Annotated in this window: 92 protein-coding genes, 1 tRNA gene and 2 pseudogenes (1 of these 95 running past the window's edge); 53 read left to right on the forward strand and 42 right to left on the reverse strand. The window is 59.8% G+C overall.

Annotated features, from left to right (window positions below; translation table 11 throughout):
- The 3 genes in view from AAEZ10_RS08535 to AAEZ10_RS08545 are tightly spaced (at most 28 nt apart) and all read left to right on the forward strand, a layout consistent with a single transcriptional unit that may run on beyond the window.
- Window positions 1–836, forward strand: partial view of a GGDEF domain-containing protein gene (locus AAEZ10_RS08535; protein ID WP_073471934.1) — the 3' portion only. 271 nt of this gene lie to the left of the window's left edge; 836 of the gene's 1,107 nt are visible here — the last part of the coding sequence; the start codon falls outside the window, past its left edge; the stop codon is at window positions 834–836.
- The gene (locus AAEZ10_RS08540; RefSeq protein ID WP_350568776.1) at window positions 829–1,764 is read left to right on the forward strand and encodes an iron-sulfur-binding ferredoxin reductase; all 936 of its coding nucleotides are present in this window, start codon (window positions 829–831) and stop codon (window positions 1,762–1,764) included. Before AAEZ10_RS08535 ends, AAEZ10_RS08540 begins: the two co-directional genes overlap by 8 nt.
- A 28-nt stretch (window positions 1,765–1,792) precedes the next feature.
- Window positions 1,793–2,536, forward strand: coding sequence for an enoyl-CoA hydratase-related protein (locus AAEZ10_RS08545; RefSeq protein ID WP_350568778.1), 744 nt, complete (start codon window positions 1,793–1,795; stop codon window positions 2,534–2,536).
- Between the two features lie 137 nt (window positions 2,537–2,673).
- On the opposite strand, the gene AAEZ10_RS08550 is transcribed toward AAEZ10_RS08545, so the two are convergent.
- Window positions 2,674–3,969, reverse strand: coding sequence for a hypothetical protein (locus tag AAEZ10_RS08550; protein WP_071173391.1), 1,296 nt, complete (start codon window positions 3,967–3,969; stop codon window positions 2,674–2,676).
- 201 nt (window positions 3,970–4,170) lie between these two features.
- Complete coding sequence (gene pyk / locus AAEZ10_RS08555; protein WP_024014116.1) at window positions 4,171–5,622, reverse strand: pyruvate kinase; 1,452 nt, start codon at window positions 5,620–5,622, stop codon at window positions 4,171–4,173.
- A gap of 172 nt (window positions 5,623–5,794) precedes the next feature.
- Between pyk and AAEZ10_RS08560 the strand changes: the two genes are divergently transcribed.
- Together AAEZ10_RS08560 and AAEZ10_RS08565 are read left to right on the forward strand one after the other, a co-directional pair.
- Window positions 5,795–6,181 (forward strand): tetratricopeptide repeat protein, encoded by a 387-nt coding sequence (locus tag AAEZ10_RS08560; protein WP_125917090.1) that lies wholly within the window; start codon window positions 5,795–5,797, stop codon window positions 6,179–6,181.
- A gap of 231 nt (window positions 6,182–6,412) precedes the next feature.
- Window positions 6,413–6,772, forward strand: coding sequence for a PilZ domain-containing protein (locus tag AAEZ10_RS08565; RefSeq protein ID WP_073471945.1), 360 nt, complete (start codon window positions 6,413–6,415; stop codon window positions 6,770–6,772).
- Window positions 6,773–6,864: 92 nt separating this feature from the next.
- On the opposite strand, the gene AAEZ10_RS08570 is transcribed toward AAEZ10_RS08565, so the two are convergent.
- Window positions 6,865–7,242: a DUF6124 family protein gene (locus tag AAEZ10_RS08570; protein ID WP_350568782.1), complete on the reverse strand. Its 378-nt coding sequence runs from the start codon at window positions 7,240–7,242 to the stop codon at window positions 6,865–6,867.
- Between the two features lie 457 nt (window positions 7,243–7,699).
- On the opposite strand from AAEZ10_RS08570, the gene AAEZ10_RS08575 reads away from it, so the two are divergent.
- The 5 genes from AAEZ10_RS08575 (at window position 7,700) to AAEZ10_RS08595 (ending at window position 26,348) form a co-directional block, all read left to right on the forward strand.
- Entirely contained in the window at window positions 7,700–10,891 is a 3,192-nt protein-coding gene (locus tag AAEZ10_RS08575; RefSeq protein WP_350568784.1) for an Ig-like domain-containing protein, read from the forward strand.
- Window positions 10,892–11,091: 200 nt separating this feature from the next.
- Complete coding sequence (locus AAEZ10_RS08580) at window positions 11,092–14,310, forward strand: hypothetical protein (protein ID WP_350568785.1); 3,219 nt, start codon at window positions 11,092–11,094, stop codon at window positions 14,308–14,310.
- 143 nt (window positions 14,311–14,453) lie between these two features.
- Window positions 14,454–18,101 carry a Tc toxin subunit A gene (locus tag AAEZ10_RS08585; RefSeq protein ID WP_350568786.1) on the forward strand — a complete coding sequence of 1,216 codons (3,648 nt, stop codon included), beginning with the start codon at window positions 14,454–14,456 and terminating at the stop codon, window positions 18,099–18,101.
- 65 nt (window positions 18,102–18,166) lie between these two features.
- Complete coding sequence (locus AAEZ10_RS08590; protein WP_350568788.1) at window positions 18,167–22,294, forward strand: Tc toxin subunit A-related protein; 4,128 nt, start codon at window positions 18,167–18,169, stop codon at window positions 22,292–22,294.
- Window positions 22,287–26,348, forward strand: a complete 4,062-nt coding sequence (locus AAEZ10_RS08595) for a hypothetical protein (RefSeq protein WP_350568790.1) — start codon at window positions 22,287–22,289, stop codon at window positions 26,346–26,348. The genes AAEZ10_RS08590 and AAEZ10_RS08595 overlap by 8 nt, the downstream gene beginning before the upstream one ends.
- A gap of 9 nt (window positions 26,349–26,357) precedes the next feature.
- Here the strand turns inward: AAEZ10_RS08595 and AAEZ10_RS08600 are convergent, their stop codons facing one another.
- From AAEZ10_RS08600 to AAEZ10_RS08625, 6 genes are read right to left on the reverse strand one after another with little or no spacing between them, the layout of a single operon-like run.
- On the reverse strand, window positions 26,358–27,686 hold the full coding sequence (locus tag AAEZ10_RS08600; protein WP_243242317.1) for a DUF58 domain-containing protein: 1,329 nt from the start codon (window positions 27,684–27,686) through the stop codon (window positions 26,358–26,360).
- Window positions 27,683–28,684 carry an AAA family ATPase gene (locus AAEZ10_RS08605; protein ID WP_110646271.1) on the reverse strand — a complete coding sequence of 334 codons (1,002 nt, stop codon included), beginning with the start codon at window positions 28,682–28,684 and terminating at the stop codon, window positions 27,683–27,685. Before AAEZ10_RS08605 ends, AAEZ10_RS08600 begins: the two co-directional genes overlap by 4 nt.
- Entirely contained in the window at window positions 28,681–29,787 is a 1,107-nt protein-coding gene (locus AAEZ10_RS08610; protein WP_502947682.1) for a DUF4350 domain-containing protein, read from the reverse strand. The genes AAEZ10_RS08605 and AAEZ10_RS08610 overlap by 4 nt, the downstream gene beginning before the upstream one ends.
- Before the next feature lie 53 nt (window positions 29,788–29,840).
- Window positions 29,841–31,379, reverse strand: coding sequence for a DUF4129 domain-containing protein (locus tag AAEZ10_RS08615; protein WP_350568794.1), 1,539 nt, complete (start codon window positions 31,377–31,379; stop codon window positions 29,841–29,843).
- Window positions 31,366–32,343: a stage II sporulation protein M gene (locus AAEZ10_RS08620; protein WP_350568796.1), complete on the reverse strand. Its 978-nt coding sequence runs from the start codon at window positions 32,341–32,343 to the stop codon at window positions 31,366–31,368. Before AAEZ10_RS08620 ends, AAEZ10_RS08615 begins: the two co-directional genes overlap by 14 nt.
- Window positions 32,340–33,056 carry an RDD family protein gene (locus AAEZ10_RS08625; protein ID WP_350568798.1) on the reverse strand — a complete coding sequence of 239 codons (717 nt, stop codon included), beginning with the start codon at window positions 33,054–33,056 and terminating at the stop codon, window positions 32,340–32,342. The genes AAEZ10_RS08620 and AAEZ10_RS08625 overlap by 4 nt, the downstream gene beginning before the upstream one ends.
- 267 nt (window positions 33,057–33,323) lie before the next feature.
- On the opposite strand from AAEZ10_RS08625, the gene sbcB reads away from it, so the two are divergent.
- Window positions 33,324–34,754 carry an exodeoxyribonuclease I gene (gene sbcB / locus AAEZ10_RS08630; protein ID WP_350568800.1) on the forward strand — a complete coding sequence of 477 codons (1,431 nt, stop codon included), beginning with the start codon at window positions 33,324–33,326 and terminating at the stop codon, window positions 34,752–34,754.
- Window positions 34,755–34,852: 98 nt separating this feature from the next.
- Here sbcB and mvaT read toward each other — a convergent pair whose 3' ends face one another.
- Window positions 34,853–35,230 (reverse strand): histone-like nucleoid-structuring protein MvaT, encoded by a 378-nt coding sequence (mvaT, locus tag AAEZ10_RS08635; RefSeq protein WP_016773476.1) that lies wholly within the window; start codon window positions 35,228–35,230, stop codon window positions 34,853–34,855.
- 337 nt (window positions 35,231–35,567) lie between these two features.
- Here mvaT and purU point away from each other — a divergent pair, with 337 nt between their 5' ends.
- Entirely contained in the window at window positions 35,568–36,416 is an 849-nt protein-coding gene (gene purU, locus AAEZ10_RS08640; protein WP_016773477.1) for a formyltetrahydrofolate deformylase, read from the forward strand.
- Between the two features lie 81 nt (window positions 36,417–36,497).
- The gene (locus AAEZ10_RS08645) at window positions 36,498–36,674 is read left to right on the forward strand and encodes a hypothetical protein (RefSeq protein WP_167351306.1); all 177 of its coding nucleotides are present in this window, start codon (window positions 36,498–36,500) and stop codon (window positions 36,672–36,674) included.
- Here the strand turns inward: AAEZ10_RS08645 and gpgF are convergent.
- The 5 genes and pseudogenes from gpgF to AAEZ10_RS27880 all read right to left on the reverse strand — a co-directional run.
- Complete coding sequence (gene gpgF, locus AAEZ10_RS08650; RefSeq protein ID WP_076563957.1) at window positions 36,658–37,656, reverse strand: glucosaminyl phosphatidylglycerol flippase; 999 nt, start codon at window positions 37,654–37,656, stop codon at window positions 36,658–36,660. The genes AAEZ10_RS08645 and gpgF overlap by 17 nt on opposite strands.
- A complete protein-coding gene (gene gpgD, locus AAEZ10_RS08655; protein WP_350568803.1) occupies window positions 37,653–38,423 on the reverse strand; it encodes an N-acetylglucosaminyl phosphatidylglycerol deacetylase in 771 nt (256 codons plus the stop codon). Before gpgD ends, gpgF begins: the two co-directional genes overlap by 4 nt.
- On the reverse strand, window positions 38,416–39,528 hold the full coding sequence (gene gpgS / locus AAEZ10_RS08660) for an N-acetylglucosaminyl phosphatidylglycerol synthase (protein WP_122746844.1): 1,113 nt from the start codon (window positions 39,526–39,528) through the stop codon (window positions 38,416–38,418). Before gpgS ends, gpgD begins: the two co-directional genes overlap by 8 nt.
- Before the next feature lie 250 nt (window positions 39,529–39,778).
- Window positions 39,779–40,543 carry a methyl-accepting chemotaxis protein gene (locus AAEZ10_RS27875; protein ID WP_425375757.1) on the reverse strand — a complete coding sequence of 255 codons (765 nt, stop codon included), beginning with the start codon at window positions 40,541–40,543 and terminating at the stop codon, window positions 39,779–39,781.
- Window positions 40,544–40,636: 93 nt separating this feature from the next.
- Window positions 40,637–41,668, reverse strand: a pseudogene (locus AAEZ10_RS27880) (HAMP domain-containing protein); the annotation flags it as partial.
- Window positions 41,669–41,854: 186 nt separating this feature from the next.
- Between AAEZ10_RS27880 and AAEZ10_RS08670 the strand changes: the two are divergent.
- Entirely contained in the window at window positions 41,855–43,342 is a 1,488-nt protein-coding gene (locus AAEZ10_RS08670; protein ID WP_350568805.1) for a helicase HerA-like domain-containing protein, read from the forward strand.
- 91 nt (window positions 43,343–43,433) lie between these two features.
- On the opposite strand, the gene AAEZ10_RS08675 is transcribed toward AAEZ10_RS08670, so the two are convergent.
- Window positions 43,434–43,889 carry a DUF721 domain-containing protein gene (locus AAEZ10_RS08675; protein ID WP_350568807.1) on the reverse strand — a complete coding sequence of 152 codons (456 nt, stop codon included), beginning with the start codon at window positions 43,887–43,889 and terminating at the stop codon, window positions 43,434–43,436.
- 308 nt (window positions 43,890–44,197) lie between these two features.
- Here AAEZ10_RS08675 and secA point away from each other — a divergent pair, with 308 nt between their 5' ends.
- The 4 genes from secA to AAEZ10_RS08695 all read left to right on the forward strand — a co-directional run bounded on the left by secA (window position 44,198) and on the right by AAEZ10_RS08695 (window position 50,036).
- Window positions 44,198–46,939: a preprotein translocase subunit SecA gene (gene secA, locus AAEZ10_RS08680; protein ID WP_038861039.1), complete on the forward strand. Its 2,742-nt coding sequence runs from the start codon at window positions 44,198–44,200 to the stop codon at window positions 46,937–46,939.
- 122 nt (window positions 46,940–47,061) lie between these two features.
- A complete protein-coding gene (gene argJ, locus AAEZ10_RS08685; RefSeq protein WP_243242332.1) occupies window positions 47,062–48,279 on the forward strand; it encodes a bifunctional glutamate N-acetyltransferase/amino-acid acetyltransferase ArgJ in 1,218 nt (405 codons plus the stop codon).
- Between the two features lie 180 nt (window positions 48,280–48,459).
- Complete coding sequence (locus AAEZ10_RS08690; protein WP_122704307.1) at window positions 48,460–49,092, forward strand: glutathione S-transferase family protein; 633 nt, start codon at window positions 48,460–48,462, stop codon at window positions 49,090–49,092.
- Window positions 49,089–50,036 (forward strand): Nudix family hydrolase, encoded by a 948-nt coding sequence (locus AAEZ10_RS08695; RefSeq protein WP_110646617.1) that lies wholly within the window; start codon window positions 49,089–49,091, stop codon window positions 50,034–50,036. Before AAEZ10_RS08690 ends, AAEZ10_RS08695 begins: the two co-directional genes overlap by 4 nt.
- Window positions 50,037–50,147: 111 nt before the next feature.
- On the opposite strand, the gene AAEZ10_RS08700 is transcribed toward AAEZ10_RS08695, so the two are convergent.
- From AAEZ10_RS08700 to AAEZ10_RS08710, 3 genes are read right to left on the reverse strand one after another with little or no spacing between them, the layout of a single operon-like run.
- Window positions 50,148–50,732 carry a cob(I)yrinic acid a,c-diamide adenosyltransferase gene (locus AAEZ10_RS08700; protein WP_110646616.1) on the reverse strand — a complete coding sequence of 195 codons (585 nt, stop codon included), beginning with the start codon at window positions 50,730–50,732 and terminating at the stop codon, window positions 50,148–50,150.
- Between the two features lie 3 nt (window positions 50,733–50,735).
- The gene (locus tag AAEZ10_RS08705) at window positions 50,736–52,772 is read right to left on the reverse strand and encodes a sensor histidine kinase (RefSeq protein ID WP_076563949.1); all 2,037 of its coding nucleotides are present in this window, start codon (window positions 52,770–52,772) and stop codon (window positions 50,736–50,738) included.
- Window positions 52,773–52,817: 45 nt separating this feature from the next.
- Window positions 52,818–53,735, reverse strand: a complete 918-nt coding sequence (locus AAEZ10_RS08710; RefSeq protein WP_350568811.1) for a putative 2-dehydropantoate 2-reductase — start codon at window positions 53,733–53,735, stop codon at window positions 52,818–52,820.
- Window positions 53,736–53,875: 140 nt separating this feature from the next.
- Between AAEZ10_RS08710 and AAEZ10_RS08715 the strand changes: the two genes are divergently transcribed.
- Complete coding sequence (locus tag AAEZ10_RS08715) at window positions 53,876–54,361, forward strand: YajQ family cyclic di-GMP-binding protein (protein ID WP_016773491.1); 486 nt, start codon at window positions 53,876–53,878, stop codon at window positions 54,359–54,361.
- A 152-nt stretch (window positions 54,362–54,513) separates the two neighbouring features.
- The gene (locus tag AAEZ10_RS08720) at window positions 54,514–55,356 is read left to right on the forward strand and encodes a mechanosensitive ion channel family protein (RefSeq protein ID WP_016773492.1); all 843 of its coding nucleotides are present in this window, start codon (window positions 54,514–54,516) and stop codon (window positions 55,354–55,356) included.
- Window positions 55,357–55,579: 223 nt separating this feature from the next.
- Here AAEZ10_RS08720 and AAEZ10_RS08725 read toward each other — a convergent pair whose 3' ends face one another.
- Window positions 55,580–56,851 carry an OprD family porin gene (locus AAEZ10_RS08725; protein ID WP_071173364.1) on the reverse strand — a complete coding sequence of 424 codons (1,272 nt, stop codon included), beginning with the start codon at window positions 56,849–56,851 and terminating at the stop codon, window positions 55,580–55,582.
- A gap of 76 nt (window positions 56,852–56,927) precedes the next feature.
- On the opposite strand from AAEZ10_RS08725, the gene AAEZ10_RS08730 reads away from it, so the two are divergent.
- The 3 genes from AAEZ10_RS08730 to AAEZ10_RS08740 all read left to right on the forward strand — a co-directional run bounded on the left by AAEZ10_RS08730 (window position 56,928) and on the right by AAEZ10_RS08740 (window position 58,377).
- The gene (locus tag AAEZ10_RS08730) at window positions 56,928–57,290 is read left to right on the forward strand and encodes a hypothetical protein (RefSeq protein WP_243242336.1); all 363 of its coding nucleotides are present in this window, start codon (window positions 56,928–56,930) and stop codon (window positions 57,288–57,290) included.
- 451 nt (window positions 57,291–57,741) lie between these two features.
- The gene (locus AAEZ10_RS08735) at window positions 57,742–58,167 is read left to right on the forward strand and encodes an HIT family protein (protein ID WP_016773494.1); all 426 of its coding nucleotides are present in this window, start codon (window positions 57,742–57,744) and stop codon (window positions 58,165–58,167) included.
- Window positions 58,168–58,170: 3 nt separating this feature from the next.
- The gene (locus tag AAEZ10_RS08740) at window positions 58,171–58,377 is read left to right on the forward strand and encodes a SlyX family protein (RefSeq protein WP_016773495.1); all 207 of its coding nucleotides are present in this window, start codon (window positions 58,171–58,173) and stop codon (window positions 58,375–58,377) included.
- Window positions 58,378–58,440: 63 nt separating this feature from the next.
- Here the strand turns inward: AAEZ10_RS08740 and AAEZ10_RS08745 are convergent, their stop codons facing one another.
- The gene (locus AAEZ10_RS08745) at window positions 58,441–59,043 is read right to left on the reverse strand and encodes a cold-shock protein (protein WP_016773496.1); all 603 of its coding nucleotides are present in this window, start codon (window positions 59,041–59,043) and stop codon (window positions 58,441–58,443) included.
- A gap of 311 nt (window positions 59,044–59,354) precedes the next feature.
- Here AAEZ10_RS08745 and AAEZ10_RS08750 point away from each other — a divergent pair, with 311 nt between their 5' ends.
- The 19 genes from AAEZ10_RS08750 to nadA all read left to right on the forward strand — a co-directional run bounded on the left by AAEZ10_RS08750 (window position 59,355) and on the right by nadA (window position 74,411).
- Window positions 59,355–59,825, forward strand: coding sequence for a Dps family protein (locus tag AAEZ10_RS08750; RefSeq protein WP_016773497.1), 471 nt, complete (start codon window positions 59,355–59,357; stop codon window positions 59,823–59,825).
- 181 nt (window positions 59,826–60,006) lie between these two features.
- Window positions 60,007–60,345 carry a ribbon-helix-helix domain-containing protein gene (locus tag AAEZ10_RS08755; protein ID WP_038861040.1) on the forward strand — a complete coding sequence of 113 codons (339 nt, stop codon included), beginning with the start codon at window positions 60,007–60,009 and terminating at the stop codon, window positions 60,343–60,345.
- A gap of 130 nt (window positions 60,346–60,475) precedes the next feature.
- Window positions 60,476–60,697 (forward strand): FmdB family zinc ribbon protein, encoded by a 222-nt coding sequence (locus AAEZ10_RS08760; protein ID WP_016773499.1) that lies wholly within the window; start codon window positions 60,476–60,478, stop codon window positions 60,695–60,697.
- 98 nt (window positions 60,698–60,795) lie between these two features.
- Complete coding sequence (gene aspS, locus AAEZ10_RS08765; RefSeq protein WP_039758189.1) at window positions 60,796–62,571, forward strand: aspartate--tRNA ligase; 1,776 nt, start codon at window positions 60,796–60,798, stop codon at window positions 62,569–62,571.
- Between the two features lie 119 nt (window positions 62,572–62,690).
- Window positions 62,691–63,437 carry a YebC/PmpR family DNA-binding transcriptional regulator gene (locus tag AAEZ10_RS08770; protein WP_024014089.1) on the forward strand — a complete coding sequence of 249 codons (747 nt, stop codon included), beginning with the start codon at window positions 62,691–62,693 and terminating at the stop codon, window positions 63,435–63,437.
- A gap of 157 nt (window positions 63,438–63,594) precedes the next feature.
- On the forward strand, window positions 63,595–64,122 hold the full coding sequence (gene ruvC / locus AAEZ10_RS08775; RefSeq protein ID WP_016773501.1) for a crossover junction endodeoxyribonuclease RuvC: 528 nt from the start codon (window positions 63,595–63,597) through the stop codon (window positions 64,120–64,122).
- A gap of 114 nt (window positions 64,123–64,236) precedes the next feature.
- Window positions 64,237–64,845 carry a Holliday junction branch migration protein RuvA gene (gene ruvA / locus AAEZ10_RS08780; RefSeq protein WP_024014088.1) on the forward strand — a complete coding sequence of 203 codons (609 nt, stop codon included), beginning with the start codon at window positions 64,237–64,239 and terminating at the stop codon, window positions 64,843–64,845.
- Window positions 64,846–65,907 (forward strand): Holliday junction branch migration DNA helicase RuvB, encoded by a 1,062-nt coding sequence (ruvB, locus tag AAEZ10_RS08785; protein ID WP_024014087.1) that lies wholly within the window; start codon window positions 64,846–64,848, stop codon window positions 65,905–65,907.
- 127 nt (window positions 65,908–66,034) lie between these two features.
- The gene (gene ybgC, locus AAEZ10_RS08790) at window positions 66,035–66,502 is read left to right on the forward strand and encodes a tol-pal system-associated acyl-CoA thioesterase (RefSeq protein ID WP_041479792.1); all 468 of its coding nucleotides are present in this window, start codon (window positions 66,035–66,037) and stop codon (window positions 66,500–66,502) included.
- Entirely contained in the window at window positions 66,492–67,187 is a 696-nt protein-coding gene (gene tolQ / locus AAEZ10_RS08795; RefSeq protein WP_008080223.1) for a protein TolQ, read from the forward strand. The genes ybgC and tolQ overlap by 11 nt, the downstream gene beginning before the upstream one ends.
- A gap of 23 nt (window positions 67,188–67,210) precedes the next feature.
- Window positions 67,211–67,663, forward strand: coding sequence for a protein TolR (gene tolR / locus AAEZ10_RS08800; RefSeq protein ID WP_160767866.1), 453 nt, complete (start codon window positions 67,211–67,213; stop codon window positions 67,661–67,663).
- A complete protein-coding gene (gene tolA, locus AAEZ10_RS08805; RefSeq protein WP_016773505.1) occupies window positions 67,663–68,739 on the forward strand; it encodes a cell envelope integrity protein TolA in 1,077 nt (358 codons plus the stop codon). Before tolR ends, tolA begins: the two co-directional genes overlap by 1 nt.
- A 17-nt stretch (window positions 68,740–68,756) precedes the next feature.
- Window positions 68,757–70,037, forward strand: coding sequence for a Tol-Pal system beta propeller repeat protein TolB (tolB, locus tag AAEZ10_RS08810; RefSeq protein WP_016773506.1), 1,281 nt, complete (start codon window positions 68,757–68,759; stop codon window positions 70,035–70,037).
- A gap of 52 nt (window positions 70,038–70,089) precedes the next feature.
- A complete protein-coding gene (gene pal / locus AAEZ10_RS08815; protein WP_003178634.1) occupies window positions 70,090–70,587 on the forward strand; it encodes a peptidoglycan-associated lipoprotein Pal in 498 nt (165 codons plus the stop codon).
- A gap of 6 nt (window positions 70,588–70,593) precedes the next feature.
- Window positions 70,594–71,433, forward strand: a complete 840-nt coding sequence (ybgF, locus tag AAEZ10_RS08820; protein ID WP_024014085.1) for a tol-pal system protein YbgF — start codon at window positions 70,594–70,596, stop codon at window positions 71,431–71,433.
- A 167-nt stretch (window positions 71,434–71,600) separates the two neighbouring features.
- Window positions 71,601–72,248 carry a 7-carboxy-7-deazaguanine synthase QueE gene (queE, locus tag AAEZ10_RS08825; RefSeq protein ID WP_041479789.1) on the forward strand — a complete coding sequence of 216 codons (648 nt, stop codon included), beginning with the start codon at window positions 71,601–71,603 and terminating at the stop codon, window positions 72,246–72,248.
- 1 nt (window position 72,249) lies between these two features.
- Window positions 72,250–72,942 (forward strand): 7-cyano-7-deazaguanine synthase QueC, encoded by a 693-nt coding sequence (queC, locus tag AAEZ10_RS08830; protein ID WP_071173362.1) that lies wholly within the window; start codon window positions 72,250–72,252, stop codon window positions 72,940–72,942.
- 62 nt (window positions 72,943–73,004) lie between these two features.
- A tRNA-Lys gene (locus AAEZ10_RS08835) sits at window positions 73,005–73,080 on the forward strand.
- Window positions 73,081–73,352: 272 nt separating this feature from the next.
- Window positions 73,353–74,411: a quinolinate synthase NadA gene (gene nadA, locus AAEZ10_RS08840; protein ID WP_016773509.1), complete on the forward strand. Its 1,059-nt coding sequence runs from the start codon at window positions 73,353–73,355 to the stop codon at window positions 74,409–74,411.
- Between the two features lie 178 nt (window positions 74,412–74,589).
- Here nadA and AAEZ10_RS08845 read toward each other — a convergent pair whose 3' ends face one another.
- From AAEZ10_RS08845 to arcD (AAEZ10_RS08900), 12 genes are all read right to left on the reverse strand, one after another.
- A complete protein-coding gene (locus AAEZ10_RS08845) occupies window positions 74,590–75,078 on the reverse strand; it encodes an RDD family protein (protein WP_016773510.1) in 489 nt (162 codons plus the stop codon).
- A gap of 97 nt (window positions 75,079–75,175) precedes the next feature.
- Window positions 75,176–75,388 (reverse strand): cold-shock protein, encoded by a 213-nt coding sequence (locus AAEZ10_RS08850; RefSeq protein WP_003227496.1) that lies wholly within the window; start codon window positions 75,386–75,388, stop codon window positions 75,176–75,178.
- 403 nt (window positions 75,389–75,791) lie between these two features.
- Window positions 75,792–76,916, reverse strand: coding sequence for a glycine cleavage system aminomethyltransferase GcvT (gene gcvT / locus AAEZ10_RS08855; RefSeq protein ID WP_110646608.1), 1,125 nt, complete (start codon window positions 76,914–76,916; stop codon window positions 75,792–75,794).
- A 110-nt stretch (window positions 76,917–77,026) separates the two neighbouring features.
- On the reverse strand, window positions 77,027–78,403 hold the full coding sequence (locus tag AAEZ10_RS08860; protein ID WP_073471995.1) for an L-serine ammonia-lyase: 1,377 nt from the start codon (window positions 78,401–78,403) through the stop codon (window positions 77,027–77,029).
- A gap of 202 nt (window positions 78,404–78,605) precedes the next feature.
- On the reverse strand, window positions 78,606–81,458 hold the full coding sequence (gene gcvP, locus AAEZ10_RS08865) for an aminomethyl-transferring glycine dehydrogenase (RefSeq protein WP_350568823.1): 2,853 nt from the start codon (window positions 81,456–81,458) through the stop codon (window positions 78,606–78,608).
- An 11-nt stretch (window positions 81,459–81,469) separates the two neighbouring features.
- The gene (gene gcvH / locus AAEZ10_RS08870; protein WP_039758162.1) at window positions 81,470–81,853 is read right to left on the reverse strand and encodes a glycine cleavage system protein GcvH; all 384 of its coding nucleotides are present in this window, start codon (window positions 81,851–81,853) and stop codon (window positions 81,470–81,472) included.
- Window positions 81,854–82,303: 450 nt separating this feature from the next.
- Complete coding sequence (gcsR, locus tag AAEZ10_RS08875) at window positions 82,304–83,812, reverse strand: transcriptional regulator GcsR (RefSeq protein WP_073472002.1); 1,509 nt, start codon at window positions 83,810–83,812, stop codon at window positions 82,304–82,306.
- A gap of 246 nt (window positions 83,813–84,058) precedes the next feature.
- Window positions 84,059–84,421: a DUF5064 family protein gene (locus AAEZ10_RS08880; RefSeq protein WP_041479784.1), complete on the reverse strand. Its 363-nt coding sequence runs from the start codon at window positions 84,419–84,421 to the stop codon at window positions 84,059–84,061.
- Between the two features lie 62 nt (window positions 84,422–84,483).
- Complete coding sequence (gene arcC / locus AAEZ10_RS08885; protein WP_071173357.1) at window positions 84,484–85,413, reverse strand: carbamate kinase; 930 nt, start codon at window positions 85,411–85,413, stop codon at window positions 84,484–84,486.
- Between the two features lie 138 nt (window positions 85,414–85,551).
- Window positions 85,552–86,562 carry an ornithine carbamoyltransferase gene (locus AAEZ10_RS08890; RefSeq protein ID WP_024014074.1) on the reverse strand — a complete coding sequence of 337 codons (1,011 nt, stop codon included), beginning with the start codon at window positions 86,560–86,562 and terminating at the stop codon, window positions 85,552–85,554.
- 68 nt (window positions 86,563–86,630) lie between these two features.
- The gene (gene arcA, locus AAEZ10_RS08895) at window positions 86,631–87,887 is read right to left on the reverse strand and encodes an arginine deiminase (protein WP_016773516.1); all 1,257 of its coding nucleotides are present in this window, start codon (window positions 87,885–87,887) and stop codon (window positions 86,631–86,633) included.
- A gap of 35 nt (window positions 87,888–87,922) precedes the next feature.
- Window positions 87,923–89,350, reverse strand: coding sequence for an arginine-ornithine antiporter (arcD, locus tag AAEZ10_RS08900; protein WP_041479781.1), 1,428 nt, complete (start codon window positions 89,348–89,350; stop codon window positions 87,923–87,925).
- A gap of 439 nt (window positions 89,351–89,789) precedes the next feature.
- Between arcD (AAEZ10_RS08900) and arcD (AAEZ10_RS08905) the strand changes: the two genes are divergently transcribed.
- Window positions 89,790–91,217, forward strand: coding sequence for an arginine-ornithine antiporter (gene arcD / locus AAEZ10_RS08905; protein ID WP_122507699.1), 1,428 nt, complete (start codon window positions 89,790–89,792; stop codon window positions 91,215–91,217).
- A gap of 194 nt (window positions 91,218–91,411) precedes the next feature.
- On the opposite strand, the gene AAEZ10_RS08910 is transcribed toward arcD (AAEZ10_RS08905), so the two are convergent.
- The 9 genes and pseudogenes from AAEZ10_RS08910 to gap all read right to left on the reverse strand — a co-directional run bounded on the left by AAEZ10_RS08910 (window position 91,412) and on the right by gap (window position 102,038).
- Complete coding sequence (locus tag AAEZ10_RS08910; protein ID WP_350568828.1) at window positions 91,412–92,761, reverse strand: CoA transferase; 1,350 nt, start codon at window positions 92,759–92,761, stop codon at window positions 91,412–91,414.
- 190 nt (window positions 92,762–92,951) lie between these two features.
- Window positions 92,952–93,707 carry a methyl-accepting chemotaxis protein gene (locus AAEZ10_RS27885; protein ID WP_371699605.1) on the reverse strand — a complete coding sequence of 252 codons (756 nt, stop codon included), beginning with the start codon at window positions 93,705–93,707 and terminating at the stop codon, window positions 92,952–92,954.
- 102 nt (window positions 93,708–93,809) lie between these two features.
- Window positions 93,810–95,153 (reverse strand): annotated as a pseudogene (locus AAEZ10_RS27890) (methyl-accepting chemotaxis protein); the annotation flags it as partial.
- Between the two features lie 105 nt (window positions 95,154–95,258).
- Window positions 95,259–95,669 carry a YbaN family protein gene (locus AAEZ10_RS08920; RefSeq protein ID WP_071173352.1) on the reverse strand — a complete coding sequence of 137 codons (411 nt, stop codon included), beginning with the start codon at window positions 95,667–95,669 and terminating at the stop codon, window positions 95,259–95,261.
- A 162-nt stretch (window positions 95,670–95,831) separates the two neighbouring features.
- Complete coding sequence (locus AAEZ10_RS08925) at window positions 95,832–96,428, reverse strand: biliverdin-producing heme oxygenase (protein ID WP_350568832.1); 597 nt, start codon at window positions 96,426–96,428, stop codon at window positions 95,832–95,834.
- 109 nt (window positions 96,429–96,537) lie between these two features.
- Complete coding sequence (locus tag AAEZ10_RS08930; RefSeq protein ID WP_350568834.1) at window positions 96,538–99,123, reverse strand: TonB-dependent receptor; 2,586 nt, start codon at window positions 99,121–99,123, stop codon at window positions 96,538–96,540.
- A gap of 122 nt (window positions 99,124–99,245) precedes the next feature.
- The gene (locus tag AAEZ10_RS08935) at window positions 99,246–100,211 is read right to left on the reverse strand and encodes a FecR family protein (protein WP_122611770.1); all 966 of its coding nucleotides are present in this window, start codon (window positions 100,209–100,211) and stop codon (window positions 99,246–99,248) included.
- Between the two features lie 101 nt (window positions 100,212–100,312).
- The gene (locus AAEZ10_RS08940) at window positions 100,313–100,840 is read right to left on the reverse strand and encodes an RNA polymerase sigma factor (protein WP_016773525.1); all 528 of its coding nucleotides are present in this window, start codon (window positions 100,838–100,840) and stop codon (window positions 100,313–100,315) included.
- Window positions 100,841–101,036: 196 nt separating this feature from the next.
- Window positions 101,037–102,038: a type I glyceraldehyde-3-phosphate dehydrogenase gene (gene gap / locus AAEZ10_RS08945; RefSeq protein ID WP_024014065.1), complete on the reverse strand. Its 1,002-nt coding sequence runs from the start codon at window positions 102,036–102,038 to the stop codon at window positions 101,037–101,039.
- 220 nt (window positions 102,039–102,258) lie between these two features.
- On the opposite strand from gap, the gene edd reads away from it, so the two are divergent.
- The 10 genes from edd (at window position 102,259) to AAEZ10_RS08995 (ending at window position 115,123) form a co-directional block, all read left to right on the forward strand.
- Window positions 102,259–104,085 carry a phosphogluconate dehydratase gene (edd, locus tag AAEZ10_RS08950; RefSeq protein WP_071173347.1) on the forward strand — a complete coding sequence of 609 codons (1,827 nt, stop codon included), beginning with the start codon at window positions 102,259–102,261 and terminating at the stop codon, window positions 104,083–104,085.
- Window positions 104,082–105,041, forward strand: coding sequence for a glucokinase (locus AAEZ10_RS08955; protein WP_073472029.1), 960 nt, complete (start codon window positions 104,082–104,084; stop codon window positions 105,039–105,041). The genes edd and AAEZ10_RS08955 overlap by 4 nt, the downstream gene beginning before the upstream one ends.
- Window positions 105,042–105,215: 174 nt before the next feature.
- Window positions 105,216–105,947: a response regulator gene (locus tag AAEZ10_RS08960; RefSeq protein ID WP_016773529.1), complete on the forward strand. Its 732-nt coding sequence runs from the start codon at window positions 105,216–105,218 to the stop codon at window positions 105,945–105,947.
- Window positions 105,937–107,406: an ATP-binding protein gene (locus AAEZ10_RS08965; RefSeq protein ID WP_071173345.1), complete on the forward strand. Its 1,470-nt coding sequence runs from the start codon at window positions 105,937–105,939 to the stop codon at window positions 107,404–107,406. Before AAEZ10_RS08960 ends, AAEZ10_RS08965 begins: the two co-directional genes overlap by 11 nt.
- 335 nt (window positions 107,407–107,741) lie before the next feature.
- Window positions 107,742–109,001, forward strand: a complete 1,260-nt coding sequence (locus AAEZ10_RS08970; RefSeq protein ID WP_350568838.1) for a D-mannose isomerase — start codon at window positions 107,742–107,744, stop codon at window positions 108,999–109,001.
- 118 nt (window positions 109,002–109,119) lie between these two features.
- Window positions 109,120–110,421 (forward strand): ABC transporter substrate-binding protein, encoded by a 1,302-nt coding sequence (locus tag AAEZ10_RS08975; protein WP_273528988.1) that lies wholly within the window; start codon window positions 109,120–109,122, stop codon window positions 110,419–110,421.
- 214 nt (window positions 110,422–110,635) lie between these two features.
- Complete coding sequence (locus AAEZ10_RS08980) at window positions 110,636–111,544, forward strand: carbohydrate ABC transporter permease (RefSeq protein WP_016773533.1); 909 nt, start codon at window positions 110,636–110,638, stop codon at window positions 111,542–111,544.
- On the forward strand, window positions 111,537–112,382 hold the full coding sequence (locus AAEZ10_RS08985) for a carbohydrate ABC transporter permease (RefSeq protein ID WP_039758116.1): 846 nt from the start codon (window positions 111,537–111,539) through the stop codon (window positions 112,380–112,382). The genes AAEZ10_RS08980 and AAEZ10_RS08985 overlap by 8 nt, the downstream gene beginning before the upstream one ends.
- A 2-nt stretch (window positions 112,383–112,384) precedes the next feature.
- On the forward strand, window positions 112,385–113,545 hold the full coding sequence (locus AAEZ10_RS08990) for an ABC transporter ATP-binding protein (protein WP_064364972.1): 1,161 nt from the start codon (window positions 112,385–112,387) through the stop codon (window positions 113,543–113,545).
- A 228-nt stretch (window positions 113,546–113,773) separates the two neighbouring features.
- Window positions 113,774–115,123, forward strand: coding sequence for a carbohydrate porin (locus AAEZ10_RS08995; RefSeq protein ID WP_016773536.1), 1,350 nt, complete (start codon window positions 113,774–113,776; stop codon window positions 115,121–115,123).
- Window positions 115,124–115,343 lie beyond the last annotated feature (220 nt).

Genomic DNA, 115,343 nt, shown 5'->3' on the forward strand with positions numbered 1-115,343 from the left:
TCGCCCATGTCGACGAGGCACGCGGCGCGTTTCTGGTGTTCTATGTGCTGATCCTGCTGTTCGGCCTGTTCCATCTCACCCGACGGGTGTTCATCCGCTGCGCGCTGCTGGTGTTCTTCAGTTTCTCCGCGATTACCCTGTGGGACGCTTACCACTTCCGCTTGGCCGAGCCTGCGCTCGCGGCGTTGCAAGTGTGCATTCTGGCGATGGTTTTGGCGTGGCTGGTGCTTTACGCACGCTTTGTCCAGGTCTCGCGGCAACGTCAGCGTCAGCGCCGGTTTGCCTTGCAGGCGCATCAGGACACCCTGCGCGGGATGATGCGCCAGCTTGAAGATCTGGTGGCCACCGACGAACTGACCGGGCTGTTCAATCGCCGGCATTTCCTGCGCATCGCCTCGCGCGAGCTGAACGCGCTGGATAGCGACGTGATGCACGGGCTGGCGCTGATCGATCTGGACCACTTCAAACGCATCAACGATCTGCACGGCCACGCCGCCGGCGATCAGGTATTGCAGGCGTTTGCCGGTGTGGCGCAAGCCTGCCTGCGCGACGGTGACGTACTGGCGCGCTATGGTGGCGAAGAATTCGTGGTGCTGGTGCCCGACTGCGATGCCGAACGCCTGACCGCGTGTTGCGAGCGTTTACGCATCGCCTTCAGCGAGGTGGAATTGATGGGCCTGCAAGTGCGCAACCTGAGCCTGTCGGCGGGCATGACCCTGCTGTCCGTTGGCGATGATCTGGATGAGGCGTTGCAGCGTGCCGATCAGGCGCTGTATCGGGCCAAGCGTGACGGGCGCAATCGTTGTGCCGCCGCGTGGGAGAACGTCGATGCCTGAATTGCGTGTCGGTGATCGGCAGTGGACGGTTGAAGCGGGCAGCAACCTGCTCGACAGTCTCAATCAGAACGGCGTCGCCGTGCCCTACAGCTGTCGCGCCGGCAGTTGCCACGCCTGTCTGGTGCAATGCATCCGAGGTGTGCCCAGCGACAACCGCCCGGATGCCTTGAGTGCCGAGCAACGTCAGGACGGTTGGCGCCTGGCCTGCCAATGCCAAGTGGTCGAAGACTTGCAGGTGCATACCTTCGACCCGATTACTGACGGTCTGCCGGCCTTGGTCGAAGCGCTGGACTGGCTCAGTGACAGCGTTCTGCGCCTGCGCCTGACCCCGCAGCGGCCATTGCGCTACAGCGCCGGTCAGCATCTGGTGCTGTGGATCGGCCACATCGCCCGCCCTTACTCGCTGGCGAGCCTGCCGCAAGAAGACCGCTTTCTGGAGTTTCACCTCGATTGCCGCCAGCCCGGCGAATTCATCGATGCCGCCCGCAAGCTGCAGATCGGCGACTCGATCCGCCTCGGCGAGCTGCGCGGTGGTGCTTTGCACTATGACCCGGACTGGCACACGCGCCCGCTGTGGCTGCTGGCCGCCGGTACCGGTTTAGGCCCGTTGTTCGGTGTGCTGCGCGAAGCCTTGCGTCAGGATCACCAAGGCGCCATCCGCGTCATTCACCTGGCCCATGACGAACGCGAGCACTATCTGGCCAAACCCCTTGCCGCACTGGCCGCGCAGCGGGAGAACCTCAGCGTCGAGCTGTGGACTGCGGCCGAGTCGGCCGCCGCTTTGGCGCAACTGCGCCTTGTTTCCCGGCAGACCCTGGCCTTAGTCTGCGGCTCGACGGCCAGTGTCGACGCCTTCGCCAAGCGTCTGTACCTGGCCGGATTGCCGCGCAATCAACTGCTGGCCGACGTGTTTGTGAGCCGTGGTTGAGCGCTGATTTTCAGACGCGAGACACGCCATGACCGAAGCCATCCTGCTGGAACGCGAACGCGGTTTGCTGACCCTGCGCCTCAACCGCCCGGGCAAGAAAAACGCCCTGACCCGCGCCATGTACAGCCGCCTCGCCGAAGCACTGAAACAGGCCGACGGTGACCCGGCAATCAACGCCGTGCTGATCACTGGCAGCGCCGAGTGCTTCACCGCCGGCAACGACATCGCCGACTTTATCGAGCAACCGCCGAGCGACCTCGACAGCCCGGTGTTCCACTTCATGCTTAACCTGCTCGAATGCCGCAAACCAGTGATCGCCGCCGTCGCCGGTGCAGCGGTAGGCATCGGCACGACGATGTTGCTGCACTGCGATCTGGTCTATGTCAGCCACGACGCCAGGCTGCGCATGCCGTTCGTCAACCTCGGATTGTGTCCCGAATTCGGTTCCAGCCTGATCCTGCCGCGTTTGCTTGGGCAGGCGAAAGCGGCTGAGTTATTGCTGCTTGGGGAAGGCTTTAACGGCGAACAGGCTGCGCAGTGGGGGATCGCCACCGAAGCGCTGGACAGCGGTGAAGCGGCGTTGAGCAAGGCGCGAGAAGTGGCGCTGCGGTTTGATGAATTGCCGGCCGAAGCGGTGCGCATCAGCAAGCAATTGATGCGAGCGCCGGATCGGGATCTGCTGCGCAAGGTGATCGAGGAGGAGGGTGCGTTGTTCACCCAGCGCCTGCGTTCGCCGGAGGCTGTGGCGGCGTTGAGCAGGTTTTTTCGGTGACGGTCAAGACGCCTTCGCGAGCAGGCTCGCTCCCACGGGGGAACGCATTTCAAAGTTGGTAGCGAGCCTGCTCGCGAAAGGGGTTGACCAGACCATAAAACTCTCAATCAGGGGCAGCCGGTAAACTCGTCGCCAGGTCACTCGATCAATCCACGGCCGACGCATTGAACCCGTTGCCCGTCGACTTGCCTTTGGCCGAGGAACGTCATTTTACCTTCACCGATTGCAACCCCAGTCCAGATCCCCCTCTCCAGGTCGAACACTCGCCAGCCTTTGCCATCCGCAAAATCCGTGTCCAATTTGCCGTCATCGGTGAATCTGGCAATAACATGGTTAAAACCAGAGGACACTTGACTCAGCCCGGCAACAAGTATGTGTCCGCTGCTCTGGATGGACGCGTCAAGCCATAAGGTGTCAATGCCTTGCAGTCTGCTCAGAAGTGGTTTGCCTGCGTTGAACTGGATGTTGGGTTTGCCGTCGGATTCCCGGCTGATCAATACGCCATGGTGTGCAGGCTCGGTATACCCAACGGATAACAGCCGCTTATTCGTCTGCCCGATAACTTTCAAGACATTGACGCTCAGCGAGTTTTCTACTGGATCCATCACTTCAAAGCCATCAACGGCGAACGAGTCATCAATTTTCCCGGTAGCAGTCAAGCGGTTGAGTACTGCCCGGTAAGGATTATTGCCACGTACACAGCCCGCGAGCACGTAGGTCCCATCCTGTTTTGCCAATAGATCGTATAGCTCCGTGTGAGTGAAATTCGGGTGGAGAACATAGGCGATTTCTCCTTCGTTAAATTCAATATCCCGTGTGCCGTCAGGCAAGAGTCGAATGACGGCTGTCGCTACTTTGTTTCCATCCCGATCTACGGTGGTATGCAATACGATCTTGCCGTCAGGCAGAACGGTCGACCGCTGGCTACCGGTTTTTGAGTTCGCTGCGTTGGGTAGTTGCTGGTGCTTCTGATCTGCCGTGTCGTCATCCGAGAGGTAAACAGCGACTTTGCCGGTTTTGTTGAATGCCGGATCAAGGTTGCCAGCGACGTCGAGACGCACGACTCCTATGGCACGCTTAAGGTTAGCCTGAAAGAAACTGCCGATGAGCAGCAGTTTGCCGTCGGCCTGTTCCACTATTTCGTTAGCGAAGGAATGCGATCCTTCTCCGTCCTCAAATTGACCGGTTACGTAGCCACTCTGGCCAAATTGAGTGTCGTGTACGCCATTGCTATCCAGTCTGATCAAGTAGTAGGCATCACCGTTCGATTGGCCTACGCTTCCCGCGATATAGGTGCGCCCTGATTTGTCGACCATCACCCCCCGCAGGACAAGGTCTCCTGAAAAATCGGGAGGTTTTTTCGGAGTGGCAACGCCCTGATTGCCAAACGTTGGGTCGAATTTACCTGGCGAGATGTTTGCCGCAACGTCCATCTTCAATCCTCCTTGATCACGAGTCGTGCCCAGTCTTGAGTGGTTGGGTGGTGAAGTAGCACGCTAGTCAAGAATGGCTCTCGCAACAACTGACAGAACTGACAGTTGACGTTCTGTGAAAACTGGTTTTCAGCGACATGCAGACAACAAAAAGCCCCGCCATTCACATGGCGGGGCTTTTGCGTTTCAGCGGCCGGTCACTCAGACCTGCGGATCACCGACATGCAGGATCTTCATGCCGTTGGTGCCGCCAGTGGTGTGGTAGCTGTCGCCCTTGGTCAGGATGACCCAGTCGCCTTTTTCCACAACGCCGCGCTTGGTCAGCTCGTCGATGGCTTTCTGGCTGACTTCGTGCGGTTCCAGCGAGGCCGGGTCGAACGGGATGGTGTAGACGCCACGGAACATTGCTGCGCGGGCCTGGGCTTCGCGGTGCGGGGTGAACGCGTAGATCGGCACCGAGGAGCGGATACGCGACATGATCAGCGGGGTGAAGCCGCTTTCAGTCAACGCGATGATCGCTTTGACGCCCGGGAAGTGGTTGGCGGTGTACATGGTCGCCAGCGCGATGCTTTCGTCGCAGCGGCTGAATTCCTTGCCGATGCGGTGGCTGGAGGTCTTGCCGGTCGGGTGTTTCTCGGCGCCGACGCAGATGCGCGCCATCGCCTGCACGGCTTCCAGCGGGTAGAGACCAGCGGCGGATTCTGCCGAGAGCATCACAGCGTCGGTATAGTCGAGCACGGCGTTGGCCACGTCGGACACTTCGGCGCGGGTCGGCATCGGGTTCTGGATCATCGACTCCATCATCTGCGTCGCGACGATCACCGCTTTGTTGTGGCGACGTGCGTGCAGGATGATTTTCTTCTGAATGCCCACCAGCTCGGCGTCGCCGATTTCCACGCCGAGGTCGCCACGGGCAACCATCACTGCGTCGGAAGCCTTGATCAGGCCATCGAGGGTTTCGTCGTCGGCCACGGCTTCGGCGCGTTCGATCTTCGCCACTAGCCAGGCTGTGCCGCCGGCCTCGTCACGCAGTTGACGGGCGTATTCCATGTCGGCGGCGTCACGCGGGAAGGACACTGCGAGGTAGTCGACTTCCATTTCGGCGGCGAGCTTGATGTCGGCCTTGTCTTTTTCAGTCAGGGCCGGGGCAGTCAGACCACCACCGCGACGGTTGATGCCTTTGTGGTCGGACAGCGGGCCGCCGATGGTCACCACGCAATGCAGCTCGGTGGCAGTGGCGGTTTCAACGCGCATCACCACGCGGCCGTCGTCGAGCAGCAGCTCGTCGCCCACGCCGCAGTCCTTGACCAGATCCGGGTAGTCGATGCCGACCACTTGCTGGTTGCCTTCGGTCAACGGATGGCTGGTGGAGAAGGTGAACTTGTCACCGATCTTCAGCTCGATCTTCTTGTTGGCGAATTTGGCGATACGGATTTTCGGGCCTTGCAGGTCGCCGAGCAGGGCGACGAAGCGGCCGTGCTTGGCAGCGAGGTCACGCACCAGCTTCGCGCGAGCCTTGTGCTCGTCGGGGGTGCCGTGGGAGAAGTTCAGACGGGCAACGTCCAGACCAGCCAGAATCAGCTGTTCGAGAACTTCCGGCGAGTTACTGGCCGGGCCAAGGGTAGCGACGATTTTGGTACGACGGACGGACATGCAAAGACTCCTGAGTTCAAGCGCAGGCAGAGGCTACTATGCTCGAAGGGTGTAGTCATTGTTCGAATGCACTACTTATCGTTTTCTTTATTGAACGTGGCAACTTCGGGACAAACGCGCCTGAAGATTTTCGACCAGGGGTCGATACAGAGCACAAGACAGGAGAACCCCCATGCGATTGTTGCCCATTGCCGTCCTTGCCCTCAGCGTCCTCGCCGCGACGGGCTGCACCCGTTGGTCGATGAACCATCATTTGAACAACGCCTACAGCGCCTATGAACGTGGCAATTGCGAGCAGGTCATGCTTGAACTGTCCAAAGTAGAACGTGCGAGCCGCGCCCGCCCGTACGTGTGGCCGGAAGTGTCGATGATGCGCGGCCAGTGCCTGGAACGGCAGAAGCTCTACATCGACGCGGTGCAGACCTACCAGTTCATCATCGCTTCGTACCCCAACAGCGAATACGCCTATCGCGCCCGCGCGCGTCTGGAAACCTTGCAGAGCCTGGGCCATTACCCGACACGCAGCGCCGCTGCGGTGGTGCGGCCGACACGCTTCTGACGGTACTGTCGTACAAAATCTGGCCGTCTGTACAAGCTCCGCTATAGTCAAGGAAACCGCTTGCGAGGCTTGTCTCGATGGCGGCGCAACACCTGCGACTGGCAGTGGTAAAAGTGACGGCGATTGTCGCGACCGTCACACCGGAAGCGGGGAGAGCGGGCCTGCCTACAGGCTCGTTCCGAAGCACAGGTGCGGCTCCCTGGCGGAGCCCTGCATGGCGTACAGCACATCATGTTTACCGACCGCCGGATCGAACGGCACCAGTTGCCGTATTACCTCAGAGTGTTCAATAGCATCACCGACAAACCCGTCGGCTTTCTCGGCAACGTGTCTGCGGACGGGCTGATGCTGATCAGCCAGTTGCCGATGATGATCGGCGCAGATTTCCAGTTACGCCTCAAAATCCCCGCCCGTGATGGCAGCCAGCAAGTCATCGATTTCAGCGCCTGCTGCGTGTGGTGCCATGAAGACGCCACGCCGATGCATTACGACGCCGGTTTCATCCTGCGGCGTGCACCGGCGGAGTTCGGCGAGCTGGTGCTGGCGCTGAAGCAGTACTTCAGTTTTCAGCCGTTGCCGGCTTCTGCCTGAACAGCAAAAGATCGCAGCCTTCGGCAGCTCCTACAGGGGAACGCATTCCAGATGTAGGAGCTGCCGCAGGCTGCGATCTTTTGATCTTGACGTCACGCCACCGCGATCGCCCGCTCCTGATCCAGCGCCTTCTCCGCCAGCAATAACCCCATCTCGCTCAACTGATAGATCGCCATCGCCAGATGTCGCGGCTTGTCCTCGAGGCTGTCCGCCAGGTCGAGCAGCAGAATGCTGACCGAAGAAAAGGTTTCGTAGGTTTGAATGGCCATCGCTTCGGGGTTGATGTCGGGCGCGACCATGAACATCTGCATGCCGCGATCGACGGAATTGCACGACGGCGCAGCGCCGGGTTTTTTCAGGTGGTGATCGAGGGCTTTTTCAGCGGCCTCGTGGAGTCTGGTGGAATCGGGGGAAGCGTAGGGGGAGGTTGAGTCTTCGGTTTCAGGGGGATTGGGTGTTGGTTTGATCATGGTGATAACCCTTGGTTGGGGCCTTCACCCCTCGCGACTAAACGAAAGGGTGGCGGCTGGACGCAGGTTAGTCGACCGGGGGTATCACCAAAAACCGGCGCGCCGAAGCGCCCTGCGTACAGCCACCATCGAGTGCGGGGATAGGGATTACCCGACTGGATGACGCTTATACACCTTGATGACAAACCCCCGGGCGACTAAACCCGACCACTGATTGGCAGCGGCACGGATCACGTTACGGGGCAGCTTCAAAGCGCACAAGCCGGCGGATTCTGAGTGATGTGTAGGCAACGGCGCAACTTGATGTAGCCGCGTGTTAACGGCTGAAGGACGTCAGCATGTTGCGGCGTGGGAATAGTTACCGCTGATCGGGACTGTCAGATTTTACAGGTGTCATTTCATGCTTACGGTTCTTCAATGAAGCACCCAGGTACCGACGGTATAAGGAAGCTCAATCATGTCCGACCATGAGAACCCAGGCTCCAGTTCTCCAGAAGATGGCCCGTTTCCTGAGGACCATCGCTCTTCCCAAAAATCCGATGATCCGATTTCCGAAGAGCCGGGAATCTTGGTCGCGGATTTGGAGTATGAGGCCGGCTCCGGGTCACTGTTAGTAGATACCACGATGGACTTCAAGTTTCGTATACCGGTAAACGATGGCCGCTATCACAAAGTTCATCTGGATTTTCACGGAGCCGATAATTACTACCGGCGTATCACTGAAAGTGCATGGTTGGGGGGCGTCTGGCACAGTATTCGAGTCGAAGACCTTCCCGAGAGTGACCTGCAGGTCAGAGTTGATGGAAGATGGCATTACGTTGATCAATGGTCAAGGTGGACACCGCGGACTTTGCTGGTCAGAAAGGCTGCTCGCATTGCTAGCAATCGTACTGTGACTACAACGGTTCCAGGCCTCGCCGGTAAAAGCAGCAAAATCACGCTTGAGCGTCCCAATTCAGGCACTGTACTGAGCACAACGACCATTACCAATGGCTACGGAAATTGGACTGTCACCCTCCTTGATAATGTCCCCCAGGGTTTACAGGATTTCATCATCCGTGAGGAGTATGGAAATACGCAGGGGCGCTACGCGGGGAAAGCGTCACTGACCGTACTCAAGCCTGTAACGCTCACGCCGTTGCCGCAGGTTATAAATACACAAACGCCGCAATTTGCGGGTACAGGCGGTCTGCACCAAGCGATGACGAGAGTGGATGTTTACATCAAAGGCACATCGATCAAAGTATTGGCCGACGCAAAGATCGAAATTGATGGGTCATGGGGTGGTACCAGCACTTATACGTTTGCGTTCGGCGAAAATTATTCTCTAGTCGCCAGTCAAAGATACGATGGCGCAACATCTGTGCCGTCAGTCCAACGAAATTTTTATGTCATTGACCCCCCCCGAATAACGTCTCCTGGATTGACGCAGACGGTGGACATGACATCGACGTTCACAGGCACTGTCGTCGCCGGGATCTCCAGTGCTGTTGCCGTGCGTTCGGAAAACACCCAAGCTCAAATCAGCATCCCAACCGATGCCGCTACAGGCGCATGGTCTGCATCTTTCACGCTGACACCTGGTCCGCATTCAATTGTCGGCACGCATACCTATTTGGGAGTGACATCGCTGACCAGCCAACCCTTCGGCATACGGGTACGCACGGGCAAGCCGACGGTCACATACACGCAAGCCAATGAAACGATCACATTTTCCGGCACCGGACATTTCGACGAGAAGCTCAGAACCGAAATCGAGTTCACTATCCTCGAAAGTCCAGCCGGCCCAATGCCGGTCGCGCCTCCCAACGCACAAGTACAGCGCAACGGCACTTGGAGCACCGCCGTAACGGGCTGGAAACTTGGCACCTATGAAATCAACGCCGTCCAGAAGATCAGAGACAACGCCGGCGGCTGGATCGACTCGCTGCCGCTGACCTTTGAGGTCAAAAACATTCTCCCCGATGTCAGTGACGTGCAATTCACCAACGACTACCAACCGACCTTCAGCGGCAAAGGCTTCAACGGTGCCACGGTGTATCTGCACAGGCCCAATAGTGGAGATCACGAAGCGCCTCCAGTTGCGGTCAACGGCGGGCAATGGTCAAGCAAGGCTTATACGGTCTGGGGACCGTCGTTCGAGCGTGAGGTACACATAAAGCAATTTCTCAACGGTCATCAGTCGCCCAACTGGTTTGTCCTCAAAGTCACCATCCCGCCGCAGGTCCCTGGCCTGAACGAGCCTGAAGATGACGGACTTTCGCCCAGGTTCAGCGGCACGTGCTGGCCGGGTGCAACCGTGAACATCCGGTACAGCGACGAAACCGACATTGTGCATCAGGGTGTCGTCATTGGTGACACGTGGCAGTTCAGGCGCGACAAGGATTTTGCCCTGGATATTTCCCATACCGTCACGGTAACCCAGCTCGCCGCGCAGCAAACTTCGGAGCCGGCTTCCAGAACCTTTATTGTCCGGAGGCCGATGGTCACGCCAGTGATTACTCAGCCGCCGGACGGCTCGGAAGTCGGCCGTGTCGTAACGGTCGTGGGCACGATGGGAATGGTGGGTGCTACCTTGCAACTGCGTGACAAACGGTTTGGCCGTCCGTTGGGAGAGCCGAAAGTATTGAGCCAGGACGGCGACTGGTCGATTGACCTGAGCCTTCTGGAATTCAGGCTCTACACCTTCGACGCACAGCAGACACTGGACGGTCGACCGTCGCTGTACAGTGACGAGCATGAATTGACGGTGGTCCTGCTGCCGCCAGAATTTCTCCAGCCGACACAAAACGGCAAGTTGCCACGAACCGCGTTACTCAAGGGCACGGGCATGAGAGGCGGGGCTGTCGAAGTCTGTCTCCAAGGGCTCACCGAACCTCTGCTCAGTAATGTCGTTGTCGACTGGCAGGGCATTTGGCAAACCGAAGTGACGTTGCCGGTGGGCAGCCAAACAATCTGGGCTCGGCAAAGGTTCATGGATGAAAGCGGCACACTGCAGGAGTCGAAAGACAGCGAGCCGCTGCACTTTGACGTCGTGCCGGCCGCCCCCTTCATTGAAACCCCGGTCGAGGGCAACGCCATCGGGCAGCAAGTGGTGGTGTGCGGTTTTGGCGTGCCGGGCGATACGGTTACGGTGACGCTGGTCGGTGCCACGCGCTCAGAGCCGGCAAGTGGAATCGTGCAGGAAAATCGCACCTGGTCAGTGATGCTCGCTGCGAGTCCGCCCGAAGGGGGGCTTTATCGGCTGGAGGCAGTCGCATCTCTGGACGGGTTCGAATCATTTGAAACCCTGCGCTCGGTCATTTTGGGTACTTTTGTGCCAGCCCTCGACGAGCCGGCGCCGGGACGCTGGGTCAGCCATCCAGTGCAGTTCAGCGGCAAGGGCCGCCCGGGCGTGGGCGCCGTCGTGAGTTGGTACAACCCGGATGTGCAATGGGTGCCGCAGCTGCCCGTGGACGGTGAGCAATGGCGCGGAGACGCGGCGCGGGCACTGCCTCTGGGGGGGAACTGGTACCGATTCCGGCAGACTCTGACTGACGCAGCGGATGACGCAACGATGTCCGATTGGGCGGACAGTGCGCGTTTTGAAGTCGAAGCCGCGCGCCTGATCAGCCATGCCGGGCGGCGTTTCATATGTACAAGTTGGTGAACTCTGAGTGATGTGTGGCAACAACGCAAGCTGATGCAGTCGCGTTTAATGGCTGAAGGACGCAAGCATATTAAGGCGTGGAATAGTTACCGCTGGTCGGGACTGTCAGGTTTTACAGGTGTAGCGAGGCGACGCATCGGTATTCAATGAATGTGACCTGTTTTATCTATCAGCCAGCTTGCCCTTTCTGAGATCCGGCCATGGAACAAGATGATGGTATTAAAGATCCTTCCGACAGCTTGCCCCCGAAACAAGAGGTAGTCTGCGCTGAGGAGATCGGAACGGATGTGGCATTTGTAACCCATGAGCTGCACGCGGAAGAAGACGGTAGGTGGGCGCAGCTTCGAGTGAGCTATGCCTACTCCTACGATGGTTCGACATTTACTTGCATCGTGTCAGCGTACAGAGCAAAAGAGAATCGACGTTATGAAGGGAATGTAAAATTCTATCTTTCGTTGGTTAGCGGTGAAGGTAATGTAAGAGAACTGACGGGCAGTGCTCGCCAGACCGGTGAGTGGATCGATCTTGATGAACCCTATCGAGAAATGATTATCGCCAATCAGAGAAACGTAACAGTGGGGTTCGATTATATTTATGATGTAGATAACGCAAGTGATCCGGTTCTGAAAACCTACAAGATCGCCAATTATCGGATGCCCATTCCAACCATCAGTGCAATCCGAAACTTCACATCTTCAACTTTCGCTGTCAAGGGTACGGGGGCAATATACCGTTATACTGTTGTCCTGGACGATGGGCGCGGTACGATTGGGGCAGAAGAGGCTTTCTACGATCCTTGGTCAGTGCCAGTCACCGTGGCGGAAAACAAAAATTCTCTAACGTTTCAAGCATATCAAATGTACGCTGGTAAGGTTTCCGAGCGGACTGCTTATAAAACAGTCTACCGGGCTCGAATAACTTACCCGACAGCTAATGCGTTTGTTCTGGCAAAGGATCTGCTTTGTTTCAGAGGTATGGCTGCGCCGGGTACTGTTATCAGAGTGGTTGGGCACTCAAATCACTATGATAATTGGAGCGACGTTATTACTGTCGGAGATGCCGGTACGAGTTGGGAGGCTAAGACAACAAAGGTCCCAGTAAGTGGTACGTTCTCGGTTACCGCTCAACTCAAATCACCGAATATCAGTCATTTTTATACTGAGGCCGCGACTTTCAGAGTCATGGGTGTGCCGTCAATATCCAAACCACCTGAGTTGGCAATCCATGATCCAGACTTCCTCCTGAAAGGAACCAACGGCCTGGCTGGCGCGCGATTGAGAGCATTTTTCGATCTGACGAATGATTCCGTTCCTGGCTGGGAAGTCGTTAGCGATGTAGACGGGCCGTGGGAGGGGATGATCAAAGTGCCGCCAGGGGCGATCAGCCTTGTTGTCGAGCAGGATCTGGATGGCGTGTCATCCGGACGCAGTGCACCACAAGCCTTCAGGATTCGCCCGCCCACCCTGCAACAGCCCACCGTCACCTTCGCTGGAACTACAGTAACTTTCTCCGGCAAGGGTTATTACGATTCCAAACGCAAATCTGAAATCCAGTTCACCGTCAACGGGGGGGCGGTGCACGTTCCCACGCCCGCAAATGCCGAAGTGATGCCGAGTGGCACATGGAGCACCGCAGCGCAGGAATGGACTGTCGGTACCTACAACGTTACCGTCATTCAAAAAATCGCTGACAACGCCAGCGGCTGGATCGAGTCGCTCCCGCTGACCTTCGAAGTCAAAAACATCCTCCCCGATGTCAGTGAAGTGCAATTCACCAACGACTACCAACCGACCTTCAGCGGCAAAGGCTTCAACGGCGCCACGGTGTATCTGCACAGGCCCAATAGCGGAGATCACGAAGCGCCTCCAGTTGCGGTCAACGGCGGGCAATGGTCAAGCAAGGCTTATACGGTCTGGGGACCGTCGTTCGAGCGTGAGGTACACATAAAGCAATTTCTCGACGGTCACCAGTCGCCAAACTGGTTTGTGCTGAAAGTCACCATCGCGCCGCAAGCCCCAGGCCTGAACGACCCTGAAGATGAAGGGCTTTCGCCAAGGTTCAGCGGTACGTGCTGGCCGGGTGCAACCGTGAACATTGAGTACAGCGACGAACCCGGCATTGTGCACCAGGGTGTCGTCATTGGTGACATGTGGCAGTTCAGGCGCGACAAGGATTTTGCCCCGGATATTTCCCATACCGTCACGGTAACCCAGCTCGCCGCGCAGCAAACTTCGGAGCCGGCGTCCAGAACCTTTATTGTCAGGAGGCCGATGGTCACGCCAGTGATTACTCAGCCGCCGGACGGCTCGGAAGTCGGCCGTGTCGTAACGGTCGAGGGCACGATGGGAATGGTGGGTGCTACCTTGCAACTGCGTGACAAACGGTTTGGCCGTCCGTTGGGAGAGCCGAAAGTATTGAGCCAGGACGGCGACTGGTCGATTGACCTGACCCTTCTGGAATTCAGGCTCTACACCTTCGACGCACAGCAGACACTGGACGGTCGACCGTCGCTGTACAGTGACGAGCATGAATTGACGGTGGTGCTGCTGCCGCCAGAATTTCTCCAGCCGATACAAAACGGCAAGTTGCCACGAACCGCGTTACTCAAGGGCACGGGCATGAGAGGCGGGGCTGTCGAAGTCTGTCTCCAAGGGCTCACCGAACCTCTGCTCAGTAATGTCGTTGTCGACTGGCAGGGCATTTGGCAAGCCGAAGTGACGTTGCCGGTGGGCAGCCAAACAATCTGGGCTCGGCAAAGGTTCATGGATGAAAGCGGCACACTGCAGGAGTCGAAAGACAGCGAGCCGCTGCACTTTGACGTCGTGCCGGCCGCCCCCTTCATTGAAACCCCGGTCGAGGGCAACGCCATCGGGCAGCAAGTGGTGGTGTGCGGTTTTGGCGTGCCGGGCGATACGGTTACGGTGACGCTGGTCGGTGCCACGCGCTCAGAGCCGGCAAGTGGAATCGTGCAGGAAAATCGCACCTGGTCAGTGATGCTCGCTGCGAGTCCGCCCGAAGGGGGGCTTTATCGGCTGGAGGCAGTCGCATCTCTGGACGGGTTCGAATCATTTGAAACCCTGCGCTCGGTCATTTTGGGTACTTTTGTGCCAGCCCTCGACGAGCCGGCGCCGGGACGCTGGGTCAGCCATCCAGTGCAGTTCAGTGGCAAGGGCCGCCCGGGCGTGGGCGCCGTCGTGAGTTGGTACAACCCGGATGTGCAATGGGTGCCGCAGCTGCCCGTGGACGGTGAGCAATGGCGCGGAGACGCGGCGCGGGCACTGCCTCTGGGGGGGAACTGGTACCGATTCCGGCAGACTCTGACTGACGCAGCGGATGACGCAACGATGTCCGATTGGGCGGACAGTGCGCGTTTTGAAGTCGAAGGCGCGCGCCTTTTCACAACAATTCCTGAAGCCTGACTTCCGACGAACGGTTATAAAACCTGTCATAAATGACAGTCGACTAAACGGCTTTCGCAGCGCTAAATCGTGCTTACTGAATGTGCAGCCCGACGAAGGATGTCCGGCTGTGCGGGCCAGTTGTCGCCTAAAGGAATCTGATCATGGTTGATTCGCGCCGTCCCGCCCTGCAACTGTTCGACCAGTTGTTCAGCGAGAAACAACGAGCACAGGACGTCGGACTGCAGAACCTCGAGACTTACCTGGAAAACGGTGGATCAATTTATCCACTGGTTGAAAAGGGTGTTCAAGGCATGCTCCAGGAGCACCCGCAACTCAGCTTTGAGCAAGCGCAACAATTCTGGCGCGGCGCCAACAGCATAGCCACGTCTCAGCGGCGCCAGTTTATCGAGAGGACGCTGAGGGGGAACAGGGACGCGCCAAAGCGCAGCTCCAGCGGTTTGCTATCGATCGTGGACGGTCCCAATTATCACGCTCTGATCGGTACCGATTTTGCTGCACTGTGCCCGCCAGATGCGCTGGAGTCCATCTGGTCGCCAGTAGCCTATCTGATCGACTTGTTGCGCTGGGTTCGTGACCGTCTGGAGGGCATCAACAAGGAAGAAAAATATGCGCTGCATAACCGGCGCACGGATTTGCTGGCACTGAGCGTCGACTTCAATGCGGTTTATCAGTCGATCTCGTCTGTGGACATCATCGTCGAGGTGCTGGAGAAATTCATTGCGGCGAACACGGATGTCGAGTCGATCGAAGACGCGCTGATCGCAGCTCGCTACCCCAACGGCCTGCCTTATTACCAGCATTGGGTCACGATTGATGGTATCGCGCAGGTTCATGATCTGTCGGTGGGCGATTTTGAGCACCGGGTCGACCTTGCTTATCCGTATTTTCTGCAAACCAATGGTCGGGGTGCCAATACTGCAAAGGGTTTCGCCCACGCTTCGCGGCTTGGCCCTTATCAGCGCCTGTTGCTGACAGAAACCCGGGCGGATTTCGAAGATCGCGAAAGTTTCTTTGCGCATAACTTTGGTACCACCAAGCTCGACGAATACCGGTTACTCAATCAGGTGGTGTTCCTGGGTGAGCGCACCAAGCTCGACAGTCGGCAGATCGAAGCCCTGCTGTCGATTGGCGACTTTGCTCCGGTGCGCTCGACCAATGTTACCTATATGGATGACAAGCCCGAGCATCCGGAAAGCGAGCGCTCGGGGTCAATCTATATCAATGACAACACTGCGCCGGCGGTGCGTATCGATAATGCAAGCGAGCTTCGGCATCGATTGACGGCAAATCCCGACGAGTCCATCGGGTTCAATCGTTATGACCGACTGAATAGGATGGTGCGCCTGGCGAGCTGGACCGGATTGCCGTTCGATCAGGTAGACGTAGTGTTGGCAGCTGCCATCAGGGCGACTGCGCTCGGCAATCGGCCTGAAGACTCTTCAGACAAAATGGAAATAACCAATGGCGTCGTGCATGCACTTGGCTTGTTTCAAAAGTTGCGCGAGCGCTACCAATGCACTGCCGCGGACTTCGCGGTCTTTATCGGTGAGATGTCGGTTTATGGCCGCGGCGAAGCGCTTTCGCAGTTCGATCAGTCGTTCAATTTCGAATCAGGCTATCGCGAACCTTTCAAGCTCGACAACGGTGCGTTTGCGGTAACACCTGTGCCTGGCATGGTGGATCTGACCATCAGCCAGCTCTGCAGTGGCCTGGCGATTGATCCGCAGACTTATTACGTTCTGGCGAAAACAGTGGCCAAGGCTTACGGCTTGACCGAAACACTGAATCGCAACGCAGCGATCATCTCAAGTTTTTATCGTTTGGTGTCGCTGCCCCGGCTGTTGAACATCACACCGGTTGAAGGTGTACTGATGCTGTCGATGCTGGGCGGCGATGAGTGGATCAACCGCTTCGCCGGTGTCCCTGTCATTCACGATGTTCCGGACGGTTTACCGGATGCGCTGGAACTGATCGAGGCTATGCAAAGTTGCGTGCAGTGGTGCGTGCAAAACAGTCTGCCGGTGTCGTGGATGTTGCAGCATGCGGTCAACGCGCCACCGGTACAGGAACTGTCCGAACAGGATGAGCAGTTTTTCGAGCAGATTCGCAATTTGCTGCCGACGGCACAGCTGTCCAATAGCACTTTCCTCATGGCTGGCGTACCGACCGCCGGTGCTACTGACTGGATCGAATTCCTCGCGACGTCCGCCGACAGCCTGGGGCCGATAACCGATTTGTATGGGCTGATCCTGCCCTATGAGCAAGACGCTGAAACGTATCCGGCCTTCGTCCTTCAAAAGATCTCATGGGCGGTCAATAGCGCCTTGGGTGAGATCGAGCCAGCATTGCGGCAGAACATCATCACCAGCATGGTCAGTGCTTTTCTACAGATGCGCGATGCTCAGACTTCGCTGGTAAGGGAGACGCTGGCTTCATACGCCGGCGTGGGTGTGGATCAAGCGTTGCTGGTCCTGGATTGGGCAGGCGTCACGGTGCATCAATTACTCCTGCATGTATTGGAGCGAACCGATACGCAAGCCGAGGCGTCCGGCCGTACACGCGACCGAGCCGCAAGCGCATCATTTGATCTGCTGGCTGAAATTCGCCGGCGCAGTGAGGTGGTGTCGACACTTGGGTTAAGCGCCGCGCTGTTGCAGGAATATCTGGATAGCGGCTACAAGGACTGGCTTGTTCAGGCCGACAAACATACGTTGACGGTGCGCACTCTTTATTACCTGACGACGCTCACTCGCGCTTTTGCCCTCGCTTCAGCCGCGAGCGGCCAATCGCCACAGAAGCTTTTGGATTACCTGCGTCAGGTCAACGCATTGCCGGCAGTCAGTGGTGATGCGAAAAGGCTTGCGCAACAGGCGTCTGCCATCAAGCTGGCGAATTTTTTTGGCTGGAGCGTGCAGGACGTGCGCGAATGTGTCAGCCGCATCGATGTCGACGGGATTCTGAAGAACCTCAGCCAGCTCGATTTGTTGATGCGCGTGCTGACGCTGTCCACCGCGACCGGTATGGATGCCTTAACGATTTTTCTGATCGGTAATCTGCCCGAGACGGTCGATAAAAGTTCCTACGCCAAGGCCGCTGAACATGCCCTGCTCGGCGAGTCCGGTGCGCAGGCGCCAATTGTGCATGCACCGGGCGACGTCACAGGGCTGGTCACGATGACGTGCGAAGTGGTGGATAACAGCACCGTTGTGGCCAATAAGCCAGGCGAAAAGGTCACTTACAAGGTGACCCTCAAAGACGCCAACGGGGAGCCGCTGAGTGGCGTCACCGTCCATTGGCGCGCCACATTGGGCACCATTAAAGACGACACCACCCTGATCGACGGGACGCTTGTGGCTGAGTTTATTCCCGGCAAGGTCATGGGTCACGACACGCCAGTGCTCTGGCTGGATTTGTTCGAGCCGCAATATGCCCCTTCCATCGAGATCACAGCCGATTTCGCTACGCTGTTTTTCCCGCTTGAGGAACTTTCACCTACGCCTCTGGATACAGTGGAATACGGCCATGAAGTAGAACTTTATGCGGTGCTGGAAGACGCCTACGGAAACCGCGGACAGAACTCGCTGGTGGAGTGGTTCTGGACAATCGAAGCGCCCGCGAAGAGGGATGCCGTCACTATTCGGCCGGCGCAGGGTTTCACTGATCGGCAGGGGCTTACACGGGTTTTTGTTTCAAGCAGGACGGGTGGCACATTCGAGTTCAGTGTTCGTACTCAGTCTGGGGAAAGCGAAAGAATATTCACCAATGCCATCACGTTCGCCCGGAGCTAGTGGCAGGACGTTGCGTACTGCCTGGCGAACGTTTGTCCCCGGGCCATATTCCAAGGAGCGAGATCATGGCACTGAGTAACATTGGCGGGCTGCTGGAAAAACGTCGCTCGGCCCTGCTCGAATACTGCATTGGTCAAGTGGCCAATACCCGATACCCGTTTCTGAAAACGCCTGAAGATCTGTTTGAATTGCTGCGCATCGACCCGCTTGACACCTATCAGGTGAAGAGTTCCAGAGTTGCCGAAGCGACAAGCTGTGTGCAGCAGTACATTCATGCGGTGTATCGAAAGCTGGAGCCAGGCTTTGGAGATCATGAGTTCGACAAGCGTCATCTGCACGAATGGATTTTTTACAGCAATTATTCCGATTGGTCGGCGATGCAAAAAATTCCATGCTATCCGGAAAATTTCATCATTCCATCAGTGCGACTGCGCAAAACCAGTCTGTTCAGAAATCTGGAAAACAACCTTAACCAGGCCCGTTTGAACAACGATACCGTGCAGGCTGCGCTGCAGGAGTATCTACAGGCATTCGAAAAAATCTGCGATCTCGATGTGATCAGCTGTTTCATGGATGGCATGACACCGGCCAAAGCCGATTACTACTTCTTGGGGCGGCAGCGAGTGCAGCCGTTTCAGTATTTTTGGCGCAAGGCCGAGATCGAACTGAGCCCGGCCAGCGCGGCGGTCAACCCGGCGGCCTGGAGTGAATGGCAAGCGGTGGAAATCCCCACCACCAATCAGGTGCTGGATATCCGCCCGGTGTTCTGGAATGGCCGGTTATGTGTGGTCTGGGCCGAATGGCGTGACGCGGTCGTCGGCAGCGCAGCGGAGGCTTTCAGCCCGAGCAAATTGGTGATCAATCTGGCATTCATGACACAGAACGGGCAGTGGTCGGCGCCGTTGTGTGTGCACAGTTCAGAGTGCAAGGACAACCTTTTGGCGAGCCCCCCCCGACTGATTGCGACTGTGCATGCTGATTACCTTAATCCGAAGGGCAAGTTGGGGATTCTGTTAAGTGGCAAGTTCTCTAAGAAGTCACCCGCAGATTCTCCACCGGAAGATTCTGCTGAAACGGATCTGAAAGTGCATGCGATTTACGACGTGCTGATGCGCCCCCTCCTGGACGGTGGCGCGTGGCTGGATCTGGCACTCGAGGAGCGATTCGTCAGCAGCGATACGGTTCAGCACCCGCTCGACATTCAGGTTACTGCTGTCCCTCGCATAACGAACCATGGTTCCCTGACTCCCTATCTTGGTCTGAACGTTATGGCAACGCGCGTCGATGACAACGATGTGCTGACGGTGCAGGGTTTCTGCAGTCCCACGGGACTTGAAAGCGCTACGTTGAATATGGTGCTGCAAGTGACGGGATCGTCTGATATCGATCCGCCGCCGATTAGTGAACTCCAGGATGCAAGCGGTGGCTGGACAACTCAAGCGTGGACTTCCCGGCGGGCGAAAGGCACATGGGCTACGCCAGTCACGGTCTTATTCGCCTCTCCCAGTTCCCCTACAGGACAGAAAGAGTTCGACCTGACGATTGTCGATCTCATGGACTTCGTCCCGCCAACTCTGCACAGGAGCAGTGCAGGCACGGCACAGTTCCTGTCATTCAATCAAGCTGGACTGGCGTTGAAATACGTTCGGCTCAATTCATTATTCGGTTCGGAACTGGTGAGGTGTTCGAATATTTCCGTGGACGCCGTGCTGGACTGGTCCAACCAGTTCATTCTCGAACCGTCGCCGACCGGCGCAGAATTTGTTGAACTCAATGGTCCCTTCAACGGTGCCAACGGTCTGAATTTCTGGGAATTGTTTTTTCACCTCCCGCATTTGATTGCCACCCGGTTGCGTGATGAAGAGCGCTTCCAGGAAGCGCAGGACTGGCTGCATTACGTGTTCGATCCACAGGCAACCCAAGATCGGAAAGATCCGCCGGTCCCGGTCATGAACCCGAAACCGGCGTACTGGCGTTGCCGGCCTCTGGATATAGAGGGGGCGGGAAGTAATCCGGGGTGGGAGATCCAGAATCCCTCTGATCCGGATGCCATTGGCTATGCCGCACCCGCGCATTTTCAGATCCTGATGTTCACTGACTATGTGGAAAACCTGATGGCGTGGGGCGATTGGTATTACCGCCAATTGACCCGTGACAGTCTGGTGGCCGCCAAGCTCTGCTACGTCCAGGCCGGGTTTCTGATGGGCAAGGCGCCCACCGCCGACACAGCGACTCGTTGGCAGACCGCCACCGTTGAAAACCTTCTGGCCCAGAGTGATTCACGACCGCCTCTTGAAGCGCTTGAAAATACGCAGGATTTCAACCTGACGGATTACCCGATCGCTTCCGATACCCCGCCGATGCTGGGATTGTTGGCAAGCAAACCTTTTGAAATTCCGATCAATCAATCGCTGCTCGACCTGTTTGCAAGGCCGCAGCAACGGCTTGGTTACCTGCGCGACAATCTCACCATCGATGGCAAACCGCTGGACATATTGCTGTTCAGCCCGATGACGGATCCCAGGCAATTGCTCCGCGATCTGGCCGCTGGCAGCGCGGCCGGACCCAGACCGATGGGGGGGCGGCTGGTGGTCAATGCCTACCGTTGGCGTGTCACGTTCGAAGTCGCACTGCGTGGGGTACAGAGTCTGCGGGATTTCGGCAGTCTGGTGCTGCGACTGCTTGAACAACGCGACCGTGCCGAACAAGAGGAACTGCAGCAGAACCATCTGCTGGAGTTGGGCCGTTACGCCGAAACGGTGCAGGAACAATCCATCGCCCAACTGGAGGCGAATGTAACAGCGCTGCAGCAAAGCCGGGCAATGGCGCAGGAGCGGGCCGATGCCTATGCAACGCGTTACAACGAAAACGTTTCGCCGATCGAGTACCAGGTCATGGCCAGCCTGCAGCAGTCGAAAACATCAGCCCTGCAGGCCAAAGCCGTCAGAGTGGCAGGGGGCGTCATCGCGGCGTTGCCGAAAATCTATGGTACTTCCAACGGTGGCTTCAAGCCCGAACACGCATTCGATGCAATGGCTTTCGGTTTTGACGTCTCTTCGTCACTGCTGCAAATCGACGCCGACCGACAAGCCACGACCGAAGGCTATCGTCGCCGCCGCACTGAATGGGCGCTGCAACGCGATCAGGCGCTGGCGGAGGTGGGCGCAATCAATGCGCAGATCGAAGCGCAAAGCCATGCGGTCAACGCAGCAAGATCCAGCCTTGAACAGACGCTTCGGGCCAACAGTCAAGCGTTGACCATGTTCAACTTCCTAAAAAAACGCGCGAGCAATGCCGAGTTGTTCGGCTGGATGCTTGGCCAGCTAAAAGCCCTGCACTACCAGGCGTACGACGCGGTCGTCAGTCTGTGCCTCAGTGCGCAGGCTTCGCTGGCTGCTGAAACCGGCGATTATGATGCACCGGTCCCTTTACCTCAGGCCTGGCTCGATCACCGTTATGGTCTGGGCTCTGGCGAACAGTTGCACATGTATCTGCTGGACCAGGAACGCAGGCGCTTGCAAAGCTACGAGCGGCGGCTGGAGCTGGTCAAAACAGTTTCCTTGCGGCAGTTGTGCGACGACGGCATCGAGCCTCAAGAGGGCGTGAGCAGTTGGGCAGATGCACACCAGCAATTGATGGCAACAGGTGTATTGGAGTTCAGACTGACCCAGTTGCTGTTCGACCGGGATTACCCCGGCCATTTCTGCAGGCAGATCAGTTCAGTGGAGGTGGATCTGCCTGTCCTGACCGGTCCTTACGAGGATGTCCGGGCAACCTTGCTGCAGATCAGTAGCGTGACGGCGACCCGGCCCACCACACAGTCTGTGCAGTACCTGCATACGCCGACCTCAGGTGTACCTGGCGATCTGGTGTTCAACCTGCGCAGCGCTCAGCAGATCGTTTTATCGGTAGGGCTTTCCGACAGTGGCCTGACCCACCAGAAACCTGATGAAGGTTTACTCAACCCGTTTGAATGCACGGGTGCGGTTTCCCACTGGCGACTGAGTTTTCCTCGACCGCTAAAACAGCCACAAGCTGCAATGCTCAAATCCTTGACCGATATCATTATCCGCGTGCGCTACACCGCCAAAGCCGGCGAGCCGACGTTCGCCCAAAAAGTCACAGACCTGGTTACCAAGGCTGAAAACGCCAGTTTGAAGATGCCAGTCGAAGGAGCAGGCGACCATGAGTGAGCCCGTCGTGCAAAACAATCAGAATCTGGTGCTCAATGGTGACTTCAACGATCGGCTCAAAGAGTGGCGCCCCAGCGGGATGGTTGGCCTGGCGAGAGAATTCTATGCTGACGAGTTAGTCAATTTCATGGAGGTCGGTGTCGGGGCTTCGGCTACACAGGTAATCAAGGCACCCAAGACCCCCGGCGCCCGCGCGGGTTACGAACTGACGTTTCTATGCGAACTGCGGCCCGGAGTTTCATGGTCGGGCGAATCGGGCTGGTTGCACATCCGCAAGAGCGGCGATGTGTTAATGAGCATCGAACTCACGGCAGAAGAAGGCCGGAAACAGGTGCACGAAGACGCCGGACTGGGGGCGGAGCAGCCGCTGGAGTTCAAGCCGCGGGTGTATCAAAGATCACTGGATCAATTGGCGTTCGTCGAAGATGACGAATTGAGCTTCGAGGTCAGCGGTGTCCCGCGCAACGCGGGCGACCGTAGTTCGACAATCTGCATCACTCGAATCGACCTGCAACTGAAGCTTGAACCGTTGCAACTGCAGACGGTGCGACTGGATGACGAAGTTCTGCCACCAGGCCAGACGTTACACCTTTGCCTGGGCGCTTCCCTTGGCGATGACCCGGACGGCTCTTTGTACATTGCGCATCGTCTGTCTTTTACCCCTGTAGACGGCAGCGTCTGGCTGGGTACGGATATCGCACTGATCATTCAGGGCAACCCATTGGAAGCAGTCAAGGCAACCCCTGACTGGGGAGTCGATCAACCGCTGCTGTCGCAGTGGTCGCTCGACTGCCCGGATATGGGAGAAGAGAAAAGTCATGACTTCACAATAAACCTGGTGAACCAGTACAACACCGAGCCTTATGCGATTGACGTGTCGCTGGGGCATCATCGATTGGCGCTTCGCGAAGTGCAGACCGCGGCGTATTACCCCGTCCTCGAGTATGCACAAAGCGTCCGGTTGGGCGTGCAGGTCCTTTCGTTCTACACCGGCCGTTCGCTTGATGGTCGAGAGGTCAGGTGGACGAGTATCGGGCAGGGCGTGCAGGGCACCGCAGTCACTGATGAACAGGGCCTGGCTTACTTCGATTTCGTCCCTGAGCAAGCCGGCGATTTTGTCATCACAGCGTCGGTCGACAGCGCTTATTACGGCAATGGCGAGGTGACTCACGAATTTCCAGTCACGGTGCTGGCGACCGACCCCTGGCGCGACTTGCATTGCGTTGTCGAAGAGCAGGTAACCCTGTGGGGCGCGACCGGTTATCCCAATCGCGGCACTGATTACCCCTTCATCGTGCGCTTGCCCGCCGACAGCCCTTTGCTGGCGACTGATCTATCGCTGCACTGGAGCGGCGTCGGGCATGAAGAGTTGAAGGTCACGGTCAACCCGCCACTCCAGCAACCGGTCGCTTTCAATGGCGACGATAGTCTCTGGACGCTGGCCTGCGAGGACTGGCTGGATGGTCGCTTCGAACTGTCATTGGTCTGCTCGAAGTTGTTACTGCCATCGCCGCGTAAACCCATGTCGCTGGCGCGCAACAAGGTCAGGATCGCTGACACGCGCGGCCCGAATATTTCGCCGGTTGTCGAGAACTACGAAAAGACCTTGATGCGAGTGCAGGTGGTGCATGTCACTGCCAAAGGTGCCGGTGAGCCGGTAATTGATGCGTTCGTCGACTGGCAAACCCCCGAGGGTATTGTCGAGTCTCGTACTGGCAGCGGTGGCTGGGCCAGCCTGTATTACCGGCCGTTGAAGGCTTTGAGCAACGAGACGATTACCGCCAGTGTGAGAGCCTACGAAGGCGGGCCGGCAGATGGACACACGTTTTCGGTCACGGCGTTTGCACGAGACGAGTGGAAGGACAAGGTCAGGATCACGTTTGATAGCTTTCAAATTTCCAGTGACGGAATCGCTTGCAAGCGAGGCAAGACGCACATCCTGACGATCCGTGCATTTGAGAACAGCCCGCTGATTGGCAAGGCAATTACGCTCGGTTGGCGCAACGCAAAGCCAGAGATCGGGCTTGCGGTGAGCGACCTTGATATACCGAGAATATTGCGCGAAGGGGAAGATCTGAGTTGGTTGTTCAGCTCTGATCGTATCGAAAGTACCAGCAGTATTTTCGAGGTGAGTTTGTTCACCGACACTCTCACGAACAAGGATTTTTCTTGCCGACTGATATCACCTGACCTCCATGAAGAAATGACCGTGGTCCTGGATCAGATGACCGATCTCAGGGGGCAGCCGCTCTTTCCGTGTATTGGCGCTATACATCGCTATATCTTCCGCACCAATGCGCTGAGTCCTTTAGTGGGTATCACCATGGATCTGATATGGACTGGAAGCCCGGCGGCGGAGCTCGGAATCGAGTTGAGCCCACCCCCCAAAAGCGAAAATGTTGTGGACGACAGCGGGTTTACCTGGACGCTGGATTGTTCAAAAAGTACCAAACCCGGGGTTTTCAAACTTCAGTTCATTATCAGTACCCATGGCTTGAGCGACATCAATACGATGACCCTGGGCCACAATAAAATCACGATCGAAGACGCCCGTGCATCTGCGGTGGATCCGGTCATTGGGCAGGATCCTGCGTGGATGTGGCTGAAGGTACGTTCACCTTATCGTCCCGACCTCGCGCTGGATCAAGTGCCTGTTCAATGGACAGGCGACGACAGCAGCGAAGAGCACGGGACGGGGGCCGACGGCTGGAGTGGTTTTCCCTTTGCGCCAACCACGGCAGGTGAGCATGTGGTGACAGCGGCGGTTATCAGCCCTTATGACCGTTTTGAAGAGCTCCGCTCCATGCAGGTTCTAGCGCTGGAAGGGGATCCCTGGGCCGGATTCGAATACAGTTTCGACTCCCGACCGTTTCAGCCACTGGGCCATAGCGCTGAATTCCCTCGGCGCAACGGGCAGCATCAATTGAGCGTGAGTGCTCCGCCGGGCAGTGCGCTGCATGACCAGTATCTGACACTGGGCATGACCGGCACCGGGCCGGCGGAATTGGGCATGCGCTTCGAGGAGCCACGTCTGGGTGACCCCAGGCTTTTCTCGAGCGCTGGAATGACCTATCGGTTCAACGCGGGCGACCTCAAGGACGGGAGCTTCGGCCTGCGCTTTGCCTCGGCGCGGTTGGCCAAGTTGTCTCCGGTCATTGCGATGTCGCTGGGGCAAGGCGAACAGGTGGTAAAGATCGCCGAGCGTTCGCGAAGCAGTCAGTCACTGCTCTGGGGCGAGGCGGTGTCGGAGCAGGTCGTCATTGTTTCGGCCATCAGCGACAGGCCAATGGTGGGGATGAAGGTTGTCTGGCGCAGCCCGGACCTGGGTGAGGTGACCACCATGACCAACTTCTACGGTGAAGCGCGGATACGGTTCGTGCCGACAACACCGGGTGCGGCGCAACTGACCGCCACGGTGGGCGATGCGCTGTATTCGGAGTCGATTTCCTTACCGTTTTTGCTGCACGAGCCCCGGGAGATCAAGGAACTGGTCAGCGATGATCCGAGCGGGTATCCGGGGCAACAGATGACCGCGCAAGTCCTGGTAGTGTCAGCCAGTACCGCGCAACCCTTGGCCAATGTCGAAGTGATGTGGGAGTACGACCGCACCTCGCTGCCGACAACCCTGACGGATGCCGAAGGCAAGGCAACGGCGCGCATTGTCCTGGAAGGAGCAGGCGAGGCTGCGTTGCGGGCGTCGGTAAAGGGTGGTTTGGCTGGCTGGGTGGTAAAAACGCTCTGGTTGACCGTAACTGAGCGTCCAGCAGCGGTGGAATCCGTTGTTGCGTCGCCTAATCCGGTTCCCTTGCAGACCTACGTCTCCATGACCGCGCTGATTGTGGCCAAGGAGGGGCGAGAGCCCATGCCCAGACGGAAAATCCTTGTTTCCACTAATGGAGCACCGTTCACTGAGTCGTTTACCGATCACAACGGGCGATACCAGGCTCACTGGCGGCCGATGAACCTCACGGATCAGATTTCGCTGGTCGTCAAAGTAGAAAACAGCGACGGCACTTCGGACAGCGACGCTGTGTATGTTGCAGTCACCAACTGATCGAATCTGTCAGATCGCAGCGGTCTTTTTCCAGCTCATGTAGCTTGTCACCAGTCCGGCCCCCAGCTCGGCGGGCCGAACATCCATCACTGCAACGCCATGGGCAGTCAGCCGCTCATGGAGTTGCGAGCGGTCATTGAGAAAATCGATGGTGCCGCAGTAGGCGAGTGCCTCGGGCAACGTTTGTACCGTGCTCTGGCGCAATGTATCCAACGCCTGTTCACGCAGGCTCGCCACCAGCACCCGATGTTGCGCGCTCAACCGTTTGACCGCGCCCAGCACTTGATCATCGTCATCGCGCAAGTTGGTCACTAGCACTACCAGCGCCCGGCGCTTTTGGCGGGCCAACAACTGGTTGGCGGCAGCCTGGTAATCAGCAGGGCGCTGGGTGCTCCGAAGGTCATAAACAGCGTTGAGCAAAACGTTCAGTTGGCCGCTGCCTTTGACTGGTGCGACATGGCGCGGCTCATCAACGGCAAAGGTACTCATGCCCACCGCATCCCCTTGGCGCAACGCCACATAACTGAGCAGCAGGCAGGCATTGAGCGCGTGATCGAAGTGCGACAGCTCACCATCGTGACTGCGCATCTGCCGGCCGCAATCGAGCAGGAAGATGACCTGTTGATCGCGTTCATCTTCGTACTCGCGGGCAATCGGCGTGCGCTGGCGGGCGGTGGCTTTCCAGTCGATCTGGCGCAGGCTGTCGCCCTCGCGAAATTCGCGCAGCTGATGAAATTCCTGACCCTGCCCGCGACGTTGCCGCTGACGTATGCCGAGCTGGCTGAGCCAGTTGTCGACGGCGCGCAACTCACCGCCGTAAAGCCGGGCGAAGTCCGGGTAGACACGGGTCTCGTCGCCGACGCTGAGCAGGCGTTTGCCGGACCATAATCCCAAGGGGCTGGGCAGGTTGACTTCGCACTGTTCGAAGCTGAAATGCCCGCGTTCGAAAGGGCGCAGACGGTAGCTGATCTGGCTGACATGGCCGGGTTGAAGCTCGACAAGCATCGGCAGATGTTCAAACGCGAGGCCGTCGGGAACGTGGTCGAAGAGTCCAATGGCCAGTGGCTCGGCAAACTCATGGGCGATTTGCAGCTTCACCTCTCCCCAGCGCCCGAGCGCCAGGCTGCCGGGCATCTGCCGATTGATGCGCGGCGAGGGCAGGCGTCTGAGGCGTACGGCGTCGATAACCGCCAAGGCCAACAGGGCCAGGAGCAAACCCCAGTTGATCGAAATCAGGCTCGACGGGAGCTCTCTGCCAAGTGCCTGAAAGGCGCCGAGCACGATACTGACGCCCAGCAGCAGCGCCAGCCAGATCAGCAGCAGACGCGAGGGTTTCACAGGCGCGGCGCCGGCACTTGATCGAGCAATTGCGTGAGCACCTGATCGACCTGCAGGCCTTCGATATCCAGCTCCGGCGCGATGCGCACGCGATGGCGCAGCACCGCCAGCGCGCAGCCTTTGATGTCATCCGGGATTACAAACTCGCCGCCGCGCAACAACGCCCGGGCACGGGCACAACGAACCAGTGCAATCGAGGCGCGTGGCCCGGCGCCGAGGGTCAGCCCCGGCCAGGTGCGCGTGCTGCGCGCCAGGCGCACGGCGTAATCAAGGACCTGATCGTCCAGCGGCAGATCGCTGGCAATACGCTGCAACGCCTGCACGTCTTTGGCTTGCAACACTGTGCGCAGCGGTTGCACATCGAGCATGTCGGCGCGGGTCGAACGACAGACCTGACGGACCATGTTCAGCTCCTGATCGGCGTCGGGATAATCCATGCGCACCTTGAGCATGAAACGGTCGAGCTCGGCTTCCGGTAGCGGATAGGTGCCTTCCTGTTCGATCGGGTTCTGCGTTGCCAACACCATGAACGGTTGCGCGATGGGCAAGGCGCGACCCTCGAGCGTCACCTGGCGCTCCTGCATGGCTTCGAGCAATGCCGCCTGGGTTTTTGCCGGGGCGCGGTTGATCTCGTCGGCCAGCAGCAGGTTGGTGAACAGCGGGCCTTTGCGCAGCTTGAACTGCTCGGTCTGCAGGTCATACACGGCGTGGCCGGTAACGTCGCTGGGCATCAGATCCGGGGTGAACTGGATGCGTGCAAACTCGCCGCCGAAGCATCGCGCCAATGCCCGCACCAGCAAGGTCTTGCCCAGCCCGGGCACGCCTTCGAGCAGCACGTGGCCGCCGGCGATCAGCGCGGTCAGGACATCGTCGACCACCGCATCCTGGCCGATCAGCGCCTTGTTCAATTCATTGCGCACTGCCTGCGCCAGCTGGCTGGCGCGCTGGCGTTGCTGGGCGGCGTGCGTCACGCTGCCGGGCTCGATCTGTTCAGTCATAACGCGTTCCTCAAGGTTTGCAGATGAGCGACCTGACGGCTGAATTCGGCGCTGGACAAACGCTGCTTCGGACGTGGGCTCAGGGCCTGGCTGATGGCCCGGGTGGGTTGCCGGGTCAGGCGCGATAACGCCAGCCATTGCTCGGCCACATTCAATTGATCGAAACCGGGATGGCGGCGGCGGGCGCGGCGCAGGATGTCTTGTTGCAAGGCTTGCAGCAGCGCCTGCTGGCCGTTGTGGCGCAGGAGGAAATCGGCGCTCGCGCGCAGGTGCTCCAGCAGTTGGCGTCGACCTGCTGGCGCTGGCATTTGCACCGGGCCGTGATGCACGCCGGCCTGCCACAACCACAGGCCGATCAAGGCGAGCAGGGCGACGATGGCCTGCGGGAAGTAGCGCCAGAGCAAGGTCCACAAACCATCGTGCGTCGTGTCGTAAATCAGCGTGACGTCGGTGTCGGCGCTCAGATACCAGAGCAGCCAGGCGTTGTCGTATTTGCCGATAGCGCCGGTTTTCCACAGCTCGGCATCGGTGACCACGGTGATCGTGCCGAGGCCGTACACCCGTTGCATCATGTGCGTGGCTTTGGCGCTGTTGGCCCAGGCTTGCGCGACATTGTTCGGGTCGTCGAGGTGGAAGTCGGTGTCGAAACCGGCGTAGGCCGGCGCGTCTTCGTCTTCCAGGTACAGTTTGGTCAGTTTCGGGAAGCGGTCCTTTTCCACTTCCTCGGGAGGATCTTTCAAGTCCTTGCTCAGCGATTGGTGCAGTTGCACCTTGTCGAGCAGCAGATCATTGCTTTGCCCGGTTTGCGCATCCCACAACGATTCGGCGACGAACACCAGACGTCCGCCGGCGCGAGTCCAGTTCAACACCTGATCGACTTCACGCGGCGTCATCCGCGCGCGCTCGCCAAACAAAAGCAAAGTGTGGCTATGCGGATCGATCTGCGGCAGCACCGCCAGGGTCTCGGCGTGATTGACCGCGAGGCCGCGCTCGCGCAGGAACATTTCTGCCGCCAGATAAGGATTGGCTTGCGCAGCAGGCGAGGGGCCGTGATCGATGACTTCCTGATAAGGACGGGCTTTGAGGTAGAGGAACAGACTCATGCCGCCCAGCAGCAGAAGCGCCAGCGCAGCCAACGACCAGCCGATGCGCCGGTTCAATGCCCGGCACCTTTGCCGAACAATTCACGCCAGCCGTTGCACAGCTCTGCTTGCAGGTGCGCAGCTGGAAGTCGGTGCCCGTAGGCCATGTTTTGCCAATGAACGGTGAGGTTGCGGCTGTAGGCGATCAGATCCGGGCGTTGCAGTTGTTCAATGCGTTTGAGGATCTGGCTCTCGGTGTCGGCGGCTTTCAGCGTCAGGTTGAAATCATGCAGCAGACGGCTGAGCAGGCCGCGATAGAGCAGACCCAGCGCGGCGCGAGGTTCGCTCAGCCACAATTGTTCGGCGCTGCTGGCAATGTCATCCGGCAGGGTTTCACGGCTCAGATCGAGGCCGAAGACTTGTGGCGACGCCGGCGGTTTGCTGCGCGCTGGCAGGTTCGGGCGGCGGCTGACGAAAGCCCGGAGGAATTCGCGATAACGCCAGACCAGCCAGCCCAGCGCAGCAATCAGCGCGCCCCACAACAGCACCTCAATCACGCCGGCGAGGGTATCGAGGTGTCGACCGTCGAGCCAACCGAGAAGGGTTTTCAGCCACTGCGGTGCCTCACCCGCTTGCGCGTCTTTGGCCGGACTTGCCGGGTCGTCGCCAAAGCGATAACGGGTGACGCTCTCCTTGTTCTTGAACGGCGGTTGTTCGAGCAGCGACTCAATGCTGTCGCGCGAGGCCTGACTGGTCAGCGGCTGATTGAGCAACCGTGGAGCATCCGGCGCATCGCTGGCCCACACCGGTTGCAGGTTCGGCAGCAGCAGACACGCCGCCAGCAACACGCCGAGCACGCCGTTGTTCAAGCGCTGGCGCAGACGGCGGAAGACCAGTTCAATGTCCCAGGCTTCCAGTTGCGTGCGGCGGTTCAGGTACAGGCTGAAACCGCAGGCGACATACACCGGTCCCCAGGCCACCAGGATCAGCGCATAAAAAACGTTGGTCAGGTGCTCCAGCCAGCGCCAGTCCTGATCGGCGGCGAGCAGCAGTGACTGCCAGTCCCAGTCGGTTTCGATCTGCTGCGGCAAGAGCATGTAGAACAGCAGCATCAAGCCGATCCACAGCGCGGTTTCCAGATGCACGCCGATAATCGTCAGCCATTGCGCGGCGCCGCCGTTGCGTTGCAGCAGCACCTGCAGACGTTGTTGTCTGGCCTCGCCGTCGAGACCTTCGAGTTGCGTCACCGGCAGCACAAAGCTGCGACTCAGGCTCAGCCGGCGCCAGGTCAGACTGGCCAGCAGTTGCGGCCTGAGCAGGCGCGGCCATTCACGCAAGGCTTGCTTGAGCGTCGGGGTTTCGCCGAACAGCGCTTTGGAGAGGATGTACAGCGGCAGGCGTTCGTAGGCCGGTTTCAGCCACCAGAAAATGAACACCGCCAGTGATGGCGAATCCCACAGCAACAGGCTAAGCAGGGCGAACAGCGGCAGGGTGATGATCGCCCAACTGGTCATCAACAACCGCCGATGCTGTTGGCTCATCAACACGCCCAGGTCCATGGCTTCCCAGGTCGTGCGCGGGCGGATCACTACGCTGGCGTCACTCAGGCGCATGGCGGGTCCTTCCGGCAAACAGCAGATACACCGCAACGGCCAGCCACAGCGCGGTGCCGACGGCGTATTTGGTCAGCGGCGTGACACTGGTTTTCGACGACCAGTAAGCCTCGATAAAGGCTGCGATCAACAGGAACAGCATGGCCCCGCACACCAGCAACACACTTTTGCGCGCCGCCAAGCGCAGCGCCTCGCCACATGTCAGGCGTCCGGGGGCGATCAGCGCCCAGCCCAGCTTCAGGCCCGCCGCTCCGGCGAGGGCGATGGCGCTCAGTTCGAACGCGCCGTGACCAATCACGAACGACCAGAAGGTCTGGCCGAAACCGATCTCGCTGAGATGCCCGGCCACCGCGCCGATGATCATGCCGTTGTATAGCAGAAAGAATCCGCTGCCCACGCCCATCAGCAAACCGCTGGCGAATGTCTGAAAGGCGATGCCCGTGTTGTGCATGACGTAATAGCCGAACATCACCCAGTCTTCGCTGGCCGCCCGTTCGGCCGAGCGTCCGAGGTGGCCGGCAACGGGGTCGTACATGCCCTGCATCTCGCGCACCTGTTCGGCCGGGATCAGGTTGTAGATCAGTTCCGGGTTCAGATAAACCAGCACGCCGAAAGCGATCAGGCTGCCGAAGAACAACAGGCAGGCGGCCGCAACAAAACGCCACTGTTCGCGCACCAGTCGCGGGAAGTCGGCGAGAATAAAGCTGATGATGAGCGCCCCGAGGCGACTGCGATGCCGATAGAGCTGTTGATGGCCGCGCAGCACTTGCTGCTGTAATGAATCGATCAGAAAACTGCTGTAGCCACGCGCCTGGGCCAGAGCCAGATGTTGGCAGAGACGTCGATAGGCCTTGGGAAAATCGCTGACTTGCGCCGTATCCTTGCCGTGTTCGAGGCGTTCAAGCGCCACGGCGAAACGCTCCCATTCGGCCTTGTGGCGACTTTCGAACAGGCTCTGCTTCATGCGCTCGGCCCCAACAGGCCGCGCGCGATGCCGTTGAGTTCAGACACGGCTTTGGGCGCAGAGATGTGCAACGGCTGCGCCAGCAATGCCGCCAGCTCGTTGACCCGTGCGGGAGAGAGTTCGGCCTGACGCTCGGCGAAACCGAGCATGGCCCGTTGTTCGCTCAGGGTGAGTGGGACAGGGCAGCGACGAGGTTCAGCGTCAGGCAGTTGCGGTCGGCTCAGCGGCCGTTCGCTGTAAACCACCAACGTGCCGGCGGCAATGTCGCCGAGGCGTTTGAAGGTCGGGTGTTGCAGGCAACTGAGCGCACCGAGGAAATAGCCGAAGGGCAGTAGATCGACAAAGCGCAGCAGGTTGCGCAGTAGCGAGGCCGACCAGCCGATCGGCGTGCCGTCATCGTGTACCACGCGCAAACCAAGCCATTGCTTACCCGGCGAGCGGCCCTGACGCAGCACCTCGAACAACACCATGTACCACCAGCTGATGGCAAACAGCAGCAAGGAACCGAGGCCCATGCCGAGCTTGCCGAGAAATGCCAGCGCGATGAACAGCACGCCGAGGATCAAGCCGCGAATGCCCAGATCGATGGCAAACGCCACGGCGCGCACCATCAGCCCAGCGGGACGCAACGGCAGATCGATGCCTTCCGGCGTTTCGACCTGATGGCGCGTATCCAGCGGTGCTTTCCTTCGCGGTGCTGTGGGCTCGAGCATGGGCTACCTGATCTTCGCCTGTTCGGGGTGCAAGTGCGCCTGATGCTAGCAGCCTCTCGGGTGTGGGAGCGAGCCTGCTCGCGAATGTAGTGGGTCAGTCAGCCTGTGGGCAACTGACAGAACGCCTTCGCGGGCAGGCTCGCATCCACAAGGGCAATGCATTCCAGTTGTAGGAATCTGGAGAAGTTGCTGGTCCAGGGCTGCGAGGCTGGCCGTGGCAACCCTGAAACGCCTAGACTTCGCCGATCTTCTGTTCAGGATTCGCCCGTGACTTCAATCTTCTGGTACGACTACGAAACCACTGGCATCAATCCGCGCAACGACCGACCGCTGCAGGTGGCCGGGATTCGCACCGACCATGCGCTCAACGAGATCGACGAGCCAGTCAACCTCTATTGCCAGCCCAGCGAAGATATCCTGCCGCACCCGGCGGCATGCGCGATCACTGGCATCACCCCCGGCCAGCTCGCTGAAAAAGGCCTGAGCGAAGCCGATTTCATGACTCGCGTGCATGCGCAACTGGCCGCACCGGGCACCTGTGGCGCCGGTTACAACACCTTGCGTTTCGACGATGAGATGACTCGCTACAGCCTGTATCGCAATTTCTTCGACCCCTATGCCCGTGAATGGCAGGGTGGCAACAGTCGCTGGGATCTGATCGACGTAGTGCGCGCCGCTTACGCATTGCGCCCGGACGGTCTGGTCTGGCCGACCGATGTTGAAGGCCGCGTGACCCTCAAGCTCGAACGCCTCACGGCGGCCAACAATATCGATCACGGGCACGCCCACGAAGCCCTGTCGGATGTGCGCGCTACCATCGCGTTGGCGCGGCTGATTCGCGAGAAACAACCCAAGCTCTACGAGTGGCTGTTCCAGTTGCGCAGCAAACAGAAGGTGATGGATCAGATCCGCCTGTTGCAGCCACTGGTGCATGTGTCCGGGCGTTTCTCGGCGGCGCGCAGTTATGTCGGCGTGGTGCTGCCGCTGGCCTGGCACCCGAAGAATCGCAACGCCTTGATCGTCTGTGATCTGCATCTTGATCCGCAGGGGTTGCTGGACCTCGATGCGCAAGTCTTGCGTCAGCGTCTTTATACCCGTCGCGATGAGTTGGCCGAAGGTGAGTTACCGGTACCGCTCAAGCTGATTCATATCAATCGTTGCCCGGTTGTAGCGCCGCTGGCGGTATTGCGCGCACAAGACCAGCAGCGCCTTGGGCTGGACATGGCGCTTTATCAGGAGCGGAAAGTGCGACTAACTGACGCACAACAAGTCTGGAAAGATAAAGTCGCGGCGATTTATGCCAGCGAAGATTTCACTCCCAGCGAAGATCCCGAGCAGCAGTTGTACGATGGATTTATCGGTGATCGTGATCGTCGTTTATGCGAACAAGTTCGAACGGCCGACCCTGCGCAATTGGCGCAAGAGCAGTGGCCTTTCGATGATGAACGTTTGCCTGAATTACTTTTTCGATATCGAGCACGCAACTTTCCGGACACCCTGGATGTGGCCGAGCAAGAGCGCTGGAAATTATTCTGTCAGCAGCGCCTGACGCAACCCGAGGCAGGTGCGCCGAATACCGTGCAGTCATTTATCGAGGCGGCAGAGCAATGGTCGCTTAGTGCGTCACCGATGCAGCGAGAGGTGCTCAATGACTGGCAGAATTATGTCCAGGCATTACGCAAACGTTTGAATCTGTGAAATCGAACATGCCCGGACAATAAATTACGGGCATAAAAAAACGCCAGCGCTAGCTGGCGTTCTTTTGTTCGCGGATCGCTCTGCGAAGGCGTTGCGGCTTAGCCCAGCAGGGTAGCCCAGCCTTCAACCACGTCGCCGCCCCACTTGGCTTTCCACTCTTTCAGAGTCTTGTGGTTGCCACCTTTGGTTTCGATGACTTCACCGTTGTGCGGGTTTTTGTATTGCTTAACTTTGCGTGCACGCTTGGTGCCGGTAGTTTTCACTGCGCCGCCGCGTGGAGCCTTGGATTTGGCTTCTGGATCCAGCAGCGCGATGATGTCACGCAGCGACTTGGAGTATTCACCCATCAGCGTGCGCAGTTTGCCTTCGAATTCCAGTTCGGCTTGCAGTTTGTCGTCTTCGGACAGGTTCTTCAGACGGGCTTGCAGCTCTTTGATGGCTTCTTCGGTGGCGCGATATTCGTTGATCAAGGACATGAGTACTACCTTTTGTAGAATGCTGAATGACAGGGGACAGTGCCGCAATAATAGTCAGGCTGTTTCATCAAGTAAACATTTAGATCGGCTTTTTATTTAAATGAGTTACAGGAATTAGCCGCGCTTTGAATGTTCAGTTAAATAATGTGATGCAGTCAGCACAGATATTTACAGTTGTCTGACAAAAGCCCTTCTAAAGCGTCACGGTCTTGACGGAAGACCTGCGTCAGAAAGCCGTTTCACCATGCTTTGTCCCACCCGGCGCGTATGCGTACTGCAGTTTTCCTGCGCAGTCGCTAGAATGGCGGCCTTTGTGAAGTTCTGGAGTTTCCCCCTCATGCGCACTTTTCGGCTGGTGATCTCTTGCCCGGACCGCGTTGGCATCGTTGCCAAAGTCAGTAATTTTCTGGCCTCTCATAATGGCTGGATCACCGAAGCGAGCCACCACTCTGACAATCAAGTGGGCTGGTTCTTCATGCGTCACGAAATCCGTGCCGATTCGCTGCCGTTCGGTATTGAAGAGTTGCGCGAGAAGTTCGCGCCGATCGCCGAAGAGTTCTCGATGGACTGGCGCATCACCGACACCGAGCAGAAAAAACGCGTAGTGCTGATGGCCAGCCGCGAATCCCACTGCCTGGCCGACCTGCTGCACCGCTGGCACAGCGACGAACTGGATTGCGAAATTTCCTGCGTGATCTCCAACCACGACGACCTGCGCAGCATGGTCGAGTGGCACGGCATCCCTTACTACCACGTGCCGGTCAATCCACAGGACAAGCAGCCGGCGTTCGACGAAGTGTCGCGCCTGGTCAAGCAACACGATGCCGAAGTGGTGGTGCTGGCGCGCTACATGCAGATCCTGCCGCCGGACATGTGTCGCGAATACGCGCACAAGGTCATCAACATCCACCACAGCTTCCTGCCATCGTTCGTCGGCGCCAAGCCGTATCACCAGGCATCCCTGCGTGGTGTGAAACTGATCGGCGCGACCTGCCACTACGTGACTGAAGAACTGGATGCCGGTCCGATCATCGAGCAGGACGTGGTGCGTGTCAGCCACAGCGACAGCATCGAAGACATGGTGCGTTTCGGCCGTGACGTCGAGAAGATGGTGCTGGCCCGCGGCCTGCGTTATCACCTGGAAGACCGCGTGCTGGTGCACGGCAACAAGACGGTTGTGTTCTGATCGAGCACGCCACGCTTGAAAAACCAGGGGCCTGGGCGTTGAATCGCTCAGGCCCTTGTCATTTGAGCCCGAGGAAAAGCCATGAACGATCCACTGGACAAAGCCACTTCAAAAGCGCCCGCCACCCTCGGCGAGGGTTGCCTGAGTCGTTACGACCCGGATGACATGAGCCCGGACGACGGCACCGAATTCCCCGGGGCCGCCGAGCTTTGGGAGCAACTCCAGCAAGAGCAGGACGAACCTAAGAAGCCTGCCTGACGTTCATCAACTTCTTCAGCAACGGCTTGCCCAGCATCAACACGAACACCGGCCCGCCCACCAACAGATAGAAGTAATACGTCACCACGCGCCAGATCAGGATCGCCGCCGCTGCGGTGGACTTGCCCACCATCGGTGCGAGCAGCGCGGCCGAGGTCAATTCTGCGGCTCCCGCGCCGCCGGGTAACAGGCTGAACTGGCCGGCGCCGAGCGAGAGCATCTGCACCAGAAAACTCCATGCCCACTGCAAATCCGCGCCGAGCCCGCGCAGGGCCAGATACAGCACGCTGTAGCGCAGCAGCCAGTGCACGCAGGTCAGGGCGAACACCTGAACCAGCGTTTGCCAGGGCAGTTTCAAGGTATCGGTAAATGCCGCGAGAAAGTGCAGTAACTTGCGCGCCCAGCGACGGCGAGTACTTGTCGTGATGTTCATCCCCGCCAACAGCCGCCCGCTCAGGCGAATCAACGCTCGGTGATAACGGGCGATCAACACGCAACTGAACAACCCCCCAAACAGCGAAACGGCGCTGACGGTCAGCAGCCACTCGAGGCGATCGCTGAGGTGCTGGAATAGCGCGTAAATCAGAATCCCGCTGAGGGCGCAGAGAAAGAACAGCAGATCGCTGAGCTGATCCATGGCAAACACTGCGCTGCCTCGCGCCGGACGCACGCCGCAACGGGCGAGCAGAGCCATGATCGTCAGCGGCCCGCCGCTGCCGCCGGGCGTGGCGCAGTACGCGAACTCGGCCGCCATCACCACGCCGAGGCTTTTCAATGGCGCGACCTTTTCACGCTGGTCGCCGAGCAACAAACGCAGGCGCAACGTATTGATGCCCCAGCAGAGCAGAATCATGCCGAACATGATCAACAGCCAGTTCAGCGGGAAGCTGCGCAGGCGCGACCAGGTTTCGCCGCCGCCGAGCAGTACCGGAATCAGCACCGCCGCCAGCAGGCCGATCAGCAACAACAGGCTGCGCTTCATGCTGCGCGTTCCAGCTGACCGCGCTGTCGGGCGAGCCAGTCGATTTTGGTCAGCGGCACGCGTCCCTCCGCCAGCAGGCGTTGCAGCGTGTGCAACCAGTAATCGCGAGAAAAGCGGTGACGCATGTCCACCGGATGCAGCCCCAGGCGAATCACCGATGCCTCGCGCCAGCGCTGTTCACGCTGGTCGCTGAGGATTTTCGACAAGCCGCGCCGCCAGGCGCTGCGCGCACTCCACACCAGCCCGGGTGCATCGATGGCGCTGAAGTCGGGCAAGCGATAAAGGTGCTGCGGCTCGCTGGTGTAGCTGAGCGGCAATTCGCGCAAGGCCTGGCGGGTGCCGTCGCTCATCAGCCAGGCCGGGGCGACGAAACCCTGCACCGGCCAGTCGTAGCGCTGAAACATCTCCAGACCCGCATGCAGGCGGGCCAAGGCTGCTTCGCGGGACAAGCGATAGAACTCGCCTTCATGGGTGTAGACCCGGCGCATGAACCAGTCGCGCGGGGTGTTTGGCATGGGTTCCTGATCGTCGTGGTAGTAGCCGTGCAGCGCCAGTTCATCGCCTCGGGCGACCCTGGCATCGAGCACTCGGCGAAACGCCGGGTTGGCATCAAGGGCATCGTGGCGATGGAAATCCGGTACCACCAGCCACGTCATCGGCACTTCACCCAAGGCATCGACAGCCTCGACGAAGGGCTGGTAATCCGCCCACGTCGAGGGCGCCACATCATGCAACACCAGGCAAACAGCTTTCATTTCTTCAACCATTGGCCACCCGTGGCAGCGTATGGCCGAGCACCGCGTGATAGTGGCTGAGCAGACTGTCGACCACGGTGTCCCAGGCGTAATGCCGTTCGACGTGCTGGCGCGCCTGTTGACCGAGGCGGGCGCAGCCGCGACTGAACAGCTCGCGCACGGCATTGGCCATGGCCTGCGGATTATTCGGTGCACAGAGCAGGCCGCAGGAATCGTTGACGATCTCTTCAAACGCCCCGGCCGCCACCGCCACCACGGGAATGCCGCAGGCCATGGCTTCGAGGATGACCAGTCCGAAGGTTTCCTGGTCGCCGGCATGCAGCAGCGCATCGGCGCTGGCCATCAGCCGCGCGACTTTCGGCGCCGGGCAGAATTCGTCGATGACGCTGACGTTGTCCGGCACCGCCGCAGGCATCGACGAGCCGACCAACAACAAGTGATAACGCGGACCGAGGCGTTGCATGCACTTGAGCAGCACCGGCAGGTTTTTCTCCTTGGAACCGCGCCCGGCAAAGATCAGCAGGCGCGTGTCTTCGGCAATGCCCAGCTCAGCCCGCAGGCCAGGATCGCGGGCGTCGGGATGGAAAGTGTGCAGATCCACGCCCAGCGGTTGCACATGGACATTGCGCACGCCAAGCCCGATGAGCTTGTCGGCCATGACCTGGCTCGGCGCGAGAACGCGGTCGAAATTGCCGTAGAGACGCGTGACATAAGCCTCGACATTCGGTGTGACCCAATGGCCCATGCGATTGCCCGCCAGCAGCGGCAGATCCGAGTGATAAAAGCCGATCACCGGCACATCCAGCTGCCGCCGCGCATCCAGCGCCGCCCATGCGGTGAGGTAGGGATCGCCGACTTCGATCAGATCCGGCTGCAAATCCTGCAGGACGTTTCGCCAAGGCGCCAGGCGCAGGGGGAAGCGATAACCTTTGCCGAAGGGCAGGGCGGGCGCCGGAACCGTGAAAATGCCGTCATGTTCACCCAGTCTCGCGCCGGGGATCAGCAGGCTGTGGCGAATGGCGTTGCGCTCGCCAAGGCGACGGTGTTTGGCATCCAGATAAGTCCGCACGCCTCCGCTGGCCGGGGCGTAGAACATGGTGATGTCGGCGATATGCACGGTGAGCAACCCTCCGCTGTGTTGTTCTCCCTTGATTGACCTTTATCCAGAATAGATGTTCGGTCGGGATTGCGCGCCCCTCACCCTAGCCCTCTCCCGGAGGGAGAGGGGACTGATCGGAGTGTTTGGGATTGTTGCGATGTCCTGCGATATCGAGCCGAACGCTCGCATTGAAAAGCTTGAAGATCGGCTCCCTTTCCCCTCGCCCCCTTGGGGGAGAGGGTTGGGGTGAGGGGGTAGGCTTTTGATCTTAAATCCTGAAGCTGCCCACCAGTTGCTTGAGACGCGAAGCCTGCTGCTCCAGATCCGAACAAGCGCGCAAGGTCGCTTGCAGGTTCTCCACGCCTTCCTGGTTCAGCGTGTTGATCTCGGTGATATCGACATTGATCGACTCGACCACAGCGGTTTGTTCTTCGGTCGCTGTCGCCACCGACTGGTTCATCCCGTCGATCTCGCCAATGCGCAGGGTCACGCTGTTCAGGCGTTCGCCGGCGAGGTTGGCGATCTCGACGCTGTCCTGGCTGTGGCGCTGGCTGTCGCTCATGGTGCTCACCGATTCCCGGGCGCCGACTTGCAGCTCCTCGATCATGGTCTGCACCTGCTGTGCCGATTCCTGCGTGCGGTGCGCGAGGTTGCGCACTTCGTCGGCCACCACGGCGAAACCACGACCGGCCTCACCGGCGCGCGCCGCTTCGATCGCCGCGTTCAGCGCCAACAGGTTGGTCTGCTGGGAAATACTGGTGATCACCTCGAGAATCTGGCCGATGTTGACGGTCTTGCTGTTCAGCGACTCGATGTTGGTGCTGGACGCGCTGAGCATGCTCGACAACTGGTTCATCGCCTTGATGCTGCGCTCGACCACCTGCTGGCCATCTTCGGCCAGACCCCGGGCATCGCTGGCCTGATTCGACGCTTGGGCGGCGTTGCGGGCAATTTCCTGGGCGGCGGCGCCGAGCTGATTGATCGCGGCGGCAACACTGCTGGTGCGCGAGGCTTGCTGGTCGGAGTTGTACATCGACGAGTTCGACGCAGCGACCACGCGCAGCGCGACTTCGTTGACCTGACCGGTGGCCGAGGACACTTCGCGGATCGAACCGTGAATACGTTCGACGAAACGGTTGAACGCGGTGCCGAGGATGCCGAATTCATCGTTATTGACGATGTTCAGGCGTTTGGTCAGGTCGCCCTCGCCGTCGGCGATGTCTTCCATGGCGCGGGTCATCACGTGCAGCGGCTGGATCAGCAGGCGGATCAGCATGCCGAGCAGGGCGATGATGATTGCCACGGCAATAATGGTTGCGATTACCGCTGAGGTACGGAATTCGCTGAGCATCGAGTAGGCCTGATCCTTGTCGATCGACAGGCCGATGTACCAGTTCACCGACGGCAGGCCCTTGATCGGGGCGAAGGTGACGATGCGGGTTTTGCCGTCGACGCTCACTTCGCTGAAATCGCTGCTGATGCGCGGCGTGTCCTGGGGGTAGGCTTCTTTGAGCGATTTCATCACCAAAGCCTTGTCCGGATGAACGAGGATCTTGCCGTCGGCACTGATCAGAAACGCATAGCCCATGCCGTCGAAATCCCGTGCGGCGAGGGTGTCGACCAGCGATTGCAGGCTGAGGTCACCACCGACCACGCCAACGCTCTGCCCGGCCTTTTTCGACGCGGTGGCGATGGAAATGATCAACTGGCCGGTGGCCGCATCGATGTAGGGTTCGGTCAGGGTCGAGGTGCTGCTGCTTTCGGCACCTTTATACCAAGGGCGTACGCGCGGATCGAAACCGTCCGGCATCTTCACGTCCGGGCGGATGGTGAAGTGGCCAGTGGCATCGCCCAGATAGGTGGCCATGAACGTCGAGGTCAGGCTTTTCTGTTCCAGCAGGCTGGCGACCGTGGCAGGTTCCGGGTTGATGGCGATGTTCTGCGCGGCGTTCTCGATCAGCAGGATGCGCCCGCTGAGCCAGGTCTGGATGTTGCCGGCGGTGACCTCGCCCATTTCATTGAGGTAGTTGTTCAGATCATCGCGGATCGCATTGCGTTGCAGCCAGTCGTTGTACAACGTGAACGAGGCGAAAGCGGCAATGACGATGAGAGCGGCGGCAAGCAAAATCTTATGGCTGAAGCGCAGGTTTTTGTTCATGGCTTGGGGTTCCGCTAAGGTCTTAATGTCCTGGGCGTGCTTTTATAGAGACGCGCACTATGGGCAAGGTTGAAAAATTGATATTTCCGGCTCTCCTTAGGGAAATGTCCGACCCGGTTTTCTGATGGGTCTATCCAATTTATGTATCGGCCATGTGTCATCAAAGATTAACCATTGGGTGAGAAAATGCCTGACTCTTCGCAACTCGTTATCGGCGCTGATCCGGCCGCGCAACCCATCGCTCAGGCCATGCGCCTGGCCAACCGCCACGGGCTGATCGCTGGCGCCACCGGCACCGGTAAAACCGTGACCTTGCAGCGCCTGGCCGAAGCATTCAGCGATGCCGGTGTGGCGGTGTTCGCCGCCGACATCAAGGGCGACCTCTGCGGGCTCGGCGCCGCTGGCAACCCGCAGGGCAAAGTGGCCGAGCGCATCGCCGGCATGCCCTGGCTCGGTCACACGCCGCAGGCTTATCCCGTCACGCTGTGGGACATCCACGGCGAATCCGGACATCCGCTGCGCACCACGCTGAGCGAAATGGGGCCGCTGCTGATCGGCAGCCTGCTCGAGCTGACCGACAGTCAGCAATCGGCGCTGTACGCGGCCTTCAAGGTGGCGGATCGCGAAGGGTTGTTGCTGCTCGATCTCAAGGATCTGAAAGCGCTGCTCAATCACCTCAAGGACAACCCGCAGTTGCTCGGCGAAGACGCGGCGCTGATGACCACCGGTTCCAGCCAGGCGCTGCTGCGCCGTTTGGCGACGCTGGAACAGCAGGGCGCCGAAGCCTTGTTCGGCGAGCCGGCGCTGCAACTTGAAGACATCCTGCAACCGGGCGCCGATGGCCGGGGACGCATCCATCTGCTCGACGCCAGCCGTCTGGTGCACGAGGCGCCGAAGGTTTACGCAACGTTCCTGCTGTGGCTGCTGGCCGAGTTGTTCGAGCAACTGCCCGAGCGCGGCGATGCTGACAAGCCGCTGCTGGCGCTGTTCTTCGATGAGGCGCACTTGTTGTTCGGCGACACGCCCAAGGCGTTGCAGGAACGCCTGGAGCAAGTGGTGCGTTTGATTCGTTCCAAGGGTGTTGGCGTGTATTTCGTCACCCAGTCGCCGGCGGATCTGCCGGATGACGTGCTGGCGCAGTTGGGCTTGCGCATTCAACACGGCCTGCGTGCGTTCACCGCCAAAGAGCAGAAATCCCTGCGTGCGGTTGCGGATGGCTTTCGGCCGAATCCGGCGTTCGACAGTCTGTCGGTGCTGACTGAGTTAGGTATTGGTGAGGCGCTGATCGGCACGCTGACCGAGAAGGGCACGCCGGAAATGGTCCAGCGTGTGTTGGTGGCACCGCCGCAGTCGCGGATCGGCCCGCTGACCGAAACCGAGCGCACCGTGCTGATCGCCGGCTCACCGTTCAAGGGCCGTTATGACAAGCCGATCGACCGCGAGTCGGCCTATGAAATCCTGATGGGACGCAAAGGGCTGGCGCCCGAGGCTGAAACACCAGCGGGCAAAGCGGCGGCCGAAGAGCCGAGCCTGGCTGACCGCGCGGGAGAATTCCTCGGCACGGCGGCAGGCCAGGCGCTGAAATCAGCGATGCGCCAGGCGGCTAATAACCTTGGCAAGCAGTTGGTGCGGGGGTTGATGGGCTCTCTGCTCGGAGGCAGCAAGCGCCGCTAAAAAGCAAAGATCGCAGCCTTCGGCAGCTCCTACAGTTGAAATGCATTCATTCTGTAGGAGTTGCCGCAGGCTGCGATCTTTTGCTTTTGCTTCAGGCTTTACCTTTGGCATGCGCCGCCAACCGCTCCAGCGCCGCGCGCAATCCCGGATCGCTGATCCCGTCGGCCGTCGACTGAATCGTCTCCGCCGCACTGCTCGACAGATCCAAGGTGTGTCCAACCGCCCGATGCTGGACGATCGGCGGGCGCACGCTGAATTTGATCCGCGTCAGGTTGGCGAACTCTTCGAACAACTGCAGTTGTCGTTGCAGACGTTTCTGCTGATAGCGCAGGCGCGTTGCCCAATGGCCGTCAGTGACCACCAGCGACAGCTCGCCTTCGCGCCACTTGGCCACCCGGCAATGCTCGCGGGCAGCCGGTTGCAGCTGACTTTCGAGCAGGCGCTGCAAATGCTCCAGACGCTGGGCATGGCCGAGGATGGCTTTCAGCGGTTTGGCTTCGCGTAACAGAACGGCGGGTGCTCTGGCCGTGAGAGGGCGAAACGCCATGATCGAACACCTGAAGAAACAGAGGCGCCATGGTAGCAGAAAGCTGCGGAACCTCTGGGCCATTGCTTTTGTCCCTGATTTGCTCATTAAATCAACGCCTGACTTCTTTCCCCCGACGGGTTGAAGTTGAGCAAAACGCCCCTATTTTAAGTGAGCCCCGTCAAAGCGCAGTGCCAGCATCGTGGAACATCGCCACTTTCCTCACCACCGTTTCCGGGTAGAATGCTCGTTCGCATGCGGCCATGAGGGCTGCACGGGCGACTCACGGGGCCGCCCTCCATCCCTTTAGTGTGGAAGATCCTGCCGATATGTTTGCGCCTTTGTTAAAGAAACTTTTTGGAAGCAAGAACGAGCGTGAAGTCAAACGCATGCTCAAGACGGTGCAGCTCGTCAATGCCTTCGAAGAGCAAATGGTGGCCCTTTCGGACGATCAATTGCGCGCCAAGACCGCCGAGTTCAAGGCCCGTATCGCCAAAGGGGAAACCCTCGACAAGCTGTTGCCGGAAGCCTTCGCCGTCGCCCGCGAGGCCGGCAAGCGTGTGATGGGCATGCGCCACTTCGACGTACAACTCGTCGGCGGCATGACCCTGCACGAGGGCAAGATTGCCGAAATGCGCACCGGTGAGGGCAAGACCCTCGTGGCCACCCTGGGTGTTTACCTCAACGCACTCTCCGGCAAGGGCGTGCACGTTGTGACCGTGAACGACTACCTGGCCCGCCGTGACGCCAACTGGATGCGCCCGCTGTATGAATTCCTCGGCCTGACCGTCGGCGTCGTGACGCCGTTCCAGCCGCCGGAAGAGAAGCGCGCCGCCTACGCCGCCGACATCACCTACGGCACCAACAACGAATTCGGTTTCGACTACCTGCGCGACAACATGGCGTTCAGCATGGATGAAAAATTCCAGCGCGAACTCAACTTTGCCGTGATCGACGAAGTCGACTCCATCCTCATCGACGAAGCGCGTACTCCGCTGATCATTTCCGGTCAGGCCGAAGACAGCTCCAAGCTGTACATGGAGATCAACAAACTGATCCCGCAGCTGGAACTGCACGTCGAGGAAGTTGAAGGCCAGGTCACCAAGGCCGGTCACTACACCGTTGACGAAAAGACCCGTCAGGTCGAACTCAACGAAGCCGGTCACCAGTTCATCGAAGAAATGCTCACCCGCGTCGGCCTGCTGGCCGAAGGCGAGAGCCTGTACTCGGCGCACAACCTTGGCCTGCTGACTCATGTCTACGCCGGTCTGCGTGCGCACAAGCTGTTCAACCGCAACATCGAATACATCGTCCAGGACGGTCAGGTCGTACTGGTCGACGAACACACCGGTCGGACCATGCCGGGTCGTCGTCTGTCCGAAGGCCTGCACCAGGCTATCGAAGCCAAGGAAGGTCTGAACATTCAGGCCGAGAGCCAGACCCTGGCCTCGACCACCTTCCAGAACTACTTCCGTCTGTACACCAAGCTGTCCGGCATGACCGGTACCGCCGACACCGAAGCGTTCGAATTCCACCAGATCTATGGTCTGGAAGTCATGGTCATTCCGCCGAACAAACCGTTGGCGCGTAAAGACTACAACGACCTGGTGTTCCTCACCGCCGAAGAGAAATACGCGGCGATCGTGGCCGACATCAAGGAAAGCATGGCTGCCGGTCGTCCGGTGCTGGTGGGTACCGCGACCATCGAGACGTCCGAGCACATGTCCGAATTGCTCGTCAAAGAAGGCATCGAACACAAGGTTCTCAACGCCAAGTTCCACGAAAAAGAAGCTGAAATCATCGCTCAGGCCGGTCGTCCGGGTGCGCTGACCATCGCCACCAACATGGCCGGTCGTGGTACCGACATCCTGTTGGGCGGCAACTGGGAAGTGGAAGTCGCTTCGCTGGAAAACCCGACTCCCGAGCAGATCGCGCAGATCAAGGCCGACTGGCAGAAGCGTCACCAGCAAGTGCTGGAGTCCGGCGGCTTGCAGGTAATTGCTTCCGAGCGTCACGAATCGCGCCGTATCGACAACCAGCTGCGTGGCCGTGCCGGCCGTCAGGGCGATGCCGGTTCGAGCCGCTTCTACCTGTCGCTGGAAGACAGCCTGATGCGCATCTTCGCCTCCGACCGCGTGAAGAACTTCATGAAAGCCCTGGGCATGCAGCCGGGCGAAGCGATCGAGCACCGTATGGTGACCAACGCGATCGAGAAGGCGCAGCGCAAGGTTGAAGGCCGCAACTTCGACATCCGTAAGCAACTGCTCGAGTTCGACGACGTCAACAACGAACAGCGTAAAGTGATCTATCACATGCGTAACACGTTGCTGGCCGCTGACAACATCGGTGAAACCATCGCCGACTTCCGTCAGGACGTGCTCAACGCTACCGTCAGCGCGCACATTCCGCCGCAATCGCTGCCAGAGCAGTGGGACGTGGCCGGTCTGGAAGCGTCGATCGAAAGCGATTTCGGCGTGAAACTGCCGATCCAGCAATGGCTCGACGAAGACGATCACCTGTACGAAGAAACCCTGCGCGAGAAGCTCATGACCGAGCTGATGGCGGCGTACAACGAGAAGGAAGATCAGGCCGGTGCCGAGGCGCTGCGCTCGTTCGAGAAGCAGATCGTCCTGCGCGTACTCGACGACCTGTGGAAAGACCACCTGTCGACCATGGATCACCTGCGTCACGGCATTCACCTGCGTGGCTATGCGCAGAAGAACCCGAAGCAGGAATACAAGCGCGAGTCGTTCACGCTGTTCTCCGAGCTGCTCGATTCGATCAAGCGCGACTCGATCCGCGTGCTGTCGCACGTTCAGGTGCGTCGCGAAGATCCGGAAGCCGAAGAGCAACGCCTGCGTCAGGAAGCCGAAGCACTGGCGGCGCGCATGCAGTTCGAACACGCCGAAGCGCCTGGGCTGGATCAGCCGGAAGCGTTGGGTGAAGAGGTCGATGTGGCACTGGCCACCGCCGCTGCCCCTGTGCGCAACGAGCAGAAGCTGGGCCGCAACGAGCTGTGCTACTGCGGTTCGGGCAAGAAATACAAGCATTGCCACGGGCAGATCCAGTAAAACCCGTTTCAATCGCTGAACACCCCGCGCCGCGACCGGCTCCTGCCGTCGCGGCGTTTTGCCATTTATCCCACCGTCCTTTCCCGTGGCGGTGCTGACATCATTGAGTAAGGAGCGCATTCATGGCTGTTGGTCTTGGTCCTTTGCCAACGTTGCACCCGGTTGCCGGTTTTGAACTCGGTATCGCCTCGGCCGGCATCAAGCGCCCGGGGCGCAAGGATGTAGTGGTGATGCGCTGTGCTGAAGGTTCGACCGTGGCTGGCGTGTTCACCCTGAACGCGTTCTGCGCCGCGCCGGTGATCCTGGCGAAAAAGCGCGTGCACAATGCCGTGCGTTATTTGCTGACCAATACCGGCAATGCCAACGCCGGTACCGGCGAGCCTGGTTTGGCGGCTGCCGAGCGCACCACGGCTAAGTTGGCCGAGCTGACCGGCGTCGATGCCAGCCAGATTCTGCCGTACTCCACTGGCGTGATCGGCGAGCCGCTGCCGGTCGAGAAGATCGAAGGCGCGCTGCAAGCCGCGCTGGACGACCTGTCGGAGAACAACTGGGAAGCCGCGGCCACCGGCATCATGACCACCGACACGCTGCCCAAGGGCGCCAGCCGCCAGTTCGAGCATGATGGCGTGACCATCACTGTCACCGGCATCAGCAAAGGCGCCGGCATGATTCGCCCGAACATGGCGACCATGCTCGGTTACATCGCCACCGACGCCAAAGTCTCCCGCGAGGTGCTGCACAACCTGATGCTCGATGGCGCCAATAAGTCGTTCAACCGCATCACCATCGACGGCGACACCTCGACCAACGATTGCTGCATGCTGATCGCCACTGGCAAGGCCGCGCTGCCCGAGATTACCCGCGCTGAAGGCGAGCTGTTCGCCAAGCTGAAACAGGCGGTATTCGAAGTGTGCATGGACGTCGCCCAGGCCATCGTGCGTGACGGCGAAGGCGCGACCAAGTTCGTCACCGTTGAAGTGAACGGCGGCGGCAACCACCAGGAATGCCTGGACGTCGGTTACACCGTGGCCCACTCGCCGCTGATCAAGACCGCGCTGTTCGCCTCTGACCCGAACTGGGGCCGTATCCTCGCTGCCGTGGGCCGTGCCGGCGTGCCGGACCTGGACGTGAGCAAGATCGACGTGTTCCTCGGCGACGTGTGCATCGCCAGCCGTGGCGCTCGCGCAGCGACCTACACTGAAGCACAGGGGGCGGCGGTGATGCAGCAGGAAGAAATCACCATTCGCATCGAACTGGGTCGCGGCGATTGCAGCGAAACCATCTGGACCACCGACCTGTCGCATGAGTACGTGAAGATCAACGCTGAATACCGTACTTGATTCAAGGTGTGGGAGTGGGCTGCCGGCCTCTTCGCGGGCAAGCCCGCTCCCACAGTGATTGCGGTCGTTCACAAATGCCGTGTACACCACCAAAACCTGTGGGAGCGGGCTTGCCCGCGATGACGGACGACCAGACGCCAGACATTCTGGATTGTTTCCCTGACGAAAAGGCGCCACACCATGTCCCTGCACCTGATCATCGGCGATAAACTGCTTTCCTCCTGGTCCCTGCGTGCGGCACTGGCGCTGGACCTGACCGGCGCACCCTACAGCGAAGAGCTGATCAAGCTCGGCAAGCCCGACACCCGCGAGCGCCTGCTCAAGCATTCGCCGACCGGCAAGGTGCCGCTGCTGCAAACCACCCGTGGCACCATCGCCGATTCGCTGGCCATTGCTGAGTACCTCGCCGAACAGTTTCCGTCCGAGCAACTCTGGCCGAGCGATACCTTCGCCCGCGCCCAGGCCCGCTCGGCCTGCGCACAAATGCACAGCGGCTTCTTCGCCATGCGTAACCACATGCCGTTCAACCTCAGCCAGGACGCGCCGCTGAACCCGGTGCCGCCAGAAGTAAAGGTCGATATCGAACGCATGCTCGCGCTATGGGCCGAATGCCGCGCGGCAGCGACGGAAGAGGGGCCTTACCTGTTCGGTCGTGTCAGTCTTGCCGACGCCTTTTTCGCGCCGATCGCCGTGCGCCTGCGCACCTATCAGGTGAAGTTGCCGGCAGTCGACGAAGCCTATGTTGAAACCATCTACCAATTGCCCGCCTTCAAAGCGTGGCAAAAGGCTGGACTGGAGGAATTGAACCCGTGAAACGCGTCCACGTCGCCGCTGCCGTCATCCGTGACAGTGCCGGCAAAATTCTTATCGCCCGCCGTGCCGACACCCAGCATCAGGGCGGCTTGTGGGAATTTCCCGGTGGCAAGGTCGAGGCTGACGAATCAGTCCAATCGGCACTGGCTCGCGAGCTGCACGAAGAGCTGGGCATCGTCGTTGATGCTGCCCGGCCGCTGATCAAGGTTCGCCACGATTACCCGGACAAACAGGTGTTGCTGGATGTCTGGGAAGTCTCAGCGTTCAGTGGTGAACCTCACGGCGCTGAAGGCCAGCCACTGGCCTGGGTCAGCGCCAAAGAGTTAATCAACTACGAGTTCCCGGCGGCCAATCAGCCGATCGTCGCGGCAGCGCGCTTGCCTGCCGAATACCTGATCACACCGGAAGATCTGGAAGGCCCGGCACTGTTGCGCGGCATCCAGAAGGCGATCGCCGGCGGCATCAAATTGATCCAGCTGCGCGCACCCAACGGCTACGACCCGAAATACCGTGATCTGGCGGTGGATGCGGTGGGCCTGTGCGCCGGCAAGGCGCAGTTGATGATCAAAGGGCCTTTCGAATGGCTCGGCGATTTCCCGTCTGCCGGCTGGCACATCACCGCAGCCCAACTGCGTAAATACGCAGCGGCAGGACGTCCGTTGCCAGCCGAGCGCTGGCTCGCGGCGTCGTGCCATAACGCCGAAGAACTGGCGCTGGCCGAGCAGATGGGCGTCGACTTTGTCACCCTGTCCCCGGTGCAGCCGACGCTGACGCACCCGGATGCACAGCCGTTGGGGTGGGAGCAGGCGCAGGCGTTGATCGACGGTTTCAGTAAACCGGTGTTTCTGCTCGGTGGAGTAGGGCCGGCGGAACGCGAGAAAGCCTGGGGTGTTGGGGCTCAGGGTGTGGCGGGGATTCGGGCGTTCTGGCCTGATTCTCTATAGCAGCTACTGGCTCTATCGCGAGCAGGCTCACTCCTACAATGACCGCGTTTCAACTGAAGAAATACGGTCACTGTGGGAGCGAGCCTGCTCGCGAAGGCGCCCTGACAGGCGCTACTTTCCTTCAGGTTTTGCAGCCGGCTGCCACAAAATCTCCGCCACCCCTTGCCGCCGCGCAATCAACCGCGCCACAACAAACAGCAAGTCCGACAACCGATTGATATACGCCAGGCCAACTCCGGCCAATGGCTCCAGCGCATTCAAATGCTGACAGCGGCGTTCGGCACTGCGCGCCAGACTGCGGCAGACATGTGCCTGCGCAATCAGCATCGAACCACCCGGCAAGATGAAATTCTCCAGCGGCCCCAGCTCTTCATTCCACACATCGATGGCCGCTTCCAGCCGCTCTATTTCGGCCTCGTTCAACGCCTGATATTCCGGCATCGCCAATTCGCCACCGAGGTCGAACAGGCGGTGCTGACACGGCGCCAACACGTCGATGATTTCATTCAGTCCCGGATGCACTTCGCGCTCGGCGAGCAAACCGGCGAGCAACACGCCGACCTGACTGTTCAGCGTATCGACCTCGCCGATCGCCTCGATGCGCGGGTGATCCTTGGGGACGCGACGGCCGTCACCGAGGCCGGTTTCGCCTTTGTCGCCGGTGCGGGTGTAGATCTTCGACAAGCGAAAGCCCATGGGTTACCTCGGTAGTGAATTGGTTTCGGTGGTCAACGGCGCAGGCTGCACCAGCGGCAGACGTAGAGTGAAGCAAGTGCCCTGGCCGGGCGCCGACTGCACTTCCATCTGGCCTTTGTGATTGTTGGTGATGATGAAGTACGACACCGACAGGCCAAGGCCGGTGCCCTGGCCGATTTCCTTGGTGGTAAAGAACGGCTCGAAGGTACGCTTGCGCACGTTCTCGCTCATGCCGATGCCGTTGTCCTCGACCTGAATCTCGGCCCACGGCGGATTGAGTCTGGTGCGCAGAATGATCCGGCCCGGCTCGCTGTCGTCTTCGCGCTGATGAATCGCCTGCGCGGCGTTTTTCAGCAGGTTGAGCAACACCTGTTCCAACTCGTTGGCGGTGCCCGGGACCGGACCGAGGGCAGGGTCGAACTGACGAATGATCGCCTGGCCCTTGAAGTCGAAGCCGATGGCCAGGTCGAAGTCGTTACCGGCGATTTCCACGGCTTGATCAATCAATGCCGGCAGATCGCACGGCGCCATTTGCCGTGTGCTGCGGCGGCTGAAGCTGAGCATGTGCGTGACGATTTTCGCCGCGCGGGCGCCGGCCTGTTGAATGCCGTCGAGCAATTGCGGGACTTCGCGGCCTTGCAGGTAGCGGTTCACCGTGTCCAGTTCGATACCCAGTTGTTCGGCGGTCTCGATGTTCTTCGGCAGATCCGCCGACAGACGCCGACGAATGTTCTGCACGTTGTGCAGGATCGCGCCGAGCGGGTTGTTGATTTCATGGGCCATGCCGGCCGCAAGTCCACCGACGGAGAGCATTTTCTCCGACTGCACCATCATTTCTTCCAGCGACAGACGCTGGGTGATGTCGTCGATACGGATCACCACGCCACGCCCGGCACCGCCCATCAGCGGATAAAACGTCAGCGCATAATGCTTGGGTTCATCGTCCTTGAACCAGGTCACCCGATCGACTTTGGCCACGGTGTGCTGTTCGACGGTGGCCTTGAGCTGCGGCAAAAACGGCTTGAGCGGTTCGAAGGCGAGGAAGATCGGCTGATTCAGCGCCTCGTCCAGGCGCGTGCCGGAGAGCGCGCTGGCCTCTTGGTTCCACTGGGTGACGTAGAGCTGCTCGTCGAGGGCGATCAGCGCCGAGGGCATCGAGTCGATGATGCTGTTGAGGTAATTCTGGAAGCCGGTGAGTTTCTTCTCGATCTTGCTGCGCACTTGGACTTCCAGCTCCAGTTTGCGGTTGGTGTGGCGGGTTTCCTCGGCCAGCCCCTGGGCCTGATCGTAGGCGGCCTGTGAGTCGTCGCGTGCGCGTTTGAGCTGCTGCTCGCGGGCTTCGATGCGCGAAAGCATGGTGTTGAACGCCTCGGCCAGACTGCCGATTTCGTCGTGGTTGCCGCGCGCGGCGCGCAGGGCGTAGTTCTCTTCGCGGGTGACCTGGCGGGACAATTCCTCCAGCTGGTGAATCGGCCGGGTAATCAGGCGCTTGATCTGCCGGGCGATGACCAGCCACAGCAGTACGCTGAAGATCAGGATGCCGAGGCTGGCGGTCAGAGTGCCGGTGTAGAACGCCATCGGCAGTTCGCTGCTGGCGACCAGCAACAGATGCCCCGGCGCGGCACCGGGGCGTGGCAGGGTGATCAGTTGGTTGCTGCGAAACTCGGTGAGTTGCCAGGCTTCGACGTGGCGGTAGCGCTCGGGGAGACTGAGTTTCTCGCCGCGCTGCACTTGCGCCAGGCGTTCACCCTTGCCGTCATACAGGGCGGCGGCGCGCAGTGGTGAATAACTGTCGAGTTCCTTGAGCAGGCGCTCGGCGCTGCGCGGCGACTCCAGCGCATCGCTGACCAGACTCGGATTGGCGATCAGCCGGCCGATGGTCTGCAGGGCCTGAGGCGCCATGCTTTCCTGAGAAATGTAGTAGGCGGCGCTGATAAAGGTCAGGTTGGCGACCAGCAGAACCGTGGTCAACAACACCAGCAGGGCAGCCAGCAGTTTCTGGCCGACCGGCAGGTTTTCAAGGCGCTGGCGCAATGGCATCAGGTTTATCGCAGCAGAGGAACAAGTGGTCAGCCTAGCGGCTGCTCAGTCGCTGGGCAATCCACGCTTGCGCAGATGAGCGATCAGGCGTTGCTGCAACTGGTGCAGATGCGGCAGATGCAACTGATGGCGCTCGGCGATTTTGCAGGCGTAGCCCAACAGATAGCTGATTTCGGTGCGGCGCTGGTTGGCGACGTCCTGATACATCGAAGAGTAATTGGCGGCGGTGGCGTGGATCACTCGTTCGACTTCCGCTTGCAGATTGTCCGCCGCAGCAGGTTGGCCGCAGCGTTCGAGCAGTTCGGTCAATTCGGCGCAGAGTGTGGCAACTTCGCAGTGATGCTCGCTGAGCCCGCCGTTGCGGCAATCGTGGAGAACGGTCAGCGGGTTGATCGCGCAGTTCAGCGCCAGTTTGCGCCACAGGCGAGTAAGGATGTCGGCGCTCCATTCATGGGGAATGTTCGCCGCTTGCAGATCGTCCAGCCAGACCGGCGCCAGCGGATTTGCGCCATCGCCCAGCCAGTTGAACCCGTGACCGGCGAACACTACGCGCCAATCGCCGTCACGGAACGCACCCTCGGTGCTGGAGGCGCTGATGCAGCGCGCCTGCGGCACCCGCGCGGCGACGGCGTCCTGACTGCCGAGGCCGTTCTGCAGCAGGATCAGTTCGGCGTCTGGCGCGAGGCGGGAAGCGAGGCGGGCGACGGCCTCTTCGGCGTCATAGGCCTTGCACGCAACCAGCAATCGGCGAATCGGCTCGGGGCTGTCCGGGGTTTCGCCGGGAACTGCATAGGTATGAGCTTGTCCGTTTTCTACCAGAGTCAATCCGCCCACTGCCTCGTAGCTTTGCAATCGCGCCGCATCACGCAGGATCAGGCGCACCGGCAAGCCGGCGCGAGCCAGACGTGTCGCCCAGAGTGTGCCGAGGCTGCCGGCGCCAAGTACGTGCCAGGTGGTCGACATCAGTTTTTTGCTCGATTGCTTGCAGGCATGTGCGGCTCGCCGTATCGGTAGGAAAAGACCCGTTATAATGAGCCCGATTTTAACCGCAAGCCAAGCGCGCTCCATGCACATCGAGCGCGCCTTTTTATTGGAGAGATTACATGCCGTCGTTCGACGTGGTATCCGAACTGGACAAACACGAACTCACCAACGCGGTCGAGAACGCCGTGAAGGAACTCGATCGTCGTTATGACCTGAAAGGCAAAGGCAGCTTCGAGTTCAAGGAAAAAGACCTGACCGTCAGCCTCACCGCCGAAGCCGCTTTCCAGCTCGAAGCGATGATCGAAATCCTCAAGCTGGCGCTAACCAAGCGCAAGATCGACGTGCAGTGCCTCGAGGTCAAGGACGCCTACGCTTCGGGCAAACTGATGAAGCAGGACGCCATCCTCAAGGAAGGCATCGACAAAGAGCTGGCAAAGAAAATCGTCGGCCACATCAAGGAAGCCAAGCTCAAGGTCCAGGCTGCCATTCAGGGCGAGCAGGTGCGTGTCACCGGCAAGAAGCGCGACGACCTGCAGGAAGCCATCGCGGCGCTGCGTGCCAAGGAATTCGGCATGCCGCTGCAGTTCAACAACTTCCGCGACTAAGCTTGGTCTGAAGGCTATGTGGGAGCGAGCCTGCTCGCGAATGCGGTGTTTCATTCAGCGAAAAGTTGACTGACACGCCGCATTCGCGAGCAGGCTCGCTCCCACAGTTGTTTTGAATACACCCCGGGAAGCCGGAAATCAGGAGATAGAACATGGATTTGAATGCGGAAGTGGACCACCTGGTCAAGGCGTCCCAGGCGTGGATCCCGATGATCATGGAATACGGCAGCCGCGTACTGCTGGCAGTGATTACCTTGGCCATCGGCTGGTGGCTGATCAACAAGGTCACGCAAAAACTCGGCGGTCTGCTCGCTCTGCGCAATGCCGACCTCGCGCTGCAAGGCTTTATCAGCAGCCTGGCCAACATCATTCTCAAGGTGTTGCTGATTGTCAGCGTCGCGTCGATGATCGGCGTCGAAACCACCTCGTTCGTCGCGGCCATCGGTGCTGCGGGTCTGGCGATTGGCTTGGCCTTGCAGGGCAGCCTGGCGAACTTCGCTGGCGGCGTGCTGATTCTGCTGTTCCGTCCGTTCCGTATCGGTGACTGGATCGAAGCCCAAGGTGTAGCGGGCACCGTCGACAGCATCCAGATTTTCCACACCGTGCTGCGTACCGGCGACAACAAGACCATCATCCTGCCCAACGGCAACCTGTCGAACGGCATCATCACCAACACCAACCGCCAGCCAACCCGCAAAGTCGTGTTCGATGTGGGCGTGGATTACGAAGCGGATCTGCAGAAGGCCCGTCAGGTATTGCTGGATCTGGCCAAGGATCCCCGCGTCATGCAGGACCCGGAGCCACAGGCAGTGATTTCGACATTGGGCGACAGTTCGATCACTGTTTCCCTGCGCGTATGGGTTAAAACTGCGGACTATTGGGATGTGATGTTCATGTTCAATGAACAGGCGCGAGATCGTTTGAAGGCTGCCGGGATTGATATTCCATTTCCGCAGCGGGTTATACGCGTAGTGCAGGAATCTGCCACGCAGTAAGCGTCTTTGAAGTTGGCTTGGCAGTCAGCAACTAATATAAAACCCGAGCAGTGTGCACACTCTCGGGTTTTTTTGGCGCGATAAAACTATGCTGGCTAATAAGTAGCTGGCTAATGTTTGTCTGTTTGATCAGTTATTCATCCATAAAAAAAACCGCCCTCCTGATTCAGGCGGGCGGTTTTGTTAGAGCAGAGCTCTACAGTACGTCAGCTTCGCAACCTTATTACAGGATGCTCAGTGGATATTCAACGATCAAACGCAGGTCGTTGTTATCACCACCGTTGTAAGAAGTGTTGGAGCGATACCAGGCGCTACGCAGGCGGAAAGACAAGTCTTTCGCTGGACCGTTTTGCATAACGTATTTGGATTCGAAGTCCAGTTCGTGCTCTTTGCCCTCTTCAGCGCCGGTGCTGATGTTGTCACCTTTGATGTAACGGGTCATGAAGCTCAGACCAGGTACGCCGAAGGTAGCCATGTTCAGGTCATAACGGCCCTGCCATGAACGCTCGTCTGCACCGTTGAAGTCAGAGTACTGCACGGAGTTGGCGAGGAAGATCGTGCCGCCGCCGTCCACGCCGTACACGTAACCGGTGTCACCGCTGGAGCGCTGGTGGGCGAGGGTGAATTTGTGCGCGCCGATGCTGTAAGCAGCGCTAAGGGACCAGATGCGGTTGTCGATGTCGCCGGACAGGTCTTGACCCTGGCTCTTGCTCTTGTACCCGTTGAAATCGAAGTTCAGCGACTGTTCGTCGTTGATCGGCAGGGTGTAGTTCAGATTGACGTATTGCTTCTTGAAGTGGTCTTCCACGTCGGATGCTGCAACACCGGCGACAAAACTGTCGGTGAACTGATAGGTAGCACCGGCGATGTCAGCGGATTTCAGGCCACCTTCAACGATGGAGTCACGACCCATCTGGCTTTGCGCGCTCAGCGCGGTAAAGCGACCTGCGCTCAGTTCCAGGCCCGGGATCTCTTTGGATACGAGCATGGTGCCGGTAGCGGTCTCAGGCAGCAAGCGGCTGTCGTCGGTGGAAAAAACCGGGCTGGCGACAAACTGGTTACCGTATTTCAGGACAGTGTCGGAAAGACGGAACTTGACTGCTCCACCGCTTTTCGACTGAGTATCTTCAGCTCTGCCGTCGCTATCGGGAGCGAACAGACCGTTGCCAGTGCGGCCGCGTCCAGTGTCCAGCTTGATGGAGCCAAGACCGAAAGCGTCAACACCTACACCGATGGTGCCTTGGGTGAAGCCGGACTCGTAAATGGCATGCATGCCAATACCGGTTTCTTCACGATAGCCCTGGCGCTCACCCGACGGGCTGCTTTTCAGGTTTTCGTTCTTGAAATCACGGTTCATATACAGCATGCGAGTCTTGACGCTGAAGCTGCTGTCTTCAACAAAACCTTTCGATTCATCTTGAGAAGACGCCATTGCGAACTGCGAGGTGCCTGCTGCAACAGCCAGGGCGATCATGCTCCACTTCATCACGCGCATCGTGATTTGCTCCTTTGGTTTTTAGAAGAGTACTGCCGTCCCACCTGTTTTATTATCTGGGCGGCTCTTTCTTTTTGTGTCGGCGCAAACTTATATCACGCCGACATTGTTGGCGATACTTGCGAAATCAACCTTTCAGCTTCTTTACGGCGTTGTCGCAGAAGGAGCGCTGGATGTCGCAAATCCACAGTACCGATGCAACCGGGCTGACAACTTTATCGCTGTTTCCGGGCCTTTTTGCATCGCTAAAAAAGAGTCCCTGGCAAAACACTTGAATCTCCATCGGGCAACCCTGCCACTGTTTTTATTGGCTTCAGGCGACCACTTCCAGTGGTGCGCTTATAGTCCATACCTTTACGAATGCAACAAGCGTGCACAAACCGCAAAAACGCTGCGGTTATTTTCCTGTGTGCAGCTCTCAGATGTGAAAACCTTGTGAAAACGGGGTCTCGGGGCTGTTTTGTTACGGGCTTGACGACGATCCCCCAATGGTGTTGCAACGCACCAAAGACGCGCAGGACAACCAAAAACGTTACCGGTTCACCCCGCATTGAGTATTTGGCGGATGCCCGACCCACTGAGCGTAGACGTGTTGTGCAGTTTTGGTGCAAAAAAATCACAATCGGGCCCGAGTAAAACTGGCGCCGCCCGATTCGAGGGTCGACAGATCAGGGGTTTTCATGCGGATCTTCACGTCAAGGCTCATGTCCGGGGCTGTATTGGTGCGTCGGCGAGATAAATGTCTTATGTCGGCGCGCTTACTGAATTACTGTCGGAGGGAAGCGTGAAGCCCGCTGCATTCGCAGGTATGCTGCCGTTCTGTCGCTTGGCGCGCTGCTTTCACGGCGCCGCCGCTAAGCTGAGTCATAGGATCAGCGGGAGTGCTCACAGTGTTTGCTTTGGATTCACGACTTCAACAGGACGCCCTGGTCATCGGCGACTTTCCGTTGTGCCGGCTGTTGCTGTCCAACGACAGCAATTACCCTTGGTTCATCCTGGTACCTCGTCGCGAGGATATCAGCGAGTTGTTTCAGTTGGATGTCGCCGATCAGCAACAGCTATGGCGGGAAACCACCACCCTTGCCGAGTTACTCAAGGATTCGTTCGACGCCGACAAGCTGAACGTGGCAACCCTGGGTAACGTTGTCAGTCAGTTGCACATGCATGTCATTGTGCGTAAACGCGACGACGCCGCTTGGCCGGCGCCGGTCTGGGGCAGGCACCCGGCCAAGCCGTACAGCGCGGAACAGGTAGCAGCCATTCGCGAGCGCTTGCGTCTGGTGCTGACCGAAGAATTCACCTTTGTGGAGGGCTGAGTCATGAGCCTTGAAGAACGCGTTACCGATCTGGAAAGCCGTCTGGCCTTTCAGGATGACACCATTCAGGCTTTGAACGATGTGCTGGTGGCCCAGCAGAGAGTCATCGAGCGCCTGCAATTGCAGATGGAGGCGCTGATCAAGCGTCACGAAGAAATGGTCGGGCAGTTCGGTGCTTTTGAAGAAGATGCGCCACCGCCGCATTATTGAGCCATTCGGCAGGCATAAAAAAACCGCGAACAGCCAGGCTGTTCGCGGTTTTTTTGCTTTGGATCAGCGACGCGGCAGAGCGGCGATCACGTCCTCGGCTTGCAGGCCCTTGTCGCGGTTCATCACCGAGAACTCGACGCGCTGGCCTTCAACCAGAACACGGTGGCCTTCGCCACGAATGGCGCGAAAGTGCACGAAAATATCATCGCCGGAATCCCGGGAGATAAACCCGAAACCCTTGGAAGTGTTGAACCACTTCACGGTGCCGGTATCGCGATTGCTCATGTCATAGGTAGTCGGCGCAGCGGCCGGTGACGATTTGTAGAAGCTGACAGCCAAATGCAGCAGCACGGCAACCAGGGCGATCACCAGGCTGAACAACACCGCCGGCTGGCCAGCGATGACCGGCATCGGCGCGATCAGGGTCAAAGTTTGCAGGACGACAGTCAGTACCAGAAGGGCGCTGACCAGATTTTGCAGATGCTGGCGCGGGCCTTTGTTCCAGTAGGGAATCACTGGAGCGATGACCAGGTTCAGCAGGCCGAAAAAGGCCAGGTAAAGTGCATCGGGCTGTTGCAGGTAAGGAACGGCTTCGGCTTTCAGGCTGGGTATGAACGACAGCAGCAAGGCTGCTGCGCCCATTAGCAGGTGGACGATTTTCAACATTTTGATTGGCTCACGTTATGACGGCTCACAAGGAAGAGCTGAAGGCGCACGGTTCGCTTCAGGACAAAATAAGAGGCGGTGGACACGTACACGGCATCAGCCTATGCGCAACGCCCCGGAAAATAGGGCATGGCGACACACTGCCTATTTAACAGCAAAGCCTGCGGCTACTCAAATCAGCCCGGCCAGCGGCAGAGAAACGGTCGATTTGTCGCAGTCAGATCACGGATTGATAGCTGCGAGCGGGCGCTTGCCTTGCTAAAGTGGGGCTGAACCTGCTGGATGAATTCAATCACTGTTAGGGGGTAAGCATGGCAATTGATATCGGTATCAGTGAAGAAGACCGCAAATCCATCGTCGAAGGGCTGTCGCGACTGCTGTCGGACACCTATGTGCTGTATCTGAAAACCCATAACTTTCACTGGAACGTCACCGGCCCGATGTTCCGCACGCTGCACCTGATGTTCGAAGAGCAGTACAACGAGCTGGCGCTGGCCGTCGATTCGATCGCCGAGCGTATCCGTGCGTTGGGCTTCCCGGCGCCGGGTGCCTACGCGACCTACGCGCGTCTTTCTTCTATTAAAGAAGAAGTCGGTGTACCGAGCGCCGAAGACATGATCAAGCAATTGGTCGAAGGCCAGGAAGCGGTGACCCGTACCGCGCGCGGTATCTTCCCGCTGCTGGACAAGGTCAGCGACGAGCCGACCGCCGATCTGCTGACCCAGCGCATGCAAGTGCACGAGAAAACTGCGTGGATGCTGCGCGCGCTGCTCGAGGAATGACCCGGCCGCTGCGGACGGCGTGAGGTCGTCCGCATGCTCTCCAGACTCTTACCGTTGTCGTTGGCTTATCCTACGAGGCTGGTCAACAAGTCGTATGGCGCTAACTTTGTCACTGGGTTTTTATGAAGGCGCAGGATGTTGCCTTATAAATCAGCAGTCATGGCAAAGGAGTGTCAACGCTATGGTAGAAGGAGACAGGCGAAGCGACAGGATGTCGGCTTCGCGGCACGTAATTAAAGTCGACCCGTTTGTCAGCGAGTTCGACATGAATCTGATCCGGCCGTTGTCGCGATCGATTCGCCTCAACGGTTTTGCGACCTGCCTGCGCCTGGAGCAGGTCTACTGGAATATTCTCGGCGGCATGGCCGAGGACAATCATTGTTCGGTCAGCACACTGTTATCCCACGTCGATCGCGAGGTGCATCTGCGTTACGGCGGGGTGAAGAATTTCAGTGCGCTGGTACGGGTGGTTTGTGTCATGAACGGGATCAAAGATCTCGCACCCGCCGTTTCGCGCTGAAACGGCGGTTGCAACGAGGTTGGGGGCTGTGCAGCGTTACGGCTGCACAGCCCGCATTTAATCGATATAATCCCGCGCTTTCGCCGCAAAGCCCTGCGCGCGGCAGCAATCTGATCGCCGAGACACCTCCATGCCAATGTACGATTACCAATGTGCTTCCTGTGGTCATCAGTTGGAAGCCATTCAGAAGATCAGCGACGCACCGTTGGTCGATTGCCCTGCCTGCCAGGCGCCCGAACTGAAGAAGCAGCTGTCCATGCCGGGTTTTCGCCTCAGCGGCAACGGTTGGTACGAGACCGACTTCAAGACCGGAGCCAAGAAGAATCTGGCCGGTGGCGACAAAGCTGACTAGGGTTCCAACCCTGAACGAACGACACGCGTGAGTTTCCGCCTTGCTTGATCGCGGCGGGATCTCCACCGAATTTCGAATTACGAGAAGCGAACCACACCATGATGCGCAGCCACTATTGCGGCCAACTGAACGAAAGCCTGGAAGGCCAGGAAATTACCCTTTGCGGATGGGTTCACCGTCGCCGCGACCACGGCGGGGTGATTTTCCTCGATATCCGTGATCGTGATGGTCTGGCTCAGGTGGTGTTCGATCCGGATCGCGCCGAGAGCTTCGCCGCCGCCGACCGCGTGCGTAGCGAATACGTCGTGAAGATCACCGGCAAGGTGCGTCTGCGTCCGGCCGGCGCGACCAACGCCAACATGGCCTCGGGCATGATCGAAGTGCTCGGTTACGAACTGGAAGTGCTGAACGAGTCGGAAACCCCGCCGTTCCCGCTCAACGAGTTCTCCGACGTTGGCGAGGAAACCCGCCTGCGCTATCGCTTCCTCGATCTGCGTCGTCCGGAAATGGCCGAGAAGCTGCGTCTGCGTTCGCGCATGACCACCAGCATCCGTCGCTTCCTCGACGAGAACGGCTTCCTCGACGTCGAAACGCCGATCCTGACCCGGGCCACCCCGGAAGGCGCGCGTGACTATCTGGTGCCGAGCCGTACCCACGCCGGTTCGTTCTTCGCCCTGCCGCAATCGCCGCAACTGTTCAAGCAACTGCTGATGGTGGCCGGCTTCGACCGTTACTACCAGATCGCCAAGTGCTTCCGTGACGAAGACCTGCGTGCCGACCGTCAGCCGGAATTCACCCAGATCGACATCGAGACCAGCTTCCTCGATGAAAAAGAGATCATGGGCCTGACCGAGCAGATGATCCGCAACCTGTTCAAGGAAGTGCTGAACCTGGAGTTCGGCGAATTCCCGCACATGACCTTCGAAGAGGCCATGCGCCGCTACGGTTCGGACAAGCCGGACCTGCGTATTCCGCTGGAACTGGTCGACGTTGCCGACCAGCTCAAGGAAGTCGAATTCAAGGTGTTCAGCGGCCCGGCCAACGATCCGAAGTGCCGCATCGCCGCACTGCGTGTTCCAGGCGGGGCGAGCATGCCGCGCAAACAGATCGACGACTACACCAAGTTCGTCGGCATCTACGGTGCCAAGGGCCTGGCGTACATCAAGGTCAACGAGCGTGCTGCCGGTGTTGAAGGTCTGCAATCGCCGATCGTGAAGAACATCCCTGAAGACAAGCTCAACGTGATCCTTGATCGCGTTGGCGCAGTCGATGGCGATATCGTGTTCTTCGGTGCCGACAAGGCCAAGATCGTCAGCGAAGCCCTGGGCGCGCTGCGCATCAAGCTCGGTCACGACCTGAAGCTGCTGACCTGCGAGTGGGCGCCAATGTGGGTCGTCGACTTCCCGATGTTCGAAGAGAACGACGACGGCAGCTTCTCGGCGCTGCACCACCCGTTCACTGCACCGAAGTGCACCCCGCAGGAACTCGAAGCCAACCCGGCCGGCGCACTGTCCCGTGCGTACGACATGGTGTTGAACGGCACCGAGCTGGGCGGCGGTTCGATCCGTATCCACCGCAAGGAAATGCAGCAAGCGGTATTCCGCCTGCTGGGCATCAACGAAGCGGAACAGGAAGAGAAGTTCGGCTTCCTGCTCGACGCGCTGAAGTACGGTGCACCGCCGCACGGTGGTCTGGCCTTCGGTCTGGACCGTCTGGTGATGCTGATGACCGGCGCCCAGTCGATCCGTGAAGTGATCGCCTTCCCGAAAACCCAGAGTGCTGCCGACGTGATGACGCAGGCTCCGGGCGTAGTGGATGCCAAGGCATTGCGCGAGCTGCATATTCGCCTGCGCGAAACGCCAAAGGCTGAGTAAGACGGGCCTGAAGGCGCATCTTCGGATGCGCCTTTTTTCTTTCTCAGGTCGAATTTTTCAATTGCCGGCCGCTGCCTTGGCGGGGCGGGCAAGGTTTCAAAGAGCATTCGGAGCAAGTTATGGCAGGTCATTCCAAGTGGGCAAACATCAAGCACCGCAAAGAACGTCAGGATGCCAAGAGGGGCAAGATCTTCACCAAGTGGATCCGTGAACTGACCGTTGCGGCCCGTCAGGGTGGCGGTGATCCGGGTTCCAACCCGCGTCTGCGTCTGGCTCTGGACAAGGCGTTGAGCGCGAACATGAGCCGCGACATCATCGACCGTGCCGTCGCGCGCGGTGCCGGTGCTACTGAAGCGGACAACGTTGAAGAACTGACCTACGAAGGTTACGGTCCGGGCGGCGTGGCGGTGATGGTCGAGTGCATGACCGACAACCGCAACCGTACCGCCGCAGCCGTGCGTCATGCGTTCAGCAAGTGTGGCGGCAACCTCGGCACCGACGGTTCGGTGGCCTATCTGTTCGAGCGCAAGGGCCAGATCAGTTTCGCCCCGGGTGTCGATGAAGACGCACTGACCGAAGCGGCGCTGGAAGCCGATGCCGATGACGTGGTCACCCACGAAGATGGTTCGATCGACGTGTTTACCTCGTTCACCGGTTTCTATGCGGTGCGCAACGCGCTGGAAGCGGCCGGGTTCAAGGGCGATGATGCGGAAATCGTCATGCAGCCGACCACCAGCGCCGAGCTGGATCTGGAAGGGGCGGAGAAGGTGCTCAAGCTGATCGACATGCTTGAGGACCTGGATGACGTGCAGAACGTCTACTCCAACGCGGATATCCCGGAAGACGTCGCCGCTCAGCTTGGCTGATGTAAATAGAAAGGTTGCAGTTTTTTGCTGGCTCTACACTTCCTCTGTAGGAGCTGCCGAAGGCTGCGATCTTTTGATCTTTTAAAAACACAAAGATCGCAGCCTTCGGCAGCTCCTAAATGTACCCTCAGCTTTCGCATCATTTTCTGCAGGCTTTATGACTCTAATTCTTGGTATCGACCCCGGTTCGCGCATCACCGGTTACGGGATCGTTCGCGATACCGGGCGGGGTGGCTGCATCTATGTGGCCTCGGGCTGCATTCGCACCGGCTCCGGCGAGCTGCATGAGCGTCTGCAAATCGTCTATCGCGGCGTGCGCGAAATCATCAAGACCTACGGCCCGGTGACCATGGGTATTGAAAAAGTGTTCATGGCGAAAAACGCCGACTCGGCGCTGAAGCTCGGACAGGCACGGGGCGCTGCGATTGTTGCCGGCGCCGAAGAATGTCTGGAAATCGCCGAGTACACCGCCACGCAAGTCAAACAGGCCGTGGTCGGCACCGGTGCGGCCAATAAAGAACAGGTGCAGATGATGGTCATGCACATGCTCAAGTTGACCAGCAAGCCGCAGATCGACGCCTCCGACGCCCTCGCGATTGCCATTTGCCATGCGCATACGCGCTCAAGCCTGCTGCCGCACGGGCTGGGAACCGCACGCAGTCGTGGCGGGCGCCTGCGTCTCTGATAGCATCAGCATCAATTTTCCTGAAAGTGGCTTTGCGGTGCCTGTGTTGCCGGCGCGCAAGCCACCTTCAATCGTCGCCAGCCCACGGCTGGCCAGCGCTCAAGGATTCAAAACGTGATTGGACGCTTGCGCGGCACCCTGGCTGAGAAACAGCCGCCGCACCTGATTCTCGATGTCAATGGCCTCGGCTATGAGGTGGAAGTGCCGATGACCACGCTTTATCGGTTGCCGTCGGTCGGTGAACCGCTGACCCTGCACACCCATTTGGTCGTACGCGAAGATGCGCAATTGCTCTATGGTTTTGCCGGCAAGCGTGAGCGAGACTTTTTCCGCGAGCTGATCCGTCTCAACGGCGTCGGGCCGAAACTGGCGCTGGCGTTGATGTCGAGCCTGGAAGTCGATGAGCTGGTGCGCTGCGTGCAATCTCAGGACACTTCGGCGTTGACCAAGGTCCCGGGGGTTGGCAAGAAGACCGCCGAGCGTCTGCTGGTGGAATTGAAAGATCGCTTCAAGGCCTGGGAAACCTCGCCGGCGATGTTCGCGCTGGTGCCGAATCAGCCGGATGGCCCGGCGCCGGTCAACAGCGCCGAGACCGATGCGGTCAGCGCGTTGATCTCGTTGGGCTACAAGCCGCAGGAAGCGAGCAAGGCGATTTCCGCGATCAAAGACAAGAACCTGAGCAGCGAAGACCTGATCCGCCGCGCTCTGAAGGGAATGATTTAAGTGATTGAAGCTGATCGTCTGATCGCCGCCGCGCACAGCCCGCGCGAGCGCGAAGAAGTCCAGGATCGGGCCATCCGCCCGGTCAGTCTGGCCGACTACATTGGCCAGCCGACCGTGCGCGAGCAGATGGAGCTGTTCATCCAGGCTGCGCGTGGCCGCAGTGAATCCCTCGATCACACCCTGATCTTCGGCCCACCGGGGCTGGGCAAGACCACGCTGGCCAACATCATTGCCCAGGAAATGGGTGTGTCGATCAAGAGCACCTCCGGGCCAGTGCTGGAACGCCCGGGTGATCTGGCCGCGTTGCTGACCAATCTTGAGCCGCACGACGTGTTGTTCATCGACGAAATCCATCGTCTGTCGCCGATCGTTGAAGAAGTGCTGTACCCGGCGATGGAAGATTTCCAGCTCGACATCATGATTGGCGAGGGGCCGGCGGCGCGTTCGATCAAACTCGATCTGCCGCCATTCACGCTGGTCGGCGCCACCACCCGCGCCGGCATGCTGACCAATCCGCTGCGAGATCGCTTCGGTATCGTCCAGCGCCTGGAGTTCTACAGCACAGCGGATCTGGCAACCATCGTCAGTCGTTCGGCGGCGATTCTCGGTCTGCCGCTGGACCCGGAAGGTTCGTTCGAGATCGCCCGTCGCGCCCGTGGCACGCCGCGAATTGCCAACCGTCTGCTGCGGCGGGTGCGCGATTTCGCTGAAGTACGCGCCAAGGGACACATCACCAAAGCGGTGGCGGATCTGGCGCTGAACCTGCTGGACGTCGACGAACACGGTTTCGATCACCAGGACCGGCGCCTGCTGTTGACCATGATCGAGAAGTTCGACGGCGGTCCGGTTGGTATCGACAGTCTGGCGGCGGCGATCAGTGAAGAGCGCCACACCATTGAAGACGTGCTCGAACCGTATCTGATCCAGCAGGGCTATATCATGCGCACGCCTCGGGGCAGGGTAGTGACTCGGCATGCCTATTTGCATTTCGGTTTGAATGTTCCGTCACGCATGGGCGAGATGCCCGTGGCAGACGAGTTTCTCGACGCCGTCGACGATTGATACACATTTGTTGGTGATTTATTCAGGGTTTGTACTGTCAGACGACGGTACTTTTGCGTTAAAGCTTTGAAACCACGAAAAACAGTTGTCTGGCCGGATTGGCAACCTGAGGAGTAAGCACTAGAGTATGCGCGCGCAAAACGGGCTTGAGCCGTTCGCACATCGTTGTCGCGTTTATTACGAGGACACCGATGCGGGCGGCATCGTGTATTACGTTAATTACCTCAAGTTTATGGAACGGGCTCGAACCGAGCGGCTACGGGAACTGGGCTTTGCCCAATCTGTGCTTGCCGGAGAGGACCTGTTGTTCGTCGTGCATTCCAGCGAAGCGCGCTATCACGCGCCGGCGCGACTGGATGACGAACTGCTGGTAAGCGCTGATGTAATCGAATTGAACCGTGCCAGCCTGCGCTTCAAGCAGCAGGTCAGGCGGGCCACGGATAATGTACTGCTCTGCGAAGGGCAGTTTTTGGTGGCCTGCGTGCGCACCGACAGTTTGAAACCCCGGGCCCTTCCCGAAGACCTGCGTGCGGCCTTCGCCGACGCGGTCGGCCCGGGTACACACTCAAAGCAGGAGATAAAGCGTGGAAGCTAACGTCGTCGACCATTCCTCCATGTGGAGCCTGGTCAGCAATGCCAGCATCGTGGTGCAGTTGGTAATGTTGACCCTGGTGGCCGCATCGGTGACCTCATGGATCATGATCTTTCAGCGCAGCAACTTGCTGCGCGCCGGTCGACGCGCCCTGGAGAGCTTCGAAGAGCGCTTCTGGTCGGGTATCGACCTGTCCAAACTGTACCGTCAGGCTGGCAGCAACCCTGATCCGGATTCGGGCGTGGAGCAGATCTTCCGTGCCGGTTTCAAGGAGTTCTCCCGTCTGCGTCAGCAGCCAGGTGTCGATCCTGAAGCCGTGATGGAAGGTGTCGCTCGTGCGATGCGCGTGGCCATCTCGCGCGAAGAAGAGAAACTCGAGCAGAGCCTGCCGTTCCTCGCCACCGTCGGTTCGGTCAGCCCGTACATCGGTCTGTTCGGTACCGTGTGGGGGATCATGAACTCCTTCCGCGGTCTGGCCAGCGCTCAGCAAGCGACCCTCGCCACCGTTGCTCCGGGTATCGCCGAAGCCCTTATCGCCACCGCGATCGGCCTGTTCGCTGCGATCCCGGCGGTCATCGCTTACAACCGTTTTGCTGCGCGCAGCGAAACCTTGCTGGGCCGCTACTACACCTTCGCCGATGAATTCCAGGCGATCCTGCACCGCAAAGTGCACACCAGCGAAGAATAAGCAGGTATTTCCCGATGGCTTTAATCGCTCGAGCTCGCAAAAAGCGCAAGCCGGTCGCCGAGATGAACGTGGTGCCCTACATCGACGTGATGTTGGTGCTGCTGGTCATCTTCATGGTGACCGCGCCGATGCTCAATCAGGGCGTGAAAGTTGATCTGCCCAAGGTTTCCAGCGAAGCCTTGCCGCAGGACAACAACACCCAGGTCCTGACCATTTCGATCAAGGCTGACAAGACCTACTACTGGAACCTTGGCAGCGAAGTCGACACCGAGAAGCAACAGGACAGGGCCATGACCCTGCCACAGATGACTGACGCGGTGACCAAGATCATTCGCGCCGGCACCGAGGGCGGCAAACGCACCCAGGTGTTCATTCGTGGTGACAAGACTGTCGACTACGGCGCCGTCATGGGCGCCATGGGCGGGTTGCAGAAAGCCGGGGTCGGTAACGTTGGTCTGATTACCGAGGCCCCCTGATGCAGCAACAGCGAGAGCCGTCCGCCTCGGAAAGCTACTTCTGGCCTAGTGTTCTGGCAATCGTCCTGCACGTGCTGGTGTTCGGCATGCTGTTCGTCAGTTTTGCCTTCACGCCCGAACTGCCGCCGGCCAAGCCGATCGTCCAGGCGACTCTGTACCAGCTGAAATCGAAAAGTCAGGCGACCACCCAGACCAATCAGAAGATTGCGGGTGAGGCGAAGAAATCCGCCGCGCGCCAGACCGAAGTCGAACAGATGGAACAGAAAAAGATCGAGCAGGAAGCGGTGAAGGCGGCGGAACAAAAGAAAGAGGAAGCGGCTCAAAAGGCCGAGGAAGCCAAGAAGGCCGACGAGGCGAAAAAAGCCGACGAGGCGAAAAAGGCTGATGAAGCCAAGAAAGCCGACGACGCGAAGAAAGCCGAAGCGAAAAAGGCCGAAGAGAAACAATTGGCTGATATAGCCAAGAAGAAGGCCGAAGACGAAGCGAAGAAGGCTGCTGAGGAGGAGGCGAAGAAAGCCGCTGCCGAAGAAGCCAAGAAGAAGATCGTCGAAGACGCGAAGAAGAAAGCCGCCGAAGACGCCAAGAAGAAAGCTGAAGCTGAAGAGGCGAAGAAGAAAGTCGCCGAAGACGCGAAGAAGAAAGCTGCTGCCGATGCTGCGAAGAAGAAAGCGCAGGAAGCGGCACGCAAATCCGCCGAAGACAAAAAGGCCCAGGCCCTGGCAGATCTGCTTTCCGACACGCCGCAGCGTCAGCAGGCCCTGGCCGATGAGCAGGGTGACGAGGTTGCCGGCAGTTTCGATGACCTGATTCGCGCTCGCGCAGCAGAAGGCTGGGCTCGTCCTCCTTCGGCGCGCAAAGGCATGACGGTCGTGCTGCAAATCGGCATGTTGCCGGACGGCACGGTGACTTCGGTCAGCGTGGCCAAGTCCAGTGGTGACGGTCCGTTCGATGCTTCGGCAGTCGCGGCAGTGAAGAATATTGGACGTTTGACAGAAATGCAGGGAATGAAGCCGAGCGATTTCGCTCCGTATCGTTCATTCAAGATGACATTCACACCTGAGGATCTAGCCTTGTGAGAAACCTTCTTCGAGGAATGCTGGTCGTGATCTGCTGCATGGCAGGGATCGCGGCGGCAGATGAAAAGAACATTCTGGTCACCAGCGGCAGCGACCGGGCTACTCCGATCGCCGTCGTACCGTTCGGCATGCAGGGCGGCGCCGTGCTGCCGGATGACATGGCTGAAATCATTGGCAACGATTTGCGCAACTCGGGCTATTACTCGCCGATTCCGAAAGCCAACATGATCAGCCAGCCAAGCCAGCCGAGCGAAATCATCTTCCGTGACTGGAAGGCGGTGGGTGCTCAGTACATGATGGTCGGCAGCATCGCTCCAGCGGGCGGTCGCCTGCAGGTGCAGTGGGCGCTGTTCAACGTCGCCACCGAGCAGAAAGTGGCGGACGGCAGTGTTTCCGGTACGACCGACCAGATCCGTGACATGGCGCACTTCATCTCCGATCAGTCTTTCCAGAAGCTGACCGGCATTGAAGGTGCCTTCTCGACGCGCCTGCTGTACGTGACGGCCGAGCGTTTTTCCGAGAAGAACACCCGTTACACCCTGCAACGCTCCGACTATGACGGTGCCCGCGCAGTGACTCTGCTGCAATCGCGCGAGCCGATTCTGTCGCCGCGTTTTGCACCGGACGGCAAGCGTATCGCCTACGTGTCGTTCGAGCAGAAGCGTCCGCGTATCTTCATGCAGAACATCGACACCGGTCGCCGTGAGCAGATCACCAACTTCGAAGGCCTCAACGGCGCGCCAGCCTGGTCGCCGGATGGCAATCGCCTCGCGTTCGTTCTGTCGAAAGACGGTAACCCGGACATCTACGTAATGAACCTCGGTTCGCGTCAGATCAGCCGCGTAACCAATGGCCAGGGCATCAATACCGAACCGTTCTGGGGCAAGGATGGCTCGACCATCTATTTCACCTCGGACCGTGGCGGCAAGCCGCAAATCTATAAAACCAGCGTCGGTGGCGGTGGTGCCGAGCGTGTGACGTTCGTGGGCAACTACAACGCCAACCCGAAACTTTCGGCTGATGAAAAGACTTTGGTGATGATTCATCGTCAGGATGGCTTCACCAATTTCAAGGTGGCAGCTCAGGATCTGCAGCGGGGTAGTGTAAAGATCCTCACTGATAGCACTCTGGACGAGTCACCTACTGTTGCGCCCAACGGCACCATGGTAATCTACGCCACCCGCCAACAGGGCCGGGGAGTCTTGATGCTCGTGTCCATTAATGGACGCGTGAGGCTCCCGCTTCCTACCGCTCAAGGCGAAGTCAGAGAACCGTCCTGGTCCCCTTACCTGAAGTGAGCGGGCGCTACACGTTTTACTTAACACACTGGGGTTCATTAGGAGTTTCACGATGGAAATGCTGAAGTTTGGTAAATTTGCTGCGCTGGCTCTGGCCATGGCTGTAGCTGTAGGTTGCTCGTCCAAAGGCGGCGACAACGCCGGTGAAGGCGCTGTTGATCCAAACGCTGGTTACGGCGCAAACACTGGTGCCGTTGACGGTTCCCTGAGCGAAGAAGCTGCTCTGCGCGCAATCACCACCTTCTACTTCGAATACGACAGCTCGGACCTGAAGCCAGAAGCCATGCGCGCTCTGGACGTTCACGCCAAAGACCTGAAAGCAAACGGCGCTCGCGTTGTTCTGGAAGGCAACACCGACGAACGTGGTACTCGTGAGTACAACATGGCACTGGGCGAGCGTCGTGCGAAAGCCGTTCAGCGCTACCTGGTACTGCAAGGTGTTTCCCCAGCTCAGCTGGAACTGGTTTCCTACGGCGAAGAGCGTCCAGTTGCTACCGGCAACGACGAGCAGTCCTGGGCCCAGAACCGTCGCGTCGAACTGCGTAAGTAATTCGATATGCGAACGTGCCGTCGTGCTGTAACTGTTCTGGCTCTCAGCCTCGCGCCGCTTGCGGCGTGGGCTGCGGTTCCTGTGGTCGATGACAACTCCGGTTATAACAATAGCGGGAGCAGTTATCCGCCTGCGGGTTACGGTACGAACGGCGCCTATGCCGGGGGAGCGGCTTCGGCCCCTGCCTCGGCACAAGGCATGCTGTTCAACCAATTGCAACAGATGCAGGATCAGATCTCGCGCCAACAGGGCGTGATCGAAGAACTGCAGAATCAGGTTTCGCGCATGAAGCAGGAATCCCTGGAGCGATACCAGGATCTTGATCGGCGCATAGGATCCGGCGTTGCACCAGCCGCGACTCCCGAGAATTCTTCTGCCGGTGGCGATGCAAGTGCTGCTGCCGGTGCTGCCGCAGGCGCGGGTGCTGCTGCGGCAGCCCAGGCACCTGCCGCGGGTAGCGAACCGGCTGATCCGGCCAAGGAAAAGCTGTATTACGATGCCGCTTTCGACCTGATCAAAGCCAAGGATTTCGACAAAGCCAGCCAGGCCTTCGCCGCTTTCCTGCGCAAATACCCCAACAGCCAGTACGCGGGCAACGCCCAGTACTGGTTGGGCGAAGTGAACCTGGCCAAGGGTGATCTGCAAGGTGCAGGTCAGGCCTTTGCCAAGGTTTCGCAGCTGTATCCCAAGCACAACAAAGTGCCGGACTCGCTGTACAAGCTGGCTGACGTAGAGCGCCGCCTCGGTCACACCGACAAGGTCAAAGGCATTCTGCAGCAGGTGGTGTCCCAATATCCGGGCACTTCCGCCGCGCAGCTGGCCCAGCGTGATTTGCAGCGCATGTAAGCCTGTTCATCCGTGTTTTGAAGAAACCCGCGCTTGTCGCGGGTTTTTTCGTTAGAATTCACGCCCTTTTTCTGAAACACGCTTCTTGTGGTCTACGCGTTGGCGGGATTGCCTGAAGTGCCTGACGGAGGCGGACAGCCTGTTTAGCTGTTACGCCCGTGGCGACTATGCAAGACACATTGAGAATCACCGAAGTTTTCTACTCGTTGCAGGGGGAAACTCGGACTGCCGGGCTGCCCACGGTTTTCGTGCGCCTGACCGGTTGCCCGTTGCGTTGCCAGTACTGCGATAGCGCTTACGCGTTCAGCGGCGGCACCGTCCGTACCCTCGACGACATCCTTGAGCAAGTGGCCGGATATCGTCCGCGCTACGTTTGTGTCACCGGCGGTGAGCCGTTGGCTCAGCCGAACGCCATTCCTTTGCTTGAGCGGTTGTGTGATGCCGGTTACGAGGTCTCGCTGGAAACCAGCGGCGCCCTCGACGTATCCGCTGTCGATCCGCGTGTCAGTCGCGTCGTCGATCTGAAAACGCCGGGCTCGAAAGAAGCCCATCGCAACCGTTACGAGAACATCGAACTGCTGACCCGCAACGATCAGGTGAAGTTTGTCATCTGCTCGCGGGAAGACTATGACTGGGCGGTATCGAAGCTGATCCAGTACGGGCTTGATCGACGTGCGGGTGAAGTGCTTTTCTCCCCAAGTCATCATGACCTCAATGCCAGGGATCTGGCGGATTGGGTGGTGGCAGACAACCTGCCAGTGCGGCTGCAACTGCAGTTGCATAAATATCTATGGAATGATGAGCCGGGGCGCTGAGATGATTGAACAACTGAACACTACCGAAAAACGTGCCGTTATCCTGCTTTCGGGCGGCCTCGACTCGGCCACCGTCGTGGCGATGGCACGCGCCGAAGGCTACGCCTGCTACACCATGAGCTTCGATTACGGCCAGCGCTCGCATGCCGAATTGCACGCCGCCGCCCGCGTTGCTCGCGACCTGGGTGTGGTCGAGCACAAGGTCATCGGACTGAACCTCAATGGCATGGGCGGCTCGGCGCTGACCGACACCAGCATCGACATTCCGGAAGAGCTGGGCGAAGGCATTCCGGTGACTTACGTGCCGGCGCGCAACACGGTTTTCCTGTCGTTGGCATTGGGTTGGGCCGAAGTGCTCGGCGCCCGCGACATCTTCATCGGCGTCAATGCAGTGGATTATTCCGGCTACCCGGACTGCCGTCCCGAGTTCATCGAGTCGTTCGAGCGCATGGCCAATCTGGCGACCAAGGCTGGCGTAGAAGGCAATGGCTTCCGCATCCAGGCGCCGCTGCAGAACCTGAGCAAAGCACAGATCGTCCAGGCCGGCGTGAAGCTGGGCGTGGATTATGGCCTGACGGTTTCCTGCTATCAGGCAGACGATGACGGCCGCGCCTGCGGCAAATGCGACAGCTGCCGCCTGCGCGCAGAAGGCTTCGCGGCAGCTGGTGTGGACGATCCAACCCCTTATTTTTGATTTTTTCAAAAAAGGTGTTGAATAGTCCTTAAAAATCAGTATTATACGCGCCACCACACAGCGGGTCGTTAGCTCAGTTGGTAGAGCAGTTGGCTTTTAACCAATTGGTCGTAGGTTCGAATCCCACACGACCCACCATATTTGGCGGTTTAGAAAATCCGGAAGGCCCACGAAAGTGAGGATTTCCGGGTTTTTTTTTGCCTGCAATTCTGGCATTCAATCTTTCATTGCGGCCCGATCTGACATAGGTCAGATTCATCTTTTGTATCAACGGGATATTCTGTAGCCTTGCGCAGCTTCAACGCTGTCCCGTGCCTGATGATACTCACTCTCCCGGCGGTACCCTCTAGTGGTCCGGAGCCGGGTGTATACTCGACTTTCGCGCGAATGCGCCTGCAGGTCTTGCGAACATGACGCAGATTTCCGAACGCCTTCTGGTTCAAGCCCACCTCGACGCCAAACAGCCGAAACCGCTGACGGCAGAAGAGGAGGCTTACTACCGTTCCGCCATCGCCGCCGAGCTCAAGGCTCAGGACGCGGTGCTCGTGGCCCACTTCTATTGCGATCCGGTGATTCAGGCCCTGGCCGAAGAAACCGGCGGCTGTGTTTCCGACTCCCTGGAAATGGCCCGCTTCGGCAATGCCCATCCGGCCAAGACCGTGGTGGTCGCCGGCGTCAAGTTCATGGGCGAGACGGCAAAAATTCTCAATCCGGAAAAACGCGTGCTGATGCCGACCCTGGAGGCGACCTGCTCGCTGGACCTGGGCTGCCCGGTCGACGAGTTTTCGGCGTTCTGCGATCAGCACCCGGAACGTACTGTGGTGGTGTATGCCAACACTTCCGCCGCCGTGAAGGCTCGGGCTGACTGGGTGGTGACTTCGAGCTGCGCACTGGAAATCGTCGAAAGCCTGATGGACAACGGCGAGACGATCATCTGGGGCCCGGACAAGCACCTGGGCACTTACATTCAGCGCAAGACCGGCGCCGACATGCTGCTTTGGGATGGTGCCTGCATCGTTCACGAAGAGTTCAAGTCCAAGCAGCTCGAAGACATGAAGGCGCTGTATCCGGACGCGGCGATTCTGGTGCATCCAGAGTCGCCGACTTCGGTAATCGAACTGGCGGACGCCGTCGGTTCCACCAGCCAGTTGATCGCTGCCGCGCAAAGCCTGCCGAACAAGACCCTGATCGTCGCCACCGACCGTGGCATCTTCTACAAGATGCAGCAGCTGTGCCCGGACAAGGTCTTTATCGAAGCGCCTACCGCCGGTAACGGCGCGGCTTGCCGCAGTTGCGCGCATTGCCCGTGGATGGCCATGAACACACTTGAGCGCACGCTCAAGAGCCTGAAAGAAGGCACCAACGAGATCTTTGTCGATCCGGCGCTGATTCCCCAGGCGATTCGCCCGTTGAAGCGCATGCTCGACTTCACCCAGGCAGCGCGGATGAAGCTGGCCGGTAACGCCTGAGTGAACCCCTTGTAGGAGTGAGCCCTGTGGTGAGGGGATTTATCCCCGTTGGGTGGCGAAGCCGCCCTAAATCAAACACCGCGGCATATCAGGGATACCGCGTGGGCTCCTTTACGACTGCTACGCAGCCGGACGGGGATAAATCCCCTCACCACAGGCCGACTCTTGAGTATGGAAATTATTTGCTCTTCTTAGGGATTCGCACCACACGGGTATCCGAATAGATGTCATGCCAGGTGCGCTTCTGCTTGTCGAACAGCGACCAGAAGAACCCCAGCCCGATACACAACCACGACGCGATCGACACCATAAAGCGCAACAGCGCCTGCCACAGGCTGATGGCCGTGCCGTTGGCGTTCTGCACGCGGATCCCCCATACCTGCATGCCCAGCGTCTGCCCGCCATGGGTCCAGAACTTGGCGAAGAAGCCGAACAACACCAACAGCAGCACCGTGGAGTAGAGTGGATCGCCATCGAGCTGGCCGGCATCGGTCATCACTCGCAGACGCTCTTCGCCAATGATCGCCGCCTGGATCAACTTGTAGATGAATCCGGTGACGATCAGCAGGGCGGTGCACAGCAGGAAGTCGTAGAACATCGCCGCCAGACGACGACCGAGAGCAACGGGAGGAAAGTCCCCTTGCGGCGTGAGCAGGTGTTTCGACATGGCAGCCTCAAGGCGTGAATGGAAGCGCCATTTTACGGATTAGCGCGCACAAAAAAGCCCCTGATATCAATATCAGGGGCTTTTTCGTATCAGAAGATCAGGCTTCTGCTTGTACTTCGTCAGCCTGCATGCCTTTCTGGCCTTGCACAGCAACGAAAGTCACTTTCTGGCCTTCTTTCAGGCTCTTGAAGCCGTTGCCCTGAATGGCGCGGAAATGTACGAACAGATCCGGACCGCTTTCTGGAGTGATAAAACCAAAACCTTTCTCGTCGTTAAACCACTTGACGGTACCGCTCTGACGTGTGGACATTTCTTATTTCCTTTGACGCATAAATTGATGACAGCCCCTTTCACATGAAAGAGTACTGGAGCTGGTTGCAAGGAGTAAGAAGACGTCGAGCGGGATGTAGCTAACTTGTAGGCTACTGCCCAGGTCACGATTCCAAGCTGACCCATGCAAACACAGTGGACAAACTCTACGCCAACTACGGGAGAAAAAACAAGCCCTGCGAAGGCCCCGGTTTTACTGCTCTTCGCGGAAATTAGACGGTTCACTAGTGCAGTCTTAGACGATTGTCTGGTTCAGTTTTTTGCAGTCGTTATAAGCAACGTTCATATTCGAAACAGATGTTAAAAAACGCACTGTTTTATGGCGATTGCGTTACACATTAGTGCACGCATAACGCAATCGCGTTACTTATAGAAACAGTCGATCAACCGCGATAGTAGCGTTGTGGAACAAATGGCATTTTGCTTACAAGCATTTGCACCTTTTTCCCACGGACGATGGCCCACACAGGTGTATCGAGCGCGACGTAAGCGGTGTCAAGGTATCCCATCGCCAATGGCCCGCCCAAGGTCGGGCCGAAGCCGCCACTGCACACGCTGCCGATGATCTCGCCGGCCTCGTTGACGATTTCTGCGCCTTCACGCACCGGGGTGCGCTCCTGTGGCAGCAGGCCGACGCGTTTGCGTGCCACGCCATTTTGTTGCTGCGCGAAGATCTGCTCGGCGCCCGGGAAGCCCCCGGCCCGTGCGCCATCGGCGCGGCGTGGCTTGGAGATCGCCCACAGGAGGCTGGCTTCGATCGGTGTGGTCTCGGTGTTCATGTCATGGCCGTACAGGCACAGGCCGGCTTCCAGACGCAGCGAATCACGGGCGCCAAGGCCGATGGCCTGGACCTCTGGCTCGGCGAGCAGGGCGCGGGCTAGTTTCTCCGCTTCAGCGGCCGGTACCGAGATTTCGAAACCGTCTTCACCGGTGTAGCCCGAACGGCTGACAAAGCAGTCCACGCCCAGCAACGACACGCGGTTGAACTGCATGAACGTCATCTTCGCCACGTCCGGCGCAAGACGCGCCAGCACGGTGACGGCTGCCGGACCTTGCAGGGCGAGCAGGGCGCGCTCTTCGAACAGCGCCGTAATGGTGCACTGATCGCCGATGTGTTTTTGCAGATGCGCCAGATCCTGATCCTTGCACGCGGCGTTGACCACCAGGAACAGCTCGTCATTGCCCAGATTTGCGACCATCAGGTCGTCGAGAATCCCACCGCTTTCGTTGGTGAACATCGCATAACGCTGCATGCCCACCGGCAGGTCGATGATGTCCACCGGCACCAGGGTTTCCAGGGCATTCGCCGCATTGGCACCGGTCAGGCGAATCTGGCCCATGTGCGAGACGTCGAACAACCCGGCTTGCTCACGGGTGTGCTGGTGTTCTTTCATCACGCCGAGCGGGTATTGCACGGGCATGTCGTAGCCGGCGAACGGCACCATGCGCGCGCCGAGTTCGAGGTGCAGTGCGTGCAGCGGGGTTTTCGAGAGTTGTTCGGTGGACATGCGTGGCTCCTTTGAATTTGGGTTGCGGGTGAGAGGCAAGATCAAGAGCCCCTCACCCCAGCCCTCTCCCGGAGGGAGAGGGAGCTAGTTACGTTTGGCTGAGTTCGTAATCAGCATTCGATAATGTTGACCGCCAGGCCGCCGCGGGCGGTTTCCTTGTATTTGCTTTTCATGTCGGCGCCGGTCTGGCGCATCGTGCGGATGACTTTGTCGAGGGAGACGAAATGCTGACCGTCGCCCCGCATGGCCATGCGCACCGCGTTGATGGCTTTCACCGAGCCCATCGCGTTGCGCTCGATGCAAGGCACCTGCACCAGACCGCCGATCGGGTCGCAGGTCAGGCCGAGGTTGTGTTCCATGCCGATTTCCGCAGCGTTCTCGACTTGCTGCACGCTGCCGCCGAGCACTTCGCACAGAGCGCCGGCCGCCATCGAACAGGCCACGCCGACTTCACCCTGACAACCGACTTCGGCGCCGGAGATCGAAGCGTTTTCCTTGTAAAGAATGCCGATCGCGGCAGCGGTCAGCAGAAAACGTACGACACCGTCGTCATTCGCCCCGGGGATAAAACGCATGTAGTAATGCAGCACCGCCGGAATGATGCCCGCCGCGCCATTGGTGGGCGCAGTGACCACGCGCCCGCCGTTGGCGTTTTCTTCGTTGACCGCCAGTGCATAAAGATTGACCCAGTCGAGCACCGACAGCGGATCGCGCAGGGCCGATTCCGGGTTCTTGCACAATTGCCGATGCAGCGCCGCCGCCCGGCGTTTGACCTTCAAACCGCCCGGCAAGATACCTTCGTTACGACAGCCAGCAGCGACGCAGTCCTGCATCACCTGCCAGATTTTCAGCAGGCCGGCACGGGTTTCGGCTTCCGGGCGCCAGGCGCTTTCATTGGTCAGCATCACCTGGCTGATCGACAGCCCGTACGTAGCGCAATGACCGAGCAAGTCCTTGGCGCTTTTGAAAGGGAAGGTCAGTGGCGTTGCATCTTCGACGATGCGATCGGCACCGGCGGCATCTTCATCGACAACAAAACCACCGCCAACCGAGTAGTACTCGCGACTGCGGATCTGAATCCCCGCCGCATCGAAGGCGCGAAAGATCATGCCGTTGGGGTGATAGGCCAGCGGCTTGCGGATCATCGCCAGATGTTCTTTCTCGTTGAACGCAATGCTGTGTTCAGCAAGCAGATTCAGCCGGCCATTGCCGCGAATTTCCTGCAGGCGCGCGGCGACGGTTTCGGTGTCGACCGTGTCCGGGTGCTCGCCTTCAAGGCCGAGCAGCACGGCTTTATCGCTGCCGTGACCTTTGCCGGTAGCACCGAGCGAACCGTACAGCTCGACACGCACGCTGGCGGTGCTGGTCAGCAGGTTTTCGCGGCGTAAACCCTCGGCAAAGCGCGCAGCGGCGCGCATCGGGCCGACGGTGTGGGAACTGGAGGGACCGATGCCAATCTTGAACAGGTCGAACACGCTTAACGACATGAGTGGTTCTCCGGTTTCTTGTTATAGGGATTGGCTGATTTTCGGGCTTAGCACATTCCCTGTGGGAGCGAGCTTGCTCGCGAAGGCGCAGTGTCAGTCACATCGAGGTTGGCTGACCTACCGCTTTCGCGAGCAAGCTCGCTCCCACAGGGTTTTGTGGTGTTGTGAAGAAAGGGGCGGGCGAACCCGCCCCCTCATTCCATTAAGCGTAGCTTTCGATCGACGGGCAGGCGCAGACCAGGTTGCGATCGCCGAAGACGTTGTCGACGCGGCCGACCGGCGGCCAGTATTTGCCTTCGATCAGCGACGCGACCGGGTACACCGCTTGCTCGCGGCTGTATGGGTGGGTCCATTCGCCAACCAGTTCCGCTGCGGTGTGCGGGGCGTTTTTCAGTGGGTTGTCTTCCTTGTCCAGTGTGCCGTTTTCCACTGCGCGGATTTCTTCTCGGATGCGGATCATCGCGTCACAGAAGCGGTCCAGTTCTTCCCTGGATTCGCTTTCGGTCGGCTCGATCATCAGCGTGCCAGCGACCGGGAACGACATGGTCGGCGCGTGGAAACCGAAGTCGATCAGGCGTTTGGCGACGTCATCGACGCTGATGCCGCTGCTGTCTTTCAATGGACGCAGATCGAGGATGCACTCGTGCGCCACCAGGCCGTTGCTGCCGGTGTAGAGCACTGGGTAATGCTCTTCGAGGCGACGGGAAATGTAGTTGGCATTGAGGATCGCCAGTTGCGAAGCGCGTTTGAGACCAGCGCCGCCCATCATGCGGATGTACATCCAGGTGATCGGCAGAATGCTTGCGCTGCCGAACGGTGCCGCGCAGACCGCGCCTTCCTTGCGTTCCATCTGGCCGTGGCCCGGCAGGAACGGGGTCAGGTGCGATTTGACGCCGATCGGACCGACGCCCGGGCCGCCACCGCCGTGCGGGATGCAGAAGGTTTTGTGCAGGTTCAGGTGCGAAACGTCGCCGCCGAACTTGCCCGGTGCGCAGAGGCCGACCATGGCGTTCATGTTGGCGCCGTCGATGTACACCTGGCCGCCGTTGTCGTGAATGATCGCGCAGATTTCGCGAATGCCTTCTTCGAACACGCCGTGGGTCGACGGGTAGGTGATCATCAGCGCGGCGAGGTGTTCGCGGTGCTCGATGGCTTTGGCACGCAGGTCTTCGATGTCGACGTTGCCACGGGCATCGCACGCGGTGACGACCACACGCATACCAGCCATTTGCGCGGTGGCCGGGTTGGTGCCGTGGGCCGACGACGGGATCAGGCAGATGTCGCGGCGCTCATCGCCACGGCTCTGGTGGTAGGCGCGGATCGCCAGGAGACCTGCGTATTCACCTTGTGAGCCGGCGTTCGGTTGCAGCGAGATCGAGTCGTAACCGGTGGCGGCGCAGAGCATCGCTTCCAGCTCATCGGTCAGTTGCTGGTAACCGGCGCTTTGTGCGGCCGGGGCGAACGGGTGCAGCGCACCGAATTCGGCCCAGGTCACTGGGATCATTTCGCTGGCGGCGTTGAGTTTCATGGTGCACGAGCCCAGCGGGATCATGGTGCGATCCAGTGCCAGGTCCTTGTCCGCCAGTTTGCGCAGGTAGCGCATCAGCTCGGTTTCCGAGTGATAACGGTTGAACACCGGGTGGCTGAGGATCGGCGACTGGCGCACCAGCGCAGCAGGAATGGTGCTCTGCACCGAGGCGGCCAGCGCAGCGAAGTCCGGCAGGGTCTTGCCGTCGGCGAACAGGCCCCACAGGGTTTCGATATCAGCCTGAGTGGTGGTTTCGTCGACCGACAGGCCCAGACGTTGAGCGTCGATCACACGCAGGTTGATCTGCTGAGCGTGCGCCTTGTCGTGCAGCGCGGCGGTGTGCGCGCCGGTGGCAACGGTCAGGGTGTCGAAGAAGTTTGCCTGCTCGACTTGAGCGCCCAGCGCGGTCAGGCCCTTGGCCAGAATCGCGGTCAGGTGATGCACGCGGTTGGCGATCTGGGTCAGGCCTTTCGGGCCGTGGTAAACGGCGTACATGCTGGCGATGTTGGCCAGCAGCACTTGGGCGGTACAGATGTTCGAGGTGGCCTTCTCACGGCGGATGTGTTGCTCGCGGGTCTGCATCGCCAGACGCAGCGCTGGCTTGCCGAAACGGTCAACCGAGACACCGACCAGACGGCCCGGCATGTCACGCTTGAACGCATCTTTGGTGGAGAAATAAGCGGCGTGCGGGCCACCGAAGCCCAGCGGCACGCCGAAGCGTTGCGCCGAACCGATGGCGACGTCGGCACCGAATTCGCCCGGTGCGGTCAGCAGCGTCAGGGCCAGCAGGTCGGCGGCCACGGCCACCAGAGCGTTGGCGGCGTGGAAGCGCTCGGTCAGCTCGCGGTAGTCGAATACATCACCGTTGCTCGCCGGGTATTGCAGCAGCGCGCCGAAGAACGGCGTGACGTCAGTCAGTTCGCGCTCATCACCCACAACCACGTCAATACCCAGCGGCTCGGCACGGGTGCGCAGCACGTCGAGGGTTTGCGGGTGGCTGTGGATCGAGGCGAAGAACTGGTGGCTGCCCTTGTTCTTGCTCAGGCGTTTGCAGAAGGTCATGGCTTCGGCAGCGGCGGTGGCTTCGTCGAGCAGCGAGGCGTTGGCGATCGGCAGGCCGGTGAGGTCGCTGATCATGGTCTGGAAGTTCAGCAGCGCTTCGAGACGGCCCTGGGAAATTTCTGGCTGGTACGGGGTGTAAGCGGTGTACCAGGCCGGATTTTCCAGCAGGTTGCGCAGGATCGGCGACGGCGTGTGGCAGTTGTAGTAGCCCTGGCCGATGTAGGTCTTGAACAGCTGATTCTTGCCGGCGATGGATTTGATCATCGCCAAGGCGTCGGCCTCGCTGAGGCCGTCGTCCATGCCCAGCACGCTGGTGCCCTTGATGCTTTCCGGGATGACGCTGGCGCTCAGGGCTTCGAGGGAATCGAAGCCGAGGCTGTTGAGCATGGCTTGCTCGTCACCGGCGCGCGGGCCGATGTGACGGGCGATGAATTCGTTGGCGGTGCCGAGATTGATGGCGGTCATGGGGTAATTCCTCAGGCTTCGGCTTGGGCTTTGATCAGACGGTCGTAAGCGTCCTGATCGAGCAGTTTGCCGACAGCGGCGGCGTCGCTTGGCTGAAAGCGGAAGAACCAGCCTTCGCCCAGCGGATCTTCGTTGACCAGCTCAGGAGCGTCTTGCAGCGCCGGGTTGACTTCCAGCACGTCGCCATCGAGCGGCATGTACACGCCGCTGGCGGCTTTCACCGATTCCACGGTGGCGGCTTCAGCGCCTTTTTCGTAAGCCTGCAGCTCAGGCAGTTGCACGAACACCACGTCGCCCAAGGCGTTCTGCGCGAATGCGGTGATGCCGACAGTGACACTGCCGTCGGCTTCGGTGCGCAGCCATTCGTGATCTTCAGTAAAACGCAACTCGCTCATGGAAACTCCTCAGGGGCCAGACTCGTCTGGTGGACGCGGTGGAAAGCTTGGGGCAGAAGCCCTCTATAGATGAGGAGGCAGGTAGCAAGAATGCGGCCAAGGTTGATTTATCTATATAAATCAATGGCTTGGATTTTTCAGGTAGGTGTCGGCAGGTTGCGCCCGTAGCGAAATCGCTACAGCTTTGGGCGAGGAGAAAAGCTTAATCGGATCAAAGCGTTGCGCAGCGCTGGTCGCAGGCGGGTGTAGCGATATCGTTCCGCTGTAGCGCTTTCGGTACAGGTGGAGGTCGTTTTTGGACGGATTTCGAATCCGCCATAAAACCCTGCGGGAGCGAGCCTGCTCGCGAAGACGGTGTATCAGGCGCCAGCTATTTTGCTGATATACCGCTTTCGCGAGCAGGCTCGCTCCCACATCGGGAATTTTCCTGCAATAGGGATGCGCGGTGAGTCAGGGTTTATTGGGAATGCCGTATTTGCGCAGGCGATGGGCGATAGCGGTGTGCGAGGTTTGCAAGCGGCTCGCCAGTTGTCGGGTCGAGGGATAGCTGACGTAGAGCTTTTCCAGTAGCTCTCGTTCGAACGATTCGACCGCTTGCTCCAGGCTGTCGACATCGGTATCGGCCTGGCGCGCCACGGAAGTGCCGGCGATGTCGAGGTCGCCGATATCGACCAGGCTGCTCTCGCAAATCGCCGCTGCGCGAAAAATCACGTTCTGCAATTGCCGCACGTTGCCCGGCCAGCGATTGCCGAGCAGCGCCGGATAAGTGCCGGGCGCCAGGCGGCAGACCGGGCGCTGGATCTGCGCACAGGCCTGCTGCATGAAATAACGCGCCAGCAGCAGGATGTCCTGACCGCGTTCACGCAGCGGCGGCACTTCGACGTTGAGCACGTTGAGGCGATAGAACAGGTCTTCGCGGAACAGGCCTTCGCTGACCATTTTTTCCAGATCGCGGTGCGTCGCGCTGAGGATGCGCACGTCGACCTTTACTTCCCGATCACCACCGACGCGGCGGAAGCTGCCGTCGTTGAGAAAACGCAGGAGTTTGGCCTGCAAGTACGGCGACATCTCGCCGATTTCATCGAGAAACACCGTGCCCTGGTTGGCCAGTTCCATCAGCCCCGGCTTACCGCCACGCGCCGCGCCGGTGAAGGCGCCGGGGGCGTAGCCGAACAGTTCGCTTTCGGCGAGGTTTTCCGGCAGCGCTGCGCAGTTCAACGCCAGAAAAGGAGCACTGTGCCGCGCACTGATCGCGTGACAGGCGCGGGCCACCAATTCTTTGCCGGTACCGGTTTCGCCCTGAATCAATAGCGGTGCATCAAGGGCGGCGACCCGTTGCGCACGGGCCTTGAGTGTGCGGATCGCCGGAGACTCGCCGAGCAGGGCGTCGAAGCCTTCGGCGTGATCGTGGTGCAGTGCCGAGAGTTGTTCGCCGATGCGATTTGGTTGATACAGGGTCAGCAGGGCGCCGGCGTCGGTGATCGGCGTGGCGTCGAGCAGCAGGGTCTGGCCATTGACAGTGATTTCGCGCAGCGGCAGGCGAAAGCCGTTTTCCAGCAGGGTGTCGAGCAGACCGGGATCGTTGAACAGCGCCGAGACACTTTCACCGGCCGGTTCGCGACCGTACAGGGCAATCAGCGCCGGGTTGGCCAGCAGCACCTTGCCTGCGCTGTCGAGGGCTAGCACTGGGTCGGTCATCGCTGCGAGCAGGGCATCGAGCTGCAAGTGCCGGCGCTGGCCGGGGAGGATATCGACTACGGTCACCGCTTCCACGCCGAGCACGCGAAACAGCGCATCTTTCAGTTCTTCGAGCACTTGCGGGCTGAGGGTCGGCGCGTCGATGTAGACGTTCGGCGGGATCATCTCCACCGCATCCAGATTGAGATTGCGTCCACCGAGGATAGCCAGGACTTCCTGGGTGATGCCGACGCGGTCGATGAAGCTGACGTGGATACGCATGGGGGCGGTTCAGTGATCTGCAGAGCGGAGGGGGGCAAGTATGCCTTAAATCAAAAGCCCCCTCACCCCAGCCCTCTCCCGGAGGGAGAGGGAGCCGACCGAGGTGTCTGGGGTTATGCATCGACCTGAAAGTACCGGGCGATTATGGATTCAGTGATGCAGGATCAGGTCGACGCAATGCTGCAGCATCCCCCAATCGGTTCCCTCTCCCTCCGGGAGAGGGCTAGGGTGAGGGGCTTTTGATTTTTATTCGAAATGCTCGAGGTTCACCGGATCCCCCGACTGCATATTCAACTTCTGCCGAATGTCTTCAAACATCAGATCGTAATGCTTGTGCACCGAACCGATCTGGCTGTGGGTCTTGGGTATGCCGTACTTCTCGGCGATCCGGGTCACGTCGCGGGCGAAGTTGTAGGCCTCTTCCTTGGGCAGGAAAAACGCCTCCTTCATGTCCTTGCCCTGCATGCTGCCGTGCAGGGTGAACTGAATCCCTTTGCCTTTCTGCGGATCGGTGAACACTTCATAGTCCAGATGCACGTTGTAATTGACGTCATCGTCGGTCAACGCGTGCCGCTCGATGTGCAGATGACCGGGTTCGAACTGGGCCATTGAGCTACTCCTTTCAAGGCATGGAAGCGGAGCAGGCCTTGAGCCTGCCCCGGCGTTTATTGTTATCGGTAGCTGATCCCCGGCTTCGCCGTGCTGACCCGCGTACCGGCGGTGCCCTGGACGATGGCTTCGATATCGGCCAGCGAACCGATCACCGCGACCTTGCCAGTATGGCGCGCGAATTCGCAGGCTGCCTGCACCTTCGGCCCCATTGAGCCGGCAGCAAAACCAAGGCGCTCAAGTTCGTCCGGGTGGGCTTCGGCGATGGCTTTCTGGGTGGGTTTGCCATAGTCGACAAAAGCCGCGTTGACGTCGGTGGCAATCACCAGCAGGTCGGCTTCCAGTTGCTCGGCAAGCAACGACGAACACAGATCCTTGTCGATCACCGCCTCGATGCCTTTGAGGTTGCGCTGCTCGTCGTACATGGTCGGAATGCCGCCGCCTCCGGCGCAGATGACGATGCTGCCCTTGTCCAGCAGCCACTTGATCGGGCGGATTTCGAAGATGCGTTTCGGCCGTGGACTGGCGACGACGCGGCGGAACTTGTCGCCATCGGCAGCAATTGCCCAGCCTTTCTCGGCGGCGAGTTTTTCCGCTTCGGCTTTCTCGTAGACCGGGCCGATCGGTTTGGTCGGGTTCTTGAATGCCGGGTCGTTGGCGTCGACTTCGACCTGGGTCAGCAGGGTGGCGAACGGCACTTCGAAGTCGAGCAGATTGCCCAGTTCCTGTTCGATGATGTAGCCGATCATGCCTTCGGTTTCAGCGCCGAGCACGTCCAGCGGGTAGGGGGTGACAGAGGTGTAGGCCGCCGCTTGCAGCGACAGCAGACCGACTTGCGGACCATTGCCGTGGGCGATGACCAGTTGGTTGCCGGGATGGATCTTGGCGATTTGCTCGGTGGCGATGCGGATGTTGGCGCGCTGGTTGTCAGCGGTCATCGGCTCACCACGGCGGAGCAGGGCGTTACCGCCCAGGGCTACGACGATACGCATGGTGCATGTCCTTTTCGTATTGATCGTTCCCACGCTCTGCGTGGGAATGCCGCCACGGACGCTCTGCGTCCGCTGTGACGCAGAGCGTCACGGGATGCATTCCCACGCGGGAGCGTGGGAACGATCATCTTCAACCAGTCAGAGATCAGCCAGTGTCGAAACCAGAATCGCCTTGATCGTGTGCATGCGGTTTTCCGCTTGCTCGAAGGCGATGCAGGCTGGCGACTCGAACACGTCGTCGGTCACTTCGATGCCGTTTTTCAGGTGCGGATACTGCTCGGCGATTTGTTTGCCGACCTTGGTGTCGCTGTTGTGAAAGGCCGGCAGGCAGTGCATGAACTTGGTACGCGGGTTGCCGGTGGCTTTCATCAGGTCGGCGTTGACCTGATACGGCAGCAGCTGCTGGATGCGCTCGGCCCAGGCTTCCACCGGTTCGCCCATCGATACCCAGACATCGGTGTGAATGAAGTCGACGCCTTTGACCGCTTCTTTCGGATCTTCGGTGAGGGTGATGCGTGCGCCGCTTTCCTCACCGTATTTTTTGCAGCGCGCCACCAGATCGTCCAGCGGCCACAGTGCTTTTGGCGCGCAGATGCGCACGTCCATGCCGAGCTTGGCGCCGATCAGCAGCAGCGAGTTGCCCATGTTGTTGCGCGCGTCGCCCAAATAGGCGTAGCTGATTTCATGGATCGGCTTGTCAGCGTGTTCACGCATGGTCAGCACGTCGGCGATCATCTGGGTCGGGTGATATTCATCGGTCAGGCCGTTGAACACCGGCACGCCGGCGAACTTGGCCAGCTCCTCGACGATTTCCTGTTTGAAGCCACGGTACTCGATGGCGTCGTACATGCGCCCGAGCACGCGGGCGGTGTCCTTCATGCTTTCCTTGTGGCCGATTTGCGAGGAGTTCGGGTCGATGTAAGTGACGTTGGCGCCTTGGTCATAGGCCGCCACTTCGAAGGCGCAACGGGTACGGGTCGAAGTTTTCTCGAAAATCAGGGCGATGTTGTTGCCCTTCAGGTGTTGTTGCTCGGTGCCGGTGTATTTCGCGCGTTTCAGATCGCGGGACAGGTCGAGCAGGTAACGCAGCTCACGTGGGGTGTGGTGTTCCAGGCTGAGCAGGTTACGGTTGTGAATGTTAAAAGCCATGATGGATCTCCTTGGGTTTCGGTTATCCCCTTGGCCGCGCTCGATAAGTCGCGGCGAAGGCTCAAAGATCAGTAATCGATCGGGTCGCGGATGATCGGGCAGGTCATGCAGTGACCGCCGCCACGGCCCCGGCCGAGTTCGCCGGCGCTGATGGTGATGACCTCCACGCCAGCCTTGCGCAGCAGGGTGTTGGTGTAGGTGTTGCGGTCGTAGCCGATGACCACGCCCGGCTCCATCGCCACCACGTTGTTGCCGTCGTCCCATTGCTCGCGTTCGGCGGCGAAGCTGTTGCCGCCGGTTTCCACCACGCGCAGTTTCGGCAGATTGAGCGCCGCAGCGACGGTGTCGAGGAAGCTGCCTTCTTCGCGGCGGATGTCGATGCCACCCTGTTTGCTTTCGTCAGGACGCAGGGTGAAGGCGACGATCTGGTTGACCACTTCCGGGAAGATCGTCACCAGGTCGCGGTCGCAGAAGCTGAACACGGTGTCCAGGTGCATTGCTGCGCGGGACTTCGGCAGGCCGGCGACGATGACTTTTTCCACCGCTTTGTTGTTGAACAGGTTCAGCGCCAGTTGGCCGATGGCCTGCCGCGATGAACGCTCGCCCATGCCGATCAGCACCACACCGTTGCCGATCGGCATGACGTCGCCGCCCTCAAGGGTGGAGTTGCCGTGATCCTTGTCCGGGTCGCCGTACCAGATCTCGAATTCGGCGTTGGTGAACTGCGGATGGAATTTGTAGATGGCGGTGGTCAGCAGGGTTTCCTGACGGCGCGCCGGCCAGTACATCGGGTTCAGCGTCACGCCCCCGTAGATCCAGCAGGTGGTATCGCGGGTGAACTGGGTGTTGGGCAGCGGCGGCAGGATGAAGCTGGAGTGGCCGAGGAAATCGCGGAACATCTGGATGGTCTTGCCACCGAAGCTGTCCGGCAGATCATCGGCCGAGACGCCGCCAATCAGGAATTCGGCGATGTGCCGTGGCTCGAGGCTTTTCAGCCAGGATTTCACTTCGCTGATCAGGCCCAGGCCCACCGAGTCGGCGGTCACCTTGCGCTCAAGAATCCAGTCCAGCGCTTCGGGAATGGCGACGATGTCGGTCAGCAGGTTGTGCATTTCCACCACGTCGATGCCGCGCTCGCGCATCTTGGTGACGAAGTCGAAGTGATCGCGCTTGGCCTGCGCCACCCACAGCACGTCATCGAACAGCAGTTCATCGCAGTTGTTCGGGGTCAGCCGCTGATGGGCCAGACCTGGGGAGCAAACCATGACTTTACGCAGTTTCCCGGCTTCGGAGTGGACGCCGTACTTCACTTTTTCCGTGGTCATTTCTGTGTTCCTCCAGATGACAATTCAATCAGGGGTTACAGCGTCAGGAAGCCATCGTAGAGACCGTAGGCCGCCACCACGGCGCCCACGACCACTGCGGCGAAAATCAGCTTCTCGACGTTGGTGAAAACCGGTTGTTTGAGTTCCAGCTTGGCCTTGGCGAACAGGATTGCGCCGGGCGCGTAGAGCAGGGCCGACAGCAGCAGGTACTTGACCCCGCCGGCATACAACAACCACACCGCATAGATCAGGGCGATACCGCCGATGATCAGATCCTTGCGCCGCTCGGCGGCGAAGCCTTCGTAGCTCTCGCCGCGCACCGCCAGCAGCAGGGCATAGGCCGCTGACCACAGGTACGGCACCAGAATCATCGAGGTGGCGAGGTAGATCAGCGACAGGTAAGTGCTGGCCGAGAACAGGGTGATGATCAGGAACACCTGCACCATCGCGTTGGTCAGCCACAGGGCGTTGACCGGCACATGGTTGGCGTTTTCCTTGCGCAGAAACTCCGGCATGGTGTGGTCTTTGGCGGCGGCGAACATGATCTCGGCACACAGCAGCACCCACGACAGCAGCGCACCGAGCAGCGAGATGATCAAGCCGACGCTGATCAGCACCGCCCCCCAGTGACCGACCACATGCTCAAGCACGGCGGCCATCGACGGGTTCTGCAGTTTCGCCAGTTCCGGCTGGGTCATGATGCCCAGCGACAGCACGTTCACCAGCACCAGAAACAGCAGCACGGTGATGAAGCCGATCACGGTGGCCTTGCCGACGTCCGAACGTTTCTCGGCGCGGGCAGAGAAGATGCTCGCGCCTTCGATGCCGATGAACACCCAGACGGTGACCAGCATCATGTTGCGCACCTGGTTCATCACACTGCCCAGATCGGGGTTTTTCACGCCCCAGATGTCGGCGGTGAAGATGTCCAGTTTGAACGCGAAGACCGCAATCAGCACAAACAGCAGCAGCGGTACGACCTTGGCGACGGTGGTCACCAGGTTGATGAACGCCGCTTCCTTGATCCCGCGCAACACCAGGAAATGCACGCCCCACAGCAGCAAGGACGCGCCGATCACCGCCGCCGGGGTATTGCCTTCGCCGAAGATCGGAAAGAAATAGCCGAGGGTGCTGAACAGCAGAACGAAGTAGCCGACGTTGCCCAGCCAGGCACTGATCCAGTAGCCCCAGGCCGACGAGAAACCCATGTAGTCGCCGAATCCGGCCTTGGCGTAGGCGTAGACCCCGCCGTCCAGGTCAGGCTTGCGATTGGCGAGGGTTTGAAAGACAAATGCGAGGGTGAGCATGCCGACTGCGGTGATGGCCCAGCCGATCAGCACTGCACCGACGTCGGCGCTGGCGGCCATGTTTTGTGGCAACGAAAATATCCCGCCACCAATCATTGAACCGACTACCAGTGCAACCAGTGCACCGAGTCTTAGTTTTCCGGGCGCTTCAGACATTTGCATGACTCCATTGCAGGAAAGGAGAGCTCACAGCCTAGTACTGTTGTCTGTTCGAACAGCTGACATGGATCAGTGCATGGTCACATTCCATTGTTAATGAATGACTAGTGCGCCCGTTGCGGGCATAACGCTGTAGCCCCAAAGGCCCATTCCAGAGCCGTTTCGCTGAGGCAGTCAAGAATAGCTATTAATGCTTTCGAACTATGACGCTAGTTGCTTTTCAGCGTTTGGCAAATGTCGGTCATCTTTTCGCGGTGCAGAATTGATTAATCAGGATCAGCGCACAAAACTGTCTTAAACGTGATAAGCGTTATCGTGGTCGGCTATATATAACGGGTGCGAGATTCGGCATTACCTGATAAACGTCATCTACCCTTAGGCTTTTAGTCAGGTGTTGTTACAAATAAACAACAACGGCTCTTTCAAGGAGATCTGCATGTCGCAACCGACGCAAAAGCTGCGCCTTGGTGCGTTGATCGCGCTGGTGGTGGGGTCGATGATCGGCGGGGGGATTTTCTCGTTGCCGCAAAACATGGCGGCACGCGCCGATGCAGGGGCGATCCTGATCGGTTGGGGCATTACTGCGATAGGCATGCTGACGCTGGCGTTCGTCTTTCAGACCCTGGCCAATCGCAAGCCGGAGCTGGACTCAGGCGTCTACGCCTACGCCAAGGCCGGGTTCGGCGATTACATGGGTTTTTCGTCGGCGTGGGGTTACTGGATCAGCGCCTGGCTGGGCAACGTCGGCTATTTCGTCTTGCTGTTCAGCACCCTTGGCTATTTCTTCCCGGTGTTCGGTCAGGGCAATACGCCGATCGCAATCGGCTGCGCCTCGGTGCTGTTGTGGGCGGTGCATTTTCTGGTGATGCGCGGGATCAAGGAGGCGGCGCTGATCAACCAGTTGACCACCGTGGCCAAGGTTGTGCCGCTGATCATGTTCATCGTCATCGCTGCCGTCGCGTTCAAGGCTGACATCTTCACCCGCGACATCTGGGGCCGCAGCAACCCGAACTTCGGCGGGGTGATGGATCAGGTGCGCAACATGATGCTGGTCACCGTGTTCGTGTTCATCGGCATCGAAGGCGCCAGCGTCTATTCGGCTCGCGCAGAAAAACGCAGCGACGTCGGCCGCGCCACGGTGATCGGTTTTCTCGGCGTGCTGGCGCTGCTGGTGCTGGTCAACGTGCTGTCGCTGGGGATCATGAGCCAGCCGGAACTGGCCAATCTGCAAAACCCATCACTGGCAGCGGTGCTCGAGCACATCGTCGGGCCGTGGGGTGCGTTGCTGATCAGCGTCGGGCTGGCGATTTCGCTGTTGGGCGCGTTGTTGTCATGGGCCTTGCTGTGCGCGGAAATCCTCTTCGCCACGGCCAAAGACAAAACCATGCCGGCGTTCCTGAAGAAGGAAAACAAGAACCACGTGCCGGTCAACGCGCTGTGGCTGACCAATGTGATGATCCAGATTTTCCTGCTGATCACACTGTTCTCGGCGGGTACTTACACCAGCCTGATCTATCTGGCCTCGTCGATGATTCTGGTGCCCTATTTATGGTCGGCCGCCTACGCGGTGCTACTCAGCGGGCGCGGCGAAACCTACGAACACGCCTCGGCCGAGCGCACCAAGGATCTGCTGATCGGCGGCATCGCCCTGGTTTACGCGGTGTGGCTGTTGTATGCCGGCGGAGTGAAGTATCTGCTGCTGTCGGCGCTGCTGTATGCGCCGGGGGTGATTCTGTTTGCCAAGGCCAAGCATGAACAGGGGCAGCCGGTTTTTACCACGGTGGAGAAAGGGATTTTTGCCTGCGTGGTGATCGGGGCGGGGCTGGCGGCGTATGGGTTGTATAGCGGAGTGTTGTCGTTGTGATCTGAAAAGCAGCCCCTCACCCTAGCCCTCTCCCAGAGGGAGAGGGGACCTACCGAGGTGTCTGGTGCTATACATCGACCTGAGCGATCGAGTCGATTATGGATTCGACGAAAATCTTTCACGTCGGCGTAACTCTCCAATATCCCCCAATCAGTCCCCTCTCCCTCTGGGAGAGGGCTAGGGTGAGGGGCTTCTCATGGCCAACACGGAGGATGCGAGCCCAACTCCGTCGCCGGCCAATCCCACCGCACCGCCGTCCCGCGGATCTGCAGCGGCACGCGCAACCTCCGCGCCGGCCCCCACGCGGTCTGTTCAATCGCCGGATCCTGATCCAGTGCGTCTTCAGCCCGCAGCGGATCAAGCATCCCCGGCCCATGCTCGACCAACAGCTTCGCCGTCCGTGCCAGCGACAACCGCGCCGAGCCCCCGCGACCGTTGGCCAGTCGTTCAGTCAGCAACCTGAGCGCACTCGCCGCCATCAGATACCCGGTCGCATGATCCAGCGCCTGCACCGGCAGCGGCGTCGGTTTATCGCTGTGCTGCCAGCGCTGTCCGGCCTCGGCGATGCCGCTGCTCATCTGCACCAGGCTGTCGAAACCGCGGCGGTTCTGCCAGGGGCCGCTCCAGCCGTAGGCATTGAGGCAGACGTCGATCAGCCCCGGTGCCAGTTGCCTTCGGCGTTCAATACCAAACCCCAGATGTTCCAGCGCATCGGCGCGGTAGCCGTGCAGCAGAATGTCGGCGTCTTTCAACAGGCCTTCAAACACCGCGCGATCCGCAGGAGCCTGCAGATCCAGCCGCGCACAGCGTTTGCCCACGGTCATTTCCGGGACCACACCGGGTTCGTTCCAGCTCGGTGGATCGATCCGCAAGACGTTGGCGCCCAGCCCGGCGAGAAAGCGGCTAGCGGTGGGGCCGGCGAGCACGCGGGTCAGGTCGAGCACCTTGATCCCGGCCAGAGGCCGTGCGATCGAGCCTTGCCATGCAGTGCGTTTCTCGTCCGTCCGCTCAATGAACTGCACCAGCGCTTCGGCATTTACCGCCAGCCCTTGCGGTTGCTGCTGCCATTGCGCCCAACTGCGCATTTCGGCGGCGCAACCCTTGGCCTCGACCACCGCCTGTTCAAGATCCGTGCTGCCCCACTGCGCAACTTTCGCCGCCATCGCCGCGCGGTCGGCGCAGACCCCCAGCACGCGTTCAGCGGCGGCGCGGTGATGCGGGGCGTTGGTGTGCAGACGGATCCAGCCGTCCCGGGTCGCATAGTCGCCGGCGATCGCATCCCATAAGGGCGGCACCTGCCAGCCGATCGGGCGCAGCGAGGTGGAGAACCACAACGAGGCCAGACGGCGGTCGACTGCAACCGCAGGCAAGAGCCCGGTTTGCTGGTGAAGCCATTCGCTGAGCGCTTGGCCGGCAGCGGCGACGCTGGCGCAGGCCAGTTCAGTGACGGCGAACGCTGAGGGCAGGGCGCCGTCACTGGTGAAGGGGATCGGCGTGTGGGGCAGGTCGAGTGCGGTTTGGATGGACGTGAGCAGATCAGTCATCGAAGGCCCTCCGGAACGAGAGGGCGATGATAGTGCAAAACATAACCGGGCTGGATTGAGGATCGTTCCCACGCTCCGCGTGGGAATGCCGCCCGGGACGCTCTGCGTCCCAATCGAAAGCTGGAACGCGGAGCGTCCCTTGATGCATTCCCACGCAGAGCGTGGGAACGATCGATAGGTGGGGTAGCGGCTAGACGCGAAACTGATCCATCAACTTCATCTGCTGGCTCGCCAGGCTGTTGAGCTGGCTGCTGATCGCTGCCGATTCGGTAGCCTGTTCGGTCAGGGTTTCGGTCACGGTGCGAATCGCCGAGACGTTGCGGTTGACCTCTTCGGCCACTGCGCTTTGCTCTTCGGCGGCGCTGGCGATCTGCAGGTTCATGTCGCTGATCACCGTCACCGCGTCGCTGATCTTGCCCAGCGCATCAACGGCCTGACGAATCTGCCCGGCATTGTTGTGCGCCTGGGTCTGGCTCGAATGCATGGTCGCGACCACGCCACGGGTGCCGGTCTGAATGCGCTCGATGACGATGCGGATTTCTTCCACCGAATCCTGCGTGCGCTTGGCGAGGTTGCGCACCTCGTCGGCGACCACGGCAAAACCGCGACCGCTTTCGCCGGCGCGGGCGGCTTCGATGGCGGCGTTGAGGGCCAGGAGGTTGGTCTGTTCGGCGATGCTGCGGATTACTTCCAGCACCGAACCGATCTGCTCGCTGTTGACCGCCAGCGCTTCGACTTCGGTCACCGCCTTGCTGACTTCATCGGCCAGCTGATTGATGTCGCGGGTGCTGCGCTCGATGATCGCCATGCCGTCCTTCGCCGACTGATCGGCACCCTTGGCGGCGTTGGCGGCGTTCGAGGCACTGTTGGCGACGTCGTGGGCAGTGGCGCTCATTTCGTTGGAGGCGGTGGCGACCTGATCGATCTCGCGGAATTGCACCTGCATGCCTTCGCTGGTCTGGCGGGCAATTTCCGATGACTGATCGGCCGTGCCGCGCGCTTCGGTGATGCTTTGTTTGATCTGCGCGATGGTCGGCTGAAGCTTGTCGAGGAAGCGGTTGAACCAGTTCACCAGTTCGCCCAGTTCGTCTTTCTTGCTGTAGTTCAGGCGCTGGGTCAGATCGCCTTCGCCGCTGGCGATGTTCTTCAGCATCTCGGCGACGCTGTTGATCGGACGGGTGACGCCGGAGGCGGTGAGCCAGATCAGCAGCAGGCCGACCAGACCGGCCACGCCCGCCACCAGCAGGGCAGTGATGACGCCGGTTTGTTGCGCGTCATCCAGCACCGCTTGAAGTTTCACCGAGTCGGCCAGCAGCACGTGCTCGGGCAGGTCGATGACCACGCCCCAGGCGCGCGAATTGCCGATCGGGTCGACCGGGTAAACCGCGCGAATCAGGTCGCCCTGTTCGAGGATTTTCGCCGTACCGCTGCCGACCAGTTGCAATACATCCTTGCCATCGGCGCCGAGGGTGTCGCCGATTTTTTTGCCGACCCGCGTCGCGTCAGCACTGTCGGCCGCCAGCACACCGCTGCCGGAGACGATCAGCATGTGCCCGGCGTTGTTGAACAGGCTGCGCTGCGAGTCGACGGCGGCGGCTTGCAGGGCGTCGAGCGCGATGTCGACACCGACCACGCCGATCGCTTTGCCATCCACCAGCAGCGGCACGGAAATGGTCGTCATGAGCATTTCCTTGCCACCGACGGTGTCGGCATACGGGTCGAGCAGGCAGGTGCGTTTGTTGTCGCGAGGGCAGGTGTACCAACTGTTGTACGGCGTGCCGCTGACGCTGAGGGTGGTTTTGGTCAGGTCGTCTTCGACCATGATTGTATTCAGCGCGGCGCCGGCGGCACGGCTCCAGTACGAGGCGAAGCGCCCGGCTTCGTTGGACTGCCGCGCGGCATCGTTGGCGAATTCGCTGTCCTTGCCGTCGAGGCCGTTGGGTTCGAAGGCCAGCCAGATGCCAAGGACTTTATCGTTGCGCTCGAAAGCGGTTTTCAGACTTTGGTTCAACTCTTCACGAACAGCGCCGGCTTCGAGCGAACGCTTGGCGGCCATCGTCCGCAGATCCTTGATCTGATCGGCGAGGGCGGTGACCACGAGCAGGCTTTCACCAAAGGTTTTCTGCACCCGCACCGCTTGCTCGGCGGCCTTGGCCTGCAACAGGTTCTGCACGCTGGCGGTGAGCAACTGGTTGCTGGATTGACTGACCAGTTGGTCGTTCTGGTTGGTCTGATAGATGTTCATGCTGACGATCAGCACCACCACTCCGAGCAGGCACAGGCCGGAGAGCAGGACGATTTTCAGGCGAATGGAAAGAGAGTCGAACATGGGGCGATCTCGCGAATGGAATAAACAGGTGGCTGGGCCGGGAGCCCGGTTTGCCAAATCCATTCAGCGCCATTCAATCCTCATCGGCGTCGAGCGAGACGGCATGAGGCGCTTGCCGACGGACGGTCGCTGCTAAACGTTTGCGCAGGGGAAAGTGCTGAAAAGGCTTTAATTACAAGGATGTTTCACTACCGCGACGGGCGTCTCCGGACGCGACCAGATCCACAGGTTGCCCAGGCCCATGCCGGCAATCGCCAGATAGATCGGCCAGCCGTGATCGAGCATCACCAGCATCAACGTCGCACACAGCAGCATGCTGACGGTGGCACTGAGCTTGGCCTTGCGCGCGATGATCCTGCCGTTGCGCCAGTTACTGAGGATCGGCCCGAACAGGCGGTGATTTTCCAGCCAGGCACTCAAGCGCGGCGAACTGCGGGTCGCGGCCCACGCGGCGAGGAGGATGAACTCGGTGGTCGGCAGACCGGGCACGACGATGGCGATCAGGCCAATGCCGAGGCTGACATAGGCCAGCAGGCCGAACAGCAGACGGGCGAGTTTTGATGGGGCAGGTGCGGGCATGGGCTCAGCGGCGGCTTCTGAAGCGGAACGGGGATCTTACAGATTTGTGGTGAGCTATGTGGGAGCGAGCCTGCTCGCGAAAGCGGTTGATCAGGCACATTGATGTTGAATGTGCTGCCGTCTTCGCGAGCAGGCTCGCTCCCACAAGTGATAAGAGTTGCTTCAGGCCACTGCGGCTTCTATGGCATAAGCCCGTTCCAGCAGCACGGTAAAGCGGTTGAACGCATCCAGTGCACCTTGCTCAACTTCCGCCTCTTCCTCTGCCGTGAACGGCAACGCATCGAGGGTGCGCACAAAGCTTTTCCAGCCCTCGGCGCGACCACCTTGCGGTTCAGCCAGATGCCGGGCACCGAAGCTTTCGCTCAACTCCAGCGCCACCGCGCGCTTGATCAGGAACGCCGCGCCGAGCTTGGAACCCTCGGAAACAAAGATCCAGCCCAGCGCCCGCGCCTTGCTCGGGTTTTTCAGCGCACCGGCCACCGGCGCCGGGACTTCGGTGTCGAGGTCGGCGAGGTCAGCCTTGGCGGCTTCGGCGCGGCAACGGGCCGGCAGATCCGGGACGATCGCGGTCAGTTCGGCATCGTTGTACAGCTCGACCAGTTCCGCCTGGAACAGGTATTGCGCGACGACGAAACGGGCGAAGCTGGCGCGGGTTTCGAATGGTGCGTGGGCTTTGACCAGGGCATCGAGTTTGCTGTGCGGCTCGTGGGTGATCTGGTTCAGGCGTTGCGAACGCAGGGTTTTGTCCGGGGCGGTCATGGGGTGTCCTTGATAAATGAGGCGCTTGATAACAAGACGTACGGGCGGGCGGCGGACAGTAAAAAAACCTCACTGCGCAGCGATAACACGCGCAGTGAGGCCGGGCGGATCAGATGTCCCAGATCAGGTTGATCGCGAAGTTGCGTCCCGGTTGGGTCAGCCGATCGAGGTTGGCCGGTTGCGTCACCGAGGCTTCGCCGACGCTGTCGTAACCGCGCACGTCATCCCACAGCCAGTACTTCTTGTCGGTCAGGTTGTAGACGCCGCCGCTGACGGTGACGTCGTCGGTCACCTTGTAATAGCCGGCCAGATCGAGAATGCCGAAGCCCGGGGTCTTGAACTGACTGCTGACGCCGTCCGGCGACTTGAAGTTGCTGTCGTCGACGCGGTCCTTTTTCTTCACCACGGTCCAGCTCAGCAGACCGCCATAGTTGTCCTGGTCGTAACCGAGACCGAACACGCCGGTGAGCGGGTTGACACTGTTGATCGGCTCGCCGCTGTCGTTGTTGCGCCCGTAGGCGTAGGCGATCGAGCCTTGGGTATACAGGCCTTGCGGCGCGCCGAACGCGTCCAGATTCAAGCGACCTTTGACTTCTGCGCCCTTGATGGTGGCGCGCTTGATGTTGTTGCTCTGGAAGGTCAACTGATCGTCGCCCGGCTTGACCGCGTCCTCGTTGATGAAGTCGCGGTACTTGTTATAAAACACCGCGACGTCGAACGAACCCTGCTCGAAATTCCCGCGCAGGCCGGTTTCGAAACCTTTGCTCTTTTCCGGCTCGAGGTCGGAGTTGGGCGCCACGGTGTAGCCGGTGGTGTTGTTCTCGAAACGCCCGTACAGGGCTTTCGCCGTCGGCGTGCGGAAGCCTTCGGCGTACTGGCCGTACCAGGTGTAGTTGTCCGTCAGTGCATAGGTCAGGCCGAATTTTGGCGAGACTTTGTGCCAGGTCTTGTTCTTGTCGCTGACCGTGCCCTGGCCGTCGGCATTCACGGTGTTGAGGAATTCCTCGGTGATGTGCGGCTTGAGCTGGGTGTAGTCGTAGCGCAGACCCGGCAGGAAGGTCCAGTCGTTCCAGCTGATCTGATCCTGGGCGAACAGGCTGTAGGTGTTGATGGTCGGATCGGGGAAATCAGAGGCCTTGGCCAGCACGTCCGCCGCACTGGTCGCGCCAATCGCCGTGCAGCCGCGACCGACGGCCACGCAGGTGCCGTCGCCGCTGCGTGAACCAGTGACTTTCTGCTGTTTGATCGTGGTGCCGTAAGTCAGCAGGTGATCGGTGTCACCGATGGCAAAGGCCTTGTCCAGTTGGGCATCGAACACCCACTGTTTTTCTTCGTAGATCGTGTCGCGGGTACGCAGCACTTTACGGGTGATCGGGTAGTACAACTCCTCGGTGCTCTGGTCGGTCTTGGCGATCTGGTGGTTGAGGCTCCACTTGACGTTATCGACCAGCAGGCTGTCGAGGGCGAACGAGTGTTCGATACCGAAACGCTCGCGGGTGATGGTGTCGTTGCCGGTGCGCCACTGGTACATGCCGCCGGGCAGGACGCTGCTCGGAATGGTCGGCGCGCCGTTGAAATACGGGCCGCCGTAGGCGCTTTTCTGATCGGTGTCGCGATCATCCTTGTACTTTTCGTAGGTCAGGCCCAGGCGCGAATCGTCGTTGTAGTTCCAGCCGAGCTTGGCCAGGACGTTGCTCGCGCGCACGTCTTCCGGGTTGGCGGCGGTGCGCGCAAGGCCGGTGCTGTTGTTGCCGCCGAAGGACTCGGTTTCGTGACCGTCGCGCTGGCTGTAATGCAGCAAGCCGTCGAACTCACCGCTGCGGCCAGCGACGGTGGCGGATTTCAGCCAGCTGTCGTCGGCGGAGCTGTAACCGCTTTTCAGGCGCGCGCCGACATCCTTGCCCGGTTTGATGATGTCGTCGGCGTCCAGCGTGTAGTAACTGACCGCGCCGCCGATGGCGTTGCTGCCGTACAGCACCGAGGCCGGGCCACGGAGGATCTCCACGCGCTTGACGATTTCCGGGTCGACGTAGTTGCGCTGGCTCTTGGCGTAGGGGCCGTTGAAGAAGCCGTTAGGGATCTCCACGCCATCGACTTGAGTCAGGATGCGGTCGCCGTCGATACCGCGAATGTTGTAGCCGCTGATGCCGCCACGCTGACCGGCGCCGCCAACGGAAACGCCCGGCTCGTAGCGCACCAGATCCTTGATGGTGTTGACGTTGTTGCGGTCAAGCTCTTGGCGATCATGCACGCTGACCGTCGAGGGCACGCTGTTGACCGACTGTTCCTGGCGAGTGGCGCTGATGGTCACCTGATCGAGATTGAGCGTGCCGCTGCTGTTGCGTTTTTCCAGCACGACATTGTTGTTGCTAAGTTTGCGGAAGCTCAGGTTGGTCCCCACCAACAGGCGCTCGAGGGCTTTCTCCGGCGGCAGCGAACCGCGCACGCCCGGCGACGAGACGTTCTGCCCCAACTCGGCCGGCAAGCCGACCTGCCAACCGGTCACGGCGGTAAAGGCATTCAATGCCGAAACCAGTGGTTGCTGGCCGATGGCGAAGGCGTAATCGCCCATGTTGCGCGCCGGTTGCTCGGTGGCGGCGAGCAGCGGTGCGGTGCCAGCCATGAGGATGGCCGCAGTCAGCAGCGACAGTACGCGGGAAGGGGAAGCAGTCTGGCGGGTAAGGCGTGAGGACATCGATAGCGCTCCGTGTCGCACGAATCTTTATAGGTGCTGATCGGCATGGTTAGATGCGAATCAATTGCATTGGCTATAACGAGACGTACTGTCGTTGGCTATCGAGTAAAAATAATTCTCATTCAGTTCAGAATCACCAGCGCAGGGAATTCCTGCAGGCGTGCCGAGGTGATGTGGGCGAGGGAGCGGACCACGTCGAGCGGCTGGTCGAGACGGTAATTGCCGGTGACGGCGACGTCGGCCAGTTGCTCGTTGTTGTTGATGATCCAGCCCGGATAGTAGCGGCGCAGCTCGGCCAGCACCTGATTCAGCGGGCAGTTCTCGAACACCAGACGGCCTTCAACCCAGGCCAGATCGGCATTGGCGTCGAGCTTGGCCGGGCGATCAAAACCGTTGGGGCCGATGCGAATGCTTTCCCCGGCACGCAGGCGCACCCGGGCATCGTTGTGGGTGGCGCGCAGATCGACATCGCCACGTTGCACATTCACTTGCGCGACCCCGTCGAGGTAGCGCACGGCGAATGCGGTGTCGTGCACGCTTGCCTGCACCGGGCCTGCGTCGATCTCCAGCGGCTGATTGCGCCCGCTGGCGATCTCGAAAAACGCCTCGCCCTGAAACAGCCGGGCCACGCGCTGTTGATCGTTGATGGTGCTGGAAAACGCCGAGTTGGTATTGAGCAGGACCTTCGAGCCGTCCTCCAGTTGCAGCCGCTGACGCTCGCCAACCACGGTCAGGTGATCCGCTTGAATGCGCATCGGCAGGTTGCTGAAACTGAACAGCCCGAGGATCAGCACCGCAGCGGTAGCCAGCGGTTTCCAGTGGGGGCGCAAGCGTTTGAGAAAAGTGATTTTTACCGGTTTTGCTGCCAGAGCCTCGGCGCACAGTGCGACTTGCGGGCCGTCCCAGATCGCCTGGGCCTTGGCGAACGCCTCGGCATTCAACGGATCAGCCGCCAGCCAGGCATGAAATTGCCGGGTCTGTTCCTCATCCGGGCTGCCGAGCACGATGAGCCAGTCCAGCGCCTGGTCCATTGCAGCTGCAGCGTCCCGCGCCGAATCGGGCGAAGGCGGGCGGTGGGTGTCCGTCACGGTGGTTCCTCAGGGCTTCTGGCGAAGCAGTTTCTAGCTTCAAGCTGCAAGCTGCAAGCCGGATGCAATACTGCTTTTTGTTTTTACTTGTAGCTCGCAGCTCAAAACTTGCCGCTGCCGTTATGTCGTTCGGCAACGCCGATGCAGATCGACATGATCAGTTTCAGTTCCTTCTGCACGGTGCTCAGCGAAACATCAAGTTCATCAGCGATTTCCTGATAGCTGTGCCCGTGCAGGCGGCTGAGGATGAAGATCTGTTGCTGGCGCGGGCTGAGTTGGCTGAGGCTCACGTTCAAACGCTCCAGCAGTTGTTCGGCGTGGGCGGCGTCTTCAGCGCTGCTGGCCGGCGCGGCGATGCTCTGCACCACGTCCTGTGGTACATCGTCGACCATGGTCCGCGCATGAATCTTGCGCGCACGCAAATGATCCAGCGCCAGATTGCGCGCGGTCTGGAAGACAAAGGGTTCAAGGTGATCGATGGCCCGTTCGCTCAACGCCCGGGTCACGCGCAGGTAGGTCTCCTGCAACAGGTCTTCAGCGGTGCTGTGATTGTTGACCATCCGTTCCAGCGTGCGCAGCAGGGAAGTGCGCTGGGCGAGGAAGACGTGGTTGAAGCGCGATTGACTCACGGGAGGACCTGATCCATTTCGAGCGAATGATAATGCTTATCATCCAGCTGAATGGTCAAGTGCTGATTTCGAATTGAAATCGGATCTCCTGTGGGAGCGAGCCTGCTCGCGAAGGCGTCGTGTCAGTCAATTCCATCGACTGACAGAAAGCTTTCGCGAGCAAGCTCGCTCCCACAGGGTTTGGGGCCGGCCGGGATTATTCGGCGTTACACAACGCCAGGCAGTTATCCAGCATGCGGTTGGAGAAGCCCCATTCGTTGTCGTACCAGGCCAGCACTTTCAGCAACTTGCCGCTGACTTTGGTGTGGTTGGCGTCGAAGATCGACGACAGCGGGTTGTGGTTGAAGTCGCTGGAAACCAGCGGCAAGGTGTTGTAACCGAGAATCTTCGAATGCTGGCTGGCCGCTTTCAGCAGGGCGTTGACTTCGTCGGCACTGGCTTCTTTCTTCAGTTGCACGGTGAGGTCGACCAGCGACACATTGATCACCGGTACGCGCACAGCCATGCCGGTCAGTTTGCCCGCCAGTTCCGGCAGCACCAAGCCTACCGCTTCGGCTGCGCCGGTCTTGCTCGGGATCATGTTCTGCGTGGCCGAGCGGGCGCGGTACGGGTCGCTGTGATAAACGTCGGTGAGGTTCTGGTCGTTGGTGTAGGCGTGGATGGTGGTCATCAAACCGCTTTCGATGCCCAGCTCACGATGCAGCACCTGTGCCACTGGCGCGAGGCAGTTGGTGGTGCACGAAGCGTTGGAAATGATCTGGTGCGACTGACGCAGAATGTCGTGGTTGACGCCATAAACGACGGTGGCGTCGGCGCCTTTGGCCGGGGCAGAAATGATCACCTTGCGGGCGCCGGCGCTGATATGCGCGGCGGCTTTGGCACGGTCGGTGAACAGACCGGTGCATTCGAACACTACGTCGATTTTTTCAGCGGCCCACGGCAGGTCGGCCGGGTTGCGAATGGCGCTGACGGCGATGCGGTCGCCATTGACCGTCAGGCTTTCGTTATCGTGCGCCACGTCGGCGTCGAAAGTGCCGTGGACGGTGTCGTATTTGAGCAGATGGGCATTGATCGAACTGTCACCCAGATCGTTGATCGCGACGATCTGCAGGTCTTGACGATAGCCTTGGGTATACAGTGCGCGCAGGACATTACGGCCGATGCGGCCGAAACCATTGATTGCAATTCGAAGAGTCATGGAACAGCGCCGCCGTCGTTTTGTTGTTGGAATTACAAGATTATTCGCATAAAAATAGAAAACAAGCCTTTTTAGTGGCAATATTTTGTTTTATCTACAACGAGTGACCTGAATCAACTGGTCCGAATGGTCAAAAAAGCCGTCTGTCATTCCAACAACAACGGCGTTTGATCAGCATAGACAATCAGGTCGCCACATCCGTTAGCCTGGAGTTCTACACATGCATCCCCGCGTTCTTGAGGTCACCGAACGGCTTATCGCCCGCAGCCGCGCCACGCGTCAGGCTTACCTTGCATTGATTCGCGGCGCCGCCACCGATGGCCCGATGCGCGGCAAGCTGCAATGCGCCAACTTCGCCCACGGCGTGGCCGGGTGCGGCAGCGAAGACAAGCACAGCCTGCGGATGATGAACTCGGCGAACATCGCCATTGTGTCTTCGTATAACGACATGCTCTCGGCGCATCAGCCGTACGAAGTTTTCCCCCAACAAATCAAGAACGCCCTGCGCGAGATCGGCTCGGTCGGCCAGTTCGCCGGCGGCACTCCGGCGATGTGCGATGGCGTGACCCAGGGTGAGCCGGGCATGGAACTGAGCCTGCCCAGCCGCGAAGTGATCGCCATGTCGACCGCCGTGGCGCTGTCGCACAACATGTTTGACGGCGCGCTGATGCTCGGCATCTGCGACAAGATCGTCCCGGGCCTGATGATGGGTTCGCTGCGTTTCGGTCATCTGCCAACGATCTTCGTACCGGGCGGGCCGATGGTTTCGGGGATTTCCAACAAGGAAAAAGCCGACGTCCGCCAGAAGTACGCCGAAGGCAAGGCCACCCGCGAAGAGCTGCTGGAATCGGAGATGAAGTCCTACCACAGCCCGGGCACCTGCACCTTCTACGGCACCGCCAACACCAACCAACTGCTGATGGAAGTCATGGGCCTGCACTTGCCGGGTGCCTCTTTCGTCAACCCGAACACGCCGCTGCGCGACGCGCTGACCCGCGAAGCCGCGCATCAGGTCACGCGCCTGACCAAGCAGAACGGCAACTTCATGCCGATCGGCGAAATCGTCGACGAAAAGGCGCTGGTCAACTCCATCGTTGCCTTGCACGCCACCGGCGGCTCGACCAACCACACCTTGCACATGCCGGCCATCGCCATGGCCGCTGGCATTCAACTGACCTGGCAGGACATGGCCGACCTCTCCGAAGTCGTCCCGACCCTGAGCCACGTCTATCCGAACGGCAAAGCCGACATCAACCACTTCCAGGCAGCGGGCGGCATGTCGTTCCTGATTCGCGAACTGCTCGGCGCCGGCCTGCTGCATGAAGACGTCAACACCGTGCTCGGTCATGGCCTGAGCCAGTACACCAAAGAGCCGTTCCTCGATAACGGCGAGCTGGTCTGGCGCGAGGGCCCGACCGACAGCCTCGACGAAAACATCCTGCGTCCGGTGTCCCGCGCGTTCTCGCAAGAGGGCGGCTTGCGGGTGATGGAAGGCAACCTCGGTCGCGGGGTGATGAAGGTTTCCGCCGTTGCGCTGGAAAACCAGATCGTCGAAGCACCGGCGATGGTGTTCCAGGATCAGCAGGACCTGGCGGACGCATTCAAGGCCGGTCTGCTGGAGAAGGATTTCGTCGCCGTGATGCGCTTCCAGGGCCCGCGTTCCAACGGTATGCCCGAGCTGCACAAGATGACGCCGTTCCTCGGCGTACTGCAGGATCGCGGCTTCAAAGTGGCATTGGTGACTGACGGGCGCATGTCCGGCGCGTCGGGGAAAATCCCCGCAGCGATTCACGTCAGCCCGGAAGCTTATGTCGGTGGCGCTTTGGCGCGCGTGCAAGAGGGCGATATCATCCGCGTCGATGGCGTCAAAGGCACCTTGGAACTGAAGGTCGACGCCGCCGAATTTGCAGCGCGCGAACCTGCCAAGGGCCTGTTGGGCAACAATATTGGCAGCGGCCGCGAGCTGTTTGGCTTCATGCGCATGGCCTTCAGCTCGGCGGAGCAGGGCGCCAGCGCCTTCACTTCTGCCCTGGAGACGCTTAATTGAAACTGGCTTTGGTCGGTGACATCGGAGGCACCAACGCGCGGTTCGCGTTGTGGCAAAACCAGCAACTGCAATCGGTTCAGGTGCTGGCCACGGCCGACTTTGCCAGTCCGGAAGAGGCAATCGCCTTGTACCTGAGCGGGCTCGGGCTGGCGCTGGGTTCGATCGGCTCGGTATGCCTGTCGGTGGCAGGTCCGGTGAGCGGCGATGAATTCAAATTCACCAACAATCACTGGCGGCTCAGCCGCAGCGCGTTCTGCAAGACCTTGCAGGTCGAGCAGTTGTTGCTGACCAACGACTTCTCGGCGATGGCGCTGGGCATGACCCGCTTGCAGCCCGGCGAATTCCGCGTGGTTTGCGAAGGCACGCCGGAGCCGTTGCGCCCGGCGGTGGTGATCGGCCCCGGCACTGGCCTGGGTGTCGGCACCTTGCTTGATCTCGGCGAAGGGCGCTTTGCCGCGTTGCCGGGCGAGGGTGGTCACGTCGACCTGCCGCTGAGCAGCCCGCGCGAGACGCAACTCTGGCAACACATCTACAACGAGATCGGCCATGTCAGCGCGGAAACCGCGTTGAGCGGCGGCGGCCTGCCTCGGCTGTACCGGGCGATCTGCGCGGTGGATGGTCATGAGCCGAAGCTGGAGACGCCGGAAGCGATCACCGCCGCCGGCCTGGCCGGTGACCCGATTGCTTTGGAAGTGCTCGAGCAGTTCTGCTGCTGGCTCGGGCGCGTCGCCGGCAACAACGTGCTCACCACCGGCGCGCGCGGTGGCGTGTTCATCGTTGGCGGGGTGATTCCACGCTTCGCCGATTTCTTCCTCGCCAGCGGCTTCGCCCGCTGCTTCGCCGACAAGGGCTGCATGAGCGATTACTTCAAAGGCATCCCGGTCTGGCTGGTGACCGCGCCGTATTCCGGCCTGGTCGGCGCCGGTGTGGCGCTGGATCAAGCAACACCTGCATAGAGATCGTTCCCACGCTGCGCGTGGGAATGCCTCAAGGGACGCTCCGCGTCCAGTGACGCGGAGCGTCACGGGCTGCATTCCCACGCAGAGCATGGGAACGATCAACAGGCGACAAATTTTCCAGGTTCATCAGGCATAATCCGCCCCAACTCCAACAACAAGGATGCCTTCGAAGTGAGCTCAGTCAACAAGTCGATATTGTTGGTCGATGACGACCAGGAAATACGCGAGTTGCTGGAAACCTACCTGACCCGCGCCGGGTTTCAGGTGAGGGCCACCGCCGATGGTGCCGGTTTTCGTCAGGCGCTCAACGAGGCGCCGAGCGATCTGGTGATCCTCGATGTCATGCTGCCCGACGAAGATGGTTTCAGCCTGTGCCGCTGGGTGCGCCAGCATCCGCGTCAGGCGCAGGTGCCGATCATCATGCTGACCGCCAGCTCCGACGAAGCCGACCGCGTGATCGGTCTGGAACTCGGCGCCGACGACTACCTCGGCAAACCGTTCAGCCCGCGCGAACTGCAAGCGCGGATCAAGGCCCTGCTGCGCCGCGCACAGTTCGCCCACGAACGCAGCGGCAGCGAAGTGCTGGTCTTCGACGACTGGCGCCTGGACACGGTCAGTCATCGGCTGTTCCACACCGACGGCGAGGAAGTGATTCTTTCCGGCGCCGATTTCGCCCTGCTGAAACTGTTCCTCGACCACCCGCAGCAAATCCTCGACCGCGACACCATCGGCAACGCCACCCGTGGCCGCGATCTGATGCCGCTCGATCGCATCGTCGACATGGCCGTCAGTCGTTTGCGCCAACGCCTGCGCGACACCGAAAAACCGCCACGGCTGATCCGCACCGTACGTGGCAGCGGTTATCAGTTGGCAGCCAATGTGGTTGCCGGCAATGCTCACTGAGGCGCTGGGCAAATTCGCCAGTCGCATACCGGTGCCGCGCTCACTGCTCGGGCGGATGCTGCTGCTGACTCTGCTGGCGGTGCTGTTCGCGCAGACGCTGTCGAGCGTGATCTGGGTATCGCAGTTGCGCGCCACTCAACTCGAAGGCCTGGTCACCAGTGCCCGCAGCCTGGCGCATTCGATGACCGCCAGCGTCAGCTATTTCCGTTCCCTGCCGGTGGCCTACCGACCGCTGGTGCTCGATCAGTTGCGCAGCATGGGCGGCACCCGGTTTGTCGTGACGCTCAATGACAAACCGCTGGGCATGGACGTGCTGCCGGTGACGCCCCGCAAGGCTGCGGTGATGCAAGCGGTGGACGAAGTGCTGCGCCAGTCTCTGGGCCATGACACGGATATTTCCGTGACCTTCGTCAGCCCCGAAGACCTGCGGATTTTCAACGCAGGGTTGAAACTTGATGAATTGCCGCGCTCCTGGGCGCATTACGCGCTGACCCTGGAGCCGGTGAATCCGCCGGTGCTGGTCACGCAGATTCAAATGGCCCCGGGCGAATGGCTGTACATCGCCTCGTTGCTGCCGGAGCCGTACACCAGTCTCGAAGAGCAAGGCCTGCCGGCGCAGCAGGTGTGGTTTATCGTCCTCACCAGCGGCTTTTTGCTGTTGTTCATCGGCCTGCTGGTGCACTGGCAGAGCCGGCCGCTCAAGCGTCTGGCGCGGGCAGCGCGGGACCTGTCGCTGGGCGCCGATGTCGAGCCGGTGGCGGAGGGCGGCGGCAGTGAAGTGGTGGAGGTGGGCCGAGCGTTCAATACCATGCGCGAACGCATCAGCCGTTACCTGACCGAACGCAGCCAGTTGTTCAGCGCGATTTCCCACGACCTGCGCACGCCGATCACCCGCCTGCGCTTGCGCGTCGAGCTGCTCGAGGACGAACAGCTGCAAGCCAAGTTCGGCCGCGATCTGGATGAGCTGGAGCTGCTGGTCAAAGGCGCGTTGCAATGCGTGAAAGACACCGACATCCACGAGAACATCGAGCCCGTGGATCTCAATCATGTCCTCGATTGCCTGGTCGAGCCGTATCTGGCGCCGAACGGCAATGGCCGCGTCACTCAGCATGGCCGCGCGCTGTCGGCGTATCCGGGCAAACCACTGGCGCTCAAGCGCTGCATCGGCAACCTGATCGACAACGCCTTGAAGTACGGGCAGAACGCGCATCTGCACATCGATGACGATGACAGCGCCTTTGTTCTGCATGTCGATGATGAAGGGCCGGGTGTGCCGCAGCAGCGGCTGGAGCAGGTGTTCGAGCCGCACTTCCGCCTGGCGGGGCAGCAGCAGGGTTATGGCTTGGGCCTTGGCATTGCGCGCAACATTGCCCATAGCCATGGCGGCGAGGTGACGTTGCAGAACCTGCGTGAAGGTGGGTTGCGGGTGACGTTGCAGTTGCCTCGGTCTGTGGATTAACCCCGAAAAGCCCCTCACCCTAGCCCTCTCCCAGAGGGAGAGGGGACCGATTGGGGGATGCTTGAGAGATACGCCGACCTGAACGTGCAATATCGAATCCCAAATCGGTTCGGGGCATTACCCAATCCATAATCGACTCAGTGGTTCCAGGTCGACGGAGGACGCAAGACACCTCGGTCGGCCCCCTCTCCCTCCGGGAGAGGGTTGGGGTGAGGGTGCTTTTGCTCTTCTCTTTTGTCACGAGCCAGTGACAAACCCCGCCCCCTTCGTTACAAGCCCGCCCCGGCTCGTTGTTTAGACTGCCCGCAGTCCTAACAACAAAAAAGGGTCACGCCATGGACACCTTTCACCCAGACTTCAGCAGTTGGCTGAACGCCCCTGCCCACCAGCAATGGCTAGCCGCCGAAGGCCTGCGTCTGCTGGATTTCGCCAAGGCATCACGACTGCCCGAAGGCTTCGGCAACCTCGACGAGCGCGGCCGTCTGCCAGCGAACGCACAAGCCGAAACCATGAACACCGCGCGCATGACCCACAGCTTCGCCATGGCGCACATTCAGGGCCTGCCGGGGTTTGCCGAGCTGGTCGACCACGGTATCGCCGCGTTGCGCGGGCCACTGCGTGATGCGTTGCACGGCGGCTGGTTTGCGGTTGCCGGACACCGCGACGACAACACCGGCAAGAACGCCTATCTGCACGCCTTTGTCGCGCTCGCCGCCAGCTCCGCCGTGGTCGCACAACGGCCCGGCGCTCAAGCTTTGCTCGATGACGCCATCGACATCATCGACACTTATTTCTGGAGCGAAGAAGAGGGCGCCATGCGCGAATTCTTCAATCGCGACTGGAGCGAAGAAGAAGCCTATCGCGGCGCCAACAGCAACATGCACGCGACCGAAGCATTCCTCGCGCTGGCCGATGTCACCGAAGATCCGCGCTGGCTGGTGCGCGCCCAGCGCATCGTCGAACGAGTGATCCATGGTCACGCTGCAGCCAACGACTACATGGTCATCGAACACTTCGATCGCGACTGGCAACCGCTGCGCGAATACAACCACGACAATCCGGCTGACGGTTTTCGTCCTTACGGCACCACGCCGGGCCACGGTTTCGAGTGGGCGCGCTTGCTCCTGCATCTTGAAGCCGCGCGGGTGCAGGCCGGCATGCTTACGCCGGGCTGGCTGGCGACTGATGCGCAAAAACTCTTCGAAAACAATTGCCGCCACGGCTGGAATGTCGATGGCGCACCGGGCATTGTCTACACCCTCGACTGGCACAACAAAGCCGTGGTCCGCCATCGCCTGCACTGGACGCATGCCGAAGCCAGCGCCGCCGCCAGTGCCTTGCTCAAACGCACCGGCGACGTGCAATACGAAACCTGGTACCGACTGTTCTGGGAGTTCTGTGAGACGAATTTCATCGACCGTTGCCACGGCAGTTGGCACCACGAACTCAATCCGCAGAATGTGCCAAGTGCCGATATCTGGCCGGGCAAGCCCGATCTGTATCACGCCTGGCAGGCTGTGCTGATTCCGCGATTGCCGCTGGCGCCGAGCATGGCCACGGCTTTGGCGCAGCTGTCCCAGCCTGTTCCTGTGTAACCATGTCGTGACATTTACGCGTCCCTTCGTTACCTGCGAAGCGAAACGCTCTGTTTAAACTCCGTGCAGCGCAAGCACCAGACTTGCAATGCATAACAACAAGAAAGGTACATCTCGAATGAATGCGATTTCTCGCCTCGCTACTGTCATTTCTGTCGCCTCCCTGTTCCCGCTCGCAATCCTGCCGCTCAGTGTCTCCGCCGCCGATTCCAAAGGCTCGGTCGAAGTCGTGCACTGGTGGACTTCCGGTGGCGAAAAAGCCGCTGTCGATGTGCTCAAGGCCCAAGTCGAAAAAGACGGTTTCACCTGGAAAGACGGCGCTGTCGCCGGTGGTGGCGGTGCGACTGCCATGACCGTGCTGAAAAGCCGTGCCGTCGCCGGCAACCCGCCAGGCGTTGCCCAGATCAAAGGCCCGGATATCCAGGAATGGGCGTCGACCGGTCTGCTCGACACCGACGTTTTGAAAGACGTCGCCAAGTCGGAAAAGTGGGACAGCCTGCTCGACAAGAAAGTCTCCGATACCGTGAAGTACGACGGTGATTACGTGGCCGTGCCGGTGAACATTCACCGCGTGAACTGGCTGTGGATCAACCCGGAAGTCTTCAAGAAAGCCGGCATCACCAAGAATCCAACCACCCTCGAAGAGTTCTATGCAGCCGGCGACAAGCTGAAAGCGGCGGGTTTCATTCCGCTCGCCCACGGCGGTCAGCCTTGGCAGGACAGCACCGTGTTCGAAGCTGTGGTGCTCTCGGTCATGGGCGTGGATGGCTACAAGAAAGCCCTGGTCGATCTCGACAACAAAGCGCTGACCGGCCCGGAAATGGTCAAGGCGCTCACTGAGCTGAAGAAAGTCGCGACCTACATGGACGCGGACGGCAAAGGCCAGGACTGGAACCTCGAAGCGGCCAAGGTCATCAACGGCAAGGCCGGCATGCAGATCATGGGTGACTGGGCCAAGTCCGAATGGACCGCCGCCAAGAAAGTCGCCGGCAAGGACTACGACTGCGTAGCGTTCCCGGGCACCGACAAGGCGTTCACCTACAACATCGACTCGCTGGCCGTGTTCAAGCAGAAGGACGCAGGTACTGCGGCCGGTCAGCAGGACATCGCCAAAGTCGTGCTGGGTGAGAACTTCCAGAAAGTCTTCAGCATCAACAAAGGCTCGATCCCGGTGCGCAACGACATGTTGAACGACATGGACAAGCTCGGCTTCGACTCCTGCGCACAGACCGCTGCCAAGGACTTCCTCGCGGACGCCAAGTCCGGCGGCCTGCAACCAAGCATGGCGCACAACATGGCGACCACGCTGGCCGTGCAGGGCGCGTTCTTTGACGTAGTCACCAACTACATCAACGACCCGAAAGCCGACCCGGCCGATGCTGCGAAGAAACTCGGCGCGGCGGTTCAGTCGGCCAAGTAATGCTTGGCCCCTGTGGGAGTGAGCGTTTGTGGTGAGGGGATTCATCCCCGATGGGTTGCGAAGCGACCCCGGAAAGTTGCAGCGGTGCAGTGTCTGAAATACCGCATGTAATGATTTCGCGACTGCTGCGCAGTCGATCGGGGATAAATCCCCTCGCCACAAGGCTCACTTCTGCAAGGGAATGCTTTCGTAAACCCTTATTGTGGATTTCCCCATGAGTTCTGTTGCTGTGTTCAGCAAGGCCTCGCCGTTCGATGCATTGCAGCGCTGGCTACCGAAACTGGTGCTGGCGCCGAGCATGTTCATCGTGCTGGTGGGCTTCTATGGCTACATCCTGTGGACGTTCATTCTGTCGTTCACCACCTCGACTTTCCTGCCCAACTACAAGTGGGCCGGTCTGGCGCAATACGCGCGGTTGTTCGACAACGATCGCTGGTGGGTGGCGAGCAAGAACCTCGCCGTGTTCGGCGGCATGTTCATCGGCATTACCCTGGTGATCGGCGTGTTGCTGGCGGTGTTCCTCGACCAGCGCATCCGTCGCGAAGGCTTTATCCGCACCATTTACCTGTACCCGATGGCGCTCTCGATGATCGTCACCGGTACCGCATGGAAATGGCTGCTCAACCCGGGCATGGGCCTGGACAAATTGTTGCGTGACTGGGGCTGGGAAGGCTTCCGTCTGGACTGGTTGATCGACCCCGATCGCGTGGTCTACTGCCTGGTGATCGCCGCTGTGTGGCAAGCCTCTGGCTTCATCATGGCGATGTTCCTCGCCGGCCTGCGTGGCGTCGATCAATCGATCATCCGTGCTGCGCAGATCGACGGCGCGAGCATGCCGCGCATTTACTGGAAAGTCGTGCTGCCAAGCCTGCGTCCGGTGTTCTTCAGTGCGGTGATGATCCTCGCGCACATCGCGATCAAGAGCTTCGACCTCGTTGCGGCAATGACCGCCGGCGGTCCGGGTTATTCCTCCGACCTGCCAGCGATGTTCATGTATTCCTTCACCTTCAGTCGCGGCCAGATGGGCATGGGCTCGGCCAGTGCGATTCTGATGCTCGGTGCGATCCTCGCGATCATCGTGCCTTACCTGTATTCCGAGCTGAGGACCAAGCGTCATGACTAGTCTCGCTGCCAAACCTGCGATCAGCTTGAGCCGCATCGCGATCTACGCTGTGCTGATCCTTGCGGTGTTCCTCTATCTGGTGCCGCTGGTGGTGATGTTGCTGACCAGCTTCAAGACCCCGGAAGATATCAGCACCGGCAACCTGTTGAGCTGGCCGACCGTGGTCAGCGGCATTGGCTGGGTCAAGGCCTGGGCCACGGTTGACGGCTACTTCTGGAACTCGATCAAGATCACCGTACCGGCCGTCATCATCTCCACCGCCATCGGTGCGTTGAACGGTTACGTGCTGTCGATGTGGCGCTTCCGTGGATCGCAGTTGTTTTTCGGTCTGCTGCTGTTCGGCTGCTTCCTGCCGTTCCAGACCGTGCTGCTGCCGGCCTCGTTCACCCTCGGCAAGATGGGCCTGGCGAGCACCACCACCGGCTTGGTCTTCGTGCACGTGGTCTACGGTCTGGCGTTCACCACGCTGTTCTTCCGCAACTACTACGTGAGCATTCCCGATGCGCTGGTCAAGGCTGCGCGTCTGGATGGCGCGGGTTTCTTCACGATTTTCCGCCGCATCATTCTGCCGATGTCGACGCCGATCATCATGGTCTGCCTGATCTGGCAGTTCACCCAGATCTGGAACGACTTCCTGTTCGGGGTGGTGTTCTCCAGCGGTGATTCGCAACCGATCACCGTGGCGCTCAATAACCTGGTCAACACCAGCACCGGCGCCAAGGAATACAACGTGGATATGGCAGCGGCGATGATCGCCGGCCTGCCGACCCTGCTGGTCTATGTGGTCGCAGGCAAGTATTTCGTGCGCGGGCTGACGGCCGGCGCGGTCAAGGGGTAATCATGGCTACGCTTGAACTTCGCAACGTAAACAAGACCTACGGGGCCGGCCTGCCGGACACCCTGAAGAACATCGAACTGTCGATCAAGGACGGTGAATTCCTGATCCTCGTCGGCCCGTCGGGCTGCGGCAAATCGACCTTGATGAACTGCATCGCCGGTCTGGAAACCATCACTGGCGGCGCGATCATGATCGGTGATCAGGACGTCAGCGGCATGAGCCCCAAGGATCGCGACATCGCCATGGTGTTCCAGTCCTACGCGCTGTACCCGACCATGAGCGTGCGCGAGAACATCGAGTTCGGCCTGAAGATCCGCAAGATGCCGCAGGCAGCGATCGACGAAGAAGTCGCCCGCGTCGCCAAGCTGTTGCAGATCGAACACCTGCTCAATCGCAAGCCGGGCCAGCTCTCCGGTGGTCAGCAACAGCGCGTGGCGATGGGCCGTGCTCTGGCGCGGCGGCCGAAGATCTACCTGTTCGACGAACCGCTGTCGAACCTCGACGCCAAGCTGCGCGTCGAGATGCGCACCGAAATGAAACTGATGCACCAGCGCCTGAAAACCACCACGGTCTACGTGACCCACGACCAGATCGAAGCGATGACTCTGGGCGACAAGGTCGCGGTGATGAAGGACGGCATCATTCAGCAGTTCGGTACGCCGAAAGACATCTACAACGACCCGGCCAACCTGTTCGTCGCAAGCTTCATCGGTTCGCCGCCGATGAACTTCATCCCCCTGCGTTTGCAGCGCAAGGACGGTCGTCTGCTGGCGCTGCTCGACAGCGGCCAGGCGCGCTGCGAATTGCCGATGAGCATGCAGGACGCCGGCCTTGAAGACCGCGAAGTGATCCTCGGCCTGCGCCCGGAGCAGATCGTTCTGGCGAACGGCGAGGGCAATGGTCTGCCGAGCATCCGCGCGGAAGTGCAGGTCACCGAACCGACCGGTCCGGACACCCTGGTGTTCGTCAACTTGAACGACACCAAGGTCTGCTGCCGACTGGCGCCGGACGTGGCACCGCAGGTGGGCGAAAGCCTGACGCTGCAGTTCGATCCATCGAAAGTGTTGTTGTTCGACGCCAATACCGGCGAGCGCCTCGGCACTGCCGGCCAACCGCAGACCGATGCGCGGTCTGCGAACGTCGCCCAGTTCAAGGGGCGCTGAGGAACAAATGTGGGAGCGAGCTTTTGTGGCGAGGGGATTTATCCCCGTTGGGTCGCGCAGCGGCCCCATAAAAGCGGGGTCTGCTACGCAGCCCATCGGGGATAAATCCCCTCGCCACAGGGTTCACTCCTATAAGGAGCACGCGGTGTCCGGCCTGTCGAGCACCGCACTTTATGTAAACCGCGTTAGATAAAAACAGTTAATAACAATAAAGACGAGGATGTAGGGATGAAAAAGAAACACGTCAATGCCCGGTTGATCTGCCAGGTTTCAGCGGCAGCTGCACTGGTGCTGGCCGGTAATGCGATGGCGGCGGATGCGTTCAGCTCCGACTCCAAGTGGATGACCGGCGACTGGGGCGGCGAGCGCACCAAGCTGATCGAGCAGGGTATCGACATCAAGGCCGACTACGTTGGCGAGATGGGCGCCAACCTGAACGGTGGCTACAACGACGACAAGACTGCGCGTTACGCCGACCAGTTCGGTCTGGGCGTGGCCCTCGACCTGCAGAAACTGTGGGGCTGGGACAACACCCAGGCGAAGATCCAGCTGACCAATCGTAACGGTTACAACATCTCCAACGACCGCGTTGGCGATCCGCGTGCCGGCACCCTCAGCTCCTCGCAGGAAGTCTACGGCCGTGGCCACATGGTGCGTCTGACCCAACTGTGGATCCAGCACCAGTTCTTCGACAACAAACTCGACGTCAAGGCCGGTTACTTCGGCGAAGGCGAAGACTTCAACACCTTCCCGTGCGACTTCCAGAACCTGGCGTTCTGCGGTTCGCAAGTGGGTAACTGGGCGACCAACATCTGGTACAACTGGCCCGTCAGCCAGGCCGCGATCCGTGTGAAGTACAACATCAACGACGAGCTCTACGCGCAAATCGGTGCGTACAACCAGAACCCGTCGCAACTGGAACACGGCAACGGCTTCAAGCTCAGCGGCAGCGGCACCAAGGGTACCGTGCTGCCGGTTGAATTGGTCTGGTCGCCGAAGGTCAACAGCCTGCCGGGCGAATACCGCGTCGGTTACTACAAGAGCACGGCCGATGCCGACGACGTTCGCGAAGACGTCAACGGTCTCGATGCGGCAACCACCGGTGATGACTACAAGTCGCACAACAGCAAAAGCGGTTACTGGTTCGTTGCGCAACAGCAACTCACCAGCCACAACGGTGATGCGACTCGCGGTCTGAACATCGCCGCCAACGCGACTTTCCACGACAAGGACACCAACTTCATCGACAACTACCAGTCGGTGATGTTTGTCTACAAAGGCCCGTTCGATGCGCGTCCGAAAGATGACATCGGTATTGGCGCTGCGCGTATCCACGTCAACAAGGACGTCAAGCGCAATGCTGAACTGCTGAACGCTGCGAACGGTGTGTCCGACTACGACAATGCCGCGTTCTCGCCGATTCGTGAAACCGAATACAACTACGAGCTCAACTACGGCATCCATGTCACCAACTGGCTGACCGTGCGTCCCAACCTGCAATACATCACCCATCCGGGCGGTGTGGATGAAGTCGATAACGCTTTGGTCGCTGGCCTGAAAATTCAGTCAACGTTCTGACGCGTCTGCGATAAGCTCCTCTCTATGTGCGCATTTTGCGGACAGCCCAGGCTGTCCGCTTTTTTTTGTGACACCGGTCAGATGTGTTGCTTGATGATTTTTTGTGGCTGGAGAATTTTTTGTGGCGAGGGGATTTATCCCCGCTGGGCTGCGAAGCAGCCCCAAAACCATCCACTGAGGTGTATCAGCGAGAGGCCGTTTTCCAGGTTTGTGACTGCTT

The sequence above is a fragment of the Pseudomonas sp. H26/SER47-MNA-CIBAN-0231 genome (assembly GCF_040310465.1).
Classification (GTDB): Bacteria; Pseudomonadota; Gammaproteobacteria; order Pseudomonadales; family Pseudomonadaceae; genus Aquipseudomonas; species Aquipseudomonas atacamensis.

Excerpts from the sequence above, each read along its gene's own strand:
- arcA (WP_016773516.1), bottom strand. The coding sequence starts at position 87,887 with ATGACCACGGAAAAAGTGAAGTACGGCGTCCACTCCGAAGCCGGGAAA.
- AAEZ10_RS08965 (WP_071173345.1), top strand. The coding sequence starts at position 105,937 with ATGCTCACTGAGGCGCTGGGCAAATTCGCCAGTCGCATACCGGTGCCG.
- gcvP (WP_350568823.1), bottom strand. The coding sequence starts at position 81,458 with ATGACCGCCATCAATCTCGGCACCGCCAACGAATTCATCGCCCGTCAC.
- AAEZ10_RS08920 (WP_071173352.1), bottom strand. The coding sequence starts at position 95,669 with ATGCCCGCACCTGCCCCATCAAAACTCGCCCGTCTGCTGTTCGGCCTG.
- AAEZ10_RS08550 (WP_071173391.1), bottom strand. The coding sequence starts at position 3,969 with ATGGACGTTGCGGCAAACATCTCGCCAGGTAAATTCGACCCAACGTTT.
- gap (WP_024014065.1), bottom strand. The coding sequence starts at position 102,038 with ATGACTCTTCGAATTGCAATCAATGGTTTCGGCCGCATCGGCCGTAAT.
- AAEZ10_RS08930 (WP_350568834.1), bottom strand. The coding sequence starts at position 99,123 with ATGTCCTCACGCCTTACCCGCCAGACTGCTTCCCCTTCCCGCGTACTG.
- AAEZ10_RS27885 (WP_371699605.1), bottom strand. The coding sequence starts at position 93,707 with ATGCAGGTGCAATTCCGCGAGATCGATCAGGTCGCCACCGCCTCCAAC.
- purU (WP_016773477.1), top strand. The coding sequence starts at position 35,568 with ATGCGCACTTTTCGGCTGGTGATCTCTTGCCCGGACCGCGTTGGCATC.
- tolB (WP_016773506.1), top strand. The coding sequence starts at position 68,757 with ATGCTGGTCGTGATCTGCTGCATGGCAGGGATCGCGGCGGCAGATGAA.
- tolA (WP_016773505.1), top strand. The coding sequence starts at position 67,663 with ATGCAGCAACAGCGAGAGCCGTCCGCCTCGGAAAGCTACTTCTGGCCT.
- gcsR (WP_073472002.1), bottom strand. The coding sequence starts at position 83,812 with ATGCGTATCCACGTCAGCTTCATCGACCGCGTCGGCATCACCCAGGAA.
- mvaT (WP_016773476.1), bottom strand. The coding sequence starts at position 35,230 with ATGTCCTTGATCAACGAATATCGCGCCACCGAAGAAGCCATCAAAGAG.
- ruvC (WP_016773501.1), top strand. The coding sequence starts at position 63,595 with ATGACTCTAATTCTTGGTATCGACCCCGGTTCGCGCATCACCGGTTAC.
- ybgF (WP_024014085.1), top strand. The coding sequence starts at position 70,594 with ATGCGAACGTGCCGTCGTGCTGTAACTGTTCTGGCTCTCAGCCTCGCG.
- AAEZ10_RS08565 (WP_073471945.1), top strand. The coding sequence starts at position 6,413 with ATGTTTACCGACCGCCGGATCGAACGGCACCAGTTGCCGTATTACCTC.
- ybgC (WP_041479792.1), top strand. The coding sequence starts at position 66,035 with ATGCGCGCGCAAAACGGGCTTGAGCCGTTCGCACATCGTTGTCGCGTT.
- AAEZ10_RS08690 (WP_122704307.1), top strand. The coding sequence starts at position 48,460 with ATGTCCCTGCACCTGATCATCGGCGATAAACTGCTTTCCTCCTGGTCC.
- AAEZ10_RS08845 (WP_016773510.1), bottom strand. The coding sequence starts at position 75,078 with ATGTCGAAACACCTGCTCACGCCGCAAGGGGACTTTCCTCCCGTTGCT.
- AAEZ10_RS08545 (WP_350568778.1), top strand. The coding sequence starts at position 1,793 with ATGACCGAAGCCATCCTGCTGGAACGCGAACGCGGTTTGCTGACCCTG.
- gcvH (WP_039758162.1), bottom strand. The coding sequence starts at position 81,853 with ATGAGCGAGTTGCGTTTTACTGAAGATCACGAATGGCTGCGCACCGAA.
- AAEZ10_RS08575 (WP_350568784.1), top strand. The coding sequence starts at position 7,700 with ATGTCCGACCATGAGAACCCAGGCTCCAGTTCTCCAGAAGATGGCCCG.
- AAEZ10_RS08700 (WP_110646616.1), bottom strand. The coding sequence starts at position 50,732 with ATGGGCTTTCGCTTGTCGAAGATCTACACCCGCACCGGCGACAAAGGC.
- AAEZ10_RS08560 (WP_125917090.1), top strand. The coding sequence starts at position 5,795 with ATGCGATTGTTGCCCATTGCCGTCCTTGCCCTCAGCGTCCTCGCCGCG.
- arcD (WP_122507699.1), top strand. The coding sequence starts at position 89,790 with ATGTCGCAACCGACGCAAAAGCTGCGCCTTGGTGCGTTGATCGCGCTG.
- argJ (WP_243242332.1), top strand. The coding sequence starts at position 47,062 with ATGGCTGTTGGTCTTGGTCCTTTGCCAACGTTGCACCCGGTTGCCGGT.
- AAEZ10_RS08850 (WP_003227496.1), bottom strand. The coding sequence starts at position 75,388 with ATGTCCACACGTCAGAGCGGTACCGTCAAGTGGTTTAACGACGAGAAA.
- AAEZ10_RS08880 (WP_041479784.1), bottom strand. The coding sequence starts at position 84,421 with ATGGCCCAGTTCGAACCCGGTCATCTGCACATCGAGCGGCACGCGTTG.
- AAEZ10_RS08620 (WP_350568796.1), bottom strand. The coding sequence starts at position 32,343 with ATGAAGCAGAGCCTGTTCGAAAGTCGCCACAAGGCCGAATGGGAGCGT.
- AAEZ10_RS27875 (WP_425375757.1), bottom strand. The coding sequence starts at position 40,543 with ATGTACAACTCCGACCAGCAAGCCTCGCGCACCAGCAGTGTTGCCGCC.
- AAEZ10_RS08980 (WP_016773533.1), top strand. The coding sequence starts at position 110,636 with ATGAGTTCTGTTGCTGTGTTCAGCAAGGCCTCGCCGTTCGATGCATTG.
- AAEZ10_RS08705 (WP_076563949.1), bottom strand. The coding sequence starts at position 52,772 with ATGCCATTGCGCCAGCGCCTTGAAAACCTGCCGGTCGGCCAGAAACTG.
- AAEZ10_RS08910 (WP_350568828.1), bottom strand. The coding sequence starts at position 92,761 with ATGACTGATCTGCTCACGTCCATCCAAACCGCACTCGACCTGCCCCAC.
- AAEZ10_RS08740 (WP_016773495.1), top strand. The coding sequence starts at position 58,171 with ATGAGCCTTGAAGAACGCGTTACCGATCTGGAAAGCCGTCTGGCCTTT.
- queE (WP_041479789.1), top strand. The coding sequence starts at position 71,601 with ATGCAAGACACATTGAGAATCACCGAAGTTTTCTACTCGTTGCAGGGG.
- AAEZ10_RS08755 (WP_038861040.1), top strand. The coding sequence starts at position 60,007 with ATGGTAGAAGGAGACAGGCGAAGCGACAGGATGTCGGCTTCGCGGCAC.
- secA (WP_038861039.1), top strand. The coding sequence starts at position 44,198 with ATGTTTGCGCCTTTGTTAAAGAAACTTTTTGGAAGCAAGAACGAGCGT.
- AAEZ10_RS08675 (WP_350568807.1), bottom strand. The coding sequence starts at position 43,889 with ATGGCGTTTCGCCCTCTCACGGCCAGAGCACCCGCCGTTCTGTTACGC.
- AAEZ10_RS08570 (WP_350568782.1), bottom strand. The coding sequence starts at position 7,242 with ATGATCAAACCAACACCCAATCCCCCTGAAACCGAAGACTCAACCTCC.
- AAEZ10_RS08625 (WP_350568798.1), bottom strand. The coding sequence starts at position 33,056 with ATGCTCGAGCCCACAGCACCGCGAAGGAAAGCACCGCTGGATACGCGC.
- AAEZ10_RS08750 (WP_016773497.1), top strand. The coding sequence starts at position 59,355 with ATGGCAATTGATATCGGTATCAGTGAAGAAGACCGCAAATCCATCGTC.
- pal (WP_003178634.1), top strand. The coding sequence starts at position 70,090 with ATGGAAATGCTGAAGTTTGGTAAATTTGCTGCGCTGGCTCTGGCCATG.
- AAEZ10_RS08605 (WP_110646271.1), bottom strand. The coding sequence starts at position 28,684 with ATGACTGAACAGATCGAGCCCGGCAGCGTGACGCACGCCGCCCAGCAA.
- AAEZ10_RS08995 (WP_016773536.1), top strand. The coding sequence starts at position 113,774 with ATGAAAAAGAAACACGTCAATGCCCGGTTGATCTGCCAGGTTTCAGCG.
- AAEZ10_RS08710 (WP_350568811.1), bottom strand. The coding sequence starts at position 53,735 with ATGTCGACCACCTGGCACGTACTTGGCGCCGGCAGCCTCGGCACACTC.
- AAEZ10_RS08890 (WP_024014074.1), bottom strand. The coding sequence starts at position 86,562 with ATGGCTTTTAACATTCACAACCGTAACCTGCTCAGCCTGGAACACCAC.
- AAEZ10_RS08990 (WP_064364972.1), top strand. The coding sequence starts at position 112,385 with ATGGCTACGCTTGAACTTCGCAACGTAAACAAGACCTACGGGGCCGGC.
- arcD (WP_041479781.1), bottom strand. The coding sequence starts at position 89,350 with ATGTCTGAAGCGCCCGGAAAACTAAGACTCGGTGCACTGGTTGCACTG.
- AAEZ10_RS08985 (WP_039758116.1), top strand. The coding sequence starts at position 111,537 with ATGACTAGTCTCGCTGCCAAACCTGCGATCAGCTTGAGCCGCATCGCG.
- AAEZ10_RS08540 (WP_350568776.1), top strand. The coding sequence starts at position 829 with ATGCCTGAATTGCGTGTCGGTGATCGGCAGTGGACGGTTGAAGCGGGC.
- AAEZ10_RS08610 (WP_502947682.1), bottom strand. The coding sequence starts at position 29,787 with ATGAGTCTGTTCCTCTACCTCAAAGCCCGTCCTTATCAGGAAGTCATC.
- AAEZ10_RS08585 (WP_350568786.1), top strand. The coding sequence starts at position 14,454 with ATGGTTGATTCGCGCCGTCCCGCCCTGCAACTGTTCGACCAGTTGTTC.
- AAEZ10_RS08770 (WP_024014089.1), top strand. The coding sequence starts at position 62,691 with ATGGCAGGTCATTCCAAGTGGGCAAACATCAAGCACCGCAAAGAACGT.
- AAEZ10_RS08580 (WP_350568785.1), top strand. The coding sequence starts at position 11,092 with ATGGAACAAGATGATGGTATTAAAGATCCTTCCGACAGCTTGCCCCCG.
- gpgD (WP_350568803.1), bottom strand. The coding sequence starts at position 38,423 with ATGGTTGAAGAAATGAAAGCTGTTTGCCTGGTGTTGCATGATGTGGCG.
- AAEZ10_RS08670 (WP_350568805.1), top strand. The coding sequence starts at position 41,855 with ATGCCTGACTCTTCGCAACTCGTTATCGGCGCTGATCCGGCCGCGCAA.
- AAEZ10_RS08860 (WP_073471995.1), bottom strand. The coding sequence starts at position 78,403 with ATGTCGTTAAGCGTGTTCGACCTGTTCAAGATTGGCATCGGTCCCTCC.
- AAEZ10_RS08745 (WP_016773496.1), bottom strand. The coding sequence starts at position 59,043 with ATGTTGAAAATCGTCCACCTGCTAATGGGCGCAGCAGCCTTGCTGCTG.
- AAEZ10_RS08970 (WP_350568838.1), top strand. The coding sequence starts at position 107,742 with ATGGACACCTTTCACCCAGACTTCAGCAGTTGGCTGAACGCCCCTGCC.
- AAEZ10_RS08925 (WP_350568832.1), bottom strand. The coding sequence starts at position 96,428 with ATGACCGCCCCGGACAAAACCCTGCGTTCGCAACGCCTGAACCAGATC.
- queC (WP_071173362.1), top strand. The coding sequence starts at position 72,250 with ATGATTGAACAACTGAACACTACCGAAAAACGTGCCGTTATCCTGCTT.
- gcvT (WP_110646608.1), bottom strand. The coding sequence starts at position 76,916 with ATGTCCACCGAACAACTCTCGAAAACCCCGCTGCACGCACTGCACCTC.
- AAEZ10_RS08645 (WP_167351306.1), top strand. The coding sequence starts at position 36,498 with ATGAACGATCCACTGGACAAAGCCACTTCAAAAGCGCCCGCCACCCTC.
- AAEZ10_RS08595 (WP_350568790.1), top strand. The coding sequence starts at position 22,287 with ATGAGTGAGCCCGTCGTGCAAAACAATCAGAATCTGGTGCTCAATGGT.
- AAEZ10_RS08720 (WP_016773492.1), top strand. The coding sequence starts at position 54,514 with ATGGATTTGAATGCGGAAGTGGACCACCTGGTCAAGGCGTCCCAGGCG.
- arcC (WP_071173357.1), bottom strand. The coding sequence starts at position 85,413 with ATGCGTATCGTCGTAGCCCTGGGCGGTAACGCCCTGCTCCGCCGTGGT.
- AAEZ10_RS08760 (WP_016773499.1), top strand. The coding sequence starts at position 60,476 with ATGCCAATGTACGATTACCAATGTGCTTCCTGTGGTCATCAGTTGGAA.
- AAEZ10_RS08590 (WP_350568788.1), top strand. The coding sequence starts at position 18,167 with ATGGCACTGAGTAACATTGGCGGGCTGCTGGAAAAACGTCGCTCGGCC.
- gpgF (WP_076563957.1), bottom strand. The coding sequence starts at position 37,656 with ATGAAGCGCAGCCTGTTGTTGCTGATCGGCCTGCTGGCGGCGGTGCTG.
- edd (WP_071173347.1), top strand. The coding sequence starts at position 102,259 with ATGCATCCCCGCGTTCTTGAGGTCACCGAACGGCTTATCGCCCGCAGC.
- AAEZ10_RS08975 (WP_273528988.1), top strand. The coding sequence starts at position 109,120 with ATGAATGCGATTTCTCGCCTCGCTACTGTCATTTCTGTCGCCTCCCTG.
- AAEZ10_RS08725 (WP_071173364.1), bottom strand. The coding sequence starts at position 56,851 with ATGCGCGTGATGAAGTGGAGCATGATCGCCCTGGCTGTTGCAGCAGGC.
- AAEZ10_RS08615 (WP_350568794.1), bottom strand. The coding sequence starts at position 31,379 with ATGCGCCTGAGTGACGCCAGCGTAGTGATCCGCCCGCGCACGACCTGG.
- AAEZ10_RS08715 (WP_016773491.1), top strand. The coding sequence starts at position 53,876 with ATGCCGTCGTTCGACGTGGTATCCGAACTGGACAAACACGAACTCACC.
- pyk (WP_024014116.1), bottom strand. The coding sequence starts at position 5,622 with ATGTCCGTCCGTCGTACCAAAATCGTCGCTACCCTTGGCCCGGCCAGT.
- nadA (WP_016773509.1), top strand. The coding sequence starts at position 73,353 with ATGACGCAGATTTCCGAACGCCTTCTGGTTCAAGCCCACCTCGACGCC.
- aspS (WP_039758189.1), top strand. The coding sequence starts at position 60,796 with ATGATGCGCAGCCACTATTGCGGCCAACTGAACGAAAGCCTGGAAGGC.